The sequence below is a fragment of the Candidatus Enterococcus willemsii genome (assembly GCF_009933335.1).
Taxonomy (GTDB): Bacteria; Bacillota; Bacilli; order Lactobacillales; family Enterococcaceae; genus Enterococcus_F; species Enterococcus_F willemsii.
This window is the reverse complement of sequence record NZ_MAEL01000042.1, coordinates 1-115,343: the sequence shown is the minus strand read 5'-3', so window position 1 is coordinate 115,343 and position 115,343 is coordinate 1. Positions and strand designations below refer to the sequence as shown.

At 36.7% G+C, this 115,343-nt stretch carries 124 protein-coding genes, 1 other RNA gene, 1 pseudogene and 1 other annotated feature (1 of these 127 running past the window's edge); of the genes and pseudogenes, 38 read left to right on the top strand and 88 right to left on the bottom strand.

From position 1 onward, the window contains the following. The 6 genes from BAU17_RS08275 to BAU17_RS08255 form a co-directional block, all read left to right on the top strand. Positions 1–68, top strand: partial view of a threonine/serine exporter family protein gene (locus tag BAU17_RS08275; protein WP_161902337.1) — the final stretch only. The gene continues 694 nt to the left of window position 1, outside the view; only the last 68 of its 762 coding nucleotides appear in the window; its start codon lies off the left edge, out of view; the stop codon is at positions 66–68. Then, positions 65–532, top strand: a complete 468-nt coding sequence (locus BAU17_RS08270) for a threonine/serine exporter family protein (protein ID WP_161902336.1) — start codon at positions 65–67, stop codon at positions 530–532. The genes BAU17_RS08275 and BAU17_RS08270 overlap by 4 nt, the downstream gene beginning before the upstream one ends. Before the next feature lie 82 nt (positions 533–614). Beyond that, the gene (locus BAU17_RS08265) at positions 615–1,208 is read left to right on the top strand and encodes a VTT domain-containing protein (RefSeq protein WP_161902359.1); all 594 of its coding nucleotides are present in this window, start codon (positions 615–617) and stop codon (positions 1,206–1,208) included. 83 nt (positions 1,209–1,291) lie between these two features. Beyond that, entirely contained in the window at positions 1,292–3,088 is a 1,797-nt protein-coding gene (locus BAU17_RS08260; RefSeq protein WP_161902335.1) for a glycerophosphoryl diester phosphodiesterase membrane domain-containing protein, read from the top strand. A gap of 281 nt (positions 3,089–3,369) precedes the next feature. Continuing rightward, entirely contained in the window at positions 3,370–3,519 is a 150-nt protein-coding gene (locus tag BAU17_RS14110; protein ID WP_202622298.1) for a hypothetical protein, read from the top strand. A gap of 121 nt (positions 3,520–3,640) precedes the next feature. After that, complete coding sequence (locus BAU17_RS08255) at positions 3,641–4,198, top strand: histidine phosphatase family protein (RefSeq protein ID WP_161902334.1); 558 nt, start codon at positions 3,641–3,643, stop codon at positions 4,196–4,198. Between the two features lie 48 nt (positions 4,199–4,246). On the opposite strand, the gene BAU17_RS08250 is transcribed toward BAU17_RS08255, so the two are convergent. Continuing rightward, positions 4,247–5,593 (bottom strand): glucose-6-phosphate isomerase, encoded by a 1,347-nt coding sequence (locus BAU17_RS08250; RefSeq protein ID WP_161902333.1) that lies wholly within the window; start codon positions 5,591–5,593, stop codon positions 4,247–4,249. A gap of 85 nt (positions 5,594–5,678) precedes the next feature. Continuing rightward, positions 5,679–7,025, bottom strand: coding sequence for an NADP-specific glutamate dehydrogenase (gene gdhA / locus BAU17_RS08245; protein ID WP_161902332.1), 1,347 nt, complete (start codon positions 7,023–7,025; stop codon positions 5,679–5,681). A 112-nt stretch (positions 7,026–7,137) separates the two neighbouring features. Here gdhA and BAU17_RS08240 point away from each other — a divergent pair, with 112 nt between their 5' ends. Next, on the top strand, positions 7,138–8,400 hold the full coding sequence (locus BAU17_RS08240) for a BaiN/RdsA family NAD(P)/FAD-dependent oxidoreductase (RefSeq protein ID WP_161902331.1): 1,263 nt from the start codon (positions 7,138–7,140) through the stop codon (positions 8,398–8,400). A 43-nt stretch (positions 8,401–8,443) separates the two neighbouring features. On the opposite strand, the gene ybaK is transcribed toward BAU17_RS08240, so the two are convergent. The 3 genes from ybaK to BAU17_RS08225 are packed head-to-tail and all read right to left on the bottom strand — an operon-like array spanning position 8,444 to position 10,872. Further along, the gene (ybaK, locus tag BAU17_RS08235; protein ID WP_161902330.1) at positions 8,444–8,920 is read right to left on the bottom strand and encodes a Cys-tRNA(Pro) deacylase; all 477 of its coding nucleotides are present in this window, start codon (positions 8,918–8,920) and stop codon (positions 8,444–8,446) included. Between the two features lie 13 nt (positions 8,921–8,933). Continuing rightward, positions 8,934–9,689, bottom strand: a complete 756-nt coding sequence (gene aroD / locus BAU17_RS08230) for a type I 3-dehydroquinate dehydratase (protein WP_418904770.1) — start codon at positions 9,687–9,689, stop codon at positions 8,934–8,936. Positions 9,690–9,705: 16 nt separating this feature from the next. After that, positions 9,706–10,872, bottom strand: coding sequence for a class I SAM-dependent rRNA methyltransferase (locus BAU17_RS08225; protein ID WP_161902329.1), 1,167 nt, complete (start codon positions 10,870–10,872; stop codon positions 9,706–9,708). A gap of 211 nt (positions 10,873–11,083) precedes the next feature. On the opposite strand from BAU17_RS08225, the gene BAU17_RS08220 reads away from it, so the two are divergent. The 3 genes from BAU17_RS08220 to BAU17_RS08210 all read left to right on the top strand — a co-directional run bounded on the left by BAU17_RS08220 (position 11,084) and on the right by BAU17_RS08210 (position 14,541). Then, on the top strand, positions 11,084–13,216 hold the full coding sequence (locus tag BAU17_RS08220; protein ID WP_161902357.1) for an LTA synthase family protein: 2,133 nt from the start codon (positions 11,084–11,086) through the stop codon (positions 13,214–13,216). A gap of 114 nt (positions 13,217–13,330) precedes the next feature. Further along, entirely contained in the window at positions 13,331–14,074 is a 744-nt protein-coding gene (locus tag BAU17_RS08215) for a hypothetical protein (RefSeq protein ID WP_161902328.1), read from the top strand. Continuing rightward, positions 14,053–14,541 (top strand): hypothetical protein, encoded by a 489-nt coding sequence (locus tag BAU17_RS08210; RefSeq protein ID WP_161902327.1) that lies wholly within the window; start codon positions 14,053–14,055, stop codon positions 14,539–14,541. Before BAU17_RS08215 ends, BAU17_RS08210 begins: the two co-directional genes overlap by 22 nt. A gap of 44 nt (positions 14,542–14,585) precedes the next feature. On the opposite strand, the gene BAU17_RS08205 is transcribed toward BAU17_RS08210, so the two are convergent. Together BAU17_RS08205 and BAU17_RS08200 are read right to left on the bottom strand one after the other, a co-directional pair. Further along, complete coding sequence (locus BAU17_RS08205) at positions 14,586–16,028, bottom strand: sensor histidine kinase (protein ID WP_161902326.1); 1,443 nt, start codon at positions 16,026–16,028, stop codon at positions 14,586–14,588. Continuing rightward, complete coding sequence (locus tag BAU17_RS08200; protein ID WP_161902325.1) at positions 16,028–16,744, bottom strand: response regulator transcription factor; 717 nt, start codon at positions 16,742–16,744, stop codon at positions 16,028–16,030. Before BAU17_RS08200 ends, BAU17_RS08205 begins: the two co-directional genes overlap by 1 nt. Positions 16,745–16,897: 153 nt before the next feature. Here BAU17_RS08200 and BAU17_RS08195 point away from each other — a divergent pair, with 153 nt between their 5' ends. Further along, complete coding sequence (locus tag BAU17_RS08195) at positions 16,898–17,668, top strand: Cof-type HAD-IIB family hydrolase (protein WP_161902324.1); 771 nt, start codon at positions 16,898–16,900, stop codon at positions 17,666–17,668. A 74-nt stretch (positions 17,669–17,742) separates the two neighbouring features. On the opposite strand, the gene BAU17_RS08190 is transcribed toward BAU17_RS08195, so the two are convergent. Beyond that, complete coding sequence (locus tag BAU17_RS08190) at positions 17,743–17,883, bottom strand: hypothetical protein (protein WP_161902323.1); 141 nt, start codon at positions 17,881–17,883, stop codon at positions 17,743–17,745. Continuing rightward, positions 17,883–18,713 (bottom strand): SPFH domain-containing protein, encoded by an 831-nt coding sequence (locus tag BAU17_RS08185; RefSeq protein ID WP_161902322.1) that lies wholly within the window; start codon positions 18,711–18,713, stop codon positions 17,883–17,885. The genes BAU17_RS08190 and BAU17_RS08185 overlap by 1 nt, the downstream gene beginning before the upstream one ends. A 191-nt stretch (positions 18,714–18,904) precedes the next feature. Between BAU17_RS08185 and BAU17_RS08180 the strand changes: the two genes are divergently transcribed. Then, positions 18,905–19,339: a universal stress protein gene (locus tag BAU17_RS08180; protein WP_161902321.1), complete on the top strand. Its 435-nt coding sequence runs from the start codon at positions 18,905–18,907 to the stop codon at positions 19,337–19,339. 37 nt (positions 19,340–19,376) lie between these two features. Here the strand turns inward: BAU17_RS08180 and BAU17_RS08175 are convergent, their stop codons facing one another. Beyond that, positions 19,377–20,693: a murein hydrolase activator EnvC family protein gene (locus BAU17_RS08175; protein ID WP_161902320.1), complete on the bottom strand. Its 1,317-nt coding sequence runs from the start codon at positions 20,691–20,693 to the stop codon at positions 19,377–19,379. Positions 20,694–20,885: 192 nt separating this feature from the next. On the opposite strand from BAU17_RS08175, the gene BAU17_RS08170 reads away from it, so the two are divergent. The 4 genes from BAU17_RS08170 to BAU17_RS08155 all read left to right on the top strand — a co-directional run bounded on the left by BAU17_RS08170 (position 20,886) and on the right by BAU17_RS08155 (position 23,816). Then, positions 20,886–21,542 carry a winged helix-turn-helix transcriptional regulator gene (locus BAU17_RS08170; RefSeq protein WP_161902319.1) on the top strand — a complete coding sequence of 219 codons (657 nt, stop codon included), beginning with the start codon at positions 20,886–20,888 and terminating at the stop codon, positions 21,540–21,542. Positions 21,543–21,547: 5 nt separating this feature from the next. Further along, the gene (locus tag BAU17_RS08165) at positions 21,548–22,006 is read left to right on the top strand and encodes a GAF domain-containing protein (protein ID WP_161902318.1); all 459 of its coding nucleotides are present in this window, start codon (positions 21,548–21,550) and stop codon (positions 22,004–22,006) included. A 294-nt stretch (positions 22,007–22,300) separates the two neighbouring features. Further along, positions 22,301–22,667, top strand: a transfer-messenger RNA (tmRNA) gene (gene ssrA, locus BAU17_RS08160). Between the two features lie 174 nt (positions 22,668–22,841). Further along, positions 22,842–23,816, top strand: coding sequence for a dimethylarginine dimethylaminohydrolase family protein (locus BAU17_RS08155; RefSeq protein WP_161902317.1), 975 nt, complete (start codon positions 22,842–22,844; stop codon positions 23,814–23,816). Positions 23,817–23,874: 58 nt separating this feature from the next. On the opposite strand, the gene BAU17_RS08150 is transcribed toward BAU17_RS08155, so the two are convergent. The 4 genes from BAU17_RS08150 to BAU17_RS08135 all read right to left on the bottom strand — a co-directional run bounded on the left by BAU17_RS08150 (position 23,875) and on the right by BAU17_RS08135 (position 28,391). Then, the gene (locus BAU17_RS08150) at positions 23,875–25,881 is read right to left on the bottom strand and encodes an ABC transporter permease (RefSeq protein WP_161902316.1); all 2,007 of its coding nucleotides are present in this window, start codon (positions 25,879–25,881) and stop codon (positions 23,875–23,877) included. Between the two features lies 1 nt (position 25,882). Next, positions 25,883–26,644 (bottom strand): ABC transporter ATP-binding protein, encoded by a 762-nt coding sequence (locus BAU17_RS08145; RefSeq protein ID WP_161902315.1) that lies wholly within the window; start codon positions 26,642–26,644, stop codon positions 25,883–25,885. Positions 26,645–26,745: 101 nt separating this feature from the next. Further along, positions 26,746–27,708 (bottom strand): ATP-binding protein, encoded by a 963-nt coding sequence (locus BAU17_RS08140; RefSeq protein WP_161902314.1) that lies wholly within the window; start codon positions 27,706–27,708, stop codon positions 26,746–26,748. Continuing rightward, positions 27,705–28,391, bottom strand: coding sequence for a response regulator transcription factor (locus BAU17_RS08135; protein ID WP_161902313.1), 687 nt, complete (start codon positions 28,389–28,391; stop codon positions 27,705–27,707). The genes BAU17_RS08140 and BAU17_RS08135 overlap by 4 nt, the downstream gene beginning before the upstream one ends. Before the next feature lie 121 nt (positions 28,392–28,512). Here BAU17_RS08135 and rimM point away from each other — a divergent pair, with 121 nt between their 5' ends. Then, positions 28,513–29,037, top strand: coding sequence for a ribosome maturation factor RimM (rimM, locus tag BAU17_RS08130; RefSeq protein ID WP_161902312.1), 525 nt, complete (start codon positions 28,513–28,515; stop codon positions 29,035–29,037). Beyond that, entirely contained in the window at positions 29,027–29,764 is a 738-nt protein-coding gene (gene trmD / locus BAU17_RS08125; protein ID WP_161902311.1) for a tRNA (guanosine(37)-N1)-methyltransferase TrmD, read from the top strand. The genes rimM and trmD overlap by 11 nt, the downstream gene beginning before the upstream one ends. Before the next feature lie 167 nt (positions 29,765–29,931). Here the strand turns inward: trmD and BAU17_RS08120 are convergent, their stop codons facing one another. Further along, the gene (locus BAU17_RS08120) at positions 29,932–31,056 is read right to left on the bottom strand and encodes an anthrax toxin lethal factor-related metalloendopeptidase (protein ID WP_161902310.1); all 1,125 of its coding nucleotides are present in this window, start codon (positions 31,054–31,056) and stop codon (positions 29,932–29,934) included. Positions 31,057–31,315: 259 nt separating this feature from the next. Here BAU17_RS08120 and rplS point away from each other — a divergent pair, with 259 nt between their 5' ends. After that, positions 31,316–31,663 (top strand): 50S ribosomal protein L19, encoded by a 348-nt coding sequence (rplS, locus tag BAU17_RS08115; protein ID WP_161902309.1) that lies wholly within the window; start codon positions 31,316–31,318, stop codon positions 31,661–31,663. A 164-nt stretch (positions 31,664–31,827) separates the two neighbouring features. On the opposite strand, the gene BAU17_RS08110 is transcribed toward rplS, so the two are convergent. After that, positions 31,828–33,516: a methyl-accepting chemotaxis protein gene (locus tag BAU17_RS08110; RefSeq protein WP_161902308.1), complete on the bottom strand. Its 1,689-nt coding sequence runs from the start codon at positions 33,514–33,516 to the stop codon at positions 31,828–31,830. Between the two features lie 284 nt (positions 33,517–33,800). Between BAU17_RS08110 and yfcC the strand changes: the two genes are divergently transcribed. Both yfcC and iadA read left to right on the top strand, forming a co-directional pair. Then, positions 33,801–35,522 (top strand): putative basic amino acid antiporter YfcC, encoded by a 1,722-nt coding sequence (gene yfcC / locus BAU17_RS08105; RefSeq protein ID WP_161902307.1) that lies wholly within the window; start codon positions 33,801–33,803, stop codon positions 35,520–35,522. Between the two features lie 33 nt (positions 35,523–35,555). Next, positions 35,556–36,743 (top strand): beta-aspartyl-peptidase, encoded by a 1,188-nt coding sequence (gene iadA, locus BAU17_RS08100; RefSeq protein ID WP_202622300.1) that lies wholly within the window; start codon positions 35,556–35,558, stop codon positions 36,741–36,743. A gap of 46 nt (positions 36,744–36,789) precedes the next feature. Here the strand turns inward: iadA and BAU17_RS08095 are convergent, their stop codons facing one another. From BAU17_RS08095 to rpsP, 5 genes are all read right to left on the bottom strand, one after another. Then, on the bottom strand, positions 36,790–37,212 hold the full coding sequence (locus BAU17_RS08095) for a universal stress protein (protein ID WP_161902305.1): 423 nt from the start codon (positions 37,210–37,212) through the stop codon (positions 36,790–36,792). 110 nt (positions 37,213–37,322) lie between these two features. After that, complete coding sequence (locus tag BAU17_RS08090) at positions 37,323–38,201, bottom strand: hypothetical protein (RefSeq protein ID WP_161902304.1); 879 nt, start codon at positions 38,199–38,201, stop codon at positions 37,323–37,325. Between the two features lie 37 nt (positions 38,202–38,238). Continuing rightward, positions 38,239–38,493 carry a hypothetical protein gene (locus BAU17_RS08085; protein WP_161902303.1) on the bottom strand — a complete coding sequence of 85 codons (255 nt, stop codon included), beginning with the start codon at positions 38,491–38,493 and terminating at the stop codon, positions 38,239–38,241. A 133-nt stretch (positions 38,494–38,626) separates the two neighbouring features. Continuing rightward, positions 38,627–38,872, bottom strand: a complete 246-nt coding sequence (locus tag BAU17_RS08080; protein WP_161902302.1) for a KH domain-containing protein — start codon at positions 38,870–38,872, stop codon at positions 38,627–38,629. An 11-nt stretch (positions 38,873–38,883) separates the two neighbouring features. Further along, complete coding sequence (gene rpsP, locus BAU17_RS08075; protein WP_161902301.1) at positions 38,884–39,159, bottom strand: 30S ribosomal protein S16; 276 nt, start codon at positions 39,157–39,159, stop codon at positions 38,884–38,886. A 201-nt stretch (positions 39,160–39,360) separates the two neighbouring features. On the opposite strand from rpsP, the gene BAU17_RS08070 reads away from it, so the two are divergent. The 3 genes from BAU17_RS08070 (at position 39,361) to BAU17_RS08060 (ending at position 40,731) form a co-directional block, all read left to right on the top strand. Next, a complete protein-coding gene (locus BAU17_RS08070; RefSeq protein WP_161902300.1) occupies positions 39,361–39,885 on the top strand; it encodes a hypothetical protein in 525 nt (174 codons plus the stop codon). Between the two features lie 12 nt (positions 39,886–39,897). After that, complete coding sequence (locus tag BAU17_RS08065) at positions 39,898–40,107, top strand: helix-turn-helix domain-containing protein (RefSeq protein ID WP_161902299.1); 210 nt, start codon at positions 39,898–39,900, stop codon at positions 40,105–40,107. Positions 40,108–40,176: 69 nt separating this feature from the next. Then, complete coding sequence (locus BAU17_RS08060) at positions 40,177–40,731, top strand: NADPH-dependent FMN reductase (protein ID WP_161902298.1); 555 nt, start codon at positions 40,177–40,179, stop codon at positions 40,729–40,731. Positions 40,732–41,122: 391 nt separating this feature from the next. Here the strand turns inward: BAU17_RS08060 and BAU17_RS08055 are convergent, their stop codons facing one another. Then, positions 41,123–41,647 (bottom strand): dihydrofolate reductase family protein, encoded by a 525-nt coding sequence (locus tag BAU17_RS08055; protein ID WP_161902297.1) that lies wholly within the window; start codon positions 41,645–41,647, stop codon positions 41,123–41,125. A gap of 138 nt (positions 41,648–41,785) precedes the next feature. On the opposite strand from BAU17_RS08055, the gene BAU17_RS08050 reads away from it, so the two are divergent. Genes BAU17_RS08050 through BAU17_RS08040 form a run of 3 tightly spaced genes read left to right on the top strand, consistent with a single transcriptional unit; the run spans position 41,786 to position 44,288 of the window. Beyond that, a complete protein-coding gene (locus BAU17_RS08050) occupies positions 41,786–42,169 on the top strand; it encodes a GntR family transcriptional regulator (RefSeq protein WP_161902296.1) in 384 nt (127 codons plus the stop codon). Next, complete coding sequence (locus BAU17_RS08045; RefSeq protein ID WP_161902295.1) at positions 42,166–43,053, top strand: ATP-binding cassette domain-containing protein; 888 nt, start codon at positions 42,166–42,168, stop codon at positions 43,051–43,053. Before BAU17_RS08050 ends, BAU17_RS08045 begins: the two co-directional genes overlap by 4 nt. A gap of 2 nt (positions 43,054–43,055) precedes the next feature. After that, a complete protein-coding gene (locus BAU17_RS08040; protein ID WP_161902294.1) occupies positions 43,056–44,288 on the top strand; it encodes an ABC transporter permease family protein in 1,233 nt (410 codons plus the stop codon). A 50-nt stretch (positions 44,289–44,338) separates the two neighbouring features. On the opposite strand, the gene BAU17_RS08035 is transcribed toward BAU17_RS08040, so the two are convergent. The 5 genes from BAU17_RS08035 to BAU17_RS08015 all read right to left on the bottom strand — a co-directional run bounded on the left by BAU17_RS08035 (position 44,339) and on the right by BAU17_RS08015 (position 48,022). Then, positions 44,339–44,527, bottom strand: a complete 189-nt coding sequence (locus BAU17_RS08035) for a CsbD family protein (RefSeq protein ID WP_161902293.1) — start codon at positions 44,525–44,527, stop codon at positions 44,339–44,341. Positions 44,528–44,606: 79 nt separating this feature from the next. Beyond that, a complete protein-coding gene (locus tag BAU17_RS08030) occupies positions 44,607–45,440 on the bottom strand; it encodes a S66 peptidase family protein (protein WP_231474357.1) in 834 nt (277 codons plus the stop codon). Positions 45,441–45,491: 51 nt separating this feature from the next. Then, complete coding sequence (gene ffh, locus BAU17_RS08025) at positions 45,492–46,913, bottom strand: signal recognition particle protein (protein ID WP_161902292.1); 1,422 nt, start codon at positions 46,911–46,913, stop codon at positions 45,492–45,494. Between the two features lie 303 nt (positions 46,914–47,216). Further along, positions 47,217–47,555 (bottom strand): putative DNA-binding protein, encoded by a 339-nt coding sequence (locus BAU17_RS08020; RefSeq protein ID WP_161902291.1) that lies wholly within the window; start codon positions 47,553–47,555, stop codon positions 47,217–47,219. Beyond that, on the bottom strand, positions 47,555–48,022 hold the full coding sequence (locus tag BAU17_RS08015) for a 2-thiouracil desulfurase family protein (RefSeq protein WP_161902290.1): 468 nt from the start codon (positions 48,020–48,022) through the stop codon (positions 47,555–47,557). Before BAU17_RS08015 ends, BAU17_RS08020 begins: the two co-directional genes overlap by 1 nt. Before the next feature lie 123 nt (positions 48,023–48,145). On the opposite strand from BAU17_RS08015, the gene BAU17_RS08010 reads away from it, so the two are divergent. Genes BAU17_RS08010 through BAU17_RS08000 form a run of 3 tightly spaced genes read left to right on the top strand, consistent with a single transcriptional unit; the run spans position 48,146 to position 50,921 of the window. After that, positions 48,146–48,853 (top strand): response regulator transcription factor, encoded by a 708-nt coding sequence (locus tag BAU17_RS08010; protein ID WP_161902289.1) that lies wholly within the window; start codon positions 48,146–48,148, stop codon positions 48,851–48,853. Continuing rightward, positions 48,850–50,547, top strand: a complete 1,698-nt coding sequence (locus BAU17_RS08005) for a sensor histidine kinase (protein WP_161902288.1) — start codon at positions 48,850–48,852, stop codon at positions 50,545–50,547. Before BAU17_RS08010 ends, BAU17_RS08005 begins: the two co-directional genes overlap by 4 nt. A gap of 8 nt (positions 50,548–50,555) precedes the next feature. Further along, positions 50,556–50,921, top strand: coding sequence for a YbaN family protein (locus tag BAU17_RS08000; RefSeq protein ID WP_161902287.1), 366 nt, complete (start codon positions 50,556–50,558; stop codon positions 50,919–50,921). A gap of 69 nt (positions 50,922–50,990) precedes the next feature. Here BAU17_RS08000 and BAU17_RS07995 read toward each other — a convergent pair whose 3' ends face one another. From BAU17_RS07995 to map, 12 genes are all read right to left on the bottom strand, one after another. After that, entirely contained in the window at positions 50,991–51,884 is an 894-nt protein-coding gene (locus BAU17_RS07995; RefSeq protein ID WP_161902286.1) for a phosphate ABC transporter substrate-binding protein PstS family protein, read from the bottom strand. Between the two features lie 171 nt (positions 51,885–52,055). Beyond that, positions 52,056–53,222, bottom strand: coding sequence for a pyridoxal phosphate-dependent aminotransferase (locus BAU17_RS07990; RefSeq protein ID WP_161902285.1), 1,167 nt, complete (start codon positions 53,220–53,222; stop codon positions 52,056–52,058). A 157-nt stretch (positions 53,223–53,379) separates the two neighbouring features. Then, the gene (locus BAU17_RS07985; RefSeq protein WP_161902284.1) at positions 53,380–53,913 is read right to left on the bottom strand and encodes a type II toxin-antitoxin system Phd/YefM family antitoxin; all 534 of its coding nucleotides are present in this window, start codon (positions 53,911–53,913) and stop codon (positions 53,380–53,382) included. Positions 53,914–54,024: 111 nt separating this feature from the next. Beyond that, positions 54,025–54,234: a copper chaperone CopZ gene (gene copZ, locus BAU17_RS07980; RefSeq protein WP_161902355.1), complete on the bottom strand. Its 210-nt coding sequence runs from the start codon at positions 54,232–54,234 to the stop codon at positions 54,025–54,027. Further along, positions 54,234–54,683: a CopY/TcrY family copper transport repressor gene (locus tag BAU17_RS07975; RefSeq protein ID WP_161902283.1), complete on the bottom strand. Its 450-nt coding sequence runs from the start codon at positions 54,681–54,683 to the stop codon at positions 54,234–54,236. The genes copZ and BAU17_RS07975 overlap by 1 nt, the downstream gene beginning before the upstream one ends. Before the next feature lie 99 nt (positions 54,684–54,782). Then, complete coding sequence (locus tag BAU17_RS07970; protein ID WP_161902282.1) at positions 54,783–55,529, bottom strand: ABC transporter permease; 747 nt, start codon at positions 55,527–55,529, stop codon at positions 54,783–54,785. Next, the gene (locus tag BAU17_RS07965) at positions 55,526–56,281 is read right to left on the bottom strand and encodes an ABC transporter ATP-binding protein (RefSeq protein ID WP_161902281.1); all 756 of its coding nucleotides are present in this window, start codon (positions 56,279–56,281) and stop codon (positions 55,526–55,528) included. The genes BAU17_RS07970 and BAU17_RS07965 overlap by 4 nt, the downstream gene beginning before the upstream one ends. After that, positions 56,265–57,206: an ABC transporter substrate-binding protein gene (locus BAU17_RS07960; RefSeq protein WP_161902280.1), complete on the bottom strand. Its 942-nt coding sequence runs from the start codon at positions 57,204–57,206 to the stop codon at positions 56,265–56,267. The genes BAU17_RS07965 and BAU17_RS07960 overlap by 17 nt, the downstream gene beginning before the upstream one ends. Positions 57,207–57,247: 41 nt before the next feature. Beyond that, entirely contained in the window at positions 57,248–57,595 is a 348-nt protein-coding gene (locus BAU17_RS07955; RefSeq protein WP_231474358.1) for a DUF3899 domain-containing protein, read from the bottom strand. A gap of 63 nt (positions 57,596–57,658) precedes the next feature. After that, positions 57,659–58,783 (bottom strand): glycosyltransferase family 4 protein, encoded by a 1,125-nt coding sequence (locus BAU17_RS07950; RefSeq protein ID WP_161902278.1) that lies wholly within the window; start codon positions 58,781–58,783, stop codon positions 57,659–57,661. Then, positions 58,783–59,718, bottom strand: a complete 936-nt coding sequence (locus BAU17_RS07945) for a YihY/virulence factor BrkB family protein (protein ID WP_161902277.1) — start codon at positions 59,716–59,718, stop codon at positions 58,783–58,785. The genes BAU17_RS07950 and BAU17_RS07945 overlap by 1 nt, the downstream gene beginning before the upstream one ends. A gap of 13 nt (positions 59,719–59,731) precedes the next feature. Further along, on the bottom strand, positions 59,732–60,496 hold the full coding sequence (gene map / locus BAU17_RS07940; protein WP_161902276.1) for a type I methionyl aminopeptidase: 765 nt from the start codon (positions 60,494–60,496) through the stop codon (positions 59,732–59,734). A 166-nt stretch (positions 60,497–60,662) separates the two neighbouring features. Between map and BAU17_RS07935 the strand changes: the two genes are divergently transcribed. Then, the gene (locus BAU17_RS07935) at positions 60,663–61,103 is read left to right on the top strand and encodes a flavodoxin (protein ID WP_161902275.1); all 441 of its coding nucleotides are present in this window, start codon (positions 60,663–60,665) and stop codon (positions 61,101–61,103) included. 34 nt (positions 61,104–61,137) lie between these two features. Here the strand turns inward: BAU17_RS07935 and BAU17_RS07930 are convergent, their stop codons facing one another. Beyond that, positions 61,138–61,722: a TetR/AcrR family transcriptional regulator gene (locus tag BAU17_RS07930; RefSeq protein ID WP_161902274.1), complete on the bottom strand. Its 585-nt coding sequence runs from the start codon at positions 61,720–61,722 to the stop codon at positions 61,138–61,140. Positions 61,723–61,924: 202 nt separating this feature from the next. Between BAU17_RS07930 and BAU17_RS07925 the strand changes: the two genes are divergently transcribed. The 3 genes from BAU17_RS07925 (at position 61,925) to zwf (ending at position 65,738) form a co-directional block, all read left to right on the top strand. Further along, the gene (locus BAU17_RS07925; protein WP_161902273.1) at positions 61,925–63,160 is read left to right on the top strand and encodes an aminopeptidase; all 1,236 of its coding nucleotides are present in this window, start codon (positions 61,925–61,927) and stop codon (positions 63,158–63,160) included. A gap of 123 nt (positions 63,161–63,283) precedes the next feature. After that, positions 63,284–63,931: a transcriptional regulator EfaR gene (efaR, locus tag BAU17_RS07920; protein ID WP_161902272.1), complete on the top strand. Its 648-nt coding sequence runs from the start codon at positions 63,284–63,286 to the stop codon at positions 63,929–63,931. A gap of 286 nt (positions 63,932–64,217) precedes the next feature. Beyond that, complete coding sequence (zwf, locus tag BAU17_RS07915; protein ID WP_161902271.1) at positions 64,218–65,738, top strand: glucose-6-phosphate dehydrogenase; 1,521 nt, start codon at positions 64,218–64,220, stop codon at positions 65,736–65,738. A 68-nt stretch (positions 65,739–65,806) separates the two neighbouring features. On the opposite strand, the gene ileS is transcribed toward zwf, so the two are convergent. The 17 genes from ileS to BAU17_RS07830 form a co-directional block, all read right to left on the bottom strand. Beyond that, a complete protein-coding gene (ileS, locus tag BAU17_RS07910) occupies positions 65,807–68,611 on the bottom strand; it encodes an isoleucine--tRNA ligase (protein ID WP_161902270.1) in 2,805 nt (934 codons plus the stop codon). 273 nt (positions 68,612–68,884) lie between these two features. Continuing rightward, complete coding sequence (locus tag BAU17_RS07905; RefSeq protein WP_161902269.1) at positions 68,885–69,577, bottom strand: DivIVA domain-containing protein; 693 nt, start codon at positions 69,575–69,577, stop codon at positions 68,885–68,887. 21 nt (positions 69,578–69,598) lie between these two features. Further along, a complete protein-coding gene (locus tag BAU17_RS07900; protein WP_161902268.1) occupies positions 69,599–70,381 on the bottom strand; it encodes a YlmH family RNA-binding protein in 783 nt (260 codons plus the stop codon). Positions 70,382–70,397: 16 nt separating this feature from the next. After that, positions 70,398–70,652 carry a YggT family protein gene (locus BAU17_RS07895; RefSeq protein WP_325166801.1) on the bottom strand — a complete coding sequence of 85 codons (255 nt, stop codon included), beginning with the start codon at positions 70,650–70,652 and terminating at the stop codon, positions 70,398–70,400. A 32-nt stretch (positions 70,653–70,684) separates the two neighbouring features. Beyond that, positions 70,685–71,299 carry a cell division protein SepF gene (locus tag BAU17_RS07890; protein WP_161902266.1) on the bottom strand — a complete coding sequence of 205 codons (615 nt, stop codon included), beginning with the start codon at positions 71,297–71,299 and terminating at the stop codon, positions 70,685–70,687. A 13-nt stretch (positions 71,300–71,312) separates the two neighbouring features. Continuing rightward, positions 71,313–71,987, bottom strand: coding sequence for a YggS family pyridoxal phosphate-dependent enzyme (locus BAU17_RS07885; protein ID WP_161902265.1), 675 nt, complete (start codon positions 71,985–71,987; stop codon positions 71,313–71,315). A 14-nt stretch (positions 71,988–72,001) separates the two neighbouring features. Then, positions 72,002–73,228 carry a cell division protein FtsZ gene (gene ftsZ / locus BAU17_RS07880; protein ID WP_161902264.1) on the bottom strand — a complete coding sequence of 409 codons (1,227 nt, stop codon included), beginning with the start codon at positions 73,226–73,228 and terminating at the stop codon, positions 72,002–72,004. 23 nt (positions 73,229–73,251) lie between these two features. Further along, complete coding sequence (gene ftsA, locus BAU17_RS07875) at positions 73,252–74,571, bottom strand: cell division protein FtsA (protein WP_161902263.1); 1,320 nt, start codon at positions 74,569–74,571, stop codon at positions 73,252–73,254. A 153-nt stretch (positions 74,572–74,724) separates the two neighbouring features. Next, entirely contained in the window at positions 74,725–75,660 is a 936-nt protein-coding gene (locus BAU17_RS07870; RefSeq protein ID WP_231474363.1) for a cell division protein FtsQ/DivIB, read from the bottom strand. A 94-nt stretch (positions 75,661–75,754) separates the two neighbouring features. Then, a complete protein-coding gene (gene murG, locus BAU17_RS07865) occupies positions 75,755–76,846 on the bottom strand; it encodes an undecaprenyldiphospho-muramoylpentapeptide beta-N-acetylglucosaminyltransferase (RefSeq protein ID WP_161902262.1) in 1,092 nt (363 codons plus the stop codon). A gap of 22 nt (positions 76,847–76,868) precedes the next feature. Further along, a complete protein-coding gene (gene murD, locus BAU17_RS07860; RefSeq protein WP_161902261.1) occupies positions 76,869–78,227 on the bottom strand; it encodes a UDP-N-acetylmuramoyl-L-alanine--D-glutamate ligase in 1,359 nt (452 codons plus the stop codon). Positions 78,228–78,272: 45 nt separating this feature from the next. Next, positions 78,273–79,238, bottom strand: coding sequence for a phospho-N-acetylmuramoyl-pentapeptide-transferase (gene mraY / locus BAU17_RS07855; protein ID WP_161902260.1), 966 nt, complete (start codon positions 79,236–79,238; stop codon positions 78,273–78,275). 17 nt (positions 79,239–79,255) lie between these two features. Then, positions 79,256–81,475 (bottom strand): penicillin-binding transpeptidase domain-containing protein, encoded by a 2,220-nt coding sequence (locus BAU17_RS07850; RefSeq protein ID WP_161902259.1) that lies wholly within the window; start codon positions 81,473–81,475, stop codon positions 79,256–79,258. Then, complete coding sequence (gene ftsL / locus BAU17_RS07845; protein ID WP_161902258.1) at positions 81,476–81,883, bottom strand: cell division protein FtsL; 408 nt, start codon at positions 81,881–81,883, stop codon at positions 81,476–81,478. A 5-nt stretch (positions 81,884–81,888) separates the two neighbouring features. Beyond that, positions 81,889–82,842 carry a 16S rRNA (cytosine(1402)-N(4))-methyltransferase RsmH gene (rsmH, locus tag BAU17_RS07840; protein ID WP_161902257.1) on the bottom strand — a complete coding sequence of 318 codons (954 nt, stop codon included), beginning with the start codon at positions 82,840–82,842 and terminating at the stop codon, positions 81,889–81,891. A gap of 14 nt (positions 82,843–82,856) precedes the next feature. After that, entirely contained in the window at positions 82,857–83,288 is a 432-nt protein-coding gene (gene mraZ, locus BAU17_RS07835) for a division/cell wall cluster transcriptional repressor MraZ (RefSeq protein WP_161902256.1), read from the bottom strand. 172 nt (positions 83,289–83,460) lie between these two features. Then, positions 83,461–83,829 (bottom strand): DUF3397 domain-containing protein, encoded by a 369-nt coding sequence (locus BAU17_RS07830; RefSeq protein WP_161902255.1) that lies wholly within the window; start codon positions 83,827–83,829, stop codon positions 83,461–83,463. Between the two features lie 134 nt (positions 83,830–83,963). Between BAU17_RS07830 and BAU17_RS07825 the strand changes: the two genes are divergently transcribed. Continuing rightward, entirely contained in the window at positions 83,964–84,917 is a 954-nt protein-coding gene (locus BAU17_RS07825; RefSeq protein WP_161902254.1) for a magnesium transporter CorA family protein, read from the top strand. 78 nt (positions 84,918–84,995) lie between these two features. Next, positions 84,996–85,112, top strand: a complete 117-nt coding sequence (locus BAU17_RS07820; RefSeq protein ID WP_161902253.1) for a DUF4044 domain-containing protein — start codon at positions 84,996–84,998, stop codon at positions 85,110–85,112. Between the two features lie 49 nt (positions 85,113–85,161). Here the strand turns inward: BAU17_RS07820 and recN are convergent, their stop codons facing one another. The 29 genes from recN to BAU17_RS07675 all read right to left on the bottom strand — a co-directional run bounded on the left by recN (position 85,162) and on the right by BAU17_RS07675 (position 110,844). Continuing rightward, a complete protein-coding gene (gene recN, locus BAU17_RS07815) occupies positions 85,162–86,841 on the bottom strand; it encodes a DNA repair protein RecN (RefSeq protein WP_161902252.1) in 1,680 nt (559 codons plus the stop codon). An 11-nt stretch (positions 86,842–86,852) separates the two neighbouring features. Beyond that, entirely contained in the window at positions 86,853–87,305 is a 453-nt protein-coding gene (argR, locus tag BAU17_RS07810; RefSeq protein ID WP_161902251.1) for an arginine repressor, read from the bottom strand. Positions 87,306–87,421: 116 nt separating this feature from the next. Further along, positions 87,422–88,237, bottom strand: coding sequence for a TlyA family RNA methyltransferase (locus tag BAU17_RS07805; protein WP_161902250.1), 816 nt, complete (start codon positions 88,235–88,237; stop codon positions 87,422–87,424). Positions 88,238–88,252: 15 nt separating this feature from the next. Beyond that, a complete protein-coding gene (locus BAU17_RS07800) occupies positions 88,253–89,134 on the bottom strand; it encodes a polyprenyl synthetase family protein (RefSeq protein ID WP_161902249.1) in 882 nt (293 codons plus the stop codon). Then, positions 89,131–89,352 carry an exodeoxyribonuclease VII small subunit gene (locus BAU17_RS07795; protein ID WP_161902248.1) on the bottom strand — a complete coding sequence of 74 codons (222 nt, stop codon included), beginning with the start codon at positions 89,350–89,352 and terminating at the stop codon, positions 89,131–89,133. The genes BAU17_RS07800 and BAU17_RS07795 overlap by 4 nt, the downstream gene beginning before the upstream one ends. A gap of 16 nt (positions 89,353–89,368) precedes the next feature. Continuing rightward, complete coding sequence (xseA, locus tag BAU17_RS07790; protein WP_161902247.1) at positions 89,369–90,703, bottom strand: exodeoxyribonuclease VII large subunit; 1,335 nt, start codon at positions 90,701–90,703, stop codon at positions 89,369–89,371. Continuing rightward, positions 90,703–91,557, bottom strand: a complete 855-nt coding sequence (locus BAU17_RS07785; protein WP_161902246.1) for a bifunctional methylenetetrahydrofolate dehydrogenase/methenyltetrahydrofolate cyclohydrolase — start codon at positions 91,555–91,557, stop codon at positions 90,703–90,705. The genes xseA and BAU17_RS07785 overlap by 1 nt, the downstream gene beginning before the upstream one ends. A gap of 141 nt (positions 91,558–91,698) precedes the next feature. Continuing rightward, positions 91,699–92,148 carry a transcription antitermination factor NusB gene (gene nusB / locus BAU17_RS07780; protein ID WP_161902245.1) on the bottom strand — a complete coding sequence of 150 codons (450 nt, stop codon included), beginning with the start codon at positions 92,146–92,148 and terminating at the stop codon, positions 91,699–91,701. Continuing rightward, positions 92,141–92,566 carry an Asp23/Gls24 family envelope stress response protein gene (locus BAU17_RS07775; RefSeq protein WP_161902244.1) on the bottom strand — a complete coding sequence of 142 codons (426 nt, stop codon included), beginning with the start codon at positions 92,564–92,566 and terminating at the stop codon, positions 92,141–92,143. The genes nusB and BAU17_RS07775 overlap by 8 nt, the downstream gene beginning before the upstream one ends. Before the next feature lie 238 nt (positions 92,567–92,804). Beyond that, the gene (locus BAU17_RS07770) at positions 92,805–93,869 is read right to left on the bottom strand and encodes a M24 family metallopeptidase (protein ID WP_161902353.1); all 1,065 of its coding nucleotides are present in this window, start codon (positions 93,867–93,869) and stop codon (positions 92,805–92,807) included. A gap of 113 nt (positions 93,870–93,982) precedes the next feature. Further along, positions 93,983–94,222, bottom strand: a complete 240-nt coding sequence (locus BAU17_RS07765) for a GlsB/YeaQ/YmgE family stress response membrane protein (protein ID WP_161902243.1) — start codon at positions 94,220–94,222, stop codon at positions 93,983–93,985. 88 nt (positions 94,223–94,310) lie between these two features. Then, positions 94,311–94,682 carry a DUF956 family protein gene (locus BAU17_RS07760; protein ID WP_161902242.1) on the bottom strand — a complete coding sequence of 124 codons (372 nt, stop codon included), beginning with the start codon at positions 94,680–94,682 and terminating at the stop codon, positions 94,311–94,313. Between the two features lie 88 nt (positions 94,683–94,770). Beyond that, entirely contained in the window at positions 94,771–95,682 is a 912-nt protein-coding gene (locus BAU17_RS07755) for a PTS system mannose/fructose/sorbose family transporter subunit IID (RefSeq protein WP_161902241.1), read from the bottom strand. Positions 95,683–95,699: 17 nt separating this feature from the next. Next, on the bottom strand, positions 95,700–96,509 hold the full coding sequence (locus BAU17_RS07750) for a PTS mannose/fructose/sorbose transporter subunit IIC (RefSeq protein WP_161902240.1): 810 nt from the start codon (positions 96,507–96,509) through the stop codon (positions 95,700–95,702). A gap of 34 nt (positions 96,510–96,543) precedes the next feature. Next, complete coding sequence (locus tag BAU17_RS07745; protein ID WP_161902239.1) at positions 96,544–97,509, bottom strand: mannose/fructose/sorbose PTS transporter subunit IIA; 966 nt, start codon at positions 97,507–97,509, stop codon at positions 96,544–96,546. A 40-nt stretch (positions 97,510–97,549) separates the two neighbouring features. After that, positions 97,550–98,029, bottom strand: a complete 480-nt coding sequence (locus BAU17_RS07740; protein WP_161902238.1) for a mannose/fructose/sorbose PTS transporter subunit IIB — start codon at positions 98,027–98,029, stop codon at positions 97,550–97,552. 145 nt (positions 98,030–98,174) lie between these two features. Next, positions 98,175–100,994: a sigma-54-dependent transcriptional regulator gene (locus tag BAU17_RS07735; RefSeq protein ID WP_202622299.1), complete on the bottom strand. Its 2,820-nt coding sequence runs from the start codon at positions 100,992–100,994 to the stop codon at positions 98,175–98,177. Between the two features lie 95 nt (positions 100,995–101,089). Further along, positions 101,090–101,644, bottom strand: a complete 555-nt coding sequence (locus tag BAU17_RS07730; RefSeq protein ID WP_161902237.1) for a GNAT family N-acetyltransferase — start codon at positions 101,642–101,644, stop codon at positions 101,090–101,092. Next, on the bottom strand, positions 101,637–102,533 hold the full coding sequence (locus BAU17_RS07725) for a diacylglycerol/lipid kinase family protein (protein ID WP_161902236.1): 897 nt from the start codon (positions 102,531–102,533) through the stop codon (positions 101,637–101,639). Before BAU17_RS07725 ends, BAU17_RS07730 begins: the two co-directional genes overlap by 8 nt. Next, the gene (locus tag BAU17_RS07720) at positions 102,534–103,175 is read right to left on the bottom strand and encodes an SIMPL domain-containing protein (protein WP_161902235.1); all 642 of its coding nucleotides are present in this window, start codon (positions 103,173–103,175) and stop codon (positions 102,534–102,536) included. An 87-nt stretch (positions 103,176–103,262) separates the two neighbouring features. After that, a complete protein-coding gene (rpmA, locus tag BAU17_RS07715) occupies positions 103,263–103,556 on the bottom strand; it encodes a 50S ribosomal protein L27 (RefSeq protein WP_048604848.1) in 294 nt (97 codons plus the stop codon). Between the two features lie 12 nt (positions 103,557–103,568). After that, entirely contained in the window at positions 103,569–103,910 is a 342-nt protein-coding gene (locus BAU17_RS07710) for a ribosomal-processing cysteine protease Prp (RefSeq protein ID WP_161902234.1), read from the bottom strand. A 25-nt stretch (positions 103,911–103,935) separates the two neighbouring features. Next, a complete protein-coding gene (rplU, locus tag BAU17_RS07705) occupies positions 103,936–104,244 on the bottom strand; it encodes a 50S ribosomal protein L21 (protein ID WP_161902233.1) in 309 nt (102 codons plus the stop codon). 19 nt (positions 104,245–104,263) lie between these two features. Further along, positions 104,264–104,335, bottom strand: a sequence feature (ribosomal protein L21 leader region). 74 nt (positions 104,336–104,409) lie between these two features. Further along, complete coding sequence (leuD, locus tag BAU17_RS07700) at positions 104,410–105,000, bottom strand: 3-isopropylmalate dehydratase small subunit (protein ID WP_161902232.1); 591 nt, start codon at positions 104,998–105,000, stop codon at positions 104,410–104,412. Then, the gene (leuC, locus tag BAU17_RS07695; RefSeq protein ID WP_161902231.1) at positions 105,000–106,382 is read right to left on the bottom strand and encodes a 3-isopropylmalate dehydratase large subunit; all 1,383 of its coding nucleotides are present in this window, start codon (positions 106,380–106,382) and stop codon (positions 105,000–105,002) included. Before leuC ends, leuD begins: the two co-directional genes overlap by 1 nt. Before the next feature lie 27 nt (positions 106,383–106,409). Next, on the bottom strand, positions 106,410–107,453 hold the full coding sequence (gene leuB / locus BAU17_RS07690; RefSeq protein ID WP_161902230.1) for a 3-isopropylmalate dehydrogenase: 1,044 nt from the start codon (positions 107,451–107,453) through the stop codon (positions 106,410–106,412). Between the two features lies 1 nt (position 107,454). Then, entirely contained in the window at positions 107,455–108,975 is a 1,521-nt protein-coding gene (locus tag BAU17_RS07685) for a 2-isopropylmalate synthase (protein WP_161902229.1), read from the bottom strand. Between the two features lie 310 nt (positions 108,976–109,285). Next, positions 109,286–109,570: a hypothetical protein gene (locus BAU17_RS07680; RefSeq protein ID WP_161902228.1), complete on the bottom strand. Its 285-nt coding sequence runs from the start codon at positions 109,568–109,570 to the stop codon at positions 109,286–109,288. Positions 109,571–109,671: 101 nt separating this feature from the next. Next, positions 109,672–110,844: a SulP family inorganic anion transporter gene (locus BAU17_RS07675; protein ID WP_161902227.1), complete on the bottom strand. Its 1,173-nt coding sequence runs from the start codon at positions 110,842–110,844 to the stop codon at positions 109,672–109,674. 353 nt (positions 110,845–111,197) lie between these two features. On the opposite strand from BAU17_RS07675, the gene BAU17_RS07670 reads away from it, so the two are divergent. Beyond that, entirely contained in the window at positions 111,198–112,712 is a 1,515-nt protein-coding gene (locus tag BAU17_RS07670) for a peptidoglycan DD-metalloendopeptidase family protein (protein ID WP_161902226.1), read from the top strand. 43 nt (positions 112,713–112,755) lie between these two features. Here BAU17_RS07670 and BAU17_RS14200 read toward each other — a convergent pair whose 3' ends face one another. Together BAU17_RS14200 and BAU17_RS14300 are read right to left on the bottom strand one after the other, a co-directional pair. Then, on the bottom strand, positions 112,756–113,199 hold the full coding sequence (locus BAU17_RS14200; RefSeq protein ID WP_237579096.1) for a VOC family protein: 444 nt from the start codon (positions 113,197–113,199) through the stop codon (positions 112,756–112,758). A gap of 147 nt (positions 113,200–113,346) precedes the next feature. Next, positions 113,347–113,541 (bottom strand): annotated as a pseudogene (locus tag BAU17_RS14300) (MerR family transcriptional regulator); the annotation flags it as partial. 469 nt (positions 113,542–114,010) lie between these two features. Between BAU17_RS14300 and BAU17_RS07660 the strand changes: the two are divergent. Next, the gene (locus BAU17_RS07660; RefSeq protein ID WP_161902224.1) at positions 114,011–115,012 is read left to right on the top strand and encodes a tyrosine-type recombinase/integrase; all 1,002 of its coding nucleotides are present in this window, start codon (positions 114,011–114,013) and stop codon (positions 115,010–115,012) included. Positions 115,013–115,343: the final 331 nt, after the last annotated feature.

Below are 115,343 nucleotides of genomic sequence, written 5' to 3'. Positions count from 1 at the left end.
TTGTTGCCGCATCAATAGGCGTTGGAATTGCTTCTGCACTAATTTTTTTTGGAGGGACCATTCTATGATGTTTACTATTCATGTCGTCGCAAGTTTTTTTAGTACGGTTGCTTTTGGCATTCTAACAAATATTCCACGCCGTGCCTTACTTGCAAGTGGTGTCACTGGTTGTTTGGGTTGGCTTGTTTATGTAGTTTTACAAGCCAGTAACTATGGCTTGGGAATCACTAATTTTGCAGCAACTTTTGTGATTGGTTGTCTGAGTGTCTTCTTTTCACGCAAGAAAAAAATTCCGATGATTATTTTTACCATTCCTGCACTTGTGCCATTGGTTCCCGGTGGTCCTGCTTATAAAGCTGTCCGCGAACTTGTTTTAGGAAATAATTTTGCAGCGTTTGAAAATATTCTTGTGGTTATTATCACTGCTGGAAGTATTGCAGCTGCTTTTATGATGACTAGCTTAGTTGAGCGTATTTTGTTGAAGTGGCGACAAGCACAAAGAAACCGAAAGTTGAAGAAAACCTTAAAATAAATAAAATTCAGTCTAAAGTTGTATGACTTTCACCGATAAACTTATTATAATCAAATTATCTAAGGTAAAGGACGTGACCATGATGAGTGTAGCGGCAACGAAGCGACTTTTAAATCTTGTTTCATTCACTGGAATGGCAATGACAATTGTACTAGCTGTATATTTTTTCCAACTAGGTGTTTTCAAAGATATGAACGCCTTGCAAACAATTGTTGGACATTCGCCACTAGTTGGACCACTGATTTTTATATTGATTCAAATTATTCAAGTGGTTATTCCTATCATTCCTGGAGGGATTTCATTAGCTGCCGGTGTGTTACTATTTGGTCCTTATCTAGGCTTTCTATATAATTACATTGGGATTTGTATTGGCTCAATTATCATCTTCTTTCTTAGTCGCTATTATGGGAAAGCTCTCGTTTTACGATTAGTCAACGAAAAAACTTACAACAAATATGAACACTGGTTAACGAATCAAGCGCGCTTTGATAAGTGGTTCGCATGGGCTATTTTCTTACCAGTTAGCCCTGATGATGCGCTTTGCCTGATGGCTGGATTGACAAATATTTCAGTTAAAAAATACATCGCCATCATTCTTTTAGGAAAGCCCGCTTCAATCTTTTTATACAGTATGGCCTTGATTTATGGTGGTAATTTTCTATCACACTTATTATAACTTCGTTAAGCTATCTATTCATTGGATAGCTTATTTTTTTGTAGTAAAATAGAGGAAGAATGTAGAAAGCTGTAGGTGATTATATGAACTATTTGAGGCATAGCTTTATTAATGCACGCGATTTTTTAAAGGGTACAAAAGATTATTTTAAAAATGTGTTATTAATGCATGGCTTCATGTTATTTTTACTCATTCCGATTTTAAGTAACGCGACGAAATTTATTTTACATCGAGGCAATATTCGCTATATTTCTTTTGATAATCTTGGTGATATTGTCCTACATCATCCTTGGGTAAGCTTCTTTTTGTTTATCATTTTACTTGGAATTGTGCTAGCTGTCTTTTTTGAATTTACCTTTTTATTATTGAGTGTCTACTTTATAAAAAAAGAACAGCCCGTTCGATTAAGACAATTATTGCGGATGACGATTCAGCAAATGCGCAAAATTCGAATTGAAACGGTACTATTTTTCTTCTTTTATTTCTTTTTAGTCTTACCGATTGGTAGCTTTTCTTTTCAGTCTGATTTACTGTCAAAAGTAAAAATCCCAGCATTTATCCTTGATTTTATTTTTGAAAACCGATTAATTATCATCTCAAGCTTTATTCTCTTTTATCTACTGATGATTTATCTGGGTATTCGCTTCATTTTTGCTTTACCTGAAATGATTCTACGAGACCGTCCCTTTAGACTCGCAGTAAAAGAAAGCTGGTATTTAACGAAAAAACGTTTTTTTGCAATCATTGCGCAACTATTCATTATTACTGGGACAGCATTAACCTTAACTTCCTTAAGTTTTGTAATTGTAATTGGTACACAGACCCTTGTCGAACACTTTTTAAGTGACTACGCTCTAACAAGCGCTGTTTTTGCGATGACACTTTTACAATTTTTCTTATTGATTCAAATTGTTCTTTCAACGATTGCTATTTTTTATGTCATCGTTGATTTTATGGATGATGAGGGCTTTTTACCGCCGATACCTACATGGTTTTCTGACGAGAAATCAGTTGCCAAGTATACTGGTTTTATCCAAAGTTTACTTGTGATAACAGCTATTTTCTTTGGCGTTGGTGTTAGTTTGTATAACCGTAATTACTTAACCGACGCTTCATCAAAGATACCAATTACCGCTTCTCATCGTGGCGTTAGCAATGCAAATGGCGTACAAAATTCAATTGCCGCATTAGAAAAAACTACGCAACAATTTCATCCTAAATATGTAGAGATGGATGTGCAGCAAACAAAAGACGATGTATTTATTGTTTATCACGATTTCAATTTTAAATCTCTAACTGGAGTCAATTTAAAACCCGAGCAAGCAACTCTTGCTGAAGTAAAGAAATTAACCATTTCAGAAAATGGACAAACATCTCCTGTGCCAACTTTTGATGACTATTTGGATGTTGCGGATCAGTTGAACCAAAACTTATTAATTGAAATCAAAACACAACAAAAAGATATTCAAGCTTTAGTTACTGCTTTTCTACAAAAATATCGTCTACGCTTAGAAAAGCAAGGACATATTCTTCAAAGCCTATCTTTTGATGTCGTGGAAGAAATAAAACAACAAGCACCTGAACTAACAGCAGGGTATATTCTCCCCTTCAATCTCGTAGGACCGCCAATTACTGAGGCTGACTTTTTAACCATGGAGTACTCCACGCTGAATCGAAATTTTATTAATTCTGCCCATCGCGATGGCAAACAAGTTTTTGTATGGACACCCAATGATGAAGATACTATGGATCGAATGATGTTTTATGGCGTAGATGGCATTATTACAGACCAAATGGGGATTTTAAATGCAGCAATCACTCATCAAGATGAAATGACTTATTCAGACAAGCTGTTTAATTTTGTCATAGGTATTGGCTAATCTTACGTTTAAGATGACAATTTCGTTATACAATCCTTTCTCCTCTGTTCGTGCTTTCCATTATCGGTACGCCTATAATGGAAAGCAAAGGAGGAATGCGTAATGGTTGCTATCCAAACAGTTGTTTTTATTACCCTAGCTATCGGTCTATTAATTGGTCTAAAAGAATCAAAGTAAAAAGTTTAAGAAATAGTTAACGAATTGTTTGTTATTTTTGAAAATTATCTTTAATCGTGCTACAGTATATCTAGCGGCTGAAAAAGAACAAAGGAGGAATTTATATGACATTTACAAAAACAAATTTAGAATATCGAATTGTCTTTGATACACAAAAAAATATGTTTATGGCAATTGATAAACATGATGAAACACGTGCCGCATATGGCGTGACAATTGAAAAAGCAATCAAAAAACTCAACGACTTAGCTTAGAAAGGATTAGTGGCATGGATTCATCTGATTATAAGAAGTAAAACCGTCTTTCATTATCGAATGGAGGACGGTTTTGTTGTATTATTAGAGGGTGATTATTTTTTTACATAGGGAGATTTTTATGAAAACTATTTATTTCGTTCGACATTCCATACGTGATTTCACTAACAAAAATAATCAAGAAGCACCACTCACTCTAGACGGAAGCAAGCATGCCGAAGCACTCATTTCATTTTTCAAAGATAAAACAATTGAGAAGATTTACGCCAGCCCATATGTACGTACATTGCAAACGATTCAGCCTACAGCTGATTTTTTAAATTTAGAGATTGCGACTCACTCAGATCTAAGAGAGCGTGCAGTTGGAAAATGGGTCGATGACTTTCCTAGTTTTGCTAAGAAACAATGGCAAGATTTTGACTATCATTTACCCAATGGTGAATCATTCAATCAAGTAAAAAATCGACTCCTACCTGTCTATTATGATATTCTCAATCAACCTGTCAAAAATTGTATCATTTGCGGACACGGAACTGCTTTAGCTATATTGTTTCATCACCTTACGCAAGGGCAATTTACTTATCAAGAATTTGAAAAAATGCAAATGCCTGATATTTTCAAGGCAGAGTATGAGCAACACGCACTTGTTCACTTTATGCATTTAAACATCAAAAATTAGATGATAAAAAAGTGATTATCTTTCTTCAAAGATAATCACTTTTTCAATTTATAGACGCTCGTTTAATTCTTTGGCTAAGTCTTCAAAACCTGGTTTGCCTAACAATGCAAACATGTTGCGTTTGTATTCTTCTACACCTGGTTGGTCAAATGGATTCACACCATTTAAGTAACCAGAAATACCTACTGCAATTTCAAAGAAGTATACCAAATGACCTAATGTGTAAGCATCCATTGCTGGGATTTTTACAAGTAAGTTTGGTACGTCTCCATCAGTGTGGGCAAGTAAGGTTCCTTCAAAAGCTTTCGTATTTACAAAGTCAATGTCTTTGCCTTCTAAATAGCCTAAACCATCTAAATCAGCATCTTGGACTGGAATATCAATCACTTTACGAGGTTTTTCTACTTTAACAACTGTTTCAAAGACGTTGCGTGTACCATCTTGGATGGTTTGTCCAACAGAGTGTAAGTCAGTTGAGAAGTTGGCGCTTGAAGGGTAGATTCCTTTTTGGTCTTTTCCTTCTGATTCGCCGTACAATTGTTTCCACCATTCAGAGAAGTATTGCATACCTGGTTCGTAATTCACCAAGATTTCAATTGCTTTCCCTTTACGGTATAAGATGTTACGTAGTGCTGCGTATTGGTACGCTTCATTTGTTTGTAAATCATCATTTTCATAAGCGACACGTGCATCTTCTGCACCTTGCATTAAAGCATCGATGTCTGCACCACTAACAGCAATTGGTAATAAACCAACTGGTGTTAATACAGTGAAACGTCCACCAACGTCGTCTGGAATAACGAATGTTTCCCAACCTTCAGCATCTGCTTCAACTTTAACAGCACCTTTTTCACGGTCAGTTGTTGCGTAAATGCGTTTGTTTGCTTCTTCTTTACCATATTTTTTAATTAATAGTTCTTTAAAAACACGGAAAGCAATCGCAGGCTCAGTTGTTGTTCCTGATTTAGAAATGACGTTAACTGAGAAGTCACGATCACCAATCACTTCAATTAAATCTGCTAAATAAGTAGATGAAATAGAGTTACCAGCAAAGAATACTTGTGGTGCTTTGCGTTCTTCTTTTGGTAGTACGTTGAAGAAAGAATGTTGTAAGAATTCAATCGCTGCACGAGCACCTAAATAAGAACCACCAATTCCAATAACAACTAAAACATCTGAATCAGATTGGATTTTTTCAGCTGCTTTTTTAATACGTGCAAACTCTTCTTTATCGTAATCTTTTGGCAGATCAATCCACCCTGTAAAATCATTTCCCGGACCAGTTCCTTCACGTAACGCTTTGTTAGCTGCAGAAACTTGTGTTTGCATATACTCAAGTTCGTGCTCACGTACGAATGGCGCTAGTTTTGAATAATCAAAATTAATATGACCCATTCTTGAATCCTCCTAAAAAAAAGTAGTAGTTGCATTACAACTACTACTTTACTTTTTTTACACTATTTTTTCAAGTAAATTCTAATTAAACTAATCCTTGTGCATACATCGCTTTAGCTACTTTAGCAAAACCTGCAATGTTTGCTCCTAACATTAAGTTGTTTTCTGAACCAAATTCTTTCGCTGTATCACGGCATGCTTCGTAGATGTTTTTCATAATGCCATCTAAACGTGCATCGACTTCTTCTTTTTCCCAAGAAAGACGTTGTGAGTTTTGGCTCATTTCTAATGCTGACACAGCAACACCACCGGCATTCGCTGCTTTACCTGGACAATAGTAAACATTATTTTCGATAAAGTATTCTGCTGCTTCTAATGTGCTAGGCATATTTGCGCCTTCTGCGACAACTTTCACACCATTGCTAACTAATAATTTCGCTTGCTCAATATTGATTTCGTTTTGCGTCGCACATGGGAAAGCTACATCTGCTGTTGTTTCAAAGTCCCAAACAGATCCTTCATGGTATTCTGCTGATGGACGAGCTTCGGCATAAGCTGTTAGACGTTCACGCTTAACTTCTTTAATATCTTTTAATAATGCTAAATCAATGCCATCTTTGTCATAGATAAAACCATTTGAATCAGAACAAGTTACCGGTGTTGCACCTAGGTGTTGTAATTTTTCAATAGCGTAGATAGCTACGTTCCCACTACCAGAAACAATTGCTGTTTTCCCTTCTAATGAATCGTTTAAATCTGCTAACAAATGTTTAACATAATAAACGGCACCATAACCAGTCGCTTCTGTACGACCTAAGCTACCCCAAAAATCAAGTGGTTTTCCAGTTAACACACCTGCATCGTATTGTTTTAGACGTTTGTACGTACCAAACAAGTACCCAATCTCACGTCCACCAACACCGATATCTCCTGCTGGTACATCTGTATCTGGTCCAATATGTTTTGATAATTCGGTCATGAAGCTTTGGCAAAAACGCATAATTTCTGCATCTGATTTTCCTTTTGGATCAAAATCACTTCCGCCTTTACCCCCACCAATTGGTAGACCAGTTAAGCTATTTTTAAAGATTTGTTCAAATGCTAAAAATTTCAAAATACTTAAATTTACACTTGGATGGAAACGTAATCCACCTTTATATGGGCCTAATGCTGAATTGAACTGAATACGATAGCCACGATTCACTTGCCAATTACCTTGATCATCTTGCCAAGGGACACGGAATTGAATGAAACGTTCTGGTTCAGTAATCAATGATAACAAGTTGCTATCTTCATACTCTGGATGTTTCTCTAAAAATGGAACAATTGTTGCGAAAAATTCATCTACAGCCTGTAAAAATTCTGGTTGATTCGCATCCTTTGCGTGAATCTCCGCTTGGACACTTTTTACATATTCTAATGCTTTCGTCATGAAAATACCCCCTTGTTTTGGTAGTATGATTTTAGCAGAAAAAAAACAGTTTTGCACGTAAAAAAGCAATTATTTTTGAAATTTTCAAACTATTTACATTGAGGTGAAAGCTATGGAAACAAACTATGATGTCATTGTTGTCGGTGGTGGAACAAGTGGCTTGATGGCAACAATCGCAGCAGCAGAAGGCGGTGCCAAGGTCTTATTAATTGAAAAAAATAGACGTTTTGGAAAGAAATTATTAATGACTGGTGGTGGACGCTGTAATGTCACAAATAATCGTGATGTGGATGATTTGATTCGCCATATTCCAGGAAACGGAAAATTTTTGTACAGTACTTTTGCACAATTCAATAATCAGGACGTGATGGCTTTTTTTGAATCACAAGGTGTTGCACTAAAAGAAGAAGATCACGGTCGCATGTTCCCAGTTACAAATAAATCAAAAACCATCGTTGATGCTCTAGTTAATCGTATCAAAGAATTAAATGTCACTATCGCTACCAACACAGTAGTGAAAAAACTTTTACACGAAGCTGAAATTCGTGGTGTTGAAACAGAATACGAAAGTTTTTATGCCCCTTGCGTTATCTTAACAACTGGTGGACGGACCTACCCTTCTACTGGCGCAACTGGTGACGGGTATAAATTAGCACGAAAAGTAGGTCATACAATTACTCCTTTATACCCAACTGAATCAGCTTTAATTTCAGAAGAGCCATTTATTCAAGACAAAACACTGCAAGGATTATCCTTACGAGATGTTCAGTTGTCAGTGTTAGATGCGAAAGACAAAGCCATTACCGTGCATAAAATGGACTTGCTATTTACCCATTTTGGCGTTTCTGGTCCTGCAGCCTTGCGTTGTTCTTCTTTTGTTAACCAATTATTGGAAGAACAAGCAAGTGTCGATGTGTCACTAGACTGTTTCCCAGACATAGAAGCAACTGACTTATTAAACCAATTAGTGGAATTGCGTAAAGATAATAAAAAAGCGGCAAAAAATGCCTTAACAGCTTTTTTACCTGAGCGCTTATTACACTTTTACTTGGAACGTTTACAGCTTGCTGAATTGCCTATGAACCAATTAACCGATGAACAACTTGAACAACTAGTCCATTTATGGAAAGACTTTCGTATTGCTATCGTGAAAACCTTCCCGCTCGAAAAGTCTTTCGTAACAGGTGGTGGTGTTCACTTAAAAGAAATTAATCCTAAAACAATGGAAAGCAAACTAATGCCTGGCTTATTCTTTGGCGGTGAATTGATTGATATTAATGGCTACACAGGTGGTTTTAATATTACTGCCGCTTTTTGTACAGGACGTTCAGCAGGGTCTCATGCTGCTGAAATTGCTTCTTATTTCCACTATTAATCAAAATAAAACGACAACCCAAGTGAGGTTGTCGTTTTTCTATCTATTCAGTAATATCCACAAACTCGCCATGCACAACTTTCGCTAAATCGTCAGGATTTAATTCCATTTGCAACCCACGTCGGCCTGCTGAAATGGTTATGGTGTCTAATTGCTTGGCTGCATCAGCAATATAGGTTGGAAAAAGTTTCTTCATTCCAATCGGGGAGCATCCGCCACGAATATAACCAGTCGTTGCTTCTAACTCTTTGACATGAAGCATTTCTACTTTTTTATTTCCACTGACTTTAGCAATTTTTTTCAAATCTAATTCGCAATTCGCTGGAATAACCGCTACGAGCAAGCCCGTTTTATTCCCCACTGCAACCAGCGTTTTATATATATTATCTGTACCTAACTGTTTCGCCGCTTTATCGGCACCTAGATGGTCTTCACTCCACTCGTATTCATGCTCCGTATATACAATCTTTTGTTGTTCAACTAGACGAATGGCATTGGTTTTACTTTTTTTCTTTGCCAAAATAAGTCACTTCCTATTTCTCGGGTACATGTAGTACATCTAAAATTGGGGCTAATTGCTCCACTGGAATTTGCCCTGGTGCAGAGGCTTCTTCTAGTGATGCAAAGGTAAATACCGAACCAATCAATTCACCGCTTATACGGGTGACTTTCCCTAAGTCCCCCATTGCCATCACAGCAACCGGCAGTTGGTTAAAGCCGCGCACTTTTGTTGGTAAGCCCATCACACGCAAAACATCTTGTAATTGTTGGGGCATCGTTGCAATTTTACCAATATCCGCCCCTAATTGTTTCATCACATTAATCCGAAACACTAAATCTCCATCCACTGGCGTCTTTTTAAAATCATGACTACTCATTACAAGCTTGACTGGTGTCGCTTTTAATTCTTGAACAAACCCGCGACCTAAAAACTCCACACGAGCCAATTCTACATCTAGTAAATCGACAGCTCCGGTTTTGGCAACTTCTAAACACAATTGTCGGTAATCAGCCAACGAAATTTCCTGTTCGCCGCCTTCCTCTTTCGTTCGAAACGTAACCAGTAAGACTTTATTTGCTAATGCCTCACGTAATTCAGTTAGAGTTGCTAAGACAGTTTCCAATGAAGAGACGGTTTCAAAATAATCCACACGCCATTCAACAATATCTGCAACGGATTGACTTGCTTTTAAGGCCTGTGCAAGCAATTTTTCTTGCGTATCGCCCATAATAGGGACACAAATCTTCGGACGCCCTTTTCCAATCATTAATTCTTTTACTTGTAACAAGAACAACACCCCCTGATTATTTTGCAATTCGATAGAAAAATACTTTTAAATAATCGCCTTCTGGAAATCCTTTACAAACAGCAAAATCAGCTGGCAAGCGATATTGGGCGATTTGTTCAAATTTGACACCTTTTTGCGTTAAGGCTGTTTCAATCATCTGTTGAAAACGGTGCGGTGCCAAATTAGCTGCATTGGTTGACGCAATAATCACGCCTTGATGAGTCAGAATATCTACACTATCTTCGATTAACTCACCATAATTTTTTGCGACACTGAATACTTTTTTCTTGTTTCTAGCAAAGCTTGGTGGATCTAAAATAATAACATCAAATGACAGCCCTTTTTTCTTTGCATATTTGAAATAGTCAAAGGTATCCATCACGTGAATTTTTTGTGCTTGTTCATCCAATCCATTGACAGCAAATTGCTCTTTGGTTTTTGGTAAACTTCGCTTCGCTAAATCAACACTGGTGGTTTGAGTAGCGCCCCCCATTGCTGCAGCAACGGAAAAAGCTCCGGTATAACTGAACATATTCAAGATAGTTTGACCAGAAGCAAAACCTTCTGCCAACAAGCCACGAACTTCTCGCTGATCGAGAAAAATTCCCGTCATTAACCCTTCATTCATGTAAGTAGCATAAGAAATCCCATTTTCTTTCACAATTAAAGGTTCCGGTGCCTTCTCTCCATAAATAAATTGGCTTTCTGGTAAGGTTGAATCAAAACGGATTTTTTCATAAGCTCCGCTGATTTCTGGAAAAACTTCTTTAAATGCTGAAATTAAATACTCACGTTTATGGTATAGTGTGTCATTGTACCAAGAAAAAACAGCAAAATTTTCATAAACATCGATGATTAGTCCACCAAGTTCATCGCCTTCACCATTGACAACACGAAAAGCAGTCGTTAATTCGTCTTCATAATAAGCTTGTCGTTTTGTTTTCGCTAAGGCAAAACGTTTCACAAAAAAACGATGATCAAGCGCACAATCTTCTCGGGTTAGTATCCAACCAATCCCTTTGTTTTGCTTTCCAAGATATCCTTTGGCAACAAATTGTCCTATAGAATCTGTAAATGTTACCCATTCGTTGGTCATTGTTTCGGTCTTTAAGTCTTCTTTTTGAATTAATGGATAGTTTTTCTTTATTTTTTTTATCGCTTGTTGCGTTAATTTTATTTTCATCTCTTACACCTGCTTTGTTCTCATTAATTGTAGTATAACAAAAAGAATTTTCTTTGTCTGCCATAGATGAATGGTAAAGAAATATTTAATTTAAAAGGCTTTCTCTTTATTTCATTGACATGCTTTGCTCTCCTTTAGTAAAATGAAAAAGACGACTGAAAATCAACAAATGATTTTTCATACAGATTTTGAGAAAGCGGGGATTATTCCTTTGAAAAATTTAAAAATGCCAAACTTTTTAAACACGAGACTAGGATTCTTTGGTTTATTAACTGTGTTGCTTTGGGCAAAAAATATTGCTGCTTATCTGACAGAATTTAATTTGGGCATTGAAAGTCCAATTCAATATTTTATTTTGTTCATTAACCCTATTGCAACAACTTTGTTACTACTATCGATTGCCTTATACGTCAGACGAAAGAAGCTATCGTATACGACAATGATGATTATTTATCTCATCATGACGATTCTCTTGTTCGCAAATATCACTTACTATCGTGAATTTACCGATTTTATTACGATTAACACGATGCTAGGCGCTGGAAAAGTAGCAGAAGGTTTAGGACAAAGTGCATTGAAACTTTTCCACCCAACTGATGTCTTTTATTTCCTTGATTTCGTGCTCTTAACTATTGCGTTAATGACTAAAACGATTAAGATGGAAGAAAAACCAGTTCGCGCAAGAATGGCTTTAGCCGTATCAACCTTGGCAATCATGGTGTTCTCAGGAAACCTATTTTTAGCAGAAACCGATCGTACAGGTTTGTTGACACGAACTTTTTCACGTGATTACTTAGTAAAATATCTAGGGATTAATGCTTTTACGGCTTACGATGCGGTTCAAACCTATAAAACAACACAAGTCCGTGCGGAAGCAAGTCCGAATGACATGAAGGAAGTCGAAGATTATGTTAAAGGACATTATGCAGCACCTAACGATGATATGTTTGGTATTGCTAAAGGAAAAAATGTTATCTATATTCATTTAGAAAGTACCCAACAATTTTTAATTGATTATAAATTAAAAGATGAAAATGGCGTTGAACATGAAGTTATGCCATTTGTAAACAGTTTATATCATGATAAAAGTACGTATAGTTTTGACAACTTTTTCCATCAAGTCAAAGCAGGAAAAACAAGTGATGCTGAAACACTGTTAGAAACTTCTTTATTCGGATTAAACCAAGGCGCATTCTTTACTCAATTCGGTGGTAAAAATACCTTTGAAGCTGCACCAGATATTTTGAAACAAACACAAGATTATACAACAGCTGTATTCCATGGAAATTCTGGGAACTTCTGGAATCGTAATGAAGTTTATAAACGTTTTGGTTATGATTATTTCTTCGATGCTTCTTATTATGATGTCAATGAAGATAATTCATTCCAATATGGTTTACATGATAAACCATTCTTCCAACAATCAGCTCAATATTTAGAACGTCTACAACAACCATTTTATGCGAAGTTTATTGCTGTTTCTAACCATTATCCATATGCTGAATTCACCAATGATGATGCAGGATTCCCAATGGCAAACACACCAGATGAAACAATCAATGGCTACTTTGCAACCGCAAATTATTTAGACAAGTCAGTAGAAGAATTCTTTAACTACTTAAAAGAAAGTGGTTTGTATGAGAATTCAGTTATTGTCCTATACGGTGACCATTATGGTGTATCTAACGGACGTAATCGTAATTTAGCAGAATTAGTTGGCAAATCTAGCAGTACTTGGAATGACTATGACAATGCACAAATGCAACGTGTGCCTTACATGATTCATATCCCTGGTCAAGAAAATGGTGGTATTAACCACACATATGGCGCACAAATTGATGCTGTACCAACATTGCTTCACTTACTAGGAGTTGACACATCTAATTATATTCAGTTAGGACAAGATTTATTCTCTAAAGACCATCAACAAATGGCGGTGTTCCGTGATGGTTCGTTCATGACACCAGAATATACGTATTATGGTGGTACGCTTTATAGCAATGAAACGAAACTACCAATCACCGAACCATCTGAAGAGCTGCAAGCAAAAATTGATGAATTACAAAAAGAAGCTACTACTCAATTAGAAATGTCGGATAAAGTAAATAATGGTGATCTTCTTCGTTTCCATACAAATAGTGGCTTGGAACCAATTGATCCAAATGATTACAGCTACAAAAATATTAAAGAACGCTTGATAAACTTGGAAAATGAGTTAGGCGACAAATCAACAAGCGTCTATTCTCAACATAACGATCAATCAACCGTTGATATGTACCAATCAAAATCGTATCAGGAATACAATCCAACGATTACCGAAGAAACAACTAATAGTGAGGAATAAAAAAGAAACCCTACTTTGTTCAAAAAGTAGGGTTTCTTTTTTTTACTATAAGATATTCATATTTTTTTCAAATTCCTTTTATATACTAAATAATATGAAAGTGAGGGACCTGCTATGTTAAAATTTGCTTATGCTAGCTTAAAATATCATCGGCGTGCAACCACCATCTACATAATTAGTCTATTTGCAGGTAGTCTGCTACTTTTCTTTTTTGACAGTCTCCAACAGTCATTACCCATCCTTTTACAACATACTGAAGCTTTTTTATTCTCAGCCGGTTATCTGGATAATCCTCAAATTTTAAGACAAATTGAAAGTCCGACAAATCGGTTAGATCATTTGTATTCTCAAGTGACTATTAGCTTATTTATAGGGTTACTGTTATTCTTTACTTATTTATCAATTCGTTATCAAAAAAGCAAACAACAAGAACTAGTTGCTTGGTATCGTTCTGGCAGTTCAATGAATAGCTGGATACGATTAAATTTGGCAGAATGTTTATTGCCTTTTGGCTTGATTCTACTAATTTTCTCGCTCGTTCTTATCATTTTTCAAAATACGTTAGGAAACTTGTTACTACATGCCCATCTCGGTTTTTTTAACCTATTTGGTGAGCATGTGCCATTAGAAATAACTGAACAGTCGATTACGAATAAATTATTGGTTCGCGTGCCTACGACAAACACCGGACTTGTTACCGTGATGCAATTAAGCGTACAAGATTGGATTCACTTATTCTTTACAAGCCTTTGGAGAATTGCATACACACTAGGTTTACTGTTAATCATCATTAATACGCTAATCTGCTCAATTTTCACATACAGGAGGTATCATCAATGGAACAATCACTCGCATTAACCAATCTACCAATTGGTTTTTATCTCGTGTCTACTCCAAATATTGCTGAAAGTAGGTTACAACTAACTTCAGTCAACACAATTGAAGATATCGGAAATGTTCAAGAAGAATGGGAATTACTGCCTTTTCTTTCGCTAAAAGAAAATGTCCTCTTGGGAATCAAAAAAAGGCAACTGACCAAAGTCGGTATTTATTTACGATTGGCTGATATTTCAATGACAACCCTAAGAAAAACCAAAGAACAACTCACTTCCTTAGAGAAAATTAAATTGCAGTTAGTCCGCCAACTTCTACAAAAAAAACAAATTATTCTCTTACAACAATGTTGTGAGCATCTCACAATTCAAGATATTCAATGGCTACTACCTTTTTGTCAAAAGATTGCTCATACTCAAAAAGTAAAAATTCTTTTGTTTAGTACCGATGAACAACTACAACAGGCTTCGTATATCGATGCTGTTTTATAAAAAAAGCATGGCACCTGAGCTTCTTAGTTGCCATGCTTTTTATGCTAATCCACAATCTCCGTATCTGGAAAACTAATTCGAAAAGTGGTCCCTTTGCCAAGTTCACTTTGAACATCAATTTTTCCTTTATGCAAACGAACAAGTTGCTGCACAATTGGTAGTCCTAGACCAGATTCGCCAAATTTACGATTCTTCCGCGAAGGATCTACTTTGTAGTAACGATCCCAAATATTTTTTAACTGTTCTTCACTCATCCCAATACCAGTATCAGCAATTTCAACAATCGTTTCTAAATATCCTTTTTCAATCTTAATTCGAATCTCACCATTTTCAGTAAATTGAATCGCATTTTGAATGATATTTACGACTATCTGGACAAAGCGATCATAGTCAGCATAAATATCGACCGACTCTTCCGTGGTTAAAATCAATTGATTATTGGCAGCTTTTGCTTTGCTCTGTAATTGTGTTAAGATTGTTTTCAATGCTTCGGTCCCGTCAAATTTTTTGACCACAATTGAAATTTGATTGGTACGAATTTTTTCGTAATCTAAATTCTCATTCACCAAGCGAATTAGCCGTTCTGTTTCATTTTTCATTAGACGAACTGCATTTTCTCGTTGATCTTCGGGGATGGCATTATATTCTAATCCCTCTAATAATCCATTAATAGTCGTCAAAGGGGTGCGCATCTCATGAGAAGCATCTGCCATAAATTGACGACGACGTTCTTCTTGGCGTTCAATTTCCTCATGTGATTCTTTGAGAGAAATCGTCATCTTATTAAAATCCTCAGCCAATTCATCAAATTCATCACGATTATGCACTGGCAAAATACTATCAAAATTTCCATTGGCGACTTCTTTAGTTGCCATCTTCATGCGATTAATTCGCCGTACCTGAAACATCGCATAAAAATAACTAATAATCAAAGCAATAATCCCCGATAAGGCGAATCCTTTAATTAAATTAAAGGTAAACTCATCCGTTGTATCACGCACGTTTTGCGCTGGTTGTGTTACAACCAATGCACCATAAAAGGCATTATTTAGATTCACTGGCAGCATCGTATAAGAGGTCGCCTCTTTTTGCCCAAACATATTTTGATCAAATGTGAATTGTTGTTGTTGGCCGTCTTGCAATTTTTTCCAATAACGTTGGCTTGGAAACATAATCTCATTCGCTTCCGTTGGATAAAGTACACTTTGATCGGCACGCAAAAAGAAGAAATTCACATCTTGCGGGTTCAAAATCATCTCAGAAGTCGTTAATGAAGCGACTAAGTCGACCTCTAAATCAAAACTTGGTGTGACCTTATTGCGCACGCTCATCACTTCAACAACTGCTTTAGCATAACCTTGTAACTGTTTATAGTTGTTCTCTTCAATGGTTGTTTTTGTCATTTGAATAAACGCAATTCCCAACGTCAATAGCGTAATAACAATCACTAACCAAAAGGCAAGTAGTTGTTGGTACAAATACCGCATTATGCAACACCTGAATCGTCAAACTTATAGCCAACACCCCACACTGTTTGTATCACTTGTGGCCCTACTTTTTCAATTTTTTGACGTAATTTTTTTATATGTGCATCAACTGTTCGCTCATCACCAAAATACTGGTAATCCCAAACCAACTCCAACAATTGTTCGCGAGAGAACACTTGCCGAGGTTTTTTTGCCAACGTAAATAATAAATCAAATTCCTTTGGCGTTAGTCCATCAATTGATTTGCCATTCAAATAAGCTTCTCTAGTTTTGGTGTTCATTTTGAAATGACCTGTTTCAATATCAAAGGTTTGATCACTATCCGGAGTTGCAGGTACTTTCTCAACAAGTTCACTGCGGCGATGCAACGCCTTAATACGCGCAATTAATGTCAGAGGACTAAATGGTTTAGTTACATAATCATCGGCTCCCATCTCCAAGCCAATCACTTGATCACTTTCAGAATCGCGCGCTGTTAGCATAATAATCGGCACAGTACTAGATACTTTGCGGATTTCGCGCGCCACCATCATGCCATCCATTCCTGGTAAATTCAAATCAAGCGTAATCATATCCCATTTGTTTGCATCTTCTAAAAAAGCATCTAATCCTTCTTGCCCGTCATATTTGAAGGTCGCTTCCCAACCTTCGTTTAAAAAAAACATTTGCATCATTTCTGCAACTGACTCATTATCTTCAATCATTAAAATGTTCATTCTTCTCACCTCTATTAATATTCCTATATCTAAACCTTAGTATACTCGAAAATATCTTTCTGACCAACCGCTTCACATTTAATTCATGAATCCTTTCGCTTTTTTTCATTCTTTGTTATGATAAAAGAAATGAATGAAAAAGGAGTCTATTTTATGACCTACCAAGCACTAGCTTTTTTTGATTTAGATGGCACGCTTTTAGACGGGCAATCAAAAATCACACCTGAAATTACCAAAGCCATGCATCAATTAAAACAAAACAATGTCTTACCAATTATCGCAACGGGGCGAACTGAAGTAGAGATTCAACAGATTCGTCAAGCTGCCGGCATTACTTCTAATATTGTGATGAACGGTGCATTTATCCGTATAGATGGAGAAGAAGTGTATAATGAAAAAATTACGACTGATGTTTCCCAGCGAATGATTGCTGCTACCGAAAAAAATAATCACGCTCTCTCTTTCTATAATCATGGTGCCTATTGGGCAACCAAACATGATGATAATACGATTCGCGCCTACGCTCATATTCATAGTCATCTACCTGAAATTAATCCAAATGGCTATCAAACAGAAGACGTTAATATGCTCCTTGTGTTATCACAGGAAGGCGATGCGTATTATCACGAACAATTTCCGGAATTAACATTTTATCGAAATGGTCCCTTTTCAATCGATATTGTCAACAAAGGAACATCGAAAGGCAGTGCCGTTTCCCACTTAAAACAATTAATGGATGTAGAAAATATACCGACATTTGGTTTTGGCGATGGCAATAACGATTTTGCGCTATTAGAAGCTTGTGACAACAAAATTGCCATGGGAAATGCCATTGATGGGTTGAAAGATATTGCTGATTTTGTTACGAAAAAAAATACTGATGGTGGCATTGTTCATGCCTTAAAACATTTTGATTTGATTTAACTCAAAAAAACTATCCGAACAACCAAGAGAAAACTTCTCTTCGATTTCATCGGATAGTTTTTATTTTTGCTTAATTAAAAATCATTCCAGCGATCATCCTTAGACTCTTCTTGCTTTCTCGCTTTATTTTTTTGCCACTGTGCAACAATCAGCGAACCTCCAAGGACAATCAACGCAACAACGAATAGAAATTTCATGATAAAAAATATCATCATTACTCACCATCTTTAACGATTGCATTGGCACCATTGACAGTGACCCATCCATGTTCTTTACGAGCTTGCGCTTCTTCATACTTAATAAGATTTTCTGTGACCGATTCCGCAATTTTTTTATTTGCTTCTGCCTCAGCTTCGGCTTGTTTGGTAATTTCATAAGCGTTTGCATCGGCTTGGGTTTTCTTTGTTTCAGCATCTAGCTTGGCTTTTTCATTTTCTTGACCAGATAAGACAATGGCGTCAATTGATTTTTGCGTCTCTGGATCAATTTCAGGAACACCAACTGTCACATCTTCTACTACAAATCCTTTTGTTTCGACCGCATTTGCAAAATTCTTCAATAGATTTCCTTCTGCTTCAGACGATTTGCCAGATAAAACTTCTAAAATCGTGTATTTTGAATACACTTCACGTGCTTCTTTCTGTAATTTTGATTTTAGCCAACCTTCTTCAATATCTTCGGACGTGATATTCCCAAACTCTTTGTACATTGCTGACGTTTTGGTTGGATCAATTTTGTAATCATACTTAATGTTTACCGATGTTTTCTTCCCATCTGATGTAGCAATCGATAAACTCTCTGCTTGAATAGTTTGCAAGCGAATCGGATATTGTGTCACTTTATCCAATCCGACAAATTTAATCCCTTGTCCTAAAGTCTCATCACGTACACCACCATTAATTGAATAACGAACCCCTACATAGCCATTCTCGATACGTTCAAAAAATAGTAGCCCACCAACAACGGCAACAATTAATACCAAAATTGCTGTTATCCCCACTTTAATGGCACTTGATGCACCCTTACTCACACTTTTTTTCTTCATTTTTCATCTACTCTTTTCTATTTTGTTTTCTCTCTTATTATACGTTATTTTGATTTAGATAGACATACATCAAAAGTCGGATTTATTACTTTTCACGGAAACAAAAGTGTAGCTTTCATGCAAAATCTAAAGAAACGTTTTTTGCATGAATGTTTTTCTAGTGTTATAATATAGAAAAGGAGGCGTTTACAATGTTAGCAAGCTATAAAAAATTGTTAATTGCGTTGGATGGTTCTAGTCAGTCGGAAAAAGCATTTGCAGAAGCCGTTGAGATTGCCAAAAGAAATCATTCTGAGGTATATCTTGCTTGGATTATTAATGATGTTGAATTGACGACAAGTGCGTATGCCTTTTCTAAGTTACTTCATGATGAAGAAGCATTTGTTAAAGACTTTATGGAAAAGAAAGCCGCACATGTAAAAGAAGCAGGTATTCACAATGTTCATACAATTATTGAAGTTGGCTCACCAAAACGTAAAATCGCCACTGATCTCCCAGAAGAATATGACATTGATTTAATTATAATGGGTTCTACAGGTAAAGGAGCATTAACACAAGCTTTAATTGGTTCCACTACAGCTTTCGTTGTCAACCATGCCATTTGTAATGTTTTAGTCGTTAAATAATAAAAAAGAGTGAATCGCATGCGATTCACTCTTTTTACTATGCGCCAATAAATGGTGCAGGATCTACAAAGCCACTCCAAACTCCAGTACCAATACCAAAGTGTAAATGGGTACCTGTTGAATTACCTGTTGTTCCCATCCCACCAACAGTCGTACCTTGACTAACTGATTGTCCGTTAGATACAGCAATACTGCTTAAATGCAAGTAATGAGAGAAATAACCATCTCCATGATCAACAATGACATAGTTTCCACCACTCGGGTCAAAACCAGATTGCACTACTTTACCAGATTTCGCTGCATAAATTGGTGTACCTGTTGAACCAACTAAATCAATTCCGTTGTGGAACTCTGTACCAGGACCTGTTGGATTAGCACGAGGACCAAATGGACTTGACACTGAAATACTACTTACCGGTGAAGCCCAACCTGATGAATTCGATGTTGGTTCGGATGCAACAGATGCTGATTCCGTTTGTGCAGGAGCCTCTACAACTGTAGGGGCAACCGTTGCAGTTTGAGCTTCTGGCTGTGACTGCGTAGGTGCAGGCGCATTGTTTTGCGCTTGTTGGGCTGCATTTGCCTGTGCAATTGCCTCTGCCTCTGCTTCAGCAGCTTTTTTACGTGCTGCTTCTTCACGTGCTCTTTGTTCAGCTAATGCTTTTAGTTGTTCTTGACGTTTGCGTTCAGCTTCTTCTTTTTGCTTCACAAATTTTTCTCGTTGCGATTTTTCAGAAGTAACTGAAGCTTGTAATTCATTAATTACCACTTCTTGTTCTAATTGCGTTTCAACTAATTCTTGTTGTTTATCCGCTAATTCAGCACTTTTTTGTTCAATCGTTGCTAAACGTTCTTCTGATTCTGCTAAAAGACCTTCTAATTTTTTTTGGTCTGCTTGTTGATCTTCAATAATATCATTATTTGCCCCAACAATCGTTGTTAACGCAACTGTACGACTAAATGCCTCAGATAACGATTCCGCATTTAGAATTGTTTCTAAATAATTGTCTGTTCCGTGATTTGTCTGTACGTTGACTGCTTGCTCTTTTAAACGCTCGTCACGTTTGGCAATGACTACTTTTAAATCTTCAATTTCTGCATTTAATTCATTTAAACGTTTTTCTTCTGCCGTTTTTTCAGCGATAACTGTTTCAATTTCTTGTTGAACAGTTGCTACACGTGCTTCAATTTTAGCTAAATTTGCCTCAGCACTTTGTTTTTGTTTCTCAAGTGATTCTATTTTTTGATCTTGTTCTTTGATTTTCGCATCAAATTCATCTGCTAAAGTCATAACTGGACTAGCCAAAAATGCACTTAACAAAAGAAGTGATGTTGCTTTCTTCAACTTAATCATAGGTAACCTCACATTTTCATATTATTCACTTTACCTAATATAATGAACAATTGTGAGTTTTGTGTGAGGGATTGAAAAAAGAGTGAAAAAATCTTGATATTTAACATACTTGAAATATATATCACTGATTTGACATAATCTGTTATTTTGTAAAATTCTTCTTCATAGTATAATAACTACGAGGTGAGAAACATGAATATTCAACTACTTAGTCAAACAGAAAAGTTTGAAGAATATCGGCATTGGTTGCAGACGGAGTTACCTTTTACAACTTGTTCTCTCTCCAATCAAATCGAACCAAATCAAGATATCATTCTACTATTTCCCGAACAATTTCAATCCAATACTTGGCGACAAATTGTAGAGGAGTCTAAAGAGAGAACATGGTATATCTTTTTAGAAGAAAATCTGACCGAAAATGAACGTTGCCAATTATTAAATGAAGGAGTTGACCTTATTTGGCCCTTTCACTTAAGCCCAAGAGAATTACTGGCTCGCTTAAAAGCTATTTTACGTTTAATTGAAAACTATCAACTACCAGAAGCTTTGCACTATAATGGTGAAGAATTGGTATTACAAACAAATACACAACAAGTTTATGTAGAAGGAAAAGAAGTCTTGCTAACAGCTTCTGAGTACCAACTTCTGTTACAATTCATGCAACATCCCAATCGGATTTATTCACGGGATGAATTACTCGTTCTATTAAATAATCAACGAGGCATGCATCGCGCCATTGACACCCATATTAAAAATTTACGGAGGAAAATCGAATTATCCAATCGTTCATTTGACTATATTAAAACAGTTCACGGACGTGGTTATCGATTCCAATATCAAGAGGAGTAAAGAGTATGCAAACAAAAAAAGAAGTTTATGAATTATTATTACTACAACAAAAGGGATTGTTAGAAGCAGAAACAAATTGGCTTGCTAATCTAGCAAACTCTTCGGCTTTATTAAATGAAACATTGCAAGATACAGTCTTTGCTGGATACTATTTGTTTGAAGAAGGCGAACTAATTTTAGGACCTTTCCAAGGTCGCGTATCGTGTACCCGTATTCAACTAGGTAAAGGTGTCTGTGGCGAATCTGCAGAAAAACAAGAAACCTTGATTGTTGGAAATGTCAAAGAACATGCTAACTATATTTCTTGCGACTCACAAGCGATGTCAGAAATTGTTGTACCCATGGTTAAAAACGGTGAATTAATTGGCGTTCTTGATATTGATAGTAGTCAAATAAATAGTTATGATGCCATCGATCAACAATTTTTAGAACAATATGTTGACCTTTTATTAACAAGTAAATAGAAAAGGAGCTGACCAAGATTCTCTTGGTCAGCTCTTTATTAAATCACGGTCATTGTCCATTATTTCCTGAGATGACACGATATAACCAATCAAATGGCGCAAAGAAAATATCTTCCATATAACTGTCCCCCTTGAAAAAAGAATAGCATAAAATGCAGTTACAGGAAGATTATTTTTGTTACAGTTTTACAAAGAAGTAGTCAAATGTAACATAGTCAAAACAGGTCAGTCCTTTTTCATTGAAATTAACGAAATTTATGTTATACTATCTAAGGTAAGACCCCTTTATATAAAGGGGGCGTTACGGATTCGACAGGCATAGTTCGAGCTTGAATTGCGCTTCGTAGGTTACGACTACGCTAAAACGTTACAGTTAAATATAACTGCTAAAAACAATAACTCTTACGCTTTAGCTGCCTAAAAACAGTTAACGTAGATCCTCCCGGTATCGCCCATGTACTCGGGTCAGGGTCCTATTCTAAGTGGGATACGCTTATTCTTTCCGTCTGTAAGAATAAGAAGAGTTCATCAGACTAGCGACATAAGTAGCCTGTCATTCGGCGATTTATCGAGCGAATCTCTTAAATAGAACTGACTATGAGCGTAGATTTTTGGGTAGCGATATGTTTGGACGCGGGTTCGACTCCCGCCGCCTCCATACTTGGCGAACTTGCTAAATCATTGGTAAATCAATGGTTTAGCAAGTTTTTTGTTATACTAGAAAACCCTTATCACCACGCTCTTCCCCTTAAACGTCATTACCAAACAAAAAGACTCAAAATTCAACTAGACTACCCTCTATTTCATGGTACACTTATCTTCAAGGAGGTATGAAATGACGAAAATATTTGTAGAAAGTGAATTTGCTCCCTTAAAAAAAGTAGTGCTAGCGCAGTCGCAATTCGCTTTTCCTGATGAAAAAAATGAAGATAACGCAGATTTATCCTTTTTGACTGCAGAAAATATTGAATGGTCTTCAGGTCATGCTGCCGAGGATTTTGCAGATGCTCACCCTGAAAAGCAAATGCGTTGGGAACAAGAAAAAGTAGATATGCAACAGCTTCTAGAAAGTTATGGTGTCGAGGTATTACGTCCAAGATTATTGACTGATGAGGAAAAATCATTGGGACGAGAATCAGGTGATGGTTATAGTAACTTCTTTTCACGTGATCCTTTTTTTGCAATTGGTGAATGTGTGATTGAAGGAAATTTACGATTGCCTCATCGTCGCTATGAAGTCTTACCGATTCGTGAAATTTTAATTGAAGCGACGAAAGAACAGGGACTCTATTTTGCTGCTCCTCAACCTGATATTTCACTTGGTATACATAGCCACCAAGGACCCTTTATTGAAGGTGGTGACGTATTAGTCTATCACAAGACAATTTTTGTCGGATATTCTGGTTTGGCGAGTAATTTATTAGGTATTCAGTGGTTACAACGTTTCATGAGACACTTTGGTTACGAAGTTGTTCCAGTACGATTGCATCCAAACATTCTACATTTGGACTGTGCGCTAAGTCTTGTACGTGAGGGGCTCATGATTATTTGTGAGGATGCTTTTTTAGATGGTGTTCCTAGCCAACTACAACACTGGCAAAAAATCCCGATTAGTTTAGCTGATGCTAGTATTTTGATGGCGAATGGTTTGCCAATTAATGAAGAAGTGTATATAACAGATTATTCATTTAAAGAAGTTATCACAGCTTTGAAAAAACATCATGTAAAAGTAGAAACATTGGATTATTATGTCTCTAGAGTTTTTGGTGGTTCATTTAGATGTACGACCCAACCGTTCATTAGAGAATAAAAACAGACTAAGATTATTGGATTATCCCTTTAATCTTAGTCTGTTTTGTTACTTAAAGCTATAAAGATTTTCTTTCAACAATTTGATAATACACATTCGCAGTTAAGCGATAAACTAAATAATAGAACACAATAAATACAAAAGCTACAGCAATCGTTACTTTAAAGAATACATCAGTCTGACGGACTTCAAATAATAAAAGGAGTTGCTTCATCATCGGAAAGGCAAAGGTCAAATGCAAGAGTGCCGTGACTAATGGCAAACCAAAAATTAGAAGCACTTGCTGATTAATTGCACGCTTGACTTCTTTTGGACTCATGCCCACTTTTTGCATGATGATAAATCGTTTGCGATCATCTACCCCTTCTGATATTTGCTTAAAGTAAATAATCAGAACCGTTGCGAATAAAAAGATGATACTCAATAAAATCCCAATAAAAAAGAAGCTATTGTCAAAATCATGGTTTCTTTCTTTAGCCAAATCTTTTGATTTGATACCATATGAATAGCTCATTCTTGTTGGATAAATACCATTTAATACATCTGTTAGATCCTCTGCAAATACTGCTCGTTGTTCTTTCTTTGAAGCAGTAAAATTAAAATCAAAATGATACATCCATAAATTAACGTTTTCCCATTCATAAAAAGGCAGGCTCTTTTCAATAGCATTAGAGATTATCTCTTCATCTGCCATCACAACAATTATCCGATTAAATCCTAGAAACTCCAAGATATTCGGGAAATCTGTGACGACCTCTTTCACATTAAATGTTTGTTCTCCAATGGTTAATGGTTGATTGGCGACTCTTTTCCCCATGCCATCTAATAGTACTTGATCTTTACTTAACTGATAGTCCGTATTCATCAATTGATTGTACTCAGACACCGTGATAAAGGTATAGTAATTTGCTTTGGAATTGTTGAGAATACTAACTAAATCAGAACTTGCCTCATTGACCCACGTCAATTGATTACCCTCTCGACGATAGAGAAAATCAGTACTTAGCTTAACTTGTCGCGTATCAGTAATCTCAATTTTTCTGTCTTTTGCTAAGTCATAAGTTTTTTGAGTCCACCTATCTGGAGCAAAGCTAGTGACTAACTGCATATCATAATCAAATTCCGCTGCTATATCTGCTTCGCGTCCAGCATATAAACTTACTGTTGTGGACACCGTAATTAATGCCATTGTTGATAAGATACAGATGCTAGCTAAACCGGCTGCATTTTGTTTCATCCGGTACATCATACTCGATACAGAAACAAAAAAATCAGGACGGTAATACAACTTCTTGTTTTGTTTCAACTGTTTTAGTAGAGTCACACTGCCCCCAATAAAGAGCATATATGTCCCAATAACGACTAAAATGACCGCAACCACAAAAGTCATAACAGCAATTAAAGGTGTTTCAATCGTAAATGCTAAATAGTAACCAATCCCCAATGCCAGTAAACCAATAATCGTTAAAAACCAACGAGCTTTCGGTTCTCGTTCACCTTTTTTGACACTTGTTAATAATTCAATAGGATTTGTTTTATAAATATAACGGCAATTGAACAAAAACAATAAGACAAAAACAAACAAGAATTCCAACACAATCATCACAAAGCTGCTACCATTCATTGTAAAAACAAATGCACCGCCCACATCATACAGCTTTAACAAGCTTAGCGAAAGAAATTTAAAGAAAACCACACCTGATATACTTCCCAATACTAAGGAAATGACATATGAAATGACTAATTCCCACATGGTCAGCTTGTATAATTCTTTTTTTCCAAGCCCTAAAATATTAAATAAACCTAGTTCACGAGTCCGTTGTTTACTAACAAAATGATTGGCATAAACGGCAAAAATAAAGGTGAGAAAGATGATGACTTGCTGCCCTAAATTAAAAGCATGGGAGACACCCCTGCGTTCGCTTAATTGTTGCATGCCATCACTATGAACCAATAAATGAATCATTAGATTAATGGCAACCATGAAAATCATCGCACATAAAAATGGCAAGTAGATTTGACGATTTTTTCGTAATGTTTGAGCACTTAATTTTGCAAAAAACATGCTACTCCCCCTTTGTCAACAAAACAGTCGTCATATCTGAAATAGTTGCTAAAAACTCTTGATTGTTTTTCTCACCACGATACAGTTGATGGAAGACTTGCCCATCTTTAATAAAAAGTACACGCTTCGCATGGCTAGCCGCAATAACACTATGGGTCACCATTAAAATCGTTTGACCATTGGCATTCAAGCGTTCAAAGACTTGCAATAACTGATTAGATGTTTTAGAATCTAACGCTCCTGTCGGCTCATCGGCTAGCAATAATTCTGGTTGTGTAATAATCGCTCGGGCAATCGCTACTCGTTGTTGTTGTCCACCGGATAATTCATAAGGATATTTCTCAAGCAATGTATCAATTCCTAGCGCCTGTACAAGTGGCAACAATCGTGCTTCCATTTTCTGATACGACATGCGTGATAAAACCAAAGGCAATAGAATATTATCTTTAACTGAAAATGTATCAAGCAAATTAAAATCTTGAAAGACAAAGCCTAAATGCTCACGCCGAAATTTTGCGGCCTCTTTTTCAGCAATTTCACTAAAGTCTTGTTGCCGTAATTGAATCAATCCTGTATTCGGTTTGTCTAGTGTTGCAATTAAGTTTAATAACGTACTTTTTCCTGAGCCTGATTCACCCATAATCGCTACATATTCCCCTTCTTCAATCGTAAAGTCAATTTGACGAAGTGCTTCTACAGGTTGGCCGTTTAGCCGACTTTGATATGTTTTTTTGACATTTTTTACTGTTAATAATCGAGTCATTTTGATTCCCCCTCTTTGCTATCATACCTAGAAAAATCGGAAACTGCTACTTACAAAACAACATCCCAACTTACAGATTCGTAAGTTGGGATGTTTGGCTTTTATTCTTTGGGAAATGTCAGACTGACGACGGTGCCGCTTGCAACTTCTGACGTGATGGTCAACGTCATACCAATTTTTTGGGCCATCATTTGACAGAGATAAAGTCCCAGTCCACTTGCTCGTTGATGTTCACGTCCATTGTAGCCTGTATACCCCTTTTCAAATACTCGCGGTAAATCTTCTGGACGGATGCCTATACCTGTATCTTTAATCAATAATTGATTTTCCTCCCAAATAACGGCAATTTCTCCTTCATTGGTATATTTAATGGCATTGAATAGTAGTTGTTCCAAAATAAATGTCAACCACTTTTGGTCTGAATACACCGATACTTGCAGAGACTTCATGACTAGACGTAAATCTTTTTGTGAAAAGAATACCGCATATTTTTTCAAAACCGTTTTGACGATTGGTTCTAATGCTACCTTTTCAATGACTAAGTCTTCATTGGCTAGATTTTGGCGTAAATAATTCAGCATCATTTGTAGGTAATCATTAATTTTGAACACTTCATTTTTCATTTTAAGTGTTTCTGGTTCTGGCAATTGTAGCAGTAAATCTAAAGCGGCTAGTGGTGTCTTAACTTGATGCAACCATAAACCAAAATCTTCTAAAATTTCTTTTTGTTGCTCGCTGATTTGTTGCTGTTGCCGATCTTTTTCTACTAATGTTGTTTGCAATAACTGCTGATAAAGCCTCTCGCTCTCGGTTGTCGATTTTGGTAAAAACAACTGTGCCTGTCTGGTCATTGGTTGTGTCGTTAGTTGTTTGAGTTGCTTTATTTTTTGCCAATGCTGATACCCACAAATTAGCGAATAAATCACTAACAGAAAGGTCAAAAACCAAAACACATCCACAAATGGTTGCAAAGGTAAGTTATGTAAGTACAACGTTGCCAAAGTTACGACCAAAAACACGCCATACATGCCATAAATTACAAGCTGTTCCTTCAAAAATTTCATGTCTCTTGCCTCTCAATCAAATAGCCACGGTTTTTAACGGTTTGAATGATATTTTTGACCCCAATAGATTGTAATTTCTTACGAATACGGGTCATATTGACAAATAAGGTATTATTATCGATAAAGGCATCATCGTTCCATAAAGCTTGAATGATTTCTTCTCGTGCGACAATGGTTCCTTGTTTTTGCATCAAAACGGCTAGAATCCGCGTTTCATTCGGCGAAAGAACCAACGTTTCCGTTGCTGATTTCACTTGATTTTCTAATGGATAAAAGACGCAGTCCCCCAATGAATATTGTAAGGTTTGCTGTCCGTATTGATAACTCCTGCGAAGTAACGCTTGAATTTTAACTACCAATAGACTCATATCGAACGGTTTCGCAATAAAATCATCTGCCCCCATATTCATCGCCATAATTTGATTCATTTTTTCCTCTGCAGATGAGAGAAAAATAATCGGCACTTCTGAAATTTTGCGTAACTCTTGGCACCAATGAAAGCCATTAAAATATGGCAAAGAAATATCCATTACGACTAACGAGGGCATTATTTGTTGAAACTCACTCACAATTTCTTGGAACTGCTTAGGCGCATATACTTGGTAACCCCACTGTCGCAAATGTTCCGAAATTGTTGCGACAATCGTGTCATCATCTTCTACTAAATAAATTACTTGAGTCATTTCATCCCTCCTCTCTTATTTTATAACATAGTCGAAAACAAGATAAAAGCAAGAACGCTAGAATTCATCTACCAACCATGCTAAAATGAATAAGAATTTATATAGAAATGAGGAAGAACTTGTGACAGAATATTTAAACGTTGGAAAAATCGTCAATACCCATGGAATCCGAGGCGAAGTTCGTGTGATTTCACAAACAGATTTCCCCGAACAACGTTACAAAAAAGGTGCCGAACTAACTTTATTTCAAGAAGGTAAAAAGCCACTGAAATTGGTGGTCTCTGGTCATCGTAAACATAAAAATTTTGACTTATTAACATTTGAAGGCTATCCAAATATTAATGACGTAGAACAATTCCGCGATGGGATTTTGAAAGTTTCTGAAAATGATTTAACTGATTTAGAAGAAAATGAATATTATTATTATGAAATAATCGGATTGGATGTCATTGACGAGCAAGGACAGCACCTAGGCAAAGTCAAAGAAATTCTTTCCCCTGGTGCCAATGATGTCTGGGTCGTTCAACGTAAAGGCAAAAAAGATGCCTTGATTCCATACATTGACTCTGTGGTCAAAATAATTGATTTAGATGCCAACGAGGTACATGTTGAAATTCCGGAAGGATTGTTGGACGATGAGAATTGATGTGCTAACGCTTTTTCCTAGAATGTTTGACGGACCAATGGGTGAATCAATCATTGGAAAAGCTCGTGAAAAAAATTTATTAGAAATGAATGTCTCCAACTTCCGTGACTTTTCGGACAACAAGCATCAAACCGTCGATGACTACCCTTACGGTGGTGGCGCAGGCATGTTGTTAAAAGTCCAACCGATTTATGACAATATTAAAGCCATTGAAAAAGAAACACCTCAGACGAAAAAACGCGTCATCTTATTAGATCCTGCCGGAAAACCATTCAATCAAACAATGGCCGAGGAATTCGCTGAAGAAGAACACCTCGTATTCATTTGCGGTCACTATGAAGGTTATGACGAACGCATTCGCTCGTTAGTTACTGATGAAGTTTCTTTAGGTGATTATGTCCTTACAGGTGGTGAATTAGGGGCAATGGTGATGATTGATGCCACTGTGCGTTTATTGCCAGATGTCTTGGGGAACAATGTATCTGCCCAAACAGACTCTCACTCAACGGGCTTGTTAGAACACCCACAATACACTCGTCCTGCTTCATTTAACGACATGGATGTTCCAGCGGTCCTAATGAATGGGAATCATAAATTGATTGAAGAATGGCAATTAAAAGAGTCTTTACGTCGTACATATCTACGTCGTCCAGATATGCTTGAAAAAATTGAACTAACTGATCAAATGAAAAAACTGTTACGAGAAATCAAAAAGGAAGAAATTTAAACGAAAAAGCTGCCTGATTGAAGGCAGCTTTTTTCTATCCTCGTAAACCATACAATTCACCAATATGCGTAATTCGGATATTTTCTTCTTTTAAATTTGAGGCACTCATAATTTCGTTGATAACAAACGTTAGCCTCCTCCAATGCTTCTAAACTGCTATCACTCATTTAATTTCTTTCATCTAACGCTTTTTGTAATCTCATTTCAGTGCTAAGAATGTCTGATTGACGATATTCACCATCTTTTTCTTGAAAACTTTTGATTTCTGCTTCAGCTTTTTCCAAATCATAAGTGATAAATGATCGATTGATTTCTTCCTTTTCAATCGCTTGTTCGGTTTGTTCAACTAATTTTTCTAAGTTAGAAATATTAATTGGTGCGTGGATTGTATCGGCGGTGGTCGTTGTAAATAATTCCTGACCGTTAGTATCCAACGCGACAAGATTTATTTTGTAGTCGTCGAAAAAATAAGCACTCGTTTGCTTGATTTTTACTTGATACTCACTTTCATTTCCATCAATTGTATCAATCAACTGACTATTTTGATAAATTTCGTACTCAGCAACTTGCTCTGCAGGTAGCCATTCGATTGTATAAGAGGATTGATTGTATTCATTTACCTGTAATAAGCGATACTTCAATGAATCGATTAACTGGTACGTCAAAGGACCAGTTTCTTCCAAATTATCTTTCGTACGATCACTCAAATAATACATCGCAAAGGTCTCTGCAAAATACTCTTTGGTTTGTCCATAATAATTAGGATTTTCATCTGATAAGGTTGTATTTTCTTCAGGAATGGTTTGAGGTTTTTCTTTTTTTATTTCATCAAATTCTTCACCTAACACTTCACTTAAATATTGCGTATTTCCGCCTAATTCGTAATCCATCACATGACCAAATTCATGTAATGCCACTTTCTCACTGTTATTATGTTTGCGGCCCATCTGGACATACATCGTATTCTCATCAGGAACAAAAAAACCAGCATAATTTTCTAAGCCCGACATATTTACTCGAAAATTTGGTAATTCATCGAATCCATAATCTGTTAAAACAATTTTGACTTGTTGGTGATACGCCATTTCAATCATTTCAGGTTCGACTTGGCTTAGGACATCAACAATACCATCAACTTCTGATTCTTTTACCTCTTCTTTTTCCCGTAATTCTATCATCTCTCGAAGATAGGTTTCACTTTCTTGTACTTCTGGTTCTTTTTTTTGTAGCAAAACAAAACCTAACAAAATGAAAATCATACCAACTACTGAAAACCCTATTTTTCTTTTCATACGCCTTCTTCCTCTCTCACTTTTCCTAAATCCCCCACATTTTATGTATTAATGGTACTAATTTTTTTATAAACTGACTATTGTTTTGTCTTTTTTCACTTTTTTTACGCTAAATTTGACAATGACAAGAAATTTAACTTTACACATTGTAACGTATATGATAGTATGTTTCAGTGAGTGTAATGCTCAACTATTACAATATTCCGCTGAGGTGGCAAGATACTTTAAGAATATTTGGAAATAAGGAGAATGATAAATTATGAATCCATTGATTCAAGAACTAACTCAAGAACAATTACGTACAGACATCCCAGCTTTCCGTCCTGGTGACACAGTTCGCGTTCACGCGAAAGTTGTCGAAGGTACTCGCGAGCGTATCCAGTTATTTGAAGGCGTAGTTATCAAACGTCGTGGTGCTGGAATCAGCGAAACTTACACAGTTCGTAAAATGTCTAATGGTGTTGGTGTGGAACGTACATTCCCATTGCACACACCTCGTGTTGCTCAAATCGAAGTTGTTCGTTACGGTAAAGTACGTCGTGCAAAATTGTACTACTTACGTGCATTACACGGAAAAGCAGCTCGTATCAAAGAAATCCGTCGTTAATAACGTACGAAAAGCCCTTGGTTTCAAGGGCTTTTTTCTTTTGGTTTGATTAAAGTTAACGTTTCTTATTCCTATTACTTGTCAAAAGGTGGCAAAATAGGGGCAGGCTTTGAGCTAAGTAAAAGACCAGTTGAACAAAATCGTTCATCTGGTCTTTTGTTAACTTAAACAGTAAATTTTTGTGCTTCACTTTGTAAATACTGGGCTGTCTGACTTAGTGACATGGCGACGTTTGCAACATCATTAATCGTTTCTGCTTGTTCTTCCATTGCACTAGCAATTGTATCAATATTGCCTGAGGTCAATTGTGAGCCTGTCGAAATTTCAGAGACAGAAGCAGAGACTTCTTCAGCACTTGCGGATAATTCTTCAGCAGTCGTTGAGATGTCTTGAATTTGATTGCTCATTTCTTGTACTGCACCAACGATAGATTCAAATGCAGTTCCCGCATCTTGAATGACAGAAACGCCTTTTTCGACAGCTGGTAAAGTTGTTTCCATGGCTTTTGCGACATTCTTCGTATCATTTTTGATTTCGGTCGTCAATCGATTAATTGACGTTGCTGATTGTTTAGATTCTTCGGCCAACTTACGAACTTCATCCGCAACGACTAAGAATCCACGGCCTTGTTCTCCCGCACGTGCTGCTTCAATTGTTGCATTCAAAGCAAGTAAATTCGTTTGATCAGTTAAGTTGGTAATAATATTGATAATATTTTCAATTTCTTCTGTTTCTTCAGCTAATTTTTGAACGAGTTCATTCACAGAAACAGTTGATTGATTGATACTTTGCATCTGTTCTTGTGCTTGGGTAATTACTTGTGAGCCATTTTGTGCAGATTGATTCGTATGGTTGGAAGAATCAAATAATACTTGTGAAGCTTCCGCAATCCGTTGAACGCCTTGTGCTGTTTCATCCATGGCAATGGCACTTTCATTTGCTGCACTAGCGGAATTTTGAGCCACGTCTGCTGTTTCAGAGGCTTGTCGAGAAACCTCTTCTGTTGTTGCAAGTACTTCTTCTGAACTAGCCGACAATTCTTGTGAAGAAGCACTTAGTTGATCAGCACTACTTTGAATACGAGAAAGTAATTGTGCAAAGGTATGTTTTGACTCATTAAAAATCTTTGCAAGTTGCCCGATTTCATCATTTGAATGTACTTCGACATCTTCGGTAGCTAAGTTCCCTTCTCCAAAAGCTTTTGCTACTTGAATAACACCAAGTAATGGTTTCGTAATCGTTCGACGAACATACATAATTAAAAATACCGCCGCAACTATACTAATGATTAAAATGGTAAATGAAATGAGTTGTGCTAAACGAACAGATTTGTTGGTTCGCTGGTTTATTTCATTCATTTGTTTTGTTTGGTAATCGAGCATTTCTTCTGCTGCCGTAAACATCGCCGTATTAATTTCTTGCATCTCAGTATTTACTAGATTCTGCGCAGTCCGCATGTCTTCTTGATTGACAGCTTCAACAATTTTCGGAATTAATTGATTGACTGCATCATTATCAGCATTGGCATCTTCCCAATGAGTACGAAATTCTTCTGAATGAATCATTTTACCTAGCTCTGCTAAAGCAGTATCAAGATTGCTTGCTGCCAAGTCTAAATTTTCTCGATTCACTTTCGATTTTGGATCTAAAATAACCGAACGAATATGATTAGCTTGCATACCAACTTCATACCGAATCTCCGAAATATAATTTAATTGCGTCAAACGATAATCTAAAGCTTCTTCTACTTCCTTGTCAATTTTATTTAAATTGATGAATGTACTTCCGATAGATATTGCCAAAAGAACAATCAATGAAATAAAAGAAACATTCAATTTTTTCCCTACACTCATGCTATAACTCTCCTTTTTCTCTTCTTTCTATTTGTACTATTCTTTATATCGGTTTGTTTGTTCAAAAATTTAGTAATTTGTGAAAAAAACTGGTAAAAGTCAAAACATCTTCTTCTAGCTGGAACCTATTTCGATGAATTGTTGTATAAAAATAACTTATCATTCAACAATTTTTTTATAAAAAGATGAGGGATTTCTTTTCAAAAACCACTTTCTTTCCACCCCCTTTTATGTATAATAGAACATGGTTTATGTTTATTTATTCATTATAGGAGGATTTATTTATGCAAAAGGAAACACGAGATTTAACGAAATTAAAAACACCGCACACTTATGTCATTATTTTTTGTGTCGTTGTTTTTGCTTGGTTACTAACTTTTGTTGTTCCTGCTGGAAAATTCAATACAACCGAAATTCAATACCAAGATGCAAATGGCGAAACAGCATCAAGAACTGTTCTTGATCAAGATTCTTTCCGTTATGCACATCCAATGAATCAATCGTTTGTTTATGACCAGTTGGAAAAATTAGCAACCAATTCACAAGAACTAGAGGAGCTAGGTGTCGACCAAGATGCTTTAACCTCTATTTTAAATGAAGGAGAAAAAAATCTTTCACAAGAAAAATTAGATGAAATTTCACTAACTGATGATGTCTTGTACCAAGAATATGGCGAAAAAATTTACGATACTTCTGAAAAACTCCACAAGACAGCGAAAGTCTGGGGAACAGATGATTTTAATGGTTTCGGTTTTTTAAACTTCATTTTTGAAGGGTTGGTTTCAGGAGATAAGTATGGTTCTGCTGTTGGGATTGCAGCCTTGATCTTAGTGGTTGGTGGTGCCTTTGGTATTATTATGAGAACAGGTGCAATTGATGCTGGGATTTATGCGTTTATCAGTCGTACAAAAGGATTGGAACGATTCGCTTTACCATTATTATTCTTTGCATTTTCATTTGGTGGTGCGACATTTGGAATGGCCGAAGAAGTCATTCCCTTTTCGATGGTCATGGTGCCTTTTGTCATCGCATTAGGTTACGATTCCATTGTTGCGGTCACCGTGACTTATGTCGCTTCACAAATCGGGAATGCTACTTCTTGGATGAGTCCCTTTAGTGTGGCAGTTGCGCAAGGAATTGCTGGCATTCCAGTATTGTCAGGCGCAACCTTCCGTTTAATTATGTGGTTTGTTATTACTTCTTTAGCAGCAGCTTATATGATGATTTATGCAGAACGTATTCGTAAAAATCCAAGCTCATCGATTGTTTACAAAACCGATGAATACTTCCGTCAACATATTGAAAAAAATGTGAACGAAAGCAAAACATTTAAATTAGGTCATAAATTAATCTTAGTCGAAATGCTGATTGTGTTAGTTTGGATTATTTGGGGTGTCACCCAAAAAGGTTACTATATTCCAGAAATTGCTTCACAATTCTTTGTTATGGGCTTATTTGCAGGTATTCTAGCTGTTATTTTCAAAGTTGGCGACATGGGTATTAATGATATTGCCTCTTCTTTCCAAAGCGGTGCTGCTGATTTAGCTGGAACAGCAATTGTTGTCGGTATGGCAAAAGGAATTTTACTAGTCTTAGGTGGATCAGATGCCAGTCAATATTCAACATTAAATACCGTCTTACACAGTATTGGTAACTTACTGACAGGTGTTCCAGCCGTGGTTGGTGCCTGGGCAATGTATGTCTTCCAAAGTCTCTTTAATTTAGTCGTTACTTCAAATTCTGGACAAGCCGCTTTGACTATGCCAATCATGGCACCACTTTCTGATTTATTAGGTGTCTCACGACAAGTTGCTGTCTTAGCATATCAGCTAGGTTCAGGTTTCGTCGATGCATTCACACCAGTTTCTGCTAGTTTAATTGGTGTCTTAGGTGTTGCGCGTATCGATTGGATTAAATGGGCAAAATTCCAAATTAAGATGCAAGGCTTCTTATTCGTTCTAGGAACCATCTTTATTGTCATTGCTATCTTGATAGGGTTACAATAAAGATAGTTTGATGAAAAGGAGGAGTATTCATTGATTACAATTATTCGTCAAGCAGATGTCTATGCACCTGAATATTTAGGTGTGAAAGATGTATTATTTACAAGAGAGAGCATTTTAGCTATTGAAGACCACATTGATTTGCAAGCAACTGGTTTAGATGTGCATGAAATCGACGGTGCCAACAAAATATTAACACCTGGGTTTATCGATGGTCATTTTCATATTTTAGGTGGCGGTGGCGAAGGTGGTTTCCAAAACCGCACGCCAGAAGTGACTTTGAGTCAGTTAACTTCAGCTGGTGTCACATCGGTTGTTGGTTGTCTAGGGACAGATGGTGAAGGTCGTGATATGACGGCACTGATTAGTAAAGCACGTGGCCTCGAAGCCGAAGGTATTTCTACCTATGTATATGTAGGTTCTTATCGATTGCCTGTCAAAACAGTCACCGATTCTATTATCAAAGACTTCCTAACAGTGGATAAAATTATTGGAATTGGCGAGATAGCTATTTCTGACCACCGTTCTTCACAACCATCTTTCGAAGAATTTACACGTGCTGTAGCTGATGCGCGCGTTGGTGGGATGCTGTCAGGAAAAGCTGGCATTATCAATGTTCACCTTGGAGATGGCAAAGCACGCCTTACTCTTATTGAAGAGACATTAGCTAAAACAGAGATTCCAATAACCCAATTTTGGCCGACACATGCCAATCGTACACAAGAAGTTTTTGACGCTTGCGTAGCTTATGCGAAACGTGGTGGTTATATTGACTTTACGGGTAGTGAAGATCCTGATTTTTGGGAAGAAATGGATGGCGAAGTTCGCTTTAGTAAAGGATTGAAACGTCTGCTAGCAGAAGGTGTTGATATGAATAACGTGACAATGACTTCAGATGGTCAAGGTAGTTTACCTTACTTTAATGAAAACCGTGAATTTATCGGTTTAGGAATCGGCAGTTCAAAATCACTGTTAATCAATATTAAAGAAGCCGTTTTAAAAGAAGACATTCCTCTTGAGATTGCCTTACGAACAATCACGAAAAATCCTTCCACTATTTTAAAACTCACAAATAAAGGTGAACTTGCTGTTGGTAAAGATGCTGATTTTTGTTTGTTAGACAAAGAAACATTGGATTTAGATACCGTCATTGCCAAAGGTCAAACGATGGTGCAAAACAAAGAAATTATGGTTTACGGTACATTCGAACGTGCACTGAATTAAATAAAAACGCCCACAATCTACAACATTTAGATTGCGGGCGTTTTTATTACCGGACAATTAATACATCACATAAGGCATGATTAATAATATAAGTTGCTGTTGAACCAGTCAGAATCTCTTCTGTTTCACCAGTCGCTCCTGCAATAATTAAATCAATCGTTTCATGTGTTTGGGCATAAGAAATAATCTTGCGCTTAGGATTACCAGAAATAACGAAACTTTCTAAACGCTCATCTGGCAATTTGCCGCTTACCATTGTTTCTATCTCTGCCATCTCTTCTTCGACAAATTTCTTGGTATGTGCCATTATTTTTTTCATATTTGGTACATGCCACAAATAATGCGGTGTCTCTAATACGCGTAAAATCGTTAAGCGGGCGTGTTTGATAAGTGCTTCATCAACTGCTCGTTGAATAACCGTCTCTGTCATGTTTGAGCCATCGACAACAGCTAAAATATGTTGGTGCATCGTATCTCTCCTTTTATACTTACAAAAAAACAATGAAGAAAGCTCACTAACCACTAAAAATAAAATCAAATTTTCTTTTTAGTTGCTATTCTCTTCATTGTTTGTTTTGATTATTCTAACGTTGAAACAGCCATTCTTAAAGCTGCCATTGGATCTTGATGACGAATCGTATAAACCATATTTCCTACTTGCCAAGTGATTTCATTACTGCGATAACCATCGCTAACCATGTCAAAAGTAATTTGGCCTATTTCTTCTGGTGCAGGTAACATCGCTTGCTCCAAATATTCGACTACTTGTTTAGCTAAACCGACTGGATCTTGTTGTTCGATATTACTTGCACGTACAATCAAATTCCAATTACCTTCTTGCCAAGCGACATAGGAAGAACCTGCAGCACCTTGTTGATAACCTGTAATTCCGTAACCCAAGTCCACTTTCATCCCTTGCATATCCACACGCAAATTAACTGCTTCTTTCGCTTCTTGTGTTGAAGCAAATGCTTCTTGTTGATATTGCGCAATCGGGGTCTCATAATTCAATTCTTTTTTATTTAGAATAAGTGGATGGTTCATATCAAAATACAGAACCGATAATTTTTCTTCTGGTCCCGCTACTGCAATATTTAATGCCTTATTCGTATGAGGAACCTCTGTTGGAAATGCGACCGTTGGAAATAATTGAACCAATTCTGCATTCGCATCCACCACTTCTTCACTGGAAGATGGCTTTGTTCCTTCTTCTGATGTACTAGAAGGCGTTGTTGACGCTGCTGTTGTTTCGGATGATTCAGTTCCTTTTGTTGTCGATTCCTTGCTAGTTGTTGAGCTTGTGCTTGTCATTTCAATGGATTCAATGACGGAAGATGATGTCTCACTGGTCGTCACTTCAATAGTTTCACTAGTAGTAGGTTTCTGTGTTGAATTTTTACCACAACCAACGAATAGAAGTAAAACCAATGGAAGGCATATAATTAGTGACTTTTTCATTTTGCTCCGCTTCCTTCCCCTATTGTTAAAAATTAACTTATTTCACTAAATTTCCAAACCAACGTGTAACAGTTTGCCAACCTTCTGTTGCAAATGTTTTGATTTCATCCCAAAATTGTCCAGATTGAATCAGGGTTGACCATTCATTAATTTGTTCCATAATGGTTGCTCTAAAAATCCAAATCAGTGCTACCAAGAACAAAACACCTAAAAAGCGCCAAATTGCCGAGCCAACCTTATAAATAAATAACAGGATTAACAGGACAATTCCTATCGCAATGATATTTTCCATTCCCATCGCCCCTCTCTACTTTTATTGTCTATTATGACAATCATTTGGTCAAGAAACATGCTACTAAAGTCTGATTTTTTAATAAATTTAACAAAAAAAGCAAAATCGAAAAACGATTTTGCTTTAATTCGTATTATTTCCCATCAAGAATATTTAAACGAACCTTTTTAGGTCCGTCTGTCCGTACACTGTAAACGATTGTACGGATGGCTTTCGCGACACGTCCTTGTTTACCAATGATACGACCGATATCTTCTGGGGCTACCGATAAGTTATATTCAAAGAAATCATCTGACTCAACTATTTCCAAAGAAACTTGGTCAGTATGGGTGACTAAAGGACGAACGATTGTTAAGACTAAATCTGTCAAATCTTTCATACTTTATCTCCTTATTTCTTAGTGAATTTAGCTTCGTGATGTTTTTTCATAACGCCTTCTTTAGAAAGTAAGTTACGAACTGTATCAGAAGGTTGCGCACCTTTTGATAACCAATCAAGTACTAAATCTTCTTTGATTGTTACTTGAGCTGGGTTAGTTAAAGGATTATACGTACCTACTGTTTCGATGAAACGTCCGTCACGAGGAGAACGTGAATCTGCTACTACAATACGGTAAAAAGGACTCTTTTTAGAACCCATGCGTTTTAAACGAATTTTTACTGCCATTATTTACACCTCCATTGGTTTTAATCACAAGAGCTAGTTTAACAGGTTTTTATTAAGGTGTAAAGAGTTTTTTCTTTACAGTCTATATTTTTTTATCAATTAATATACAAACCAGCATATTTTTATCGATAAACATTAAAAATCAATTGTTTAGCATTAAATTAAATGTTAAAATAAATTTGAAAAGAAAGGGGTTTTATAATGAATCAGCAAAAAATACAGAAAAGATCTCGACTGTTTATGTTTCTTTTTTATTTCCTTGCAGGATTAATGGTCCTAGCTATTTTATTAAGTGGTACCAACTATGCGCAGTTATCAGTTACAACTGACATAGGCATGTTTGTAACGTTTTATGAACAATCTTTGGTTAATTCTACAACAAGTCATGCAGAATTTTGGTATTCCATTATCAGCTTTAACTTTATTGCGATTATCTGGATTACTATCTTTTTACGTGTGGCAACTATTTTCAAGTGTATTTCCCTTGGCACACCTATTTTTTCTCAAACGATTATTAACCAATTAAATCATTTAATTCTTTGGTTATACGGTATTGCCATTGTTCCAATGTTTCTTTTTCCACTGCTTTCCAATATATTAACTGGTTCTTACCATTTTGTATTAGGAATTCCTTCAGGTTTATTCCTACCTTTCGGGTTATCTTTACTTATTGAAATTTTTAAATATGGAGCTTCGTTGCAATATGAAGTCGATGAAACAGTTTAGGATGTGAAAAACATGGCAATTATTTCTCGTTTAGATCGTGTCATGGCCGATCGAAAAATAAGTTTAAATGAATTATCTGAAAAAGTTGGCATTAGTCATGTAAATTTATCAAAATTAAAAAATGGTCGGGTAAATGCTATTCGGTTCTCGACTTTAGAAGCAATTTGTCGTGCTTTAGACTGTCAACCGGGCGATCTATTAGAATATCAAAAAAATGAGTAGTTATTCTTTGATTTTTTTACTAACTTTTAGTAAGATGATTTTGTAGTAATCAATTAGGAGGAATTTATTATGACAAAAAAAATTGGTATCATCGTAGGAAGTTTACGTAAGGATTCTTATAACCGCAAAGCAGCAGAAGCATTTGCAAATCTATTACCTGAAGGTTATGAAGCAACTTTTGTTGAAGTTGGCGATCTACCTCTTTACAACGAAGATTTAGATGTTGAAGGAAAAGTACCAGCAAGCTGGACTCGTTTCCGTGAAGAATTAAAAGCTGTTGACGGTGTTTACTTCTTCACACCTGAATACAATCGTTCACTACCAGCAACAATCAAAAATGCGTTAGACGTAGGTTCTCGTCCTTATGGTGAGAGTGTATGGGACAGCAAACCAGCCCTTGTTGTCAGCGTATCACAAGGTGCAGTTAGTGGCTTTGGTGCAAACCATCACTTACGTCAATCACTTGTTTTCTTGAACATGCCTACATTACAACAACCAGAAGCATATATTGGAAATGTTGCAAACTTAGTGAATGAAGAAGGCAAATTTATTGAAGATACTGTCAACTTCTTCCAATTAATCACAGATAAATATGTTGAGTTTTTTGAAAAATTAACAAAATAACTCCTCGCTTAGAGTCACATTGAAAGATGTGGCTCTTTTTTGTTCATTTATGCTACAATTAAAGAAAGCGCTTTAGAAAGTAGGCGTCCTATGAAAAAAATGACTATCTTCCATTCATTGATTGCATTGTTGTTAATTTTTCTTGTCTGGATTCCACCCACTCGTATTTTTCTAACTGACATCCCCTACTGCAATGTTATTGTCTTTCTTCTGTCATGTTTTCTTTGTATCAGTGCTGTATGGACTTACCAAAAATCCAAACAAAAAAGAAATGTTTTATTTTTTATTGTAGGACTTAGCCCGCTATTCTTTATCTTGTTACTATTCCTATTAGCTTTACGTGGTATGCCACTAGCGCCTTAACAAAAAAAGAGCCCTCGTTGGCTCTTTTTTATTTTGGAATTCGTCGATAATGTAATTCTGTTAATTCACCCATCTGCGTTGTTTCGACAAATTCCAAACGTTGGGCATAATCGCCTTCTTCAAATAAACGTTTGCCTTTCCCTAAAAGAACAGGTGCAATTTGAATCCAATATTCATCAATCTTATCGGCAACTAATAATTCAGTGAATAGACCGCCGCCACCAACAATCCAAACATTTTTTTCTTCCTGTTGTAATCGTTCGATGACTTGTACTGGATCTTCTGACGTAAAATATCCTTCGGAAATTTCTTCGGTTTTTGTATGTGAGAAAACAATGACTTCTTTGCCTTCATAAAAAGGTGCATCTGCTACTATTTTTTTCGTTTCTTCATAAGTGACTCTGCCCATGACAATCGTATCGATTGATTCCTCAAATGCTTCATAGGTTGAAACCCCACCCAAATTCGTATCAAATAACCACTGTAAATTATCCTCTTCATCTGCTAAATACCCATCCAAACTAATCGCACCATAAAACATAATCTTACTCATCTCATCCACTCCTTTTCTTGTATTTTACCAAATTTCCAAAAAAAAGATTGCTTTTTTCAACTGTACTAGGTATAGTAATACACATAATAAGTGTATGACGTACCGTAGTACACTTTTGTCATGCAGAAAGGAGCAGCTATGGTTACGATTAATAAGCAAACAAATCGTCCATTTTATGAGCAGCTAGTGATTGGCATTAAAGAAGAGATTCTACAAGGCATCTTGCAACCTGGCGATCGAATCCCTTCCGTCCGTGAAATGGCAAAAGATTTATTGATGAATCCAAATACCGTCAGTAAAGCCTATAAAATTCTGGAAGCTGAACAAGTCCTTGTGACCGTCAAAGGAAAAGGCACCTTTGTCAATCAAGGACACACAACACGTGATGAAAAGCGGATTCACCAATTAAAGCAACAATTTAATGTCTTATTCATTGAAGCAAAACATCTTCAAGTAACCAATGATGAAATACACACATGGTTAAAAGAAGCAACCCAAGAATTAGGAGGCGACCAATCATGAAACTCTGTCATGTGACCAAAAAAATTGATAAACAGGCTATTTTAGAAGACATTAACTTTGAACTTGCAACGAATGAAATTGTTGGGTTAATTGGCCGAAATGGCTCCGGGAAGACAACCCTCTTTCGGACCATTTCTGGACAATATTATACAGACGGTGGTGAAATTACGATTACTCATGACAATCTTGAAATCAGTCCCCATGACCGTCAAGAAATTTTTTACATTGATGAAAAGGAAAATTTTTTATCTCATTACTCTCTTAAAAAAATCAATCAATTTTATCGAACCGCTTATCCTAGATTTGATCAAGACTTATTTTTACAACTCATACAAGAACATCAACTGTCTTTAAATTTGAATTACAAGAGAATGTCCAAAGGAATGCAAGGTCTCTTCCAAATGATTCTGGCCATTGCTTCAAACGCCACCTACTTATTATTAGACGAACCATTCGACGGGTTAGACGTTATTGTCCGAAAAAAGGTAATTGGTCTCTTATTGGAAAACTTAAGTGATACGAAGCGTACCGCCTTAATTGCCTCACACAATCTCAATGAACTTGAACATATTATTGATCGCGCATTGATTCTTAAAGGCAATACCATTACCCAAGATTACCACTTGGAAGAGTTACGCGAACATGCTAAAAAAATTCAAATGGTCTTCAAAACAAAAAAAGTCCCAGATATTATCAAACAAAATTCCAAAGCACTTAATTTCCAAGGTCGTGTGGTAACGGCACTCTTTGAACGTTTCACTCCTGAATTGGAGAAAGAAATTAAAGATTTAGACCCTATTTTGTTTGAAGAACTCCCACTAACATTGGAAGATTTATTTGAAGCCAACCTTAGTCAAGAAACACTAATGAAAGGACTGTACTAATTATGAAGATGATTCGTTCTTTATACTACCAACGCTATGGCAAATCACTAATTGCCCTGATGCTTATTTTCTTTGGTCTTTATTTGTATAATGGCATCGGCGGGGTGAGAGCATGGCAGAACGAGTATGATTATCTCCATTCCAAAGAATTTGTAACATCCGATTACTATAACCATGAGTGGAATATAAAGGATTATGACGACAATAATAAACCTATTTACTATGAATCTATTGATGACTATCGTAACGAACGATTAATGACTTATACTTATTCAGAAAATTTCTACTCAACTTATGCAGAAATGAATGCAACGAGTAATTACAACCCAGAAATAGCAGTAGCTGAACCTACCTATCAAGCTGGAAATGTCTATTATAGTTACTATGTTAGTAGTCAACCTTGGGCCTTACTTATTTTTATTCTCGGTTTCTTGCTTTTCTTTGTTGATCAGAAAACCAATTTTAATCGGTTCTTATTTTCACTATCGGTTAGTCGCAAAAAGTTATTTACTGGAAAACTCTTATATCTAGCTGGACCATTTATGCTAGTCATTGGATTAGGCATTCTAGGTAATATCCTCATTCAATGGTATGGGATTCCACAGCTGTATATGAATGCAACTGTGATTCAGTTACTCCAATCGGGGCTTAGTCATTGGATTTTCACGATTTTCTTACTATGTAGTGGTATGTTATTAGGTGTCACCTTAGGAAATGTTGTTTTTGGTCCCTTATCCATTCTTTTAGGACTATTTGTACTGTCACAAATGACGGTCTTCTCATTTTTCTCAAACTTGAATATTATTTTGACCTATTTCTTCCCAGATATCCAGCTTCCCATGACAGACGCCATATTTGTTGTCTGGCCTGGTAAAACAAGTACTCCTTGGTATATATCGCTTATTCTGATGCTACTTTCTGCTTTGTTTATCTTTTTAGCTGAACGCATCTTCCGTAAAGTGTCCATAGAAGACGATGGTGATTATGTCACTTCCCCTGGTCTTCGTTTACCAGTATTTCTAACAATGTTTGTCAGCACTTGTTTTTTCTTCACCATCACCATGACAAGTTGGTATTTGGTTTTTAATCCAGTTGAAGATTACACTATTATCCGCGAACTAATAATCATTACAATTGTGACCTGCATCTGCAGCTATATCCTAGTCTATGCACGTTCGATTCGCAAATGGTGGATTGCGAGACGAGATAATTACTTGCAACGAAAAAGCAGTTAAATAACAAAAAAATCCGTTCAATGTTAACATTGAACGGATTTTTAATTTACTTATTTTTTATCTTTTTTGTCGAATAAATCATTTACTTTATCAGCTACGCCATCAGCAAATTCTTCTACTTTTTCTTTGGCTTCGCCGTATTTTTCTTTGACTTTACCTTTTAATTCCTCGGAGTCGTCACCAGTTACTTTCCCTTTAGCTTCAGTTACTTTACCTTCAACTTGTTCTTTGTTTACCATGTGCTTATTCTCCTTTCTTGAATCTAAATTTAGCATAGCACGATTGTCTTGAAATAACAAATAATATGGTGAATAACCTTTAAAGAATTGTATATTTACCTAAAGTTAGTGCATTTGATTGTTTGCCATGCCCGATTTGATTGGTTTTAGCTATCGGAAGCTGCGTTACCAATACTTCTTGTAAAATTTCTTCAATTGGACGGTTTTGTTCTTGTTCATAGGCAGTAAACGTTCCTAATAAAATTCCTTTTAGTCGCTGAAAATTGGCTTGTTGTTGTAATTGATGAAACATTGAAAACAACAACTCTTCATTGCCTCCAGAACTTTCTAAAAAGAGAAGTTTGTCGGTTAAATCTGGCATAAATGGGGTACCTGCCAGTTTGAGAAAACAACGAATATTGCCTCCAACGATTTTGCCCGCCAGCTCAGTTCCTTGTATGAATTGCCAGTTTGTTTGATATAAGGATAGATTACCTTCCAAAAAAGTTTGTTGAAATCGAGCAAGCTGTTCGCCAGTTTTATCCCAAAGAATCGTTTTTAACTGAAATAATTCCACCGTTTGTTTGGTTTGACTCAATAGACTATTTAAAACGGTCGTCACATCACTATAACCAAAAAAAGCTGTCGGATGCTTTTCTAGTAGTTTAAAATCTAAAAACGGAAGCACACTATTCGCACGATTACCTCCTGAAATATCAAAAATTGCTTGAATTTCTTCATCTTGAAAATAACTATGCATCACTTCAGCTTTCGCTTTACCATCATTGGTTGAATGCCATAACAAAGGACTAACTTTTACTTGTAAGCCCAACGATTCGATTAGTTCTCGTAATTCATTCGTTTCATCAGGGCGACTAGGATAATCTGAATTGCAAACGAAAGCAATCCTATCTCCAGGTTTTAACTGCACCATCTATTCTCCTTTACAAAAATTGAGCCAACACAAGGGTTGACTCAATCGTTTTTATTTACGTTTTTTCTTTTTCTTCTTATTTTTCTTAACCATACGATTCATTGCCATTTTGCCAAGTTTCCCTTTGACCCCACCACCAAACATTTGATCCATGCCTGGAATGTTGTTTAAGTTCCCTTTAGATACTTGTTGCATCATTTTGCGTGATTCTTTGAATTGTTTAATCATACGATTAACTTCAACCACGCTATTTCCTGAACCGGCAGCAATTCGGCGACGACGACTTGGATTTAACAAATCTGGGTCTTCTCGTTCTGCTGGTGTCATCGAATAAACCATCGCTTTTTTACGAGCGACATCTTTCGGATCTAATTTAAAGTTTTCTAATCCTGGAACTTGACTCATTCCCGGAATCATTTTCATTAAATCATCTAGCGGACCCATGTTTTCCAGTTGCTCGAATTGCTCAATAAAATCATTAAAGTCGAAATTATTTTCGCGCATCTTTTTAGCTAATTCATCGGCTTTTTTCTCATCGTAATCTTGTTGCGCTTTTTCAATCAACGTCAACATGTCACCCATGCCAAGAATCCGACTAGACATACGGTCTGGATGGAAGATTTCTAAATCAGTTAATTTTTCACCAGTACCGGTAAACTTAATCGGTGCACCTGTCACTGAACGGATAGAAAGTGCCGCACCACCACGTGTGTCACCATCTAATTTGGTAATAACAACCCCAGTAATTCCTAACTGTTGATTAAAGCTATCCGCAACATTGACCGCATCTTGCCCAGTCATCGCATCTACGACTAATAGAATTTCATTCGGTTGTGCCAGTTCTTTAATGTCACGTAATTCGCCCATTAACGTTTCATCAATATGCAAACGACCTGCCGTATCGATTAGGACATAATCATTTTTCTTTTCGCGTGCAAGAGCAAGACCTTGGCGGACAATTTCAACTGGACTCACATCTGTTCCCATCTCAAAAACAGGCACATCTAATTGTTGACCAAGAACTTTTAATTGATCAATCGCTGCTGGACGGTATACGTCACCTGCGATTAGCAATGGACGTGCATTTTCTGTTTTCATTAAATGATTGGCTAATTTTCCAGTAAAGGTTGTTTTACCTGCCCCTTGTAAACCTGCCATCATAATAACAGTTGGAATTTTCGGATTTTTTTGAAGTCCGACTGCTTCTGAACCTAATGTTTTTGTCAGCTCTTCATCTACAATTTTAACAACTTGTTGTGCTGGAGATAAGCTTTCTAATACCTCTACCCCAACTGCGCGTTCACGCACATTTTTAGTGAATTCTTTTACAACTTGTAAATTAACATCGGCTTCCAGTAATGCCAAACGAATCTCACGCATCATCTCTTTAACGTCAGCTTCTGTCACTTTCCCTTTTTTACGAAGTTTACTCATTGCTTGTTGTAAACGTTCGGTTAAGCTTTCAAATGCCATTTATATTCCTACTTTCCTTCAATATCTATCTACTTTTGGTTATCATTCATTTGCTATTTATTCAAATTTCTGTTGTCTATTCTATCGTGAAACGTTGATTTTTGCTAGCGTTTATCAATAAATAGAGACAAATTTGAATGCCTATTATTGTGTATACGATTCCTCTCATAGTTTAACATATGTTTCGCATGAACACTATACTTACAGCGAATGTCTCTTGACCTCCATAAGAAAAAAATGGCGAATCACACGAGATTTTTTCCGGTGTCTTCGTCATCTTCTTATCAATAAACTGTTATTGGTTTATTCCTCTATTTTTTGAATCTCTTGAATTAATTTCGCTGCGGTTTCATCTTTTGGATAATGGGTTGTGATATGTTTGTTTAGCTGATCTAATAATTCGCCGCGAACAATATAATCTGAAAACATGTGTAACTTATGCTCATAATTTTCTAAAATCTTCTCTGTGCGTTTGATATTGTCATAAACGGCTTGGCGACTCACTTGAAATTCTTCTGCAATTTCGCCTAAAGAAAAATCATCTGCATAATACAATTCCATATAATTCATTTGTTTTTCAGTTAATAATGTAGAATAAAATTCAAAGAGTGCATTCATTCGATTGGTTTTCTCTAATTCCATTAATTATCTGTCTCCTTGCTTTTTCTCCACTGTGTATCAGATTGAACTGAAATACCTTGCATGATAAAATATGCCGTTGCTACACCTACACCCACGATTTGTGTTCCTGAAAATGTGCCATCATAAATCAATTGACTACCACATGAAGGGCTTTTATCTTTCAAAACAAGTGATGTCACCTGATTGGCTTTTAAGATTTCATACGCACGTTTGGCTCCCGCTTTAAACATATCAGTGACATCTTCTCCACGATTTGTACGAACAACGGCTGTTCCTCGCCAGACATCAAACCCATCGCCACCAATAATTTCAGCTGGATCACGCGGAATTGGCAATCCTCCTAACACTTCTGGACACACTTGGATAGCTTCATTCATTTCAAGCATTTTTCTTAATTGAGGGATCTCTTGATTTTTTCCATCGTATCGACAACAGCTACCACCTAAGCAAGCACTTATCCCAATCATCAAACTCTGCCCCATTTCTATCAGTATCGTCTTACATTATAACATTTATTAGGGGTAGACAATAGTCCCCACGCCTTATTCATGATAAAATAAGATGAACAAAAAAAGAATGAGGAGCTACCCATGAAAAAAGTTTTGATTGTTGACGATGAACCGTCAATCGTTACGCTATTAACATTCAATTTAGAAAAAGAAGGCTATCAAGTGACTAGTGCTTCTGATGGTTTAGAAGGCTACGAATTAGCTTTGACACAAGCATTTGACTTTTTAATTTTAGATGTCATGCTACCTAATCTCGATGGTATCGAAATCACCAAAAAATTGCGTCAAGAAAAAATCGATACTCCTATTTTAGTTTTAACGGCAAAAGATGATCCAATCGATCGCATTTTAGGTCTTGAAATTGGTGCAGATGATTATCTAACCAAACCATTTAGTCCTAGAGAAGTGGTTGCTCGCATGAAAGCAATTTTCCGTCGAATGGAGCCTCGCAAGGCGGCAAAATCAGAAGAACAAGAAGAAAAAATTATTGTAGGCAAAATTGTCGCTGACGTTATTAATTACCAAGTCACCGTAGATGGACAAGCTGTCATTTTAACACCTAAAGAATTTGAATTACTGGTTTACTTCATGAAGCGTAAAGACCGAGTGATTGATCGCGATACATTATTGGATCGCATCTGGCATTTTGATTTTGATGGACAAAGTCGAATTGTCGATGTGCATATTAGCCATTTACGTGAAAAAATCGAGCAAGATCCCAAGCATCCTCAATATTTACAAACGGTGCGTGGCTTTGGTTATAAGTTTCAGGAGCCGTTGCAGTCATGAAAAAACGGGCTTATCTTGGTTGGTTGACGCTTTTAGTTTGTTTATTCATAGGAAGCTGGCAATTTATTCAGAATTTTTATGACCAACAAGTCCTTTCGCAGCATGAAACTTTTTTACAGCAAAAGGCTGAATTACTGATTCGCCTATCACAAGATTACTCGTTAGATACAATTGCCGAACAATATATTGTGAATTCGGATGAACGTGTGACACATTTGAATGAAAAAGGAGATATCCTGTTTGACACTTATAACCCTTCGTTAACGGGGACACGTTCACAACGTCCGGAAGTCAAAGCTGTTTTACAAGGTAGTAGCAAGGGTCGTTCTGTGCGAATGAGTCCTACCTTGCATAAAGAATTACTTTATGTGGCACTGCCAATCAAAAAAGAGGGAAAAATCACCGAAATTATTCGAATCGCAGAACCTACGGAAAATTTTTTACCCAACGCAGCTAAAATGAAACATGCAATTTTTTTCGTCTATAGCTTCTTTTGGATTGTTTTGAGTGTGATTTTACTACAAGTCTTGCGTCGGAGAAATCATCCAATTGAAACGATTCTACCCGTCTTACAAAAAATGATTGCCCAACCCGATCATAAAGAAACGATTATCCAATCGTCCTCTCAGTGGGAAGAATTGTACCAGAGCGTCAATACGTTAAGTGAACAAATGAGCCTCACTTACCAAGCTTATAGTGCCAGTGAGAAACAATTGCATACTTTATTGAATGAATTAATGATTGGTGTGTTCATTATTAGTGAAGAAGGACACCTGTTGCTCATGAATGCGACCATGCAAGAACAATTAAATAGTTTTCCGCAAAAGATGCAGTATCCTTTTACCGAGAGCATTACTGATACCCAACTGATTCAAATGATTTATCAAGTAACACCCACGCAGCCATTTATTCATGAGGAACTTACGACAACCAATGAACGGGTGTTGGATATTACCTTGCGTTATTTTACTGAATCGAAACAAATTTTAGGCGTATCCTATGATTTAACACGTATTCGTCAATTAGAAAAATTACAAAAAGATTTTGTCGGAAATGTTTCACATGAACTAAAAACACCGGTCACTTCCCTCATTGGTTTTACAGAAACGTTATTAGATGGTGCAAAAGATGATCCAGAAACACTGACTACCTTCTTAGAAATTATGCAAAAAGATGCGTATCGCTTGCAAGGTCTGATTCAAGAGATTATTCAATTATCGAAGAATGCCGCCATTGATTACTCGATTCAAACAATTGATGTCGCAACAAGTTTGTCGCAAATCATTGCCAATTACCAACAAACGATTCAAGAAAAACAGTTAACAATTGAATGGCATGGGGAAACATTTGCATTGACGACGAAGCCAGAATTATTTTTCCCTATTTGTAAAAATTTAATTGAGAATGCCATCAATTATTCGCTGTCTGGGCAAACAGTGATTCTTTCTTTTGAAGAAAAAAATGGACTGGTACTGAGCGTGCAAGATTTTGGAATGGGGATTGCTAAAGAGGAACAGACAAGAATTTTTGAACGGTTTTACCGAGTTGATAAAGCGCGGACGCGTAATTCAGGTGGTACTGGTCTAGGTCTAGCGATTGTAAAGGATTATATTGATATGTTAGGTGGCAGTATTCATGTCGAAAGTCATTTAGGTGTCGGTTCAACTTTCACTGTTTTTATTCCCATGAATTAGGAGTTATTATGAAAAAAATTAGTTATCTAACCTTAGGATGTATTAGTTTACTATTTGGAGCAGCAGGTGCAATCTTACCGGTTTTACCTGCCTTTCCTTTTTTGCTATTAGCGACTTTTTCTTTTTCAAAAGGATCGGATCGCTGGCACCAGTGGTTTATCCAAACAAAATTGTATCAAGAAAATCTTGCTACCTATGTCCAAGGCAGCGGAATGACCAAAGCAACGAAAAAACGTGTGATGTTGACGATTACAGCAACGATGGCTATTAGTATTTTTATGGTTCGTCGTATGCTATGGTTACAAGTATTACTAACAATTATTTGGTCTGGCTTGATGCTTTATTTCTTATTTAAAGTCAAAACCATCAAATAATTTGCTTCAAGCATACAAAAACGCCTCACAAATTTTCTTTGTGAGACGTTTTTATTCTATAGGGGAAGATTATAAATCTTTGACTTCACCGTCTACCGTACGTTCTACTTTCATTTCGGTAATTGGTAGGTAGCCTAGTTCTTTTACAATGCCATTTTGGACTTCATCAGTCACCATGTAATCTAAAAATGCTTTCACATCTGCATCTGGTTCACCCTTTGTATACATATGCTCGTATGACCAAATTGTCCAATCATTTGTTTCGATTGCTTCTGGCGTTGGTTCAACACCATCAATAGCTAATGCTTGTAGCGAATCATCAATATAAGATAAGGCTAGATAACTGATTGTTCCTGGTGTTTGAGAAACGATTTGACGCACAGTTCCTGAAGAATCTTGTTCTTGGGTTTGAATTGTTTCTGCACCATCTAAGCCCCATTTTTCAAAAGTCGCACGAGTACCACTACCTGAAGCACGGTTAACTACTGAAATTTCTAAATCAGCACCGCCCACTTCTTTCCAGTTTTTGATTTTTCCAGTAAAAATATCAATTAATTGTTGTTTGGTAATATCTTTAACGCCTGCTTCTTTATTGACTACTGGTGCCATTGCTACAACGGCAACTTTATGATCGACTAATTCATCGGCTGGCACACCGTCTTTTTCTTCTGCAAAGACATCTGAATTCCCAATTGTCACAGCACCTGCCGCAACTTGGCTTAGTCCAGTACCACTTCCGCCCCCTTGAACAGTAATTTCATAATTAGGATTTTCTGCTTTGAAACTTTCTTGTGCTGCTTCCACTAATGGTTGCAAAGCGGTTGAACCAACTGCCAAAATTTCTACCTTGTCATTTGATGCCGCGTTTGAACCTGAAGATGATGAATCTGTCGCTCCATTTCCTCCGCCACAACCTGCTAATAAAATACCTGTTAATACAAGAAGTCCTGTTAATTTTTTCATGATTTATTTTGCTCCTCTCTTCTTTGTCACACCCATAGTTTAGCAAGCAAATGTAAATCCTTCGTGGACTTTATGTAAAGATTCAGCCTGATAATGTAAAAGTTGTGTAAATCTCTGATATACATACAAAAAGGTGAGGCAACTATCTGCCTCACCTGGTATTGTTTTTGTTTATTTCTCAGTTATATATCGCTCCATCCGTGTCATTGCTTCTTCTAGGTTCGCTAGACTAGCGGCATAACTAATACGAATATATCCTTCACCAGCATCACCAAAAGCAATACCTGGAATAACTGCCAAGGCTTCTTTTTCAGCTAAATCGACACAAAACTCCATAGAATCTTGGATACAATTAGCTGGAATTTTAGCAAAAATATAAAAAGCTCCTGATGGTTTGGCGACTTCAAAACCAAAGCTTGTCATTTTTTCATAAACAAAATCACGACGCTCTTGGTACTCTTTTTTCATCACTTGGGCATCATTAATTCCTTCAACTAACGCTTGGACCGCTGCTTTTTGAGAAACAGTTGCTGCGGCAGTTACTAAATATTGATGAACTTTGATGATTTCTTTGGTTAGCTCTTTTGGTGCAAAAATGAAACCAACACGCCAACCAGTCATCGCATGAGATTTGGACAAGCCATTGATTAAGATTGTTTGTTCACGTAAATATTCAGCGATTGATACATGGTCTTCATCATACGTTAATTCGCTATAAATTTCATCACTAATCACAAATACCGGATATTTCTTCAATACATCCGCCAACGCTTGTACTTCTTCACGAGAATAAGTGACACCAGTTGGGTTACTTGGATAGTTTAAGATGACGGCTTTCACTTTTTCGCCATGCTCTTCTAATGTCGCTTCTAACAGTTCTGGCGACAAAACAAACCCATTGTCACTAGTATCCATGTAAATAATTTCAGCATCAGCCAGTGTAATCACAGGTTCATATCCCGGATAAATAGGTGCTGGCAGTAACACTTTATCTCCTGGTTCTAATATTCCTAATAAACTCGCTGAAATGGCTTCCGTCGCACCTACTGTCACTAAAACTTCTGATTGCCAATCATATGACACATGGTATTTTTTTTCCAAAAATTGACTAGCCGCTTGACGAACATCAGGTAAACCTGACATTCCTGTATAATGACTGAAATTATCTGTAATCGCTTGTGAACCAGCATTTTTAACATGTTCTGGTGTATTAAAATCGGGTTCGCCTAATGTTAATTTTAATATATTAGGAATGCTTGACACACGTTCATCGAATTGACGAATCAACGATACGGCAATTTTATCTACTTGTTTATTAAAACGTTTTGTTAAATCCATACATTTCACCTCGTGTATTAATGATTGCTATCTTACCATATAACTACATTTTATTAAAAAAATCAATAGTGTTTTGTCATAATTTTCTAACAATTCAACATTTTATTTCATTTTTCACAAAAAAAAGAGGTTGAATTACGCTTCAACCTCCGCCTTATTATGCTTCTCTTAAATATATTTTTTTGATAATTAATTTATCGAATAATTGCGTTTGATTATCTGGTTCACCAATCACTTCAGCAATCACGCTTTGATTATTTGGCTTACGACGTAATTGATAGCTAATTTTGCCTGTTTGCTTTAATTCATTAATCATGTCTACCACACCACCAAAACCGGTCTTTTTCGTGATAAAACCTAAAGCGACCATTCGTTCGTCCAAATTTTTGGCTGAAATAGTGGCTCCTGTAATTAATGCGCTTCGTAATGTATGAGAAAAATCTTCCAAACCTGATACTGAAGGATAATCCAATTCCTCAGCAGTTGTTTCAGTTGGACGTGCTCTTAACTCATGCAATTCTTGCAGCAAATTCTCATATTGCTCTTGTGTCAACATCACACCAGCTACTTTCTCGCGATTAAACACATAGACTGCTGTTTCTGCTTCACGTGCTTGGTTAAATACGTCCATCGGAGATTTTTTAACTTCTGTAATTGAAGTTGTGGGAACTTCTAGCTTTTTCAGTTCCATTTCTTCCCCTCCTTGTCTCGACTCTCACATTATAGCATAACTTCGCAGGAAGATTTCATTAGAATCAAAAAAATGTGAGGAAATCTTGTGTTTCCTCACATTTTATATTTTTTATAACACTTTGGCTTCATATCCGGTTTCATTGATTGCTGCCACAATTGATTCAGCCGATGTTTCTGTTTCATCAAATTTAATGACACCATTTTGTTTTTTTAAATTCACTTTAACTTTTTTAATACCAGGTAATTCGTGGACAGCCTTTTCTACACGTCCAACACAATGTTGACAGCTCATCCCATTGATAGCAAAAGTTTGTTTAATCATGCTGTTTTTCCTCCTTGATTACAGTCACATTGACCAGGAATACAATTACAAGCAATCATTTGAACAGGTGCTTTTTCAGCAAGAATTCCTTGAATCATCGCAATATCTTCTGCTGTTAAATCGACCTCTAAAATTAAGTTAGCAATTGTTTCTCCAGATTTTTGCGCGCAAATATGTGAAAATAAATTTGCTGTCGCATTTTTTACAATGGCATCTTCACTCACCTTAGCAGAATAAAGAAATTTCTTACCTTCTTTCTCTGTATGTAAGATGTCTTTTTTCACCAATCTTCCTAATAGCGTTTTGATTGTTGCTATTTTCCAACCTTTTGATTGGCTTAATAATTCGTTAATCGTGGTTGCATCGACTTTTCCTTTGGTCCAAACAACACGCATAACTTCCCATTCAGAATCACTAATTTTTACTGGTTCATGCATTGTAGGCATCTACATCGCCTCCTCTTTTCATTAGTTTACATCTGTAATCTATTTTTGTCAAAATAAATTAATTATTCAAAATAAAAAAGCACCAAACTCTGGTACTTTTTATTTTTTTTGCCATTTAAATAGTCGTTTGGATAAGATATCCATTAATACAAATAAGAAGAAACCAAAACTACTTAAAATTAATATCCCACCATACATCGCAGGATAATCCATGCGAGTCCATGCATCCATAATAAAATAGCCCATGCCGAATTCAGTCCCATAGTTTTCCGTAAAAAATAAAATGGAAATGGCTGTACCTAAAGAAATTCTGATGGCACTAAAAATAGCTGGCAAGGTTGCTGGTAGCGTAATCGCTCGAAATTGTCGCCAAAGTGTCGCATTTAAGCAACGATAAACATCATAGTAGTTGCTAGGTATTTCCCGTATCGCATCACGAACAGAGATGGTTACTTGAGGTAAAACAATGAGGACAATCATCGCAATTTTAGAACCATCGCCTAAACCACCAAGTAACATCACAATTGGTAATAACGCCATCTTAGGAATCGGATAGGTTAAGTAAATTAACGGATCAAAAAAATAAGACCAACGTGAAAAACTCCCCATCAATAAGCCAATTCCAAAACCTCCAAGAACAGACCACAACATTCCCATCACGATTCGATAAAAACTGACAGATAAATGCTGAAAAATGCCTGTTGAAAATAACTCTGGCAACCGTTCCAATACTAGCCAAGGAGTTGGTAATAACGGTTTTTGTAGCCAAAGACTTCCACCCCACCAAATTGCTAATAGTATAATAATCGCTGCACAAGCCCCTAATACACGCTGTAGTTGCTTCATCCTGCAATCTCCTTTCGTATGGCTAAAGAAGTAGTGAATAATTGCTCCGTTTGACGGTAATCACTTAAGCGTGTTTTATCCTGAAATGGAGAAGGAACAATTTTTTTTATTCGACCAGGATTTGCCTCTAAAATAATCACTTCGTGTGCTAATAACAACGCTTCTTCGATATCATGTGTAACAAACACAGTCAATCGCTTGACTTGTTGCCAGCTTTCTAAAAACAGTTGCTGTGCTTTTTCTCGCGTAAAAGCATCCAATGCGGAAAAAGGTTCATCTAGTAGCAATAAATCACTTTGAGTCGCTAACCCACGCGTAATAGCAACTCGCTGTTTTTGGCCACCACTTAATTGATTAGGATAGCTATCAATTAGTTGTGTCAACTCCATGCGTGCTAATAATTCATCAACTACGGTTTTATCAGCAGCAGTCAACTGCTTCCCTAAACTAATTTGTCTACCAGCAAGTATCGCTTGTTTGACGGTCTGCCAAGGGAGCAATCCATAGTCTTGAGGAACTAATGAAATAACCGCTTCTTTCGGTGACTGTCCAGCAAATGTGATTTTTCCTGATATGACCTCTTGTAAACCTGCCAACACTTGTAATAAAGTTGTTTTACCTGCACCAGAAGGGCCAATTAATGCATAAATCTTTTGCCCTTCAAGTTGACAGTTAATTGCTTCGAGAATCTGTTTTTCTTCAATTTTCACGGATACATTGTCGAGTGTCATAGTTTTATTTGAAGTAGACATCACTCAATACATCCTTTGGTTGAATTTCTGTTTTTAAGATACCTTTTTCTTTTGCCCAATCAAAGGCACTGACAATATCGTCTTCCGTTGCTGGACTGGCATGTGGATAATCTGGCACCTTGATTTCATCTTTCAACGTTTCTGGAAAACCAATTTCATCAATAAATAATTGAATATAAGCTGATTTGTCGTTGTTTTTCATCCAGTCAACAGCTTCGTTATAAGCATCGTACATGCCTTGTAAAGCTTCTGATTTTTCTTCAATTACATCATCTGTAAAACATAACACAAACGGATTTAAACCAATGTCACGTGTCGAACCTAAATTTGTCATTCCTTGACTCTTTGTCATCGTCACAAAAGGTTCTGGTAAAATAGCTGCCGCTGCTTGATTATTTTGCAATAATTCGACACGACTAGGTACTTGCGGTACATCAACGATTGAGACATCTGCATTAGACATTTCAGATTTTTCCAAGATTTTGTCTACGGCATATTCTGGTCCTTGATTTTTCAAAACAATCACGTCTTTGCCTTTTAGTTCAGAGACCGATTGAATATCAGAAGGAGCGATTAAATCAAACTGTCCGTATGTCGCACTCGTAATCTTAACGTCCATACCACCTTGCAAGTAAGCAGCAACTCCGACTAAATCGGCGTTAATCCCATCCACTGCGCCTGATTGAAAGGCCGCATCTCGATCTTTTCCTGATTTGAATGTTTGTAAGTCAATTTCAACACCATGTTTTTTATCAAAACCTTGCTCATGAGCTACGATCAAAGGCATATTATCTGTGGATGGCATCACACCAACTTTGACAACTGGCACATCCGCTGATTCTGTTGATTCTGCTGGTTCTTTCGTTCCACAGCCAGCTAATGCCACAAGCGCCAATAAACTCATTGTAAGTAAACGTTTCTTCATTTGTTTTACATTCCTTCCTACTCTTTTTCCGACTACTTATTTTATTGCAAAAAATTCATAAACACAAAAATTAGACTCATCAAAATAAGCATTGCCCCAGTCTCCAAAAAGAAGCGACTAATGGGGCCAATTTTTACTAGTAATTGTTGGTAATGATTTTTCATATGATGATTCATCCGATCTTTTCTTTCAATCTTCGTGCGATAATGATTTTGAAACATGTTAGATTGAAACACAACACTTGCTATTCCAAAAGCAAAAGGAATCACACCTACGACAAAAAAGACATCTGATAATTGTCTAAAATTAATTCCTGAACCCATGCCAAAATAAACGAAAATACCAACAACAAAAAGTGCTGCAAATAATATTGCAGGATGTTTTTTCACCAAACAAATCCCTCCTAAATTTTAAAGAAAAAACATTTACCAATAATTGATAAATGTTTTTTCCTACTCCTCTTCATCATCCGTTTTTTTCAAAACCTCTTGACGGTAACTACGATTTCCTAGAAATTTTAAAGCTTTCATTAGCGGTTGGCGATTTTCACCAACTAACCCAATTAGCTCAATAAATAACTCTAAACCAAATGTCGTGCTAATCACTAATAAAATAATTGCCCATGTACTGGCATAATTCATTAGCAAAGCAATAAATGAAAAAGCCATCGCCATGGCATAAATCGTCAATACTGCTCCTCGATGAGTAAAACCAAGTGAGATTAACCGATGATGCAAATGCATTTTATCAGCTGACGAAATTGGTTGCTTATTGAAACGACGACGAATCATCGCAAAAACCGTATCTGTAATCGGCACGCCCAAAATAAACATCGGGGTAATTACCGAAATAAACGTCGCATTTTTCAAGCCTTGCAACGAAAAGATTGCAATCATAAAGCCTAAGAACAGGGCACCCGTATCTCCGAGAAAAATTGTCGCTGGATAAAAATTATACGGGAAAAAGCCGACAATTGCAGCAACTAATGAGAAAATTAAAATTGCCAAGACGACCCCAGTATCTGGTAAAAAGAAAAAGCTAATGATACCAATCGTAATCAAAGCAATAATTGATACCCCGGATGCTAAGCCGTCCAAACCATCAATTAAATTCACTGCATTAGTAATGGCTAAAATCCAGATGAGTGTCACTGGCAAACTGAGCCAACCTAATTGGAAAAATCCTAAAAAAGGAATCGTCACCGTATTAATTCGGATACCTGCAATAAAATAAATTTCCAATGCTGCCAAAACTAAACCGAGTGTTTTTTGCAGAGGGGTTAATTCAAACACATCATCTAACAATCCTGTAATCACTACAATCAATGCTCCTAAAAGCATGGGCCAAATGCGATGAATGTCTAACGTATCACCAAATTCCCATAGCACCGCAATTGAAAAGGAAATAAAAATACTGAGTCCTCCTGCTGACGGCATCGTTTTTGTATTAATTCGCCGCTCGCCAGGCTTATCAACTGCGCCTATTTTAAAGGCTAAAATTTTAATGAATGGTGTTAAAATCAGCGATAACATCATCGTCATAAATAGACGTATAATAAATTGAAATGTAAATCCCATTATTTTTTCTCGCTTTCATCACTCTTTTTACCAAAATGTGTTTTTACACGTGTTTTCCATTTCGCAAGCGGCGCAGAGCGTTCAACAACCTCACCGTTGACAAACGATTCTACCACGGCATTAATAATACTCCCTAACACAATGGCTGTTGCAGCAAAATTTAACCAGAGCATTAAGACCACAAAACTTCCAATAATTTGGTATCCGCTGACTCTTGCCGCAAAATATTTCGCATATAATCCGAAGACTTGTGACAAAAGCATCCAACCAACTGTAGCAAACACAGCTCCTGGTAAGACCGAACGTAGACGTACTTTTACATTTGGTACAATCCAGTAAATCACGCTCATCAACGCCATCATCGTCACAATCGTTAATGGCCACTTCACCGTCTGGAAAGTATTAATAATCGTGTCTTGAAATCCAAAAATTGGCTGTAAAGCTTCTAAAATAAGTTTACCAGAACCAACAACAATAGTGACACCAACAATCGCAATCAGTAACAAGACAACAATAAAGACAGAAACAATTCGTGTAATAATAAAATTCCCACGGTCTTCTACGCCATATGCTTTATTCATGGCTTTTTGCATGGCATTGATACTTTGACTTGCAGACCATAACGTCGCAATGGCTGAGATTGATAATAAGCCTCCCGATCCTTGTGTCAAAAGGTCTTTAATTGCTGGTCCCAAGAAATCATAAATCGGCTCTGGAATTACTTCCTGAATGTATGGCAAAACATTATTTGGATTAATGTGTAGAAATGGCAGTACGTTACCAACTGCAATTAATAAAGGAAATAATGAAAGTAATAAATAATATGCTACAACAATCGATGTAGTTCCCATCTCTGAGTCACGAACTCGTTGTTGTACCGTTTGAATGAAACGTTTAACGTTATCATTTCCTTGGAGTTTTTTTAATGCGTTCATCGCCTTCTCCTTTTTAGTACGTGCCTTCTTCGCCTTGTGAAGTTAGAATACGTGGACCCTCTTTTGTAATTGCTAAACTGTGTTCATATTGGCAACTTAAGCCACCATCTAATGTATAAGCTGTCCAACCATTTGGATCCATCTTCATTTTCCATGTGCCAGTGTTTACCATCGGTTCAATTGTAATAACCATACCTTCCTTTAGACGCAAGCCTTTACCTGCTTCACCATAATGTGGAATTGCAGGGCTTTCGTGAATCGTTGGTCCAATCCCATGGCCGATAAAATCACGAACCACGCCATACCCTTCACCTTCAACATAGGTTTGAATCGCATGACCAATATCACCAATACGGTTGCCTACCTGCGCTTGTTCAATCCCTAAATATAATGCTTTTTTTGTTACATCCATTAGTTTTTGTACTTCAGGAGTGGGTTCTCCAACAGAGTATGACCAACATGAATCAGAAATGGCGCCTTTTAAATCAACACACATATCCACTTTGATTAAATCCCCTTGTTTCAATACTTTTTTCCTTGGAAAACCGTGACAAATTTCATCATTGATACTGCAACATGTTGCATATTTATAACCTTCAAACCCAATTTGTGCAGCAACACCACCGTGACTCTCAATATAATCACGAACAAACACTTCAATATCCCAACTACTAATTCCTGGTTTAATAAATGTCCGTAATTGTTTGTGTACATCTGCTAACAATGCGCCTGATTCGGCCATTTGGTCAATTTCTCTTTGTGATTTTAATGTAATCATATTTTTTTCGTCCCCTTTGTTGAAATCCTATCCATTTTACCATAGGAACCCGATTTTTTCCAAGTTCCTCTATCATTTCTCTTTCTAGGTGTGGTTTCCATAATGCATTTATTTTGCTATAATCAAGCTGTAGATTAGAAATACCTAGAAAAAACAGGAGGTTATTATGACTTTAGCCAAAATTGTTTACGCCAGCATGACTGGAAATACCGAAGAAATTGCCGATATCGTTGCTGAAGCAATGGAAGAAATGGGCATTGAAGTTGAAATAGAAGAATGTACACAAATCGATGCAGATACCTTTGAAGATGCGGATATTTGTGTGGTAGCAACCTACACGTACGATGAAGGGACACTGCCAGATGAGATTATGGACTTTTATGATGATTTAGCTGAACTTGATTTGACTGGTAAAATCTTCGGTGTTTGTGGTTCTGGTGATACGTTTTACGATCATTTCTGCAAATCAGTCGATGATTTTGAAGAATTATTTCTTAAAACAGGCGCGACTAAAGGAGCAGAAAAAGTAAAAGTAGACTTAGCTGCCGAAGAAGAAGATATTCAAAACTTAGAAGCATTTGCCAAAAGTCTTGTCGAAAAAGCATAAGAAAATTCCAGCTTACATTGAAGCTGGAATTTTTTTATGGTCGTAATGTTTTAAAACTCAAATCAACAGGTTTGCTATGTTTCATCGTTTCAAATGAGGTGGTCAGCAATTCAATAATTTCTTCTTGCGATAAGTCTAAAATACTTGAAGAAGTTAACGCTGCTAATCCTGAAATAAGAATCCAAAATCCTGTATATAACGCTTCTGTTCGTTCAGCAGTCAGACCATCATACTCTGTGCCTTTAATAATCGTATTGACAAAAAAATCATACGAATATTCTTTCATTTGTGCCATATCATTCTCCCCTTCTAAATAAAGGGCTTTATATAACTGCTTATCTTGATTAGCAAATTCAATACAATTTAGACCTAAATCCACTAGTCGATTCCCTGTGATTACCTTATCAATCATTTTTGATGACCATGCATCAAGAATCTCAGCAACTAACACCGTTTTTAAATCGTCCATATTTTTGAACTCTAAATAAATCGGTTGCGTCGAACATTTCATTTTTGCCGCAATATTTCGAGCAGTAAAACGGGAAAAACCTTCTTTTGCAACAACTTCATACGCAGCACTTAAAATTTGCTCTCTAGTAATCGTTTTTTTTCTTGCCATAAACTTCGGTCTCCTTACATTCAATATATACCGCTTTCAAATTCACATTTTCCTTATTTTAACATGTTTTTCATAGAATTCAAATTTTGCTCGTTTATCTTTTAAATAAAAAAAACATTTCTTATTATTTAAACAAAACAATGCCACTTTTCTTTGCTTAATGTTATCATAGAATTAATTGAAAATAGGAGGAAAATCAATCATGGTTTTAGCAAATTTTAATGAAAATCTCGAAAAATATGCACAACTAATTGCTGAAGTGGGTGTCAATGTCCAAAAATCACATACAGTTGTTTTACAAATTAATGTGGAACAAGCGCCTTTAGCACGTCTTATTACACAAAAAGCTTATGAACTAGGTGCTGATGAAGTAATCTTGCAATGGTCTGATGACATTATTCAAAAAGAATTTTTAACTCATGCAAGTCAAGACCGTTTAGAAAATGTACCACAACATCGTATTGATCAAACAGATGATTGGATTGCCAAAGGTGCCAGCCGAATTAGCATCGTTTCTTCTGATCCAGGTGCCTTAGCAGGCGTTGATTCAGAGCGTGTAGCAACTTATCAAGCTGCAACTGGTAAAGCATTGCATAACTTACGTTTAGCAACACAATCCAATAAAGTTAGCTGGGTAGTTGCCGCAGCAGCAGGTGTGGAGTGGGCAAAAAAAGTCTTTCCTAATCTTTCTGAAAGTGATGCGCAAGATGCATTATGGGATCAAATATTTAAGACAACACGCATCTACACTGAAGATCCTGTAGCTGCTTGGAAAAAACATGATGAAACCCTACAAAAACAAGCAGACAAATTGAATAATGAACAGTTCGACTCTTTACATTACACAGCACCGGGAACAGATTTAATTATCGGTTTACCAGAAAATCATTTATGGGAAGGTGCAGGTAGCTTTAATGCACGTGGTGAAAAATTCATGGCAAATATGCCAACAGAAGAAGTTTTCACTGCACCAGATAGTCGTCGAATTGATGGATACATTACTAGTACCAAACCATTAAGTTATGCGGGAACTATCATTTCTGGTATGAAATTTACATTTAAAGATGGAAAAGTGGTTGATTTCAGTGCTGAACAAGGAGAAGATGTTTTGGCTAAATTACTAGCTATCGATGAAGGTGCCAAACGTTTAGGTGAAGTTGCTTTGGTACCAGATCCCTCTCCTATTTCACAATCAGGAATTATTTTCTTCAATACGCTATTTGATGAAAATGCCTCAAACCATTTAGCATTGGGTTCAGCTTATGCCTTCAATTTACAAGGTGGCACAGAAATGACTGAAGACGAACTAATCGCTGCAGGCCTAAATCGTAGTCAAACACATGTTGATTTCATGGTTGGCTCTGCACAAATGAATATTGATGGTATTCGTAAAGATGGCAGTCAATCACCTATCTTTAGAAATGGTGATTGGGCGTAATTATTCAAAGCAAAAACGAATTTTTCGTTTTTGCTTTTCTTTTATCCGAATTTTCTTTCTTTTCCGTAGTAAAAAAGCTAAAATTTTGATAAACTTTACTTCATATAGAAGGGATGATTCATAATGACACCAAATCGAGAAGATTATCTAAAGTTAATCTTAGAACTTGGCGGTGACCAACAAAAAATCAATAACAAACAAATTGTGTCTGGACTGGCTATTTCTGCAGCCTCCGTTAGCGAGATGGTCTCCAAACTCGTCAAAGAAGGACTAGTCAAGCACACCCCTTATCAAGGCGTACAATTAACAGCAGCTGGTTTGCAAAAAGCTAGTGCACTGATTCGACGTCATCGCTTATGGGAAGTATTTTTAGTAGAACATTTAAATTATTCTTGGAATGACGTACACGATGATGCAGAAGTATTAGAACATGTAACTTCTTCTACCCTTGCAGAACGCTTAGAAACATATCTTAATCATCCAAAATACTGTCCACATGGTGGTATGATTCCGAGCGAAACACAAACTATCCATGAGATAAAAAGAGAAACACTTAGTTCATATCCAGTAGGTACAAAAATTAAAATTGCCCGAGTTCTGGATGAACGCGAACTATTGGATTATCTTGTATCGATTGACGTCAAACTTCATGAAGAATATGAAATTATCGATGTTGCAGCTTACGAAGGGCCCATAACTATTCAAAATGAAGAAAAAACCATCCCGATTAGTTACAAAGCAGCAAGCACCATCTTTGTTGATCAAGTATAAAAAACATAGCCCCATCTTTTTACAATTTTTAACAACTAACGAAAGAAACATCACATTAATTGAATGAGAATATTACTTCCACTTTCTTTCAGTTCTAGCTAGTGGAATGATATACGTGATGAAAATCGAACTAAATTTTTGAAAAAAATTTATTACTTTAAATTGAATTAGGATGTCACTTCCACTTTTCTTTCAGTTCTAGCTAGTGGAATGATATACGTGATGAAAATCGAACTAAATTTTTGAAAAAAATTTATTACTTTAAATTGAATTAGGAGTGAACTCTATGAATGAAAAAAAGGTTTTGTTTACCATCTTTGGTGGTACTGGTGATTTAGCACAAAGAAAGTTATACCCATCTTTATTCCGTCTTTATCGCAAAGGTGATTTGGTTGAATCCTTTGCAGTTATCGGAACAGCTCGTCGTCCGTGGACAAATGAAAAATACCGCGACATTATTAAAGAAACAATTGCTGGTTTAGAACCAACAACCGAAGAAGCAGAAGCTTTTGCCTCTCACTTCTATTATCAATCGCATGATGTTCAAGATACGGAACATTATAATACACTCAAAAAACTTTCTGATGAGTTAGATGCAAAATATCAATTAGAAGGCAATCGCTTATTTTACTTAGCGATGTCACCAAACTTCTTTGGAACAATTGTTTCTCATCTAAAAACTCAAGGAATGTTAGATGTTAATGGCTATCACCGAGTAATTATTGAAAAACCTTTTGGAACAGATTATGAAACAGCTCACCAATTAAACCAAGAAATCGCTCAGGTCTTTCAAGAAGAAGATATTTATCGAATTGACCATTACCTTGGTAAAGAAATGATTCAAAATATTTCAGCGATTCGCTTTGCCAATAGCATTTTTGAATCACTTTGGAGCAATCGACACATTGATAACATCCAAATTAACATTGCCGAAGACTTAGGTGTAGAAGAACGTGGTGGTTATTACGATAAAAGTGGTGCATTAAAAGATATGGTACAAAATCATATTTTACAAATCTTATCTTTATTAGCAATGGAACCACCTGTGGCCTTTTCAGAAAAAGAAATTCGTGCAGAAAAAATCAAAGCCTTAGAAGCTGTCCGTGTCTATACTCCTGAAGAAGTAAGTAAAAACTTTGTTCGTGGTCAATATAGTGCTGGAGACTTTGATAACAAAACATTTGCTGGATACAAAGAAGAACTAAACGTTGATCCAGATTCAAAAACAGAAACATTTGTTGCTGGAAAATTCTTAATCGATAATTTCCGCTGGTCAGGTGTTCCTTTCTACGTTCGCACCGGTAAACGCCTAACAGAGAAAGGAACTCGTATCAATGTCGTCTTCAAACAAGTCCCCGTTAATGTCTTTAAAGACTCTGTTGGTGCAACTTGCGAACAAGAAGTTCTGGAACCAAATGTGTTAACAATCTATATTCAACCAACTGAAGGCTTCTCACTATCTCTAAATGGCAAAGAAGTTGGACAAGGATTTAATATGTTACCAATTCGCTTGGAACATCGTAATAGTGCAGAAATTATTGAAAATACTCCTGAAGCATATGAAAAATTGATGCTTGATGCCTTAAATGGCGATAGCACCAACTTTACTCACTGGGCTGAGGTCGCTCAATCATGGCGTATTGTTGACACTATCCGCCAAACTTGGGATAAAGCTTCAACAGAAGTTCCTCAATACCCCGCTCGTTCAATGGGACCAAAAGAAGCTTATGATTTATTAGCAAAAGATGGTTTCGAATGGATTTGGACGCCAGATGAATGGTATCGTGAACGTGGATTATTGAAATAGCAATAAGCGAGCCAGACTGGCTCGCTTATTTATATACTAAAAGCCCGCCGAATTGGCGGGCTTTCTTGCTATTTCGTTTCAAAACCTTCTGCTACTGCTTCAGGAAATTCACTTGTCACGATTTCTGCACAATGTTCACATAATGTTTCTAAACCTTCATGGCTATGAGAACCTACTGTGGCTTTCACTTGACGACAACGTTCGCAAACTTCACCATCAGCTTTTTCAATTAAGATAGCAACATCTTCAAATTGTTGAGCATTTGCTGGCACGTCGGTACCAACTGCTTTGACTTCAAAGAAATCAGGAGACACAATCAATAATTGTGGTAAGTTTGTATCTACTGCTGTTAATAACATTTGAATTGTTTCGCTAGGATAAATTGTTACTTTTGCTTCTAATGATTTACCGATTAATTTTTCATTACGCGCAACTTCTAACGATTTCAAGACATTGTCACGGAAATCCATAAACGCAGACCACGTATCTAATAATTCTGCTTGATTTGGAAATTCTTGGTATTCAGGGAATTCTGCTAATTGTACAAATTCCTCGTCTTCTTTCAAGAATGACCAAATTTCTTCCGCAGTATGTGGAATGATTGGTGTCAATAATTTCGTTAAAGCTACGACAGCTTGATAAAAGACTGTTTGCATAGAACGACGTTGATAATCATTTGCTGCTTCAATATAAACAACATCTTTGGCAAAGTCTAAATAGAATGAAGATAGCTCAACTGTCAAGAAGTTCATGACAGTACGATAAATATGAATAAAGTTATATTGTTCATACCCATTTTCACGAATCTCTTTAATTACTTGGTTCAAACGTACGGTCATGTATTTATCAACAGAACGTAAATCTTCAAATGCTACAGCATCCGTTTTCGGATTAAAGTCTTCAGTATTGGCAATTAAGAAACGCATCGTGTTACGGATTTTACGATACACTTCAGATACTTGCGTTAAAATATCCATTGACACACGTACATCAGATTCGTAATCCACACTACTTACCCATAGACGTAAAATATCTGCACCCATTTGGTTAATGACTTTGCTTGGAACAATTGTATTGCCCAATGATTTACTCATCTTACGGCCTTCACCATCTAGAGCAAACCCTTGAGATAAGACTGCTTTATACGGTGCAACACCATTAATAGCAACACTTGTTGTAATACTTGAATTAAACCAACCACGATATTGGTCAGAACCTTCAAGATACATATCTGCAGGGAAAGCTAAATCTTCTCTTTGGCGTAACACAGCTTCATGAGAAGAGCCTGAATCGAACCATACATCCATAATATCTGTTTCTTTCGTAAATTCGCCATTTGGAGAACCTGGGTGAGTGAATCCTTCTGGTAACAATTCTTTTGCATCGCGTTCAAACCAAACATTTGAGCCAAATTCGCCAAATAATTGTGCCACATGTTCAATTGTTTCTGGTGTAATAATTGCTTCGCCATTTTCTGCATAGAAAATTGGCAATGGTACACCCCATGCACGTTGGCGAGAGATTACCCAGTCACCACGATCACGAATCATATTGTACAGACGGTTTTTACCCCAAGGGATAATCCAATCAACTTTTTCAACTTCATCTAAAATATTTTCACGGAATTTATCAATTGATGCAAACCATTGTGGTGTCGCACGATAAATTACTGGTTTTTTTGTACGCCAGTCATGTGGATAGCTATGCGTGAAGAAATCGAGTTTCAATAAAGCATCTTTTTCTTTTAACAACTCTGTAATCATTGGGTTCGCTTTATCATAGAAAATCCCTTCAAATCCTGGTGCTTCTTCCGTAAAGCAACCACGGCTATCAACAGGAGAAATCACTTCTAAGTTATAACGTTTGCTGACGATGTAGTCATCTTCCCCGTGACCAGGTGCCGTATGAACTAAACCAGTACCTGCGTCTAAAGTAACATGATCTCCTAACATCACTAATGATGTACGATCATAAAATGGATGCTGCGCAGTCATATTTTCTAATTGGTCACCTGCGAATTCTTGTAAAATCTCCACATTTTCCCAACCAATTGCTTCTGTAACTGTTGCTAATAAATCTTTCGCAACCATAAATTTACGACCATCTGCATTAACTTGTACATACGTATATTCTGGATTTACCGAGATTCCTAAGTTAGCCGGTAACGTCCATGGTGTTGTTGTCCAAATAACAAATGAGGTATCTTCATCTAGTAAACCTTTGCCATTCGCTACTTTGAAAGCAACATAAATGGAAGGAGATTTCACATCTTTGTATTCAATTTCTGCTTCTGCTAAAGAAGATTCACTAGATGGCGACCAATAGATTGGTTTTAATCCTTTATAGATATAACCTTTTTCAGCCATTTTACCAAAGACACGGATTTCTGCTGCTTCAAAATCAGGTGTCAAAGTAATATAAGGATTTTCCCAATCACCAGAAACACCTAGGCGTTTAAAATCTTCTCTTTGCGTATCAACTTGTGTTAAGGCATAATCATAACATTTTTGACGATACTCGGCTGTAGACATTTCTTTACGTTTAATTCCTTTATTTGTTAATACTTGCTCGATTGGCAAACCATGTGTATCCCAACCTGGAACATACGGCGCACGGAAGCCAGACATTGATTTTGAACGCACAATAATATCTTTACTAATTTTATTTAATGCATGACCAATATGGATATTTCCATTCGCAAAAGGAGGCCCATCATGTAAAATAAATGTCGGTTTACCTTCATTTAACTTTTGACGTTGACCATAAATATCTTGTTCTTCCCATTCCTTTTGCCATTGCCCTTCACGATTTGGCAAATTACCACGCATTGGAAAAGCTGTTTTTCCAAGGTGTAACGTATCTTTCATTTTCATTTTTGATTGCTCCTCTGATTAGTAATTACTTTGGGTATAAAAAAACGCTCCTCCCCGCTAACAGGGACGAACGTGTCGTGGTACCACCCAAAGTTTAAAAACAAATTGTTTTTCTTTAGTGATTGTTAACGGAATCAGCCGTTGATTTCTACTTTTATTCAAAATCAAGATGTGTAGAGGATCTGGCTCAATGCAGGGTTTTCTCAGGCTTACACTCTCCCTGATTCGCTTTAAAAATGCATCCAGCTTTTCTGTTCTACTTCATATCATCTATTAATCTTCAGTAACTTCGACAACTTTTTCAGTTGCTTCTACAATCTCTAAATCATCTTCTTGGACTGCTTCTTCTGAGTTTACTGCAGAATCATTTTCATTGTCAAGCTCTTTTGATAAAACTTCGCGAATCACTTCATGGCTATCTTGTACATAGCTTGAGAATGGTGCTAAAATTTCTTCCCACTCTGGGCTCTTCACTTGTTCTAATTGAGCTTGTAGCATAACTGATAAATTATTATGGAAGACTTTGGTTTTCTTCTTCAAGTCATTTGTTTCAGTTGCTAATTGACGAGCATTTTCAGTTGCTTCTGTTAAAATCTCTTTCGCTTTTTCTTCAGCTGCTGTTGTTAATGCATACGCACGTTTTTCAGCGGTTGCGACTAATTCATTCGCTTTGTTTTGAGCAGACGTCACAATGACATCAGATTCTTTACTTGCACTTGTTTTTACTTTATCAGCAGTATCTTGTGCCACGATGATTGATTGGTTCAATGCATCTTTCAATTCATTGAAGTACTCTAACTTTTCTTCTGCATGACGTAAAGATTTTTCTAACTCACGATTTTTTTGAATCGCTTCTTCATAATCACGTACAATTAAGTCTAAGAAATCATCGACTTCATCTTTTTCATAGCCTCTCATTTTTACTGGAAAGCTTTTATTTTGAATATCTAATGGAGTTAATGCCATTTTTTTATCCACCTCTTTTAGTTATTTACGTAAAACACCTAGTAACAATCGTATTTTTTCTTTTTTAGTCGTTCCTTCAATTCCTTGAATTTGTAAACGACCAAAGCCTCGAATCGACACAATATCCAACAAATCGAGCATAAAATCTGGTCTAGTATTTTCAGTCCAGTTAATTTTTATCTTTCCTGATTCAATTAATTGTTTGGAACGTTGTCTTGAAATGTTAAAGACACTAGAAATAACTGTATCTAAACGTAGTGAGCTAACTGTTTCACGCTCTGGTGTCCAACCATCTTTGGGCATAATAATTTGTGTATAATCGCTTTTCTCTAATCGTACACTGACATTTCCCATTTTTGTGACTTGAAGTTCCACAAAAGAAGAAACCTCCTTGGCAACAAATACTTGCCAGCTCTCTCCATCTGAGATAATGTCCCCAAAGAATTCGCGTTTGACACCTGAACCAATTAATGTTCCTAAAATTTTCCCATGACTCAAAGTAGTAAATTTTTTCGGATAATTAATGGTATATAGCGCAATATCAAACTCGTCTTGTTCTGGCTGATAATAATCAGGAAAAATCAAACAGCGTGTTCGTTCAGCTGCTTCATATCCGCCAAAAAATTGGAATTTTAAATCTGTATTTTGTCTAACCAATGTCTCTAATATATAGGCTTGTCTAGGATCTAAAAAATTAGTTAGCAATGGAGCATATTGCATCGTTACTTGCTCGATCCAATCTTCTACTGTATCAATAAAAGGGTGTTCATCAGACCGAAAATGTTGATAGACATTTGCGTTCATCGACTCACCCCTTCCGTTAAAAGATTGCTAAAATGATACGAAACAACGCTTGTGATGCTAATTGTAAAACAATTATTGCAAATGCAATATTGAAATTCATCATACCAATAGATAAATTTAGATGGTCAAACAGACTTAAATATGGTTCGCATATTTTTGCTAAAAATCGACCAAATGATGATTGGTATCCACCTGGAAACCAAGACAACAGTGCATAGATAACTAATAAAATCGTATAAATGTAGACTACTCTACTTAACAAATCTACAATTGTGTAAATTAATATACGCTTGTCCTCCTTAATTAAACATCAAAAAAGTTATTATCAACAAGTGATTGTGCAGTGCCATCAATCTCTGTTCCTTTTGGTGTGCATAAGAAGATTTCGTCTGCCACTCGTTTAATATCTCCATCCTCAGCGTACACTGTTCCAGTCAGAAAATCAACGATTCGACGTGCTTGATACTCTTCAATTAAGTGAAAATTAACAAGTACCGATTCACCACTCATCACATGTTTAGCAATTGTCATCGCTTCAGAATAAACGCGTGGTTGGATAATCGTAATTTTACTTGCAGAGCTTGCTTCTTGGACTGGTTGTTGTGATTGTCTCATAGAAACAACTTTCTTTTCTTGTGGTTTTACTTGTTCTCTAGTAGATTGCATTCTTGGTTGCTCTGAAGGTTTACGCACAGTCTCTGTAGTCTGTTTCACTGGTGCTTTCTTTCTTCTCGCATCAAATGCGTTTTGCTGAACAGTCGCTCTAGGACTAGGTGTTTGTTGTGGCGCAGGTTTTTGTGCCACTGGTCTAGATGGTCTAGGCTGTTTCGTTGGTCTAGGTTGGCGTACTTGCTCTTCTTCCATGTACTCTTCATCTTCTAGCCCAAAAAATGTTGATACTTTTGCCAAAAACGACATGGGTTTTCCCCCTTTACTCTTTGAATAACGCTGTACCGACTCTTACAAAGGTTGCACCTTCTTGAATAGCAATTGCAAAATCATTAGACATTCCCATACTTGTTTCTGTACATGGTGCAAAGGGAAGCTTTTTACGTTCTATATCTTCTTGCAGTGTTTTTAAGTGAGCAAAAAGTTGATGTTGTTCCTCAATTGTTGAATCGAAAGGTGCCATTGTCATTAACCCCACCACACAAATTTGATCATACGGTTCAAGTTGCTGAATAAATGTTTCTAATTCTTTTGGAGGAATACCATGCTTGCTTTCTTCCCCAGAAATATTGAGTTCAACAAAACAATTAATTTTTTTGGTTGCTCGTTTTTGAATTTCACTTGCAAGTTTTATGCTATCCAAGGCATGAAAAAAGTCAATCTCATTTATAACTGATTTTACCTTTCTACGCTGCAAATTGCCAATAAAATGCCACGAAACATTAGAAAAAGCGGACATTTTCTCCTTTTTTTCTAAAAATTTTTCCATTCGGTTCTCTGCCAAGTGTGTCACACCTTGCTGAACCAATTCAATTGTTGTTTCTGTGTCGACTGTTTTTGTAACAGCAATCAAAGTAACATCTTTTGGCTGACGAGAAACAAGAGCACAGGAATCCCGAATCTCTTGCTCTACCTTTCGCAAGTTGTCAGAAATCATGTACTCTTCCTCCTTTATCTTTTACGACGGAAAAATGGCGGAGTATTTAACTCATCGTCATTTGATTTTGATTCTTCACGATTGAATGTATCAAATTCTTTTTTTTCCATTGATTCTAGTTGAGAATCCTCTACACGAGGGCGAACATTTTGTTCTTTACGAATATCCCAATCACCAAATGTTGTATTTTCTTCTTGAACGGGTTTTGCTTGATCCATTTCAAAAACTGGCTTTTGTGGTGCTGCTTGTGTTTGACGAGTACGTGAAGATCTGTTTTCACGATTTGATGGGTCAATTCCTGTCGCAATAACTGTTACGCGAATTTCATCACCTAGTTCTTCATTAATTGAAGTTCCTAAGATAATATTTACATCGCCAGCTGCTGCACCAGCAACAATATCAGAAGCATCTTGTGCTTCAAACAATGTCATGTCTAATCCACCAGTGATGTTTAATAGTACTTGTTCTGCACCGTCAATAGATGTTTCTAACAATGGAGAAGAGATAGCTTTTTTCGTTGCTTCGATGACACGTTCTTCACCGCTAGCAACGCCGATTCCCATTAATGCTGTTCCTTGATTTTCCATAACGGTCTTCACATCAGCAAAGTCCAAGTTTACGTAACCAGGTGCTGTAATTAAGTCTGAAATACCTTGTACACCTTGACGTAAAACATTGTCTGCTTCACGGAATGCTTCTAGCATTGGCGTCTTTTTATCGACAACTTCTAGTAGACGATTATTTGAAATAATTAATAATGTATCGACATTTTCTTTTAATTTTGCGATACCTTCTGCAGCAAAACGACCACGTTTTGGTCCTTCAAAAGTAAATGGACGTGTAACAACGCCGACTGTTAATGCGCCTAAAGTTTTTGCGATATTCGCTACGATTGGAGCGGCACCAGTACCAGTTCCGCCACCCATACCAGCAGTGATGAAGACCATATCTGCGCCTTCTAATGATTCACGAATAAGTTCTTCACTTTCTTCCGCAGCTTTTTGACCAACTTCTGGTTGAGAACCTGCACCAAGACCACGTGTATATTTAGGCCCTAATTGGATAACTGTTTCTGCTTTTGAATTTTTTAATGCTTGAACATCTGTGTTGACTGTAATAAATTCAACGCCTTTTACATTTTCTTCAATCATGCGGTTTACAGCGTTTCCGCCTCCGCCTCCGACACCGATAACTTTAATGACAGCGCCGTCGTTGATGTTATTATCAATTGAAAATTCCATAATTTATCTTCCTCCTGCGTTTGTTAATCAAAAATGTTAGAAAAGAGATTTTTTACTTTATTTGTAAAACCTTCTCTATGTTGCTCTTCTGGTTCTTGATAAGTAACCTCTTCTGGTTCATATTGTGGTTGCTCATACATTGGTTCTGGTTGAACAGCGCTTGGTTGTTCTAACGCTTTTTCACCAGTCACAGCACTTTTAGCCATTTGATAGACTTCACTTAAATTAGCTGAGTAATCAACAATACTAATCACATTTGTAAAGACTGGATTACGTAATCCCATATGATTAGGAACATGAAGTTTTACATTAACGCCAAATATTTCTTGTGCTAAATCTACCACGCCGGGAAGACTAGCTGCGCCACCTGTTAAGACAATGCCTCCAGGTAGTTCTAATGCTTCAATTTCATCTAAAACATCTTTTGCTTTCACAAAAATTTGTTCCATACGCGCTTCAATCACTTCTGATAAATAGCGTTCATCAATTTTAACTGGTTCTGATTTACCGATAACGTCTACAGGGAATTCTTCGCTTGCAGATGTTCTATCTGGATACGCATCACCATAATTGATTTTTAGAGCTTCGGCATTATTGAAAGATGTATTTAGAACAGTAGAGATATCTTTTGTAACAAACTCTCCACCTTCTTGATTCACATTTGTAAATTTCAATTGTTTGTCATGCATAACAGCAACTGTTGTTTGACCGCCACCGATATCAATCACAGTCGTTCCAAAATCTTTTTCGCCATCGGATAAAATTGTTTCTGTTAATGCCAATGGAGTAATGACCAATTCATTTACAACTAGTCCAGCTTTTTCGACACACTTACGGATGTTATGAATGATGGTTTTTGGTCCTGTGAAGACAACACCAATCATTTCTAAACGGACACCAATCATTCCTCGTGGATCTTTAATTCCTTCAAAGCCATCGACAGTAAATTCCTGAGGCATAATTGTAATAATTTGTCTTTCAGGTGGAATAGAACGTACCAAGGCTGCTGAAGCGACATTTCGTACATCTTCATTTGTAATTTCTTTTGATTCACTGCTTACCGCAATCATGCCTTGGCAGTGTTCAACTTCCAATAAATTTGCAGGTAATCCAACATTCACATTGCGAATTTGAATTCCGGCTTTTTCTTCTGCTTGACGCACAGCTCTTTGGATAGCTTGTACGGTTTTATCAATATCAACAACGATTCCGCGATTAATTCCTTCTGATTTTGCATTTCCAACACCAATGATATTCATTTGGCCTTCAACGTATTCAGCTACAACAACTTTAACTGATGTTGTACCAATATCTAGGCCAACATACATTCCCGTTTTTGCCATGGATGGGGTTCCCTCCTACCTTAATTTCCATATACCTCAAACGTATTGCTTACGTATTTAGTTATATATTAAATCATTTATTCACTGCTATCAATTTTACCATAGTTTAGCCCATTTGAGAAAGAAGTTCGCAAAAAATATATGACAATTATATTAAAAATTTATTTCTTCATTACTTTCTGTAACAGTTTCTTGACTAGATTCGTCAGTTGAGGAATCTGACGTTGGGTATGGGTAGGCAAAAATGCCGACTTCCATATCAACGATTCCTTTACTATCCAGTTCTTTAGCAACTTGTGCATAATACTTCATTTGACTTGCCATGTTTGAAATATTTACAATTACTTGATTGCCATCATTCATATATAAATTTAATAATTGATCATTTTTCGCTGTAGGAGCATATTTTATTTGTGAAATCCCTTCTTGAATTTCTTTCGCTAATTTATGATAAGCTGTTAAGGTTTCTAAAATTTTAGCTTCTTCTTTAAAACCTTCGAAAATCACTTTATCTTGACTTGCTTCTTTTTGTGGATCTTCAATAATTAACCCGTTATCTAAAATCGGCAAATATTCTTTTCCTTTGACTAACAGCGCTACTTCCTGATGCTCGGTTATATCAATTGTAAACTGATTCAAATGATTAATTGTAATTGTCACATCATTTACCCGCGGCACCTGTTTTTTAATTTGCGCTACAGTTGATTGCCGTTCAAAAAATTGTGGCCACAAACTTTCATGGATTTTCAAATTAGATGCGTTAATAATCGTCTCAGCAGCAACTTTTTGATTCCCTTTGACAGTAACTTCCGCTAATTGATTTAACGGCGAAATCCAATAAACAGTTACTAAAAGCGGTGCTAAAAAAAGAAGTGTCAATAATAATAATCGTTGATACAATTGCTTATTACGGTATTCTTTTAGTTTTGGGAGACGATCTGCAAATGAAACTCGTTCAGATTCATCAACACTCTCTGTATCATCCTCAGTCTCTTCTGAGTCATTCGCTTTCTCTTCCATATTTGTTGTCTCTTCATTTGCTTCCTCTGTTTCAGCTGGTTCTTCATGTCCATTTTTTTCAAGATACAATAAATGCTCTTTTTGCCAAGGGGTCAACTCTTCTTCAGTAGGATTTTTGGGATTTTTTGGTCCTTTATCGGTACTAATGACAATCGCCTCCTCTTTAAATTAATGTACTAACCAGTTGAAACAAGCGCTCAGAAGCATCCGTAATTCCTTGCTCTTTCGATGCCTTTGCCATTTGATTACGTAGCGCTTCATTCGACATAATCTCATCTACAGCTGTCACAAGATTATCCGCAGTTAGTTCATTATCTCGAATCATTTTCACTGCACCAGCATGAACAAGACTTTCTGCATTCTTCGTTTGATGATCATTTGTGACATAAGGGCTAGGAATTAAAATTGCTGGTAAACCAAGTCCTGTAAATTCAGCTATTGAGGTCGCTCCCGCTCGACCAATTAGTAAATCACAGTTAACCATCACTTCAGTCATTTGATTAATGTACGGTTGAATACTAATATTAGAAAACGCATCTTTGGTCATACCAATCGTTTCCTCAATTTCTTGATAGTAACGTTCACCCGATGCATATAAAATTTGGTATTCTTTGGTTGAAAATGCTGGGATAGCTGCTACAACAGCTTGATTAATTTTTAATGCTCCTTGACTCCCACCAAAAATTAAAACCGTCTTTTTGTCTGTTTTTAAATTGTATTTTTTTAGAATATCAGATTTTTCGACTGCACCAACTTCTTGCGCACGGGGATTACCTATCAATACCGTCTTTTGTTTTGGAAAAAATTGCGCGGCATCTTCAAAAGCAATCGCTACTTTATCTACATAGCGTGCTAAAAATTTGTTAGTCATTCCAGGTACACTATTTTGCTCATGAACAATAGTTGGAATATTCATCTTTGCTGCTGCATAGACAACGGCACCTGACACATATCCACCTGTTCCGATAACTACATCTGGTTGAAACTCTCTTAAGATTTTCTTTGCTTCTCGAATACTTTTGAAAAACAACTGAATCGTTTTTACATTTTCAAAGGATAAACTACGTTTAAAACCTTGGATTTCCAAAGTTTTAAATGGAATATCCGTTTGAGGTAAAATCTTATTTTCTAATCCTCTAGTCGCTCCTACATATAAAAAACTAGCAGTCGGTACTTTTTCTTTTACATATTTAACAAATGCAAGAGCAGGGTAGATGTGACCACCTGTTCCTCCACCAGTAACTAAAACTTTCATCTTGCATTCCTCACTCTATTTTTTATTTTAAGGCCTTCATTGCCTCAATATATCGTTCGCCTCGCACTTCAAAATTAGGATATTGATCCCAACTGGCATTCGCAGGTGACAATAAGATTGTATCTCCTGGAATACTTAATTCAAAGGCTAAAGGAACCGCTGTTTCAACATTATCTGTTAAACGAATAATTGGAATCCCTGCTTGTTTAGCTGCATCTTCTAGTTTATATTTTGTTTCACCGAATAACACAATCGCTTTGATTCCTTTTAATGACGGAATTAACTCTTCAAAGCCATTGCCACGGTCTAAACCGCCTGCCAATAAAATTAATTTTTCGTGCTCAAATCCACCTAACGCCATTTCTGTAGCTAAAATATTCGTTGCTTTTGAATCATTAAAGAAACGAACGTCATTTATTTTCCCTACATATTGGGTACGATGTGGCACTCCCGAAAATGTTCGTAACGCTTCGGCAATTGATTGGTTATCAATTCCTGATAATTTGGCAACCGCAATTGCAGCCAATGCATTCTCAATATTATGTTTTCCCGGAACGCCTAACTCAGCAACCGGTAAAATAATTTCGTCTTTAAAATATAATTGTCCGTCTAATTCATAGGCTCCCGCCACAACTTCTTGCGTTGAAAATGGTACGACTCTAGCCTTCGTTGTTTTAGCAAGTTCTTGTAATTCTTGTTGGTTCCAATTTAAAACAATTGCATCTTGTGAGGTCATATTTTTTTGAATCTGCCATTTAGCTGCGACGTATTCTTCACGACTACCATGATAGTCTAAATGCGCTTCATATAAGTTCGTAATGACAGCAATCGCTGGATGGAATGTCTCAATGCCCATTAATTGAAAACTAGACAACTCCATCACTAAGTAATCTTCTGACACAGCTTCTTGTGCCACTGAACTTGCAGGATAACCTATGTTACCAGAAAGACGTGCTGTGCCTTTTGACATTCCTGCATTCAGTACTTGTCCAATCATTGTTGTTGTTGTTGTTTTACCATTTGTTCCAGTAATACCGATAATTGGTGCATCTGAAACTTGATAGGCTAACTCCACCTCTGTTAAGATTGGAATTTTCTTTTCCACCGCTTTTTTTACTAGTGGTTGTGTATATGGTATCCCTGGATTTTTCACAACCAGTGAAAAATCTTCGTCTAATAATTCGATTGGATGACTACCTGTAATAACTTTGATACCCAAAGTTAGTAAATCTTGTGCTTCTGGGTTTTCTTCAAATGGTTTTCCATCATTAACGGTAACAAGTGCGCCCAAATCATGTAACAATTTGGCCGCACTAAATCCGCTTTTTGCTAATCCTAAGACCAGCACTTTTTTATTTTTATAGTCAACAATTTTTTTCATTGCTTTCATCTCCCACGGATAGTCTGATTAAACATTTAAGTCTGTTTATAGAAAATATATTACTAGTGTCAACGCTGAGCAAGCTAATGCAACTAGCCAGAAGACACCATCGATTTTCCATTCAGTCCAACCGCTCATTTCAAAATGATGATGAATCGGAGACATCTTGAAAATTCGTTTGCCTGTTAATTTAAAAGAAGTCACTTGTAACATGACACTGGCTGTTTCAATCACATAAACTAAACCAATTAGCAACAATGTCCATTCTTGATGCAACATGATGGAAATAGCAGCTAACAAGCCACCTAAAGCTAGCGAACCAACATCGCCCATAAAAATTTTTGCCGGTTTGTGATTATATAAGAAGAAGCCAATTAACCCACCAATAATACTCAAACATAAAATTAGGACATCAATTTGATTTTGATACCATGCAATAATTGCATAGGTAGCAAATGAAATCGTCCCTAATCCTGAAACTAATCCATCAATACCATCTGTTAAATTCACGGCATTTGAAAAACCAACTAACCAAATAACAGCAAACACACCGTATAAATAAGAAAGTGGCAATGAATAACCAAAAATATTCAACACATTCTCATTACCTTCCATTAAAAAGACCACATAGAAGATAATCCCACCAATAATTTGGCCAATTAATTTTTGCAATGAATTTAAGCCCATATTACGTTTTTTAAAGATTTTAATAAAATCATCTAAAAACCCAAGTAAACCATAAAGTGCTAGGATAAACAATAAAATGGACAGTGATGGTGTCATTTGTTGTTGCCAAACACCTACCCATATGGCTGTGATAATTGAAGCAACTAGAAAGACCACGCCTCCCATGGTTGGCGTACCAGCTTTGATATTATGCCATTCTGGTCCTTCATCTCGAATTTCTTGCCCATATTTTTTTGCTTGAAAATAACCGATAAATAGCGGCATCGTAGCAACAGTAATACCGAAACTACTTGCAATCGGCAAAATCATTTTTGTCCATTCCATAGTTGTTCTCCCCTAGATTAATTTTCTTGTAAAGTAAAGGTTAATTCTTGATCTGCTAATGGTTCAAATGCTGCAACACTCTGATCCACACAATAGCCTTCACCTTCAAATGTTACTTTAACATCCAATAATTCGCCTAATTTAATTAAATCAGCTTTTGACCAGCCTGAAACATCTGGCATGTAACGATTTTCTCCATTTGTTAATAGCAACAGTTTTTCTTGCGACATCACTTTCTTACCATTTTTAATGGATTGTTTTTCAATTTTATCCCCATTACCAATGACAATTGCCGATAATCCACGTTTTTGTGCGTCCTCAGCTGCAGTATCTGTTTCTAAATTACGGTAATCTTGAACTGTAACTCGCTCAGTACTCACTTCGTTACTACCTTCAACTAAATCAACATCATATAAATCCATTGCTCGTTTCATTAATGGATTCGCAATCTGTTTCATTGCAGAGGTGTCATTTGTTTCTGGACGTTTTAAAGTCAGATACAATACATATTTGGGATCTTCTGATGGAAACATGGTAACAATTGAATAGAGATAGTCACTTTGCCCTTTTAAATAATTTCCGTCTTTGGCAATTTCTGCAGTTCCTGTTTTTGCAGAAATATGATAGCCAGGTAATTCATAGGCACCATACGCTGTTCCATATTCAGAATCCTCAACTGTTGCACGCATGTATTCTCGGACAGTTTGTGCAGTATTTGCACTAATAGGGTGACCTACCACTTCAGGTTGTGTCACAATTTCTTCCTTATTTGTTGGGTTAACAATTTTTTTAACAATTTGTGGTTTTAACATTTGACCGTCATTTGAAATAGCGGTAAAACCTTGAAGCATTTGGAATTGTGTCACATCAATCGCTTGACCAAAGGATGACATTGCTTGACTGACAATATTGTCTTCAGGCAAATCACCTTTCTTTTCATCAACTAAACCTGAGTATGTGCTGCGGCCAAAGCCAAATTCTTTCAAATAACGTTGCCAACGATCTGGCATTTTTTGTTCTAAACGTACCATTCCGATATTACTTGACCAAGAAAGTGCTTGGCGCATCGTTAATACCGAATGATTAGCGCCTAAATCCCAGTCGTTAATTGTCGCATCATATAGTTTGTATGGTTCTGTGCTATATGTTTCATTTGGATCAAAGACACCATACTCAATACCAGCAGCAGTTGTGAAAACTTTCATTGTTGAACCAGGTTCATATTTGTCTTGTACAAATAAATTCTCCCAAATAAAATCTTCGTCACTAAATTCTTCTTTGGTTTCTGGATTGAAAGATGGTCGTTGAGACATAGCAACAATTTCGCCTGTTTTAGCTTCCATTAACACAGCAGTTAAGTCCTGTGCTTTGGTATCTTTCCATGCATCATCCATCAATTGTTCCAAATAACTCTGCAAACGACTATCTAATGTTGTATAGACATCTTTTCCTTGTTCAGCTGGTTTAACTTCCGCTGCGGTTCCCGGCAATGGATTTTGATAATTATCTTTTTGGAACGTGGCTTTTCCATCTTTCCCTTTTAAAATATCATCATAAATCAATTCTAACCCTAACTTGCCTCTTAGTTCTTCTTTTTCGGTTTCTTTATCTGTTTGCACATCAGCATATCCAATAAAATGAGAAGCAAACGTCCCATTTGGATAAATTCGTGATTGATGCTCGTCAAAATATACTCCTGCAAGTTTTTGCTTTTCCAATTTTTTCTCAATGGATTGTTTTTGTTGTAAGGTAATATTTTTCGCATTTGGAATATTGGTTTGCTTTAACTCTAAGTCTGAAGCATTTTGCAATGTTTCAATTACTGTTTTTTTCTTTACTTTTCCATCTAATTCGCTTGAAACTACTTCTGCTATTTTCTCGAAATTTTTCTTTTCAGCATAGAGTATCTTACCATCTCCAGTAACATATGAGTCATTCAGCACAACATACATCGAATAAGACGTTGCATCTTCAGCAATCGCTACACCATTCCGATCATAAATCGTTCCGCGTTTTGCCTTGATGACTTCACTGCCTTGATACAAAGCTTCTGTCTTGGCTTCTAATGAAGTACCCGCAACATTGCCTACGATGACAATGTAACTCAAACGCGTGACAAACAAAAAGAACAATCCAATACTCGTAGTAAAGAGAATAATTCCTACTTTTTTGCGATTGTTCATTGTAGACAAATTTTTCTTTTTAAAGTACTGCTTCATTTTTTCTATAATTCGCATTTACTTCTTCACTTTCCTTAAATTATCACTATTTATGGATAATCCTTCGTCTTCAGCAATTTTTTGAATTCGTTCACTTTTAGATAGCTCGTTTTTCTCTTGTTCTAATTGAAGAGCTTCCGCTTCCTTCGAAGTGACATCTTGTTGTAAAACAGAAATATCTTGTTCAACTTGACTGATTGTTGTTCGTAAGTTAATCATCAGTAAACCTAAAACAATCAAGACACCCACCATAGCCACAGCAATAATCTTTTCCATACGAGTAATCCGATTTAACTTGCGCGCAGGAGACAACGGAATGACAACTACTTCGGGGCGTTCAGGAGTATGTTCTGGCTCTGTATTCGCATATGAAACAGATTCTTGTTTCATTTCATATGGTATTTCATGTACATTTAATTCTGCCATTCCTACTACTCCTCCTTGATTTTTTCCGCAATTCGTAGTTTGGCGCTACGAGAACGGTTGTTTTCTGCCAATTCCTCATCTGATGGAAGAATTGGTTTACGTGTGATAACTTTTAATTCAGGTTGAAACTCATCGGGAATAACGGGTAAACCCGGCGGTAAATCATTTACTGTGCTGTATTCTTTAAACATGTTTTTAACAATCCGGTCTTCTAACGAATGGAAGGTAATGACACTTGCTCGTCCATTCTTGGCCAACAGTTCAATTGCTTGCTCTAAAGAGTCTTCTACAACACCTAATTCATCATTGACTGCGATACGAATCGCTTGAAATACGCGTTTCGCTGGATGACCGCCTTTTCTTCTGGCTGGTGCTGGAATGGCTGTTTTAATAATTTCCACTAGTTCCCCAGTTGTTTCAATTGGTTTATTTTTTCTTACACGTTCAATTTCACGTGCAATTTGCTTTGAAAATTTTTCTTCTCCATAACGGAAAAAGATTTTTACTAATTCATGATATTCATATTCATTAACAACGTGATAGGCAGACAACGGCGCTGTTTGGTCCATACGCATATCCAACGGAGCATCTTGATGATAACTAAATCCACGTTCAGCTTCATCTAATTGCGGTGATGAAACACCCAAATCATATAAAATACCATCTACTTTATGAATACCTAAATTTGCTAATTCTTCTTTTAAAAAACGAAAATTGCGTTTAATAAATGTCACTTGTCCTTTTTCTACATAAGAAGCTAAGCGCTCCGATGCAAAATCAATTGCTTTTTGATCTTGATCAAAAGCAAACAAATGACCTTCTTCATTTAATTGTTGTAAAATATATTCACTATGTCCTGCACCACCTAAAGTACAGTCTACATATTTACCATTAGGCTTGATGTTCAGACCATCAACGGTTTCTTTTTTCATGACAGTGTAGTGTTGAAACACAACCATTTATTTGCCTCTTTCTATAAGCCGAAATCAATCATGCTTTCAGCGATTTCATCAAAGTTTTCTTCAGCTTCAGTCGAAAATTCGGTCCAACGACCTTCATCCCAAATTTCAATACGATTTGATACACCGATAATCACACAACTTTTTTGCAAGCCTGCGTGATTACGTAACGTATTAGGAATGTTAATTCGACCTTGTTTATCTATTTCACATTCAGTGGCAGCGGAATAAAAAAAACGGACAAATGTACGTGCATCTTTTTTAGCAAGAGGCATTTCATTTAATTTTTCTTCTAACTTTTCCCACTCGGTTAAAGGATAGCCAAATAAACAACCGTCTAATCCTCGTGTCACCACAAACTTTTCACCAAGTTTTTCTCGAAGTTTGGATGGTACGATAAGACGGCCTTTTGCATCGATAGAATGTTGAAATTCTCCCATAAACATCGATAAGCCCCTCCAGTCGCCACCTGATAATCACAGTCTACCACAATCCCCCACTTTCTACCACAATTTATGTTAAATTAGAGGGGAAGTTTTTTGACTTGTTTTTACCTTAAGCGAAGAATGCGGTTTTATCGCTTTTTTAAAGTTTTTAAAAAAACTTTAAGATGACTTTTTAGAAGAGAGTAATGATGTTCAGAATGACTAAGACAACATGTAACAATAAGGTTAACAAGAAGACCGAACGCCAATACATTTTGAAAAATCGTCCATATTTAATTTCGTCATAAAAGTATGCTTGAAAGAAAGCCAAGGCAATCCCTAATGAAAAAATCGATAGTAAAAAGTACGGAAAAATCGATTGCTCAAACGTCGCTGCAGATAATTCATGAACAGCGTATAATAAAAAAGGAACGGCTAAATCAGGCGCTTTAATATGAAAACGTGTATTTAATGAAAAAACAGACACTAATAAACGAGACGCAAATAGTGCAATTACAGGGAAAATATACCATAATAATAGAATCGGTGAAAAATTGGACATACCAACAAATCCTTTCTTAACTAGAGTTACTATACTTGATGTTCATTACATAGATATTGCATTTTTCTTAAAATCTTGTACTTTTGTATTATAATAGAAGAAACTAAAACTTGTCACGCTTAGGAGGAAAAGAAATGATTCATTCGTTTACCGTTCAAAATCAACAACTCCTTGAAGTTACAGATAACCACGAGAGTTTTTGGTTGCATGTAGAACAACCTACACATGAGGAAATTCAACAATTAATTGCCACATATAAATTTCCAAAAGATTATTTAACCGCCGTTTTAGATGATGCCGAAAATTCTCGTAGCGAAGGGTTACATCAAACGGCCTTCAAAAAATCGATTTTACTTTTGCTACAATTTCCTTATAAAACGATTAGCTCTAGTGGGTATTTACAATTTGAGACATTCCCTCTATCAATCATTATCACTCCAAATAGACAAATTATCACCGTCACTAATAAATCATTACCTTTTTTGGAAGAGCTAAAAGAGCGTCCGTTCGTCCAAAACGATATGAACAACAAAATGAATCTATTATTAAGTATTTTGTGGCAAGTAGTAACAACTTTTAACCGATACCTCGATTTACTAAAAAAGGAATTAAACGATTTAGAACAACAAATCCAAGTCTCGACAGAAAATAAACAATTATTTCAAATTATGAATATTCAAAAGAGCTTAGTGTTATTTGATGCTGCTACTACGGCTAACTTAGTCACATTATCTGAATTAGAAAAGACGACGTTTATTCAAGAAAATCATGCATACAGCAATCACTTACACGATGTCGTCGTTGAGACCAAACAAGCAACGACTTCTGCAAATATTCATTTGAAATTCGCTACACAAATGAACAATACCTTTACTTCGGTTGTTTCTAACAATTTAAATAATGTTATGAAAATTTTAACCTCGCTTACCATTGTTTTGACCATCCCAACCATTATTGGTGGTGTCTTTGGAATGAATGTTGCACTGCCATTTGCTAAAAGCGAAAACGCCTTTTTAATTATTACTGGCATCACTATTTTTCTCTGCTATTTAGTGATTCGCATTCTAAAAAAGAAAAATCTTTTATAAAATTTAGTATCGACACCTTGAGTTATTTTTCCAATGGTTGTACACTGTGACTATCAACAACAAAAAGGATGGCATAAAATGAACGATAAAAAAGAAAAGAGTACCTTTTCCAAAATAACTAAAGTAGTTATCTGGACAATGCTGATAGCGACAATCGGTACGACTATTTTAGGTGCTTTAGCAGCATTTTCATAATGAATGATTCATACTAAGAGGTCTGTGCATATGCATCAGAACTCTTAGTTTATTCACGTGCTTGCGCTGCAGTTAATAATTCTCTTGCATGTTCTAATGTCAAATCCGTAATCTCAGCACCTGACAACATACGAGCAATCTCATTGACACGTTCATCACTTGTCAGTTGTTCGACTTTAGTTTCTGTCCGTCCTTCTTTAACTGATTTAGAAATAAAGTACTGATAATCTGCGACGGCAGCAACTTGTGGCAAATGCGTAATACATAATACTTGCGAATCAGTCGCTATTTTAGCAATCTTTTCAGCAATGGCTTGCGCTACACGTCCACTTACTCCAGTATCTACCTCATCGAATACAATACTCGTCATTCCTTGGGCTTTAGAAAAAATAGTTTTTAAAGCCAACAGAATACGAGACAATTCTCCTCCAGACGCTACTCGAACAAGTGGTTTTAATGGTTCACCGGGGTTTGTCGTCAAGTAAAACTCAACCTGATCAAAACCTGTTTCCCGTAAATTTTTCTCTGAATGAAAATGAACATCAAATTGAGCATTTTCCATATATAATTCAGATAATTCCTGTAAGATAGCTTTCTCTAAACCTGCTGCAATATTTTTCCGTTGTACATGTAGCCTTTCTGCTAGTTGCCAGATTTCCTGTTGCTTGAATGCAAGTCTTTTTTCCAATTCTTCTAACTGTTCTTCTGACATATTCACTTCAGACAACTCACGCGATATCTCTTCGTAATAAGCTAAAATCGCAGGAATAGACTCGCCGTATTTTCTTTTCAATTGGCGTATCGTTTCTAGTCTTGAAACAACTTCTTCTAAGCGTTCTTCATCCAATTCTAAATGATCAATTTGCCGTGACAAATCACTAGCAGCTTCTTGTAGTAAATAATAGGCACTTTGCACGTTTTCGCTAATTTGTTCGTATTCAGCATCTAGATGGCTAATCCCTTGCAGTTCATTCAATGCCATGCTCACACCATCTAAACTATTACTTTCTTCCGAAGATAACAGTTGATAACTCTGCGTTAAGCCATCTAAGATTTTTTGAAAATTGCTTAATTTGTCACGCTCTTCAATTAACTGCTCTTCTTCATTCGGCTGTAATTCTGCTTGCTGAATTTCTTCTTGTTGAAATTGCAACATATCGATTCGTTGCACATAAGATTGCTCATTGGCTTGAATCGAATGGACTTGTTTTTCCAATTGACGAAATTCGCTGTATTTTATTTGATAGTCTGCTAGTTGTTGTTTAAAACTTTCAGAACCAAAACTATCCACAAGCGCTAGGTGTCTTTCTGGTTGCAATAACTCTTGGTGTTCATTTTGGCCTTGAATGTCGACTAAATACATGCCAATTCGACGTAAATTCGTTAACGTGACAATCCGACCATTTACACGGCAAACACTTTTTCCTGACACAGACATATCTCGTTGCACAATTAAAACATCTTCTTCATGCTCAATACCTAATTCATCTAATAATTGCACACAACTGGATTGTTTTGGCAATTCAAACAACCCTTCTAGCAAACATTTGTCGGCGCCTTGGCGGATATAATCACTGGATCCACGACTACCTGCAAGCAAGCCCATCGCGTCAATAATAATTGATTTACCAGCCCCTGTTTCACCGGTTAATGCAGTCATTCCTTCGTGAAAGGATAAATGTAGCGAAGGGATAATTGCAAAATTTTCGATTGTTAATTCTAGTAGCATATCCGTCACTCCTAACGGTTAAATTTTTTCAAGGCATCGTATAATGTTTGACGTCCAGATTCTGTCCGAGCAATCATCAATACACTATCGTCGTCATTGAGAGTTGCAAATAACTCCTCTTTAAAACATTTTTCAATTAAGTTCGCTACCGCAGATGCATTTCCTGGTAATGTACGCAAAATAACAAACTTATCCATCTGTTCGACGGAAACAAATGCATTTTTTAATAATTTATTTAGTTTTTCTGCCACATCCTCACTTGATTCTAAAGGTAAACTATAGCGATAGCCACCTGCTGTAGAAGGGACTTTAATTAATTTTAATTCCTTAATATCTCTTGAAATAGTAGCTTGTGTCACTTCAACACCTTTATTTTTTAAAAATTCGACAAATTCTTCTTGTTTTTGAATATCTTGTTCTGTTAAAAGTCGCGTAATTAAACGATGGCGTTCTTTTTTTCTCATGCCAATTCCTCCTAGTTGAATTCTTATTTATCATAGCTTATTTTGCGTCAGAATGAAAGAACTGACAAACGAAAAAACGCTCTTTAGAAAAATAATCTTTTCTAAAGAACGCTGCTTTATTTATCTAATTGTTGGTGGGCTTCCGCAACAATTTTGGAAATATCTTCAATATCTAATTTTCCTTCTTTTGATGATTTCTTCAGATGAACAATAAATTCAATATTCCCTTCACCACCTGTAATCGGTGAATAACTCAAATTGTGGACATCATACTTTTCTTGCATCGCAAAATGTAAAATATCTTCTAACACAGCTTGATGGGTCGCAGGATCTCTGACAATCCCATTTTTCCCAACTGCATCTCTTCCAGCCTCAAATTGTGGTTTGATAAGTGCCATCACATCACCATTTTCAGCTAAAATAGCATGCAATGGTGGCAATATTAACTTCAACGAAATGAAAGAAACATCAATTGTTGCAACTGCCGGTATACCTTCTGTAAAATCAGCCGGGGTACAATAGCGAAAATTAGTCCGTTCCATGACCGTTACACGTTCATCTTGACGTATTTTCCATGCTAATTGATTGTACCCTACGTCTAGGGCATAGCTTTTGATTGCACCGTTTTGTAAGGCCACATCAGTAAAACCGCCTGTCGATGCGCCAATGTCTAAGACGATTTTGTCTTGAACAGTAAAATCAAAAATTTTTAATGCTTTCTCCAATTTTAACCCGCCACGAGAGACATATGGTAGCTTTTGCCCTTTAATTTGCAAAGCTGTATCCATTGGTATTTTTTCACCGGGTTTATCGAGACGTTCATTGTTTTTTTCTAAATAAACTAACCCCGCCATGACACCACGTTTTGCTTGTTCTCTTGTTTCAAAAAGCCCTTGTTGAAAAGCCAATACATCGACTCGCTCTTTTTTCATCTTGTTCCTCTTTCTTTATAACTGGAATAATGTACACACATCTTTTAGTAGGGTTGCATCGAAAGTTGGCACAGCTGCTAACTGTTCTAATACCGTTTCCGCAGCCTTTATTTCATTCGTTAAAGCCAACTTCGCATCTTCTAAACCTAACAAGCCTGGATACGTACTTTTTTCTAACTGTTCATCACGATTTGCCGTCTTGCCTAATTCTTCGGTCGTTCCGACCACATCTAATAAGTCATCGCGAATTTGAAACGCTAACCCTAAGTGTTGGGCAAACTGGTCTAAATAAGCAATCGTTCCTTCTGATTGATTCGCTAAAATACCACCTGCCACAATCGCAAATCGAATGAGCGCACCCGTTTTTCGTTTATGAATAGCCATCAATTCATCCAACGGTACTTGTTGATGCTCACTTTGCATATCCGCTACTTGTCCTGCTACCATTCCATGCGTACCTGCTGCTTTAGCAAGCAACTGAATTAATAGAATTTTTTTTGTCGGTTCTATTTCGGAGATGCTCAATAATTCAAAGGCTGCCGTTAATAAGCCATCGCCTGCTAAAATAGCTAACGCTTCACCATAGACTTTATGATTCGTCGGTTTTCCACGACGTAAGTCATCATCATCCATTGCTGGTAAATCATCATGAATCAGCGAATACGTATGAATCATTTCCAAAGCAGCCGCCGTTTGATAACAACCGCGTGTATGTTCCTTCGAAAATGAAGCAACCGTTGCTAACAATAATAGCGGACGAATTCGTTTCCCTCCTGCTTGTATTGAATACAACATACTTTTTTGTAATTGTTCTTCATCAGTATATTCACAAACAAACCGAACCATTTCTGCCTCGGTTTGTTGAACTTCCTGTTGAAGGTTAGCTAACCTACTCATTTTTCTGCCTCTTCAAAAGGAACTTCTTCATTTGCGTCAGTCATCATTTTTGTTAAGGTTTTTTCAGCTTTTGCTAAGGTATCTTTGCATTGTTTACTTAGAACCATTCCTTGTTGAAAAGCTGTCAAAGCTTCTTCTAAAGGAACATCTCCTTGCTCGAGACGAGTCACAATTTGTTCTAATTCTTGCAATGATTCCTCAAATGTCGGATTTGACATATTCTTCCTCCTTATTTCATTCGCTAACGTCCGTAATCTCTAATACTTCTACTTTAGCTTGCCCATCTTGATAATGCACATCTAACACATCACCAACGGTTAACTCCTGCACAGATTTAACGACTTTTTCTTTTGTCGTGTAACTATAGCCTCGGCCCATAATTTTCAATGGACTTAGTAAATCCAACGATTGGACAGTTTGCTCAAATTTTGATACTTTTTGTTCAAATATTAATTGAATTTGTTTTTCTAAACGCTGAGCTAAGTAGTTTACTTGCTGATTCGCTTCTCGAACACGAGCTGATGGAACTACTTGTGCCAAGCGATGCATTGTTTGATTCGCTTTTCGATCCTTTTCATACAACAAGGTTTGCATTTGTTGCACGAGTCGTTGCTGTAATTGATCAAGTTTTAATGACTGCGCTTCATACAAACGTTCCGGTTGCCGGAAGATATAAGAAGATAAGACGCGTTGGAAGCGTTCATCTTTTCGCTGCATCTGATTTGCGTACGCTTGGACAAGACGTGCTTGCCTTTCTTCAATTCGCATCAACTCTTCTGACAAAACAGGGACGGCTAATTCGGCTGCAGCCGTAGGAGTTGCTGCACGAACATCTGCGACTAGATCAGCAATTGTAGTATCTGTTTCATGTCCCACAGAAGAGATAATCGGTGTGCGCGCATTAAAAATTGCACGAGCTACACGTTCTTCGTTAAATGGCCATAAATCTTCAATCGAGCCACCACCACGACCAATAATCATTGTATCAAATGAACCCATCTCTTCCACACGTGCAATGTTTGCTACCACATTATCTGCAGCTTTCTCTCCTTGAACAACCGTTGGAAACAATACTAACTGGGCGATTGGGTAACGGCGACGAACAGTTGTCATAATATCACGAATCACGGCACCACTTGGACTTGTTAAAACAGCAATCCGTTTTGGATAACGTGGTAGTTGCTGTTTAGGTGCTCGAAATAAGCCTTCTTGTTCTAGTTTAGCTTTCAATTGTTCATATGCTTGATACAACGCACCGACACCATCAGGTTCCATATGTTCAACATATAGTTGATAGTTACCACTTGCCTCGTATAAGGATATACGGCCTACCGCAAGAACTTTCATGCCCTCTTCAGGTTTAAACGTTAGTTGATTAAACGCATTTTTAAACATCACGGCTGAAATCTTCGCACCATCATCTTTTAAACTAAAATATTGATGATTTGGTCGCAATCGAAAATTTGAAATTTCACCCGTAAGAAACACACGTTCCAAATAAGGATCTGCGTCAAATTTCTTTTTTAAATATTTCGTCACTGCCGTGATTGATAAATATTGTTGACTCATTACTTATTTAACTCCTGACGTTTCGCTGCTTCAACGGTTTGCATCATTAACATCGTAATCGTCATAGGTCCAACCCCTTTTGGCACAGGGGTAATATAGCTAGCAATCGGTTCAACTTCATCAAATTTGACATCCCCAATTAATTTGCCGTTTGCATCACGATTCATTCCTACATCAATCACGACTGCACCCTCTTTAACAAATTCTTTTGTCACAAAATGACCACGACCAATCGCTACAACCAATATATCCGCTTGTTTTGCCACAGCTGCTAAATTTTTTGTTTTAGAATGCGTCATGGTAACAGTAGCATCTTTCGCTAATAAAAGCTGTGCCATCGGTTTACCGACAATATTACTACGGCCAATGACTACTGCGTTTTTGCCTTCTAAATCGATATGATACGCTTCAAACATTTTCATAATACCGTAGGGTGTACAAGGAATCATTTCTGGTGCACCTGCAAATAACTTTCCTAAATTCATTGGATGGAAACCATCTACATCTTTTTTAGGATTAATTGCTAATAAAATTTTTTCTTCATCAATATGCGTAGGCAATGGAAGTTGAACTAAAATACCATGAAAATCACTATCTTGATTGTACTTTTCGATTTCTGCTAGTAGTTCTTCCTCAGAAATAGTCTCTTCGTAACGTTCTATTTTCGAATGGATTCCAATGCGCTTAGCTGCCAACTCTTTGTTTTTCACATACGTTTGGCTCGCTGAATTCTCACCCACTAATAAAACGACTAAGCCAGGTTTTACCTGTTTTTTTGCTAACTGTTCCACTTCTAAACGAATCTCTTCTTGCATTTTTGCTGCCAATTCTTTGCCATTAATCAATACACCCATTGTTCCATTGCCTCCTCACGTTTTTTTCATTTTAGCACAGGTTTATTTCACGAAAAAGAAAATCTTACCATTCATAAACAAACTCTGAACTATCGTTCGGTAATTAATCGAAAATAGACGAATTCAAGAACAAAAGCTAGCCTATTCGCTAGCTTCTAGTCCATTATTCACTGTTGATAAAATACCATTCACAAATTTTCTTGACTGATCATCGCTAAACATTTTAGCTAATTCAATCGCTTCATTCAAGGCCACTTTATTCGGTACATTATCTACATACATCATTTCAAACAATGCAATGCGTAAAATCGTTACGTCCATTTTAGAAAGACGTTGAATGCTCCAACCACGACGCAAATGATTTTTGATTGTCTCATCTAATTCTGCTTTATGCTCACAGACTCCAGTAACTAATAAATCTAAATAGGTAGGAACAAAACTTTCTTGCTCCTCATCAACCATTTCTTCATGTTCTAATTCAAGTGCATGAACAATTGCATCATGTTTGGTTAGGTCTTTATTAAAATCTAATGGAAATAACGCCTGTACTGCCATTTGTCTAATTTCATGTCTAGATAACTCTTTACTCATTGTCTTCCTCGTCATTCCCGAATAATTCTTCTATATCTAATTGTTCCGCTTTTTCAGGAACGACTGCCACTACGTGAACATTGACTTCCGATAATTCAACATCTGTCATAAATAAAACTTGTTGTTTCACGCGTTTTTGAATTTCCATCGCTACTTTAGGCACAGAGACACCATATTTCATGTATGTGTAGATGTCTACTTTCAAACCTGATTCATCAGCTTCTAAATGAACACCTTTGCCGTAAGCTGAGCGTCCTAATAATTCTGTTACATTATTTGCAAATGTTCCTTGCATACGATACACACCATCAACTTTTGACGCTGCAATGCCAATAACTACTTCAATGACTTCTGGAGCAATAACAATCTCTCCCAGTTCCTGATCGGCATCTAATACGAAGTTTCTTTCATCGACCATTCTTAATTCCTCCATCTTGGCATACTGTATTTTATTCCATTGTTATCAAAAACAACTACAGTATTTCTAGTATTTTACTGACAAAATTGGAACTTTTAGTTTATTTCTACAAATAACTTTCTCATTTAGCTCCTTGTCACGTATTGGTTTCAAATAGATTATACCAGAGATACTGTTGAATGAACATCATTTTCCATTCAAGAAATCCCTAGATATAGCTATCTAACCAATGATTTGCTTATAGAATAATTAATTCTTTAGGCGCATGGGTCAAGACTTTATTTCCTGTTTCAGTAATTAATAAGTCATCTTCAATACGGACACCACCAACACCTGGTAAATAGATTCCTGGTTCATCCGTAATCACATTACCAGCTACAAATGCTTTGTCTGCACGGAAAGATACATTTGGCCCTTCATGTATCTCTAAGCCAATACCATGTCCTGTTGAATGACCAAATGCTTCACCATAACCAAACGATGCAATATAATCACGTGCCACAGCATCCAACTCAATTCCTGTCATACCAGGTTTCGCTGCTTCCAATACTTTGATTTGGGCATCTAACACGATTTGATAAATCTCTTTCAATTGTTGGCCTGGATCGCCAATTGCAAACGTACGAGTCATATCAGAAACATACCCTTGATAATAGCAACCAAAGTCTAAGGTAATCAAATCACCTTGCTCAATCACTTTTTCACTAGCTACGCCATGAGGCATCGCTGAACGAACACCACTAGCGACAATTGTATCAAAAGATACACTCGTTGCACCTAATGAGCGCATAAAGAAATCTAGTTGATTGGCTACTTCAATCTCAGTCATTCCTGGACGAATCATTTTTAAGATATGTTCGAATCCTTGATCACCGATACGGCAAGCTTGTTGAATTAATTTTAATTCTTCTTCATCTTTTACTTCTCTTAATTCTTCAATCATTCCTGAGATCGGTACTAGTGCAGATTCTTCAATAATATCTTCTAAAACAGAATACTCCGCAAAACTAACATGTGATTCTTCAAATGCTAATGCGTTGATTTCTTCTTCCTGACAAATTCGTGCTACTTCATCAAAGATCGGTCCAGCATTCTTAACAATTTCGAACCCTTGTGCTTGTTTTGCTGCTTGTTCTGTATAACGAAAATCAGTTACAAAAAAGGCTTTATCTAAAGTGATAACTGCCAATCCAGTCGTCCCAGTAAAATTAGTTAAATAGCGAAGATTATAAGGACTTGTTACTAAAAAACCATCTACAACTTCTTTTTTCATTTTTTCTCGTAGTTTTTGGACTCGTAACATGTTAATAATTCCTTCTTTCCTTTTAAATTCACTTTTCATTATAACAAACTTCTGACTAAAGCGAAAAGGGAAGATTCTAAAAAGAAGATGAGCAACACTCTGCTCATCTTCTCCTATTTATTTTTACCAAAAAAGAATGATACGACAGCTACAAAAATCACTGCCCCTAAAATAGATGGTATTAGGTGCATACCTGCTAGTTTTGGTCCCCATGAGCTAAATAAACTTTCACCAATTGATGAACCAATAATTCCTGCTACTATATTAAAAATACAGCCACGTTTTTCGCCAGTAATTCCACCAGCAATCATTCCAATAATTGCACCTACAATTAATACCCATAACCAATGCATGTCGAGCACCTCCTTGTTAATGTTACATTTAGTGTACCACACACAGGAATTGCGACAAAATAATAACTATTTATTAAATAACAAAAAATTATCTTTTCATTAATTTTGATAGTCCATTTTTGATAACACCAAAGAAACTTAACGACTGCACCATTCGACTAGGATCCACATATACGCGAATAGCTCGTAGTACTTTTTTTGGATCTTTCGATGCAAAAACAAATTCTCCATTTTTTTTCGTGCGAATCGCATAACGTGGAATCCATTTACCTTTAAATAAAATTGATGCGACTACATAATCAACTTCTTCCCAAGGAATTTGAATAAACTTTCTAGCGTCTCGGTCATTATAAAATTCAAAACCTTTATCACCAATCATAATTTTTCCATATTCAGTCATACCGGTAAAAGCTGTTGCTTTAATAACTAAATCTACCTTTGTATTCAATGATTGAACCACTTGCTTCACCCTTTCTAGTTCGAGTATAACGTGATTTCTTTATTTATACGAAGAAAAAAAGCCCAAGTTAGACTCGGGCTTTGATTTCTTACATTAAACCAATGCTGTGGAAAACAACACCAACGACGAATAATCCTAAGATGATTACAATTGGTGATACTTTTTTCTTCAATAACCACATACAGAAAATAGTTAGCAACAAGCCAGCTAAACCAGGAATCAAACTATCCAAGTTATCTTGTAAAGTTGTCACGTTGGTATCAGTTAATGACAAGCCATTTCCTTGTTGGATTAAGGCTTCTTTAATTCCTTCTGCTCCTGCCGGTAATTTATCCCACTCGATATATGCACCTTTGTCTAAAGGCACTTCAGATACTTTTGGTGCAAACGATACAGACACCCAGCGGTTAACTAACGAACCAAGAATAAACATCCCTAAAATCGATGCACCTTTAGTGATATCTTGCAACAATCCACCAGATAAATCTTCGGTAATTTTAGAACCTGCTTTGTAACCAAATTCTTGCGTGTACCAAGTGAATGCCATACGAATCACATTCCATGCAACGAAGTAAATAATTGGTCCTAAGATATTCCCACTCATGGCAAGGGATGCTGCTAAGGCACCAATAATCGGTTTCACTGTAAACCAGAAGACTGGGTCACCAATACCAGCTAAAGGACCCATCATCCCAACTTTAACCCCTTGAATAGCAACGTCATCCACTGGCGCGCCATTTGCTCTTTCTTCTTCCAATGCCAACGTTACCCCAAGAATAGGTGATGCAACATATGGATGGGTATTAAAGAACTCTAAATGACGTTCTAATGCTGCTGCACGATCTTCTTTTGTTTTATATAATTTTTTGATAGCTGGAATCATTGAAAATGCCCAACCACCATTTTGCATACGTTCGTAGTTCCAAGACCCTTGAAGGAAAGTGGAACGTAACCAAACAGATATACGATCTTTTTTAGTTAATTTGATTTGCTCTGTCATTTTTGTCCGCCTCCTTCTTAATAGTTATCAATGATATCGCCAATTGGATCGCCTGTATTTGATCCACCGCCACTATTACCTGAACCACCTTGTTTAGAAAGTGCTAGATAAATAAGAGCTAAAGCAATACCAATTGTACCAAGTCCAATAAGGGTAATTTCAGAAATTGTTGCTAAAACAAAACCAATAGCAAAGAATGGCCAAACTTCTTTTGAAGACATCATGTTAATAACCATTGCATAACCAACCGCTACGACCATTCCACCACCAATAGCTAACCCTTCAGTTAACCAAGATGGCATTGCATTCAATAGGCTACTTACTGGTCCTGCACCGACAGCTAAAATTAACCCTGCCGGAATCGCAATACGAATCCCTTGTAAACCAATTGCTAGAATATGCCATAATTCAACTTTACGAATATTCCCTTCTTTTGCTGCAGCATCCATGATGTGCACAAAACCAGTAGCAATTGTACGGCAAATAATTGTTAACAACAAACCAGCAACGGCAAGCGGTACTGCAATCGCAATAGCTGAAGAAACGCCCGCTCTACCTTGTCCACCAAGTACTAAAATAATTGCAGAAGCAACAGATGCTAACGCAGCATCTGGGGCAACAGCCGCACCAATATTCGCCCAACCTAAGGCGATCATTTGTAGGGTACCACCTAAAATCAAACATGGTATTAAGTTTCCTGTAACTAAGCCAATTAACGTACACGCAATAACTGGTTGATGGAAATGAAATTGGTCTAAAATGCCTTCCATACCGGCTAAAAATGCCACGATAATGACTAATATGATTTGAACAATATTTAAGTCCATAACTATTAATCCTCCATTTTCTTTTCTAAATTGCTTATCTGTTTAGTTCTGCTTGCGCGCGTCGCAAGATTTCGTCCATATTACCTTGACCATCATTTGGTACTTTTCGTACATCAAATTTAAGTCCTTTTTCTTTTAATTTCTTAAATGTATCAATATCATCTTGGCCAAATGCCAATACTTTGTTAGGTTGTACTTTACCTGGTGAATGAGCCATCGAACCAACGTTAATTGTATCTAATGGTACGCCACCTTCAACCGCACGCAACACATCTTGTGGATTTTCAAAAAGTAAAAGTGCTCTTTGTCCACCAAAATGTTGATCGTCTTTTGCAAGTTTAATCATTTGTTCAACAGGCACGACATGGGCTTTTACTCCTGGAGGTGCAGCTTGTTGAATTAATTTTTTGCGCAATTCATCTTTAGCTACTGCATCAGATACAACAATAATACGTGTTGGTTGTGTTGCCTTTGTCCAAGCAGTTGCTACTTGACCATGTAATAAGCGAGTATCAATACGTGCTAAGACATATTCAAATGTACCAGGTTTCCCTGTATTGCTAGGTGTTTTTTCGCTACTTTCTACAGCAACTTCAGGCTCTAATTCTTCTGGTTTCACTTTGACGCCATCTCTTGCAGTATTCAAAATAGCTTGTGCAATCTCTTGTGCCGAATTCATCGAAAAACGTGACGCATACGCTTCAATGACCATTGGTAAATTCATACCTGAAACAATTGCCCATTTGTCTTTATGATCTTCTAATAAGCTATTTGCTTGGTTAAAAGGCGTTCCTCCCCAAAGATCGACTAAGAATAACACTTCTTCTTGATCATCAAATGATTGAATTGCTTTTTGTAACTTTGCTTTGATATCATCTGGTCCTTCGCTTGGCTCTAATACGCAAGCGGCAACATTTTCTTGTTCACCGAAAATCATCGCCCCTGATTGTAAAATCCCCTTAGCGAAATCCCCATGACTTGCTAGGATAATCCCTACCATTTTCTTACCTCCTATTTACTAAAATACATGTTTTAGTGACTTATTTTTCAAACAAGTCCATCAAATGAACTTTACGATCAGTTGGAACTTTACGAACATCCAATTCAATTCCTTGGCTATCCAAATAACGAAACGACGCAATATCTGCTTCATCGACAGAAACAAAATTAGTCACCATCCGTTTTCCTCCAACGAAACGCATACCACCGATATTTAATGAATCTAACTGCAATCCCTTCCGAACTAATACTTCAACATCTTGAGGATTGGTAAATAATAGCATGACTTTTTGACTGGCTAATAATGCGTTATCAAAAATTTCCAACATACGAGCAACAGTCACAATATTTGATTGTATTCCTGGTGGTGCAGCTTCTTGTAATAAAAACTTCCGGAGAGAATCTTTCGCAACTTCATCACTAATGACGATAATTCGATTAATACCCGTTTGTTTCGCCCACGTTGTTGCGACTTGTCCATGAATTAGTCGATCGTCAATTCGCGCTAATCGAATGTCCAATTGTTTACACCTCCTATCCATTCTATTTAAAAGCAAGAAGTGTGCCAAAAAAATTTGAATACACTAGCTAATTAATAGTATTTAACACACGAAAAAACAATACACTAAAACGATACACTTATCTTGTGTATCGTTTTAGTGTATCTCATTTATTTATTTGCCGTTGAATCATTGACATTAAATAAAATTCTTCCATAACCGGAACCACCAAATTTAATGTTCGACCGAGAGACAATACATGTACATGCAACTTCTCATATTCAGCATTCATTAATACGCTTTGCTCATCTGTAGCTTCTCCTGTTAATGGTTGATTTAATAAAATCCGTTCCAACATCCCCGCAGCATGCAGAACAAAGTTAATTTTAAACCCTCTTTCTTCCAGAGAAATTTCCCAAGCAGTCATGACGTCTTCTGCAAATTGCCATAACGGTTCAATCATTTTTTTCGGATTTAAAAACGTAAAATTCTTCTCCAAAAACTCAATGCATACTCGTTTCGTTTCTTCTTGATCTAAGACAAGCGTCTCATTATCAATTACTTGTGAACTAATTAAGACTCGATCAATTAACTTTTCGGTATCCTGTGTAATAAAACGCTCCAAAGAGATAAACGGGACGGGTAAATTAGGGTTAACAATCCCTGTCACCGCCAGTAAATCATAACTTTTTTGAAGATCTGGTAATTTATCTTGTACTTCAAATACAGAAAGCGTCAAAATTTCGACATCTGAAATATTCTTTTTCGTCAATACTGCTTGAATCGTTTGTTTAATTTGTTTAGCAGTTCCTTCTCCTGATGCACAAATAGCTAAAATAGCACGCGGCAAATGTGTTTGCATGATTGGTTGAGTCAATTCTCCCATCCGACTATACCCGCGAAAATTCTCGAGCGATTCGTACAATTCGTCCAAATTCGTCCCTAAAACTGACGCTTTACGCACTGCTTCTAAGACAATCGGCGTGGTAACCATATCTATCGTCTTAACAAAAATTCCCGTCGTTCGTTGAATATCTGCATCGAAGGTCACCAGTGACCCCATATCCACCAATAACAACACACCGCTTCCTTCATCAACCGCAGTCACTGCTTGCTTCACTTTCTCTAATGCAATTTTTGGCGGCATATCTAACGGCATATCTACTGCTGCTACTTGCTCCACACCCAAAAGTTGTTTCACAACATCAACCATACTAGTGGCTGTGCTATTTCCATGCGCTGCGACAACTACTCCAATCTTTCCTTCCGAAGAACTACTACGCAAAGATACTAATAAAACAGCCAAGTAATATTCTTCACTAGCAGGAATCGCCACTTGGAACCACTCGCCAATGAAACGTCTGATTTCTTGCGCCACAGCAAATTCTTCTGGATATGCAGCGACCATTTCACGAATATTATCATTCGTTTGTCTGGTTTCACCTAACTCTATTTTTTTCAAAAAAGAACTAATGTGCAGACTCATGGCATAGACGAAATTTTGTTGAAAATCGGTGTGTAGACGTTGACGAACCATTTCATAAATTCGATTGGTCAACTCAATAATTTTCTGATCAACGAATTCACTCAATTTGTTATCTGCATAAAAAGAAAAGCCATGATCTTTATAAAAAGATTTCAAATGGATATTGATATCCGTTGAAATAAAGTGATTAATTGCTTCTTGGTCAACGCCATCTGCTTTTAACAAAGCAGCTTTATCACCAATGATATCGTATAAATTATAAGGCAGTTCATAAGAATCTGTCTGAATATTTAAGCTATCTTCGTTTGGCTGAATCACTAATTTAGACTCTAAATTTTGCGAAAGTTCCATCGACATCAAACGTTTATTGGCTAACATGAACAAGCCAGCCCGTATACCTTCTGGAACATCCTCTAAAGTGATGTCAATTTGAGCTTGATGCATATGGTTCAAAAAACCACGTGCACAAACCAATTGTACGTTTGATTTTAACTGCCCAATATTTCCAAAACTAACGCTACCAATCAACGCTTTTACAACATCTTCTGTTAAAGAAATCGTGCGTTGAATACGGCTCGCTTCGTGTGAAACCATCACTTTAACTAAATCTAACTTTTCATTAGCAGGACGCGTTTCAAAGGAGGGTAATTGAATATTAATTGGAATCCGTCGAACAAAAGTATCTAAAAGTGCAGAATTTGGATCTTCCGTTGTTGCACCAACAATTCGAACATCTGCAAAATGATTCTTCCCAGTTTCTCCTAAACGACTGTATGATCCATGATCCATAAAATAAAAAATCATTTCTTGACCTTCTGGTGGCAAACGATGAATTTCGTCTAAAAACAACATACTACCATCTGCTTGGTCAATTACTCCTAGCTTTTCAGTTTCTGCCCCTGTAAAAGCCCCTTTACTGTACCCAAACAAATGGCTCATCAACAATTCTGGATTATTGGCATAATCTGCACAGTTAAATACAATCAGTTCTTTATCAGCCGCTATAACCTGATTCGCTTTGGCAAATTGAAACATCGCATGGGCAAAGAATGTTTTCCCAGAACCCGTTGGACCTGTAATTAAACAATTTAACCCTTTAGGTGGATATAAAATCGCCGCTTTTGCTTGTTCACCTGCGTTTTTCATACTCCCATTCATCCCAATAATGTTTGAAAACAAATCATGCGTGTGCATCATCAAACCTGTATGCTGTGGTTCTGCTTTCGCGCGAGGTTGGCGTTCTTCTTTGTAACTTGGTACATATTTTTTCTTTACATTTTGAATATTCGCAGCGAGCATATAGCCGACTGGACGACCATCCAGTTTAATTAAACGACCTTCTCGAACAAGCGAATTTAAGTCTTTACTTACATTACTACGTTGAATTTGTAACGCATCCGCAATTTCAGCTGTCGTTACTGAACTGTTCTTATCAATAGCCGAAAAGTGGTTCTCTTTATCTACAATGTATTGATAAATTCGTTCTATACGTTTGCTCAACTTCTTCACCTCTCCTCTACTCCTCTCTTTTATTATATACACTTCCCCAACGAATTGCCAACTGACAATAAAAAACAAAAAAGCAAGGCAATCACTCACCTTGCTTCGCTTAATTCAGAAAACGGAATAAATGGTTTGGGTTTCTTTGGCAAATGCAACATTTTTTGCATCCAAATAACATCACACCACTGATTAAATTTAAACCCTAGTTGTGGAAACGAACCAATCACTTGATAACCTAGCTTTTCATGAAATTTCACACTCCGGTCATTACCTGCTGTGATACACGCAAGCAAATTTACAACATGTTGTTTTTTCAATACTTCTTCTAACGCACCATACAACTGAGTTCCAACACCTTTGATAGCACAGTTCTTCTTCACATAAACTGTTGTCTCGACAGACCAATCATAAGCTACTCGTCCTTTATAACTTCCTGCATACGCATAGCCTACAATTTCACCAGCTGTCGTTTCAGCCACTAAATAAGGAAAGCGCGTTAAAGTTGTTTCAATTCTTTGGCAAAAATCTACTAATGTTGGCACCTCATATTCAAACGTGATAGTGGTTTCTTCAACATACGGTGCGTAGATAGCTAGTAACACTGCCGCATCCTCTTTTTTTGCCATACGAATGAAAACGTCAGTCATTTGCTTTACCAGTATAGACTGTCAGATGTGACGGTAAAATTTCTAAATGAATAGGTAATTTCGGACCTTCATCACCATCAATATTCGTTCCTAATTCGCCCTCTTTTAATGCAATTTGACCTTTCGAGAACGTTTCATATCCTAAATTATCCGTCGATTTGTCAACACCTTTGATTAAATCCGGTAAACTTTTCACTGTATCTAGCAAACTTTCATCTTTTAAATAAATCGCATGCATTTTTCCATCATTGACTTCTGCATCAGCAAGCAATTGTTCAAAACCGCCGACTGAACGAGTTAAGGCAATAATAATCGTGCTGCTAGTTATTTCTTGTGTTTTCTCATCTAAAGTTACTTCAAAGTCATATGATTTATTACCAATTACATGTTTGATGCCAGAAGCAAAGTAAGCTAACTTACCAAATTTTGTCTTATCTTCCACGTCAACATCATTAATTGATTCAGGAATAGTGCCAATCGCTACCACATTCATGAAATATTGATCGTTAATTTTGCCAATATCTAATGAACTAGTCCGGTCTAATGATAATTGCGAAATCGCTTCTTCTGGATCCATTGGTAAATTAAGCGCACGGCCTAAATCATTAACTGTCCCTAATGGAAAGAAACCAAATGTTGGACGAAATTCTTCTTCAGCTAATCCACTAATAACTTCGTTAACCGTTCCGTCTCCACCCATCGCAAATACACTATCGATTCGCTCTTTTGCAGCTTCTTTTGCAAAATCTGTCGCATCGCCTGCTTTTTCAGTGTGTTTCACAATCACTTCTTGAAACAATTCTTGGAGCTTTGCTGTTGCTTGATCCTCATATTGCTTTGCCTCTTCGCCTCCAGAACTTGGGTTAACGATTAAGAATGCTTTTGTCATTTATTTTTCCTCCTCAATTTGCCAAATAAGCGTTACCGCTGCCTCTTCAATAATATCCGCTGGATGAAGCATTGGAATCGTTAGATGGTGAGATATTTTTTCTGATTGTAGCATAGTGGATGATAAAAATTCAGTTGTTCTAGGCGTGTACTCAATTTGAAGCAACTCACCTAATTGTACATTGGCAGCTGTCGCTAATAATTCCGCTTGTCTTCTGCCATTTTCAGTCGCCTGCAAAAGTAGTTGTTGTTCAACGACTTCTTGTTGAGCGACAGTAAATTGCACAGAAAGAACGGGATGAACACCAGATTCAGCAACAGCAGTTAAAATAGTTGTTAAATACGCTTGCTCTAAAGTCAAATGTAAGGTTATTTCTTGATAGGCTTCATAACCAACCAATTGCCATTCATTCTCCTGATTCATTTGCTCTTTCGGATGAATTGAAAAAGCGGTTGTTTTTATGTCTTCTTTCGAAAGACCCGCAGTTAACAAGACTGTCTCCAGTCGTTGCATGCGTTGATTTACTTCAGATAGAAGTTGTTCATATTCTTGTTGTGTCGTTGTTACACGTAAGGTTACAATCGCAACGTTTGGAGTTACCTTCACTCGCCCCAAACCTTTCACTGTTAGTTGTTTTTCCATCCAATCACACTCCTGTCTTTATTTTACACGAAAGTTGTTATTTATGTACAAAAAAACCCTACCTCAAAATGAGATAGAGTTAAATAATTAAGCTTCTTGAGCTACTGGGTATACAGATACTTGTTTTTTGTCGCGACCTTTACGTTCGAAACGTACTACGCCGTCAACTTTTGCAAATAAAGTATCGTCTCCACCAATACCTACGTTTACGCCTGGATAAATTTTAGTACCGCGTTGGCGATAAAGGATAGATCCACCTGTAACAGTTTGACCGTCAGCACGTTTAGCGCCTAAACGTTTTGATTCTGAGTCACGTCCGTTAGATGTAGAACCTCCACCTTTTTTATGGGCGAAAAATTGTAAATTCATTTTCATCAACATGAGATGCACCTCCTATTTTGTTTGTGTGTTAATTTGGATATATTCGCTATTTTCTTCTTGAACAGCTTGGAGACCAAGTAACAGATTTTCTAATAAAATCTGGACAATGTTACTTTGTTCTTGTGTCATTTCAGTAGGGATTTCTACATAGATATATCCTTCTTCTTCTTCGTCTGCATCAATAATCGGTTGAACGCCCGCTAGCGCATCAATTCCATTTATTGTGCTAAAGATTAAAACTGACACTGCTGAACAGACAACATCATCACCATATTCTCCTGCATACGCATGACCTGAAATTTCGTATGAAACGATACGTCCAGAATCATTACGTTTAAATGTTCCTTTAATCATAGCTTACCCTGCTTTTTTGTAAGAATTAAGCGTTAATCGCTTCGATAACAACTTTTGTGTAAGGTTGACGGTGACCTTGTTTACGGTGAGTGTGTTTTTTAGGTTTGTATTTGTAAGTCACGACTTTCTTTTGTTTGCCGTGTTTTTCAACAGTTCCTTCAACAGTTGCACCAGCTACAGTTGGAGCTCCAACTTTAGTTGATTCGCCACCTACTAAGATTACTTCGTCAAATGTTACTTTTTGACCAGCTTCAACGTCTAATTTTTCAACGTAGATTGCTTGACCAACTTCAACTTTGATTTGTTTACCACCAGTTTTGATAATTGCGTACATGCTATACAGCACCTCCTTGTAATATACTTAGACTCGCCATCCCAAGTGACTCACGTGCTTAAAAACTTGTTCTGTGCGGTTGTAGCTGTGGAGTCCACAATTACAACGTTTATATCTTATCAAAAAGTTCATTCAACGTCAATGAAAAGTTTTTAATTTTTTTCATTAATTCTGCCAATAGGCTGGGATTGTTTGTTCGTAGGCTGTAATCGCCGCTTCTTCCTTCAAAGTAATTCCGATTTCATCTAAGCCATTTAATAATTTATGTTTCCAAGTTGAATCGATCTCAAAGGAATATTCATATTCACCTGAAACTACTTTTTGATTAGGTAAATCAATCGTTATCTTGTCAGTTGGTGCTAAGGATGCTAGTTGTTCTAGTGCAGGACGTGGCAATGAAATTGGAAGTAAACCATTCTTCAACGAATTCATATAAAAAATATCGCCAAAGCTCCCTGCAATCACTGCGCGAAAACCATAATTTGCGATTGCCCAGACTGCATGCTCTCGAGAAGAACCACCACCAAAATTATCTCCTGAAATTAAAATAGATGCCTCACTATATTCAGGAAAATTTAGGATAAAATCAGGATTTGGTTTTCGACCGGAAAGATAACGCCAATCATCAAATAAAAATTCACCAAAACCTGATTTTTCAATCAATTTCAAATAAGTTTTCGGTAAAATCTGATCAGTATCTAAATTATCATTCATAAAAGGAACTGTTTTCCCCTCATAGACTGTAAAAGGTTCCATTAATTTTCCCCTCCTATAATGTCACGTACATCAATAAAGTGACCATGAATCGCAGCTGCTGCAGCCATCGCTGGACTACATAGATGCGTGCGAGAGTTTTTCCCTTGGCGACCAACGAAATTTCGATTAGATGTGGAAGCACAATGAATAAATTCTGGTACCTTATCTGGATTCATTCCTAGACACATTGAACAGCCAGGCTCACGCCATTCAAAACCGGCTTCGATAAAAATTTTGTCTAACCCAATTTTTTCGGCTGCGTGGCGGACCGGTCTTGAACCTGGAACCACAATCCCAGTAACCCCATCTTTAATTTTTTTGCCTTTTAGAATTTTGGCTGCTTCTTGTAAATCTGACAAACGACCATTCGTACAAGAGCCAATAAACACATATTCAATCTTAATATCTGCTGGTTTTTGTCCAGGTTGTAAATCCATATATTCGTAAGCTAGCCGATCATTATGATCTTTTATCTCAGGGAACGGTTCGTTAAATGCGACCCCCATTTCAGGATTGGTCCCCCATGTTACATAAGGAGCTAGCGTCGAAACATCTAATTCCAATACGCGATCATACTCAGCATCTTCATCCGCATAAAGCGTCTGCCAATCAGCAATTGCCGCATCCATATCTTTCGGTGCATATTCACGTCCACGGACATATTCAAACGTCTTCTCATCTGGCGCCATCATCCCCATTTTCGCGCCACCTTCAATTGACATGTTACAAATAGTCATTCGTTGCTCCATGGTTAAACCTTCAATTGTATCTCCATAAAATTCTGCCGCATAACCAACGCCAAAATCAACGCCATATGTGGCAATCAATGCTAAAATGATGTCTTTGGCATAAACACCTGGTTGTAATTTACCAGTCACATGTACCCCTAAACGCTTTGGTTTTTTTTGCCAAATCGTTTGTGTAGCTAGGACATGTTCCACCTCGCTTGTTCCAATACCAAAAGCAATCGCTCCAAAAGCACCATGAGTGGCCGTATGTGAATCACCACAAACGATGGTTTTACCTGGTTGTGTTAAACCGACTTCTGGCCCAACCATATGCACAATTCCTTGGCGTTCTGAACCGTTATCACATAGCGTAATGCCAAATTCTTCACAGTTTCTACGTAGTGTATCAATTTGTTTTTTTGAAACCAAATCCGTAATGTTAAAGATATCTTTGGTTGGTACGTTGTGATCCATGGTTCCAAATGTTTTATCTGGACGGCGAACGGTACGACCAGCTTCACGCAACCCTTCAAAAGCTTGCGGTGAAGTCACTTCATGAATCATTTGCAAATCAATGTAAAGAAGTTGCGCTTCGCCTTCTTCTCCGCTGACAACGTGACGTTCCCAAACTTTATCAAATAGTGTCTTTCCCATCTGAAAAACTCCTTTTTATTTCAAACTTTATGCTAACTTCTCTAAAATCGCTTCTGTAAAAGCGGTCGTTGTTGTCGTTCCACCTAAATCTTTCGTTAAAATACCTTCTTCCATCGCTTCAAAACATGCTGTCTCGATTCGATCGGCTTCTTCATGCATATCAAACGATTGACGCAGCATTAGACTTGCTGACAAAATCATTGACACGGGATTGGCAATATTTTTACCCGCAATATCAGGTGCTGATCCATGAATAGGTTCATATAAAGACACACCTGATTCACCGTGACTGGCACTTGGTAAAACACCTAACGTTCCAGGTAAAACTGACGCTTCATCGCTTAGAATATCCCCAAACAAATTCTCGGTCACAATCACATCAAAAGCGGTTGGATTTTGAACAATGCGCATCGCTGCTGAATCAACATATTGATGTTCTAGCGTACAATCTGGAAATTCTTGCGCGACTTCTTCTGCTACTTTGCGCCATAGTTTACTGGTTGCTAACACATTGGCTTTGTCTACCGATAACACATGCTTCCGACGACCACTTGCAATTTCAAATGCTTGACGAATAATTCGTTTGATTTCATCGACATTATAGCGATTTGTATCATAAGCTTCGTTTTCTCCCAAATGTCTCGGTTCGCCAAAATAAATCCCACTCGTCAATTCTCTAACAACAATAAAATCTGTGCCTTTGACAATATTTTCTTTAATTGGAGACAATGGTAACAACGCATCAGGCACGGAAATCGGACGAATATTTGCAAATAAATTTAATTCCCGACGCAAAGCAAGCAAACCTTGTTCAGGTGTTTTTTCTGCCTGTTCCCATTTAGGACCTCCAATAGCCCCTAATAAAATAGCATCCGCTGATTGGCATGCAGCCAATGTTTCTGATGGTAATGGTTCACCTTTGGCATCGATTCCGGAACCACCGAAATCTTGGGCATCAAATTCAAATTGGACATCCGAATGCTCGACCGCTTTTTTCAAAACGGCTAGTCCACTCGCCATAATTTCTGGTCCAATACCGTCACCTGCTAACACAACAATTTTTTTTACCATTTTAGTTTGCTCCCTTTTCCTTCAGAATTGCACTCGCTTGTGTATAAGCTTTGGCAGAGGCTTGCAAGACATCGAAGTCAACACCAATTCCATTGATACGTTGATTCGTCACTTGGCATTCGATTGAAACGTGAACTTCTGCTTGAGCATCTTCGCCACTTGTCAACGCCATGATTTCATAGTTGACTAAGCGCGGCTGTTGTTCAAAAATTTGGTCAATTGAATTATAAATCGCTTGAATACTTCCTGAGCCGATAGCTGATGCGGTATGAACCTCTTGATTTTCATCAGAAATTGAGACGACAGCACCTTGGTAACCATTGGATACATATTGTAGTTGAACTGTTTTTAATTGATATTTTTCTTCACTGTGACGGACTTCGTCAGCTTGCAAAGCAATTAAATCTTCATCTGTAATATGTTTCTTCTTATCAGCCAGTTCTTTAAATTTCTTGAACAACTGTTTAACTTCTTCTTCCGTTAGATTGTAGCCAAGTTCAGCCATTTTAGTTGTAAAAGCGTGACGACCTGATAATTTTCCTAATGGTAGAGAATTTGTTTGTACCCCAACCAATTGCGGTGTAATAATTTCATAAGTTTCAGGATTTTTCAAAACACCATCTTGATGAATACCTGATTCATGTGCATAGGCATTACCACCAATGACGGCTTTGTTCTTAGGAACACCAAATCCTGATAGACGAGCGACAATATCGCTAGTACGCTTCGTTTCATTTAAAACAATATTTGATTCACATCCATAAAAGTCTTTGCGAATATGCAAAGCGACTGCGACTTCTTCTAAAGCTGTATTTCCAGCACGTTCACCAATTCCGTTAATCGCTCCTTCTACTCGGTTTGCCCCGTTCTCAATCGCGGCCAAAGCATTAGCAGTTGCCATCCCTAAATCATCATGACAATGTGAAGAAAAGATAATGTCTTCTTCACTTTGAATGTTTTCAATTAGATAAGCAAAGAGTGCGCCATATTCTGTCGGATTTGAATAACCTACTGTATCCGGTACATTAATAATTGTGGCTCCCGCATCAATCGCAGTTTGAACTGCTTCTAATAGGAATGCTTTGTCTGTCCGTGTAGCATCTTCTGGTGAAAACTGAACTTTCTCAAAACGTTCTTTTGCGTAACTAATATGTTCTTTAATTGATGCAATCACTTGCTCTCTTGTCAATTTTAATTTGTATTTCATATGGACATCACTGGTAGCTAGAAAGATATGAATTTGTGGATATTTTGCATCTTTTAATGCTTCATACGCACGGTCAATATCTTTTTTCTGGCAACGAGCCAAGCCAGCAACAGTCATTTTAGTCGCTGATTTTGCAATGGCTTGAACAGCTTCAAAATCACCTTGAGAAGCAATTGGAAAACCTGCTTCAATCGTGTCAATTCCCCATTTTTCTAGTTGCATAGCAATTTGGACTTTTTCGCTGGTATTGAAATTTACACCTGGTGTTTGTTCGCCATCTCTTAGGGTTGTATCAAAAAATTGAATTTTTCTCATTTTCATTCGACCTCTTTCAATATAGTTTAGTGGTTAAAAGTATAAAAAAAGCACTCCACAAAGGCCTTCCTTTATGCAATGCGAATAGGACTCTTCTAATGTACAAAAGAAAAGAGTCCTGTATCATAATAATAATAAAAATGTCGTTGTATTTACTCGTTGAATTGTCATAATAACCACCCAGTCAATTAGTTCTTGATAAAAAGATACCGAATATTAAAAAAGAAGTCAATAGTTTTGTGCTAATTTTCTGAATATTTTGTCAGAATAAAGAAAAGAGGATTATTGAACACAATCCTCCAATAATCCTCTATTTTACCGTATAAGTGTTTTTATCCCATTCATAGATAGCATCCAAACCAAAATATTGTACAAAAGTCGTCACCGCATTCGCTTCAAAACGATTCGTAATTGCCACTTTCTCTACTTTGCCTTGTTCGTAACCGGTTATCACAAAGCGGCACAGTTCCTTGCCTTTTGAGAAAAGTGAAACGACTTGATTGTCTCGTTTGAATTCATAATTTTTATTTTTAGCATAGCCCTCATCATAACCATCTTTACACAACATCTCAACAATTTTTACTTTCTTAACCAAGTGAATGCTCCTTTCCTTTTTGTAAAATTATACACATATTTAGGTATTTAGCAATTATTTTTAAAAAGAAAAACACCTAGCATGGCTAGATGTCTTCACTCTTATTCAGTTGCCGTTTCTCTTTTGAACACATAATAAATCAAACTACTTAAGGCCACACCTAACAAGATACCAATGGCTAAATTATGTGTATAAACAATCACACTTACTGTAACTAGCAAAATAAAACACTCTGTTAACTGAAATGTGCGGAATAAATGCAGACTTTCCCAATCAAAAGTATCAACCGCAACAGTCATCATGATTCCAATTAAAGCAGCAGTGGGAATAGCTACCATAATATCTTTAAATACAAAAATAAATAATAACAACATGGCCCCAGAAATTAACGTCGATAGCCGTTTCCGTCCACCCGACTTAACATTCACAACGGCTTGCCCAATCATTGCACAACCAGCTTGTCCACCAAATAAACCAGTCACAATATTTGCTAGCCCTTGTGCTTTCACTTCTCTTTGACTATCACTGGAACTATTGGTCATTTTATCCACAATTGGTACTGTCAGTAACGACTCAATCAAACCAATCATCGAAAGCGCCAAAGAAGTCGGTAAAATAATGAGCAATGTTTTAAATGTCATTGGCACAAATGGTAATGACATTCTTGGTGCGATATCGGTCATTTTTCCTAAGTCCCCCACAGTCTGTAGATGGTCCTGGAAAAAAAACGAAAGGATGGTCATCACCACAATGACAATCAATGCTGGTGGTAATATCTTTGTAAATTTAGGCAACACATAAATCAAAAGAATACTCCCTACAATCATCAAATACGAAGCAATCGTTTGATTAGGTAGCTGTTGGACCTGCGCCATAAAAATTAAAATCGCCAATGCATTAACAAAACCAAACATGACTGTCTTCGAAATAAAACGCATCAATTTATGAATACCTAAGTATCCCAAAATCAATTGGAGTATGCCAGTCAAAATTGTGGCAGCAATCATATAATTCAACCCGTGAGCATTCACCAAATTCGCAATAACTAATGCCATGGAACCTGCTGCAGCAGAAACCATGGCTGGACGTCCTCCGGTAACAGTTACAACTAATAAGGTAACAGCTGAAGCAAACAAGGCCGACAGTGGTGGCACCCCTGCAATAATAGCAAAACCGATAACTTCAGGTAGAATAGCAACCGAAGAAACCAATCCAGCAAATAAATCATTCTTTTCATTACCCAACCATTCATTTTTTGTACTACGAAACAACATATCTAGTCCCCTTTTTCATTTTTTCCAACAAAACGTTATTATCTTATCACAATTTAGAATTAGCTCGAAGTAAGGTGCCTATAAAGTATTTCTTGCTAGATACCTATTCTCATTTTTATTAAAAAATTATTTCTCATTTTCTACGTATTTTATAGTAATTAGCTTAATGAACACAGAAAAGTTCTTTTTTTCATTTTTTATAGTTTTTTTTTTGACAGAAAAAGAGATATAACTTGCTACTATAGCGGAATCACTGTAAAATTTAATTGACCTTGTTAAACGAAAAAGACCCTTATTATTTCATTTAACATTGAGGATTTTTATTAATTATGAAAATAAAAGGAGGCATTCGTATGAAGCATACAAAAAAATGGGTTGCAATTACACTAGTTTGTAGCCAGCTGTTATCTGCAATTCCCGTTACCGCAACGGAATTTGCACCTGTAGAAAATTCTGAAAGTATTACACAACAGTCTACAAACGAGGTAGCTGACATGACAGAGCCACAACCAGAAGAACCAGCCACAACACCTGAAACACCTACAGAAGAAATACCCACTGATTCAATGACGCCAGACGAATCAGAAACAACAGTCCCAGAAACAACGCCTGAAGGACCTGAAGTAACTCCTCCTTCTGAAGAACCACAACCCGAGGAGCCAGAAACAACGCCTCCTTCCGAAGAACCTTCAACTGAGGATCCTGAAACAGTCCCATCAGAAGAACCAAAAACAGAGGTGCCTACAACAAAACCTTCTGAAGAAGTAAAACCCGAAACACCCAAACCAAAACCTTCAGAAAAACCCAAAGTAGAGACACCGAAAACTAAACCTTCACCACAACCAGTACCAACCCAAAATTCAGGAAATCAACAAGTGACAGCACCTGAAGTATCTACGCCAACACCTGTTCAGCAAAATCCTAATCCTACAATTCCAGGAATGACTGAACCAAAAGAATCAACTATTCGCGTGTCACCAACTAAAAATACTTGGGAATTTATTGAACGTATTGGGGATGTTGCTCGTGAAGTTGGGCAAAAGGAAGATTTATACGCTTCTGTCATGATTGCTCAAGCGATTTTAGAATCTGGTGGCGGACAAAGCCAATTAAGTCAAGCGCCTTATTTTAACTTATTTGGTATCAAAGGTTTTAATGAAAACAAAGGTGCGAGCTTCCTCACACAAGAAGATGACGGTAGCGGTAATTTATATACAATTACATCCACTTTCAGAGTCTATAAAGATTACGAAGAATCTTTAACGGACTACGCCAAGTTATTAAAAGAAGGCCTTCCTTACAATAAAGAGTTCTACAAAGGTACTTGGAAATCAGAAACAAAAGATTACAAAGAAGCAACAGCTTATTTAACTGGAAAATATGCAACTGATACACAATACGATCAAAAATTAAATGCAATTATTGAAGCTTATGCTTTAGCGGCCTATGATCATCCGAAAGTAGATGTACCAGAAGGCAGTGATAAATTCATTTTACCTGTTCAAAATCCTGTATTAACTTCTGGATTCGGCGAACGTTGGGGTGAATTCCACCGTGGCATTGATTTTGCTGTTTCCATCGGAACACCTGTCGTTGCTAGTCAATCAGGAACAGTTATCCGCTCAGAATATCATTATTCTTGGGGAAATTATGTAGCGATTAAACATGAAAATGGTTTAACTACATTGTATGCGCACAATTCTGCATTAAAAGTTTCAGTAGGAGACGTAGTCAAACAAGGCGAAACAATCGCTTATGCTGGTAGTACCGGTAACAGTACTGGACCTCATGTGCATTTTGAAGTAAGCTCATCACCAAGCCTAGCGCAAGATCAGCTAATCAATCCTATGGACATTTTAACAAGATAAAAAAAGACTTTGCCTCGATATTCATTTGAGGCAAAGTTCTTTTTTATAATTTATCATGCATCTCTTCTTCAATAATTTGAATTCGTTCCTCAAAACTCAATTCTTTATAAATTTGATGTAACATCCACATATAGCCAAATGGATCAACAAAAATTGAATTACTCACTGCATTATCCATCATATTTGTAATACCTTGAATCTCTACACAACCATTTGCTAAAGCTTTTTCATGCGTTTTGGCAATATCTTCCACTGAAATATTGAACCAAATGGTATTTGGATGTTCTTGATCTGGCGCGTTCAAGCCATACTCTTTATTTTCATCTAACATATGGAATCTCGTATCATAAAGTGTAAATACGGCTTCATTCATCCCTTCTGAATAATTCGTCGCTTCCACTACTTCAATATCAAAAATCTCCTTGTATAACTCTAAGGCTTTCAAACTATTTTTTACAACAAAATCAATTTCAGTTCCTTTAATCATCTTTGTTTCCTCCTTAATTAATTCAAGTTGCTCTTCTATTTTCTTCATTTTCTTTTGTTCATCTGCAATAATTTGCTGTGATTGTTGCTTCTTTTTCTCTAAAATAGTTTCGAGAAACTGTACATCTTGCATCCGTTCTAACGTAATATTAATTTCTTCAATTTTAAAACCAGAATCACGCAACAATAAAATTTGATTTAACTGTGAGATTTGATGAGGACTATACAAGCGGTATCCTTTTTCATCAATCTCTGCTGGACTAAAAATGCCGCGCTCATCATAATAACGTAGCATACGAGTGGATACTTTTACTAACTTAGAAAATTGGCCAATTTTATACATAAGTCACTCCTACTAATAGTTAATCAATTAAGCTATAGGTGTATCATAAACCTTGACACAGTGTGAATGTCAACGGAAAGGTTGAGTTATTTTTTAATTTTGTAAATTTTGGCTTCTTTATTGAGAATAAAATGAAAGCTACGATGTTACACGAAAAAGCAAAGATTATCTAACCAAAATCAGAAAATCCTTGCTTTTTATACCATTTAATCATTGGTTTTATAACAAAAAACCGTTAAGAATAGTTATTCTTAACGGTTCATCTACGTCACAGGAGGGATTCGAACCCCCGACCGTCCGCAAACAAACCTTGATATATCAACGTTTGTTAAGCTTCTCAGGGATACTATTGATTCGCGATTTACATCTGTTTTTTATCGCCTTTTTTATTATGTTAGGTAGTCGAACTTGCCTCGAACTAGCACGTTTTTTCAATAAAATAACAAAAATTCAGAAAGGATTGAAACAAATGGCTAGAAAAAATCGAGGAGAAAGCATATTCAAAGTGAATCAATCTGCACCACTAGAAGCTTCAAATTTAGATAATTTCATCCATTGTCAAACACCAAATGAAATCAATAAGATAGAAATTCACATGGCTTTAAAAAGAGTCTTAAAACAAATGGAATTAAATGGCAACCGTCCACGAACAATGAATGATTATAATAAGCAATTTAATGATTTTATCAATAAGTGTGAAATTGTTTATATTTCCGACATAACGATTGATAAAATCTATCAATGGCTAGAATCAATGAGAGATGTTCAAAATAGCACGAAAAGAATCCGATTCAAAGCAGTAGCTGCTATTCTTAATCGTTTCTTTGAAAATGGTTGGATTCCAAATAAATTCTGGCGTGTTATCAAAATTAAAGTAGATGAAAAAGTCAAAGAAGCGACTACACCAAAAGATGTTGACAGACTTCTTAGAATCCTTGATTTATCAAATTATTTTGAGTTTCGTGATGCTTGTGCAGTCTTGTTAATTTATCAAACAGGAATAAGAATCAATACTTTAAGCCAACTTGAAACAAAACACATTAAATTCGACCAAAAATGCTTAGTTTTAGATGGAAGTATCATGAAAAATAGAAAATTATCTATGCTTCCACTTTCTGATGATATGTTAGAAATGTTGTCTTTGCTTATGTATCAAAATGACATCATACGAAACAGTAAAAATATAGACAACAATCTAATATTTATCACTATGGAAGGCACTTCTGTTCAAAAATCAGATAAATCAAATGCTATCAGGAGACGAATAGGAACTTATTCAAAAGATTTTGATATTCCTAACTTAAATCCCCATGCTTTAAGACGTGGATTCGCAACAAATTTATTACGGAAAGGTGCATCAGTAGCCCTTATTTCTAAAGCATTAAGCCATGCTGACTTAGAAACAACTTCTCGTTATTTATATTTAGATAGCACAGAAGCATCAAATGAACTAAGAGGCTATCTTGATTGATAAATTCTCTATTCAATAAACAAAACAAGGTTACTCTGATAAAAGAATAACCTTGTTTTGTGTTGAGTCTTAATTCAAAATCCATATATAAAATGTCGTTTTGCTCTAAAAAGTTAAGTATATAAGTAAAATTTTTTAGGAAAATGTATCTTCATATATTTTCAATACAATTAATTTCTTTTTATTAGCAGAAGCAGAAAGTTCTTGCTTTAAACTTCTTCTCCTCAGAAAAATCAGTTTAGACGTCACTTAACAAAATGGTCTATGGCAAGTTTTGTAACTTTACAGCTGATACTTTATATTATTTATTTAATAACAATGTGAACTAAGA

Bases quoted from the DNA above. Each gene is read 5' to 3' on its own strand.
- BAU17_RS08270 (WP_161902336.1), top strand. From the start codon at position 65: ATGATGTTTACTATTCATGTCGTCGCAAGTTTTTTTAGTACGGTTGCT.
- BAU17_RS08265 (WP_161902359.1), top strand. From the start codon at position 615: ATGAGTGTAGCGGCAACGAAGCGACTTTTAAATCTTGTTTCATTCACT.
- BAU17_RS08260 (WP_161902335.1), top strand. From the start codon at position 1,292: ATGAACTATTTGAGGCATAGCTTTATTAATGCACGCGATTTTTTAAAG.
- BAU17_RS14110 (WP_202622298.1), top strand. From the start codon at position 3,370: ATGACATTTACAAAAACAAATTTAGAATATCGAATTGTCTTTGATACA.
- BAU17_RS08255 (WP_161902334.1), top strand. From the start codon at position 3,641: ATGAAAACTATTTATTTCGTTCGACATTCCATACGTGATTTCACTAAC.
- BAU17_RS08250 (WP_161902333.1), bottom strand. From the start codon at position 5,593: ATGGGTCATATTAATTTTGATTATTCAAAACTAGCGCCATTCGTACGT.
- gdhA (WP_161902332.1), bottom strand. From the start codon at position 7,025: ATGACGAAAGCATTAGAATATGTAAAAAGTGTCCAAGCGGAGATTCAC.
- BAU17_RS08240 (WP_161902331.1), top strand. From the start codon at position 7,138: ATGGAAACAAACTATGATGTCATTGTTGTCGGTGGTGGAACAAGTGGC.
- BAU17_RS08225 (WP_161902329.1), bottom strand. From the start codon at position 10,872: ATGAAAATAAAATTAACGCAACAAGCGATAAAAAAAATAAAGAAAAAC.
- BAU17_RS08215 (WP_161902328.1), top strand. From the start codon at position 13,331: ATGTTAAAATTTGCTTATGCTAGCTTAAAATATCATCGGCGTGCAACC.
- BAU17_RS08210 (WP_161902327.1), top strand. From the start codon at position 14,053: ATGGAACAATCACTCGCATTAACCAATCTACCAATTGGTTTTTATCTC.
- BAU17_RS08205 (WP_161902326.1), bottom strand. From the start codon at position 16,028: ATGCGGTATTTGTACCAACAACTACTTGCCTTTTGGTTAGTGATTGTT.
- BAU17_RS08200 (WP_161902325.1), bottom strand. From the start codon at position 16,744: ATGAACATTTTAATGATTGAAGATAATGAGTCAGTTGCAGAAATGATG.
- BAU17_RS08195 (WP_161902324.1), top strand. From the start codon at position 16,898: ATGACCTACCAAGCACTAGCTTTTTTTGATTTAGATGGCACGCTTTTA.
- BAU17_RS08190 (WP_161902323.1), bottom strand. From the start codon at position 17,883: ATGATGATATTTTTTATCATGAAATTTCTATTCGTTGTTGCGTTGATT.
- BAU17_RS08185 (WP_161902322.1), bottom strand. From the start codon at position 18,713: ATGAAGAAAAAAAGTGTGAGTAAGGGTGCATCAAGTGCCATTAAAGTG.
- BAU17_RS08180 (WP_161902321.1), top strand. From the start codon at position 18,905: ATGTTAGCAAGCTATAAAAAATTGTTAATTGCGTTGGATGGTTCTAGT.
- BAU17_RS08175 (WP_161902320.1), bottom strand. From the start codon at position 20,693: ATGATTAAGTTGAAGAAAGCAACATCACTTCTTTTGTTAAGTGCATTT.
- BAU17_RS08170 (WP_161902319.1), top strand. From the start codon at position 20,886: ATGAATATTCAACTACTTAGTCAAACAGAAAAGTTTGAAGAATATCGG.
- BAU17_RS08165 (WP_161902318.1), top strand. From the start codon at position 21,548: ATGCAAACAAAAAAAGAAGTTTATGAATTATTATTACTACAACAAAAG.
- BAU17_RS08155 (WP_161902317.1), top strand. From the start codon at position 22,842: ATGACGAAAATATTTGTAGAAAGTGAATTTGCTCCCTTAAAAAAAGTA.
- BAU17_RS08150 (WP_161902316.1), bottom strand. From the start codon at position 25,881: ATGTTTTTTGCAAAATTAAGTGCTCAAACATTACGAAAAAATCGTCAA.
- BAU17_RS08145 (WP_161902315.1), bottom strand. From the start codon at position 26,644: ATGACTCGATTATTAACAGTAAAAAATGTCAAAAAAACATATCAAAGT.
- BAU17_RS08140 (WP_161902314.1), bottom strand. From the start codon at position 27,708: ATGAAATTTTTGAAGGAACAGCTTGTAATTTATGGCATGTATGGCGTG.
- BAU17_RS08135 (WP_161902313.1), bottom strand. From the start codon at position 28,391: ATGACTCAAGTAATTTATTTAGTAGAAGATGATGACACGATTGTCGCA.
- trmD (WP_161902311.1), top strand. From the start codon at position 29,027: ATGAGAATTGATGTGCTAACGCTTTTTCCTAGAATGTTTGACGGACCA.
- BAU17_RS08120 (WP_161902310.1), bottom strand. From the start codon at position 31,056: ATGAAAAGAAAAATAGGGTTTTCAGTAGTTGGTATGATTTTCATTTTG.
- rplS (WP_161902309.1), top strand. From the start codon at position 31,316: ATGAATCCATTGATTCAAGAACTAACTCAAGAACAATTACGTACAGAC.
- BAU17_RS08110 (WP_161902308.1), bottom strand. From the start codon at position 33,516: ATGAGTGTAGGGAAAAAATTGAATGTTTCTTTTATTTCATTGATTGTT.
- yfcC (WP_161902307.1), top strand. From the start codon at position 33,801: ATGCAAAAGGAAACACGAGATTTAACGAAATTAAAAACACCGCACACT.
- BAU17_RS08095 (WP_161902305.1), bottom strand. From the start codon at position 37,212: ATGCACCAACATATTTTAGCTGTTGTCGATGGCTCAAACATGACAGAG.
- BAU17_RS08090 (WP_161902304.1), bottom strand. From the start codon at position 38,201: ATGAAAAAGTCACTAATTATATGCCTTCCATTGGTTTTACTTCTATTC.
- BAU17_RS08085 (WP_161902303.1), bottom strand. From the start codon at position 38,493: ATGGAAAATATCATTGCGATAGGAATTGTCCTGTTAATCCTGTTATTT.
- BAU17_RS08080 (WP_161902302.1), bottom strand. From the start codon at position 38,872: ATGAAAGATTTGACAGATTTAGTCTTAACAATCGTTCGTCCTTTAGTC.
- rpsP (WP_161902301.1), bottom strand. From the start codon at position 39,159: ATGGCAGTAAAAATTCGTTTAAAACGCATGGGTTCTAAAAAGAGTCCT.
- BAU17_RS08070 (WP_161902300.1), top strand. From the start codon at position 39,361: ATGAATCAGCAAAAAATACAGAAAAGATCTCGACTGTTTATGTTTCTT.
- BAU17_RS08065 (WP_161902299.1), top strand. From the start codon at position 39,898: ATGGCAATTATTTCTCGTTTAGATCGTGTCATGGCCGATCGAAAAATA.
- BAU17_RS08060 (WP_161902298.1), top strand. From the start codon at position 40,177: ATGACAAAAAAAATTGGTATCATCGTAGGAAGTTTACGTAAGGATTCT.
- BAU17_RS08055 (WP_161902297.1), bottom strand. From the start codon at position 41,647: ATGAGTAAGATTATGTTTTATGGTGCGATTAGTTTGGATGGGTATTTA.
- BAU17_RS08050 (WP_161902296.1), top strand. From the start codon at position 41,786: ATGGTTACGATTAATAAGCAAACAAATCGTCCATTTTATGAGCAGCTA.
- BAU17_RS08045 (WP_161902295.1), top strand. From the start codon at position 42,166: ATGAAACTCTGTCATGTGACCAAAAAAATTGATAAACAGGCTATTTTA.
- BAU17_RS08040 (WP_161902294.1), top strand. From the start codon at position 43,056: ATGAAGATGATTCGTTCTTTATACTACCAACGCTATGGCAAATCACTA.
- BAU17_RS08035 (WP_161902293.1), bottom strand. From the start codon at position 44,527: ATGGTAAACAAAGAACAAGTTGAAGGTAAAGTAACTGAAGCTAAAGGG.
- BAU17_RS08030 (WP_231474357.1), bottom strand. From the start codon at position 45,440: ATGGTGCAGTTAAAACCTGGAGATAGGATTGCTTTCGTTTGCAATTCA.
- ffh (WP_161902292.1), bottom strand. From the start codon at position 46,913: ATGGCATTTGAAAGCTTAACCGAACGTTTACAACAAGCAATGAGTAAA.
- BAU17_RS08020 (WP_161902291.1), bottom strand. From the start codon at position 47,555: ATGGAATTAGAGAAAACCAATCGAATGAATGCACTCTTTGAATTTTAT.
- BAU17_RS08015 (WP_161902290.1), bottom strand. From the start codon at position 48,022: ATGATTGGGATAAGTGCTTGCTTAGGTGGTAGCTGTTGTCGATACGAT.
- BAU17_RS08010 (WP_161902289.1), top strand. From the start codon at position 48,146: ATGAAAAAAGTTTTGATTGTTGACGATGAACCGTCAATCGTTACGCTA.
- BAU17_RS08005 (WP_161902288.1), top strand. From the start codon at position 48,850: ATGAAAAAACGGGCTTATCTTGGTTGGTTGACGCTTTTAGTTTGTTTA.
- BAU17_RS08000 (WP_161902287.1), top strand. From the start codon at position 50,556: ATGAAAAAAATTAGTTATCTAACCTTAGGATGTATTAGTTTACTATTT.
- BAU17_RS07995 (WP_161902286.1), bottom strand. From the start codon at position 51,884: ATGAAAAAATTAACAGGACTTCTTGTATTAACAGGTATTTTATTAGCA.
- BAU17_RS07990 (WP_161902285.1), bottom strand. From the start codon at position 53,222: ATGGATTTAACAAAACGTTTTAATAAACAAGTAGATAAAATTGCCGTA.
- BAU17_RS07985 (WP_161902284.1), bottom strand. From the start codon at position 53,913: ATGGAACTGAAAAAGCTAGAAGTTCCCACAACTTCAATTACAGAAGTT.
- BAU17_RS07975 (WP_161902283.1), bottom strand. From the start codon at position 54,683: ATGCCTACAATGCATGAACCAGTAAAAATTAGTGATTCTGAATGGGAA.
- BAU17_RS07970 (WP_161902282.1), bottom strand. From the start codon at position 55,529: ATGAAGCAACTACAGCGTGTATTAGGGGCTTGTGCAGCGATTATTATA.
- BAU17_RS07965 (WP_161902281.1), bottom strand. From the start codon at position 56,281: ATGTCTACTTCAAATAAAACTATGACACTCGACAATGTATCCGTGAAA.
- BAU17_RS07960 (WP_161902280.1), bottom strand. From the start codon at position 57,206: ATGAAGAAACGTTTACTTACAATGAGTTTATTGGCGCTTGTGGCATTA.
- BAU17_RS07950 (WP_161902278.1), bottom strand. From the start codon at position 58,783: ATGGGATTTACATTTCAATTTATTATACGTCTATTTATGACGATGATG.
- BAU17_RS07945 (WP_161902277.1), bottom strand. From the start codon at position 59,718: ATGAACGCATTAAAAAAACTCCAAGGAAATGATAACGTTAAACGTTTC.
- map (WP_161902276.1), bottom strand. From the start codon at position 60,496: ATGATTACATTAAAATCACAAAGAGAAATTGACCAAATGGCCGAATCA.
- BAU17_RS07935 (WP_161902275.1), top strand. From the start codon at position 60,663: ATGACTTTAGCCAAAATTGTTTACGCCAGCATGACTGGAAATACCGAA.
- BAU17_RS07930 (WP_161902274.1), bottom strand. From the start codon at position 61,722: ATGGCAAGAAAAAAAACGATTACTAGAGAGCAAATTTTAAGTGCTGCG.
- BAU17_RS07925 (WP_161902273.1), top strand. From the start codon at position 61,925: ATGGTTTTAGCAAATTTTAATGAAAATCTCGAAAAATATGCACAACTA.
- efaR (WP_161902272.1), top strand. From the start codon at position 63,284: ATGACACCAAATCGAGAAGATTATCTAAAGTTAATCTTAGAACTTGGC.
- zwf (WP_161902271.1), top strand. From the start codon at position 64,218: ATGAATGAAAAAAAGGTTTTGTTTACCATCTTTGGTGGTACTGGTGAT.
- ileS (WP_161902270.1), bottom strand. From the start codon at position 68,611: ATGAAAATGAAAGATACGTTACACCTTGGAAAAACAGCTTTTCCAATG.
- BAU17_RS07905 (WP_161902269.1), bottom strand. From the start codon at position 69,577: ATGGCATTAACTCCATTAGATATTCAAAATAAAAGCTTTCCAGTAAAA.
- BAU17_RS07900 (WP_161902268.1), bottom strand. From the start codon at position 70,381: ATGAACGCAAATGTCTATCAACATTTTCGGTCTGATGAACACCCTTTT.
- BAU17_RS07890 (WP_161902266.1), bottom strand. From the start codon at position 71,299: ATGTCGTTTTTGGCAAAAGTATCAACATTTTTTGGGCTAGAAGATGAA.
- BAU17_RS07885 (WP_161902265.1), bottom strand. From the start codon at position 71,987: ATGATTTCTGACAACTTGCGAAAGGTAGAGCAAGAGATTCGGGATTCC.
- ftsZ (WP_161902264.1), bottom strand. From the start codon at position 73,228: ATGGAATTTTCAATTGATAATAACATCAACGACGGCGCTGTCATTAAA.
- ftsA (WP_161902263.1), bottom strand. From the start codon at position 74,571: ATGGCAAAAACGGGAATGTATGTTGGCCTAGATATTGGTACAACATCA.
- murG (WP_161902262.1), bottom strand. From the start codon at position 76,846: ATGAAAGTTTTAGTTACTGGTGGAGGAACAGGTGGTCACATCTACCCT.
- murD (WP_161902261.1), bottom strand. From the start codon at position 78,227: ATGAAAAAAATTGTTGACTATAAAAATAAAAAAGTGCTGGTCTTAGGA.
- mraY (WP_161902260.1), bottom strand. From the start codon at position 79,238: ATGGAATGGACAAAAATGATTTTGCCGATTGCAAGTAGTTTCGGTATT.
- BAU17_RS07850 (WP_161902259.1), bottom strand. From the start codon at position 81,475: ATGCGAATTATAGAAAAAATGAAGCAGTACTTTAAAAAGAAAAATTTG.
- ftsL (WP_161902258.1), bottom strand. From the start codon at position 81,883: ATGGCAGAATTAAATGTACATGAAATACCATATGAAATGAAACAAGAA.
- rsmH (WP_161902257.1), bottom strand. From the start codon at position 82,842: ATGGTTGTGTTTCAACACTACACTGTCATGAAAAAAGAAACCGTTGAT.
- mraZ (WP_161902256.1), bottom strand. From the start codon at position 83,288: ATGTTTATGGGAGAATTTCAACATTCTATCGATGCAAAAGGCCGTCTT.
- BAU17_RS07830 (WP_161902255.1), bottom strand. From the start codon at position 83,829: ATGTCCAATTTTTCACCGATTCTATTATTATGGTATATTTTCCCTGTA.
- BAU17_RS07825 (WP_161902254.1), top strand. From the start codon at position 83,964: ATGATTCATTCGTTTACCGTTCAAAATCAACAACTCCTTGAAGTTACA.
- BAU17_RS07820 (WP_161902253.1), top strand. From the start codon at position 84,996: ATGAACGATAAAAAAGAAAAGAGTACCTTTTCCAAAATAACTAAAGTA.
- recN (WP_161902252.1), bottom strand. From the start codon at position 86,841: ATGCTACTAGAATTAACAATCGAAAATTTTGCAATTATCCCTTCGCTA.
- argR (WP_161902251.1), bottom strand. From the start codon at position 87,305: ATGAGAAAAAAAGAACGCCATCGTTTAATTACGCGACTTTTAACAGAA.
- BAU17_RS07805 (WP_161902250.1), bottom strand. From the start codon at position 88,237: ATGAAAAAAGAGCGAGTCGATGTATTGGCTTTTCAACAAGGGCTTTTT.
- BAU17_RS07800 (WP_161902249.1), bottom strand. From the start codon at position 89,134: ATGAGTAGGTTAGCTAACCTTCAACAGGAAGTTCAACAAACCGAGGCA.
- BAU17_RS07795 (WP_161902248.1), bottom strand. From the start codon at position 89,352: ATGTCAAATCCGACATTTGAGGAATCATTGCAAGAATTAGAACAAATT.
- xseA (WP_161902247.1), bottom strand. From the start codon at position 90,703: ATGAGTCAACAATATTTATCAATCACGGCAGTGACGAAATATTTAAAA.
- BAU17_RS07785 (WP_161902246.1), bottom strand. From the start codon at position 91,557: ATGGGTGTATTGATTAATGGCAAAGAATTGGCAGCAAAAATGCAAGAA.
- nusB (WP_161902245.1), bottom strand. From the start codon at position 92,148: ATGAGTAAAGAGTTATCTAGACATGAAATTAGACAAATGGCAGTACAG.
- BAU17_RS07775 (WP_161902244.1), bottom strand. From the start codon at position 92,566: ATGGTCGATGAAAGAAACTTCGTATTAGATGCCGATCAGGAACTGGGA.
- BAU17_RS07770 (WP_161902353.1), bottom strand. From the start codon at position 93,869: ATGTTACGAGTCCAAAAACTACGAGAAAAAATGAAAAAAGAAGTTGTA.
- BAU17_RS07765 (WP_161902243.1), bottom strand. From the start codon at position 94,222: ATGCATTGGTTATGGGTATTAATTGTAGGTGCAATTATTGGAATGATT.
- BAU17_RS07755 (WP_161902241.1), bottom strand. From the start codon at position 95,682: ATGACAGAGCAAATCAAATTAACTAAAAAAGATCGTATATCTGTTTGG.
- BAU17_RS07750 (WP_161902240.1), bottom strand. From the start codon at position 96,509: ATGGACTTAAATATTGTTCAAATCATATTAGTCATTATCGTGGCATTT.
- BAU17_RS07745 (WP_161902239.1), bottom strand. From the start codon at position 97,509: ATGGTAGGGATTATCCTAGCAAGTCATGGGGATTTCGCTAAGGGGATT.
- BAU17_RS07730 (WP_161902237.1), bottom strand. From the start codon at position 101,644: ATGACTGACGTTTTCATTCGTATGGCAAAAAAAGAGGATGCGGCAGTG.
- BAU17_RS07725 (WP_161902236.1), bottom strand. From the start codon at position 102,533: ATGACAAAAGCATTCTTAATCGTTAACCCAAGTTCTGGAGGCGAAGAG.
- BAU17_RS07720 (WP_161902235.1), bottom strand. From the start codon at position 103,175: ATGGAAAAACAACTAACAGTGAAAGGTTTGGGGCGAGTGAAGGTAACT.
- rpmA (WP_048604848.1), bottom strand. From the start codon at position 103,556: ATGTTGATGAAAATGAATTTACAATTTTTCGCCCATAAAAAAGGTGGA.
- BAU17_RS07710 (WP_161902234.1), bottom strand. From the start codon at position 103,910: ATGATTAAAGGAACATTTAAACGTAATGATTCTGGACGTATCGTTTCA.
- rplU (WP_161902233.1), bottom strand. From the start codon at position 104,244: ATGTACGCAATTATCAAAACTGGTGGTAAACAAATCAAAGTTGAAGTT.
- leuD (WP_161902232.1), bottom strand. From the start codon at position 105,000: ATGGAACCTTTTACAGTCTATGAGGGGAAAACAGTTCCTTTTATGAAT.
- leuC (WP_161902231.1), bottom strand. From the start codon at position 106,382: ATGGGAAAGACACTATTTGATAAAGTTTGGGAACGTCACGTTGTCAGC.
- leuB (WP_161902230.1), bottom strand. From the start codon at position 107,453: ATGGTAAAAAAAATTGTTGTGTTAGCAGGTGACGGTATTGGACCAGAA.
- BAU17_RS07685 (WP_161902229.1), bottom strand. From the start codon at position 108,975: ATGAGAAAAATTCAATTTTTTGATACAACCCTAAGAGATGGCGAACAA.
- BAU17_RS07675 (WP_161902227.1), bottom strand. From the start codon at position 110,844: ATGTTGTTTCGTAGTACAAAAAATGAATGGTTGGGTAATGAAAAGAAT.
- BAU17_RS07670 (WP_161902226.1), top strand. From the start codon at position 111,198: ATGAAGCATACAAAAAAATGGGTTGCAATTACACTAGTTTGTAGCCAG.
- BAU17_RS14200 (WP_237579096.1), bottom strand. From the start codon at position 113,199: ATGATTAAAGGAACTGAAATTGATTTTGTTGTAAAAAATAGTTTGAAA.
- BAU17_RS07660 (WP_161902224.1), top strand. From the start codon at position 114,011: ATGGCTAGAAAAAATCGAGGAGAAAGCATATTCAAAGTGAATCAATCT.